Consider the following 115,343-nt stretch of genomic DNA (forward strand, 5'->3'; position numbering starts at 1 on the left):
CGCCGTATACGTCAGAGCGTCGGAATCTTCGTCGGTGAAACTGCCCGCTGCCACATTGTAGGTAAAGGCAGTCCCTGTGACAGCAACCTGGTCCGAAAGTGGCAAAGCCGCAACCGGAGCGTGATTGGCAGGAACCAATTTATTGATATGTACCGTAACCTGCGCCGTAGCCGCCAGTGCCGGAGTTGCATTGTCTATGGCCTGAACAGTCAGTACATAAACCGAATCTGTAGCATAGTTCAGCGCAGCAGCCAGTGTGATGGCGCCGCTTACCGAATCAATCGTAAATCTGGATGCCTGGTTACCGGCTGTAATGCTGTAACGAACCGTTTGTTCAGCAGCATCCGTAGCGGACACCTGACCGATACCTGTTCCCACCGCAATGTCTTCCCCGTGTGTAAACGAGTAAGATGCGCTGGCAAAAGCAGGTGCCTGGTTGGCGGGTGTAAATTTATTTACCTTCACCGTAACCTGTGCCATAGTCGCCAGTGCCGGAGTGGCATTGTCCATGGCCTGAACAGTCAATACATAAACGGAATCCGTAGCATAGTTCAGCGCAGCAGCCAGGGTAATGGCGCCACTCTGCGGATCAATTGCGAATCTGGATGCCTGGTTACCGGCTGTAATGCTATAACTAACCGTCTGGCCAGCAGCATCCGTTGCGGAAACTTGTCCGATGCCTGTGCCCACCGCAATGTCTTCCCCATGAGTGAATGAGTAGGATGCATTGGCAAAAACAGGTGCCTGGTTAACAGCAGGTTCTTCTTTTGAAACAGAGAAGTTATCGAAATTGAAAGTGACAGGTTCGGTGCCATTGCGATGTGTGGCAAAAATTCCTGCGTAAGCTGTTTTACCTGAAAGTGCCAGATCCGCAATATTGAGGCCGGCAGCTGTTGAAGTACCGCCCACATTCACATAGGTTGTGCCGTTGGTGGAGTAGAAGCCTTCCAGTTTGTTGTTGATCAAATCTACAATCATACGAAGACGTACCGTCTTTGTATTAAGTCCGGAAATGGCAGCAGTAATCTTGCGGTCGGAAACATCCGCACTGACGTCGTTCAGTTCCCTGCGCAATTCAATTTTGTTGCCGACAGCAACCAGTTTCACATACGTTTTATCATTCAGGCCAAGCCATATACCGGCCTGTTCGGAATTAACCCCGTTGTAAGGATTGATCAGCGTTGTTTCCAGCGTAATCTTGCCGCTTGCAGTAATGCCAGCTCCCAGCGCATTGATCTGATTGTTATTGGTTAAATGTGCAATTCCTTTGTTGGTCAAAATACTCAGGATACCATTTGCCACAGTCAGTCTGGAAGGTTCGTAACCAAGGATGTTCGAGAAAGTAGCCTCATTATCGGTAGCCTGACGGGCGCCTGAGTAAGCATCCACCATGGTGAAACCGGTTCCGTTTTTGTTTTGATCAGCAAGTCCGCCTTCGGTACCGTCAAAGTTAAGCGTAAACGGCAAAGCCACGGCAATCTTGTCGCAGGGCAAAGTACTGATCGGCGGGCAAGCCACTACGATCGGTGGAACAGCCGCTGTTACCGTCAGGTTGAATTCTGTACTTGCAGACAAGTTGCCGTCGGTTGCTGTCAGGATAATCCTATAAGCAGCTGCTGTTTCCGGCGTTCCGCTGAAAGTATTGCTCGTGTTATCAAAGGAAAGCCATTGAGGCAAGGCAGCGCCGCCGCTCAATGCAGCGGAAAGCGTCAGTTTATCTCCTTCCTTATCCGTAAAAGTACCCGCAGGAACGGTTAAAGAAAATGCAGTGCCGGTTGTAGCCGACTGATCGCCGATAGCAGCAGAAGCAACCGGTGCCGTATTGACCGGAGCTGTTGTTCCGGAAATTACATTTAATTGAAACTCCGTGGCAGCCGAAGCTTTTCCGTCCGTAGCAGCAAGTCTGATGCTGTAACTTGCCTCAGCTGCCGGCGTACCGCTGAACGTGTTGTTTGCCTGATCAAATGTCAGCCATTGGGGAAGTGCAGTGCCATCGCTCAAAGAAGCTGAAATGGTCAGCACATCGCCGTCCGCGTCCGTAAACGTACCGGCAGGAACCGCGAAAGAAAATGCAGAATCCAGCTTGGCTGTCTGGTTGCCTATTGCAGCAGCAACGGGTGTCGCATTAGTTGGAGTGGAAGCCGCATTTACAGTCAGCGTAAATTCCGAACTGGCAGAAGCCTGTCCATCCGTAGCAGTAAGCCTGATGCTGTACGTACCGGCCGTAACGGGCATACCGGCAAGCGTGTTGCTTGTCGGATTAAATGTAAGCCATTCAGGAAGCGAAGTGCCGTCGCTCAACGTGGCTGAAAGTGTCAGTTTATCTCCGTCCGCATCGGTGAAAGTGCCGGCAGGAACTGTGAAAGAAAAAGCAGAATCCGCTTTGGCCGTTTGATTTGAAACAGCAGCAGCAGCAACCGGTGCGTTATTGACCGGAACCGGCGTAATGATCGCCGTATTGATTTTTGTATTTGTTCCGCCTGTGGCATTGATTGTCAGGAAACCGTCATTAACCGTTGCCCGTACCTTAGTGGATTTGAAGCGGGTGGATGCACCTGCAACTCCGCTTGGGATGAAGTTGGAAAATGCATTAACGCCTTCTACGTTAAGAGTATGGCTTTCAGGAACCGTGCCCACATCGCCGTCGCCGGCAGAAACAGTAACGTCGTAAGTACCGTTTGGAACTTTCATTTCCCAATAGCCCTCGACTCTCGTACCGTTGAAAGAAGTAGTGCTCGGAATGGTGTTGGCCTGCATGTGCATCAGCGTAGCCAGCAAAATGTTGTCTGCAGGCTTCGTGCGTTTGCGTCCGTTTCCAAGATTCGACGTTCCGCCTACTGACAGGTCAACCGGCGTGCCGTCGGCCACTTTGCGCCAGCCGTATTCCAGACCGCTTCCCTGGCTTGTGCCGGTTCTCGGGCCGAAAGGCTGTCCGTAATCTTTCAGCCAGCCATCAGGCGTTACCGTGGCTGCCTCCTGGAAATTCACCTTGAATTCCGGGGCTGGATCCGCCACGGCCAGTAACCGCGCATGGATCCCTCTGGATCTTACCTGATTGCGTGTAAGCCCATGTTCGGAATTCAATTTTTCCGAAGATCGTGCAGCAGCCAACTGGCTGTCTACAAAGTGCTTGAAAGGCCTGGAAAGGAAATCCAGGTCCCGTACAAAGTTCAGTGCGTACGACTGAACACTGACGATGAGGCCTATCAACAAAATCAATGGCCAGACTCGTGCATAAAAGCGTGCGAGCTTGTCAGTAAAGAAGAAATCTTCTTTCATAATGGATAGAATAGAGGGTGTATTATATTGAAAAAGATAAATTCGCATCAATTCCGAAGCCATCACAGCTCGGGCTGGTGACATCGAAACAGAGAGGATGAAGAAGGAAAAAAGAGGAAATTTGGTAATGCTGATACATACTGATTTTTAACTGAATTATTGATAGAGGAATATGGGTGCTACTCGTATTACTTATTGATGGGTGAAAGATAAAACCAGAATAGTAATCGGTACATATTCTTGGGATGACACCCTGTAACTACGGGGTAAAATGATCAATTAGCAGGGTTTGAAATCCGGAAAAGTGAGGTAAAATCAGAGGTGCATCGTTACGGATTTCCGAAAAACTCCCGGAAGCGCCACAATGTAATTCTTGCTGTACAGCGAAATAGCTGTTCCGGTGAAAATACCCTTGATACATTTAACTTGAAATTGAATTATACAAGTACTGTTATTTGTAGCCAGTAAGAAATAGAAATAGCTGACAGGATTATTTGCAGAAATAGTTTTGTGTCTGACCGTACTATCCGGATGAGGCGGTTTTTTGAAATGTATGAAAAAAGGCAGTTTTCAGAAACATCAGCAAGGCGAAGGATTCAAGTCTGAAAGGCGGCGAATACGGGAATTTGAATAAAAAACGGTGCCGAACGTCGGCTTGATTTCAGGCTGGCCTGGTTATTTTCTGAATCCTGTAACATACGCATCAGTCAGAAACCAGAATCAAACCAGGATATAATGCAGGATCATATTAATAATGAGTACAACCGGATTGAAGATTATGGATTAATTGGAAATATGAAAACCGTCGCGCTGATTTCAATGAACGGTTCCCTCGATTTCATGTCTTACCCGACCTTTGATTCTCCGACCGTCTTTGCCAAATTACTTGATTCCCGTAAAGGCGGCAGCTTTTCTGTCACGCCGCATCTGCAGGATTATAACACCAAGCAACTTTATCTTCCCGGCACTGCAGTACTGCTTACACGGTTCTTTTCCGAAGAAGGAATTGCAGAACTTACCGATTACATGCCGGTGCAAAAAGGACATGCGATCAAGTCCAATGCCATTGTGAGGCAGGTTAAAACGGTGCGCGGAAGCATTACGTACAAGGTGAAATGCGAACCTGCATTTGATTACGCCCGTTCCAGTCATACCTGCGAGGCAGGTGAAAACGAAATCTACTTCAAAGTACAAAACAGCCAGGAAACAGTCATGCGGCTGCTTGCCGACGTGCCTTTGCAGGTAGTGGACAATAGCGGTTACGCAGAGTTTACGCTTCACCAGTCTGAAACGGTTTATCTGGTGCTGGAATGCGGTCATCAAAAGATTGAGGAAACGAATCCGATCGCGTTTTACAAGAATAAAACATACTTCGAAACAATCGGCTACTGGCGGAAATGGTCATCCCAATCCACTTACAAAGGCCGCTGGAACGAAGCCGTAAACCGCTCGGCCATTACGCTGAAATTACTGACTTCTTCAGAACACGGTTCGACGGTGGCAGCCGCAACTTTCGGCTTGCCGGAGACGCTGGGCGGGGAGCGCAACTGGGATTACCGCTATACCTGGATCCGGGACGCGGCATTTACCATGTATGCCTTTCTGCGCCTGGGCTATACTAGTGAAGCCACGGCATTTCTCAAATGGATCCATGCCCGCTGCATCGATGACAAACTATACCTGATGTATTCCATAGACGGCACGCACGAGCTGGAAGAAGAGGAGCTGAGCCATTTTTCCGGTTACAAAGATTCCAGGCCCGTCCGGATCGGCAATGCGGCGCAGAACCAGCTTCAGCTGGATATTTATGGTGAACTGATTGATACCATTTATATATACAATAAACAGTATTCGGCCATTACTTACGAGTTCTGGGAAACAATTGCGGAACAGATCGAGATTGTGATCGAAAGCTGGCAGAAAGCGGATCACGGAATCTGGGAAATCAGGAATGTGGAAAAGGAGTTTCTGCACAGCCGGCTGATGTGCTGGGTTGCCATGGACCGCGCCATCAAAATTGCAGAATTCCGGTCGTTTCCGTATCCGAAACAGCAATGGAGCGAGATCAGGGACAAAATTTACCTGGACATTTACCATAATTTCTGGAATGAAAAAGTAGGGGCGTTTGTGCAGTACAAAGGCGCCGAGCATGTGGATGCGAGCGTGTTGCTGATGTCGCTCATGCACTTTATTTCCCCGCATGAACCGCGCTGGCTTTCAACGATGAAAGTGGTGGAAAAGGAACTGGGACTGGACGTATTGCTGTACCGTTACCGGAACGGCTCCGATTCTTTTGACGGGCTTGAAGGGGAAGAAGGCACATTTAACATGTGTTCCTTCTGGCTGATCGAGTCGCTTGCAAAAAGCGGTGAAGTGAGCAAAGCACTGGACAGTTTTGAAAAAATGAACGGATACGCCAATCATCTGGGCCTTTTCAGCGAGCAGATCAGCTACAAAGCGGAGCATCTGGGGAACTTTCCGCAGGCATTCACACATCTGGCACTCATCAGCGCGGCACTCGAAATTGACAAACAGCTGGACCGTCTATGAGCTATTTTTTGTTATTAAAATACCTGAAGAAAAGGTAATCCTGCTATTTCAGCATATTACTGGCTATATTCAGACTTGTTTACAAAAACATTAAAAAACCGAGTTTAAAATTTAATTCAATTGAAGTATGACAACTAACAAGGTTAAACAAATCCATGAGCACGGTCAGAGTATCTGGCTTGATTTCATTGACCGTGAACTGATGCGGTCCGGAAAACTGCAAAAACTGATTGATGAGGATGGAATCCGCGGTATCACTTCTAATCCGGCCATATTTGAAAAGGCCATTTCCAGCAGCTCCGATTATGACAACGATATTGCGCAGCTGGCAACCGGCGATAAAACAAATGAAGAAATATTTTTTGCGCTTGCAATCGACGATATACAGCAGGCTGCCGATTTTTTTGACAAGGTTTATAATGAAGAAGTCGTCGGTGCAGACGGTTATGTAAGTCTGGAAGTTTCTCCGTTTCTGGCACTGGATACGCAAGGGACGATCGATCAGGCACTGGATCTCTGGGAAAAAGTGGACCGCAAAAATGTCATGATCAAGATTCCCGGAACGCTGCCCGGATTGCCGGCCATCCGCCGGGCTATTGCAGAAGGTCTGAACATTAACGTGACACTGCTTTTCGGGCTCGAACGCTACGAAGCGGTTACAGAAGCGTACATTTCCGGGCTGGAAGACAGGCTTCATGCCGGCGGTGACATCAGCCAGATTTCGTCCGTTGCCAGTTTTTTCATGAGCCGTATCGACGTGCTTGTTGATCCTGTGCTGGATGAAAAAGGACTGGGCGATCTGAAAGGAGAAGTGGCCATTGCGCTGGCCAAGAAGGCTTACGAGATTTACCAACGCGTTTTCAGCAGCGAGCGCTGGAACAAACTGGCGGAAAAAGGAGCCAAACCGCAGCGTTTGTTGTGGGCCAGCACCAGCAGCAAGAACCCGGCATTCAAGGATACCAAATATCTGGAGGCGCTGATCGGACCCAATACAGTAGACACAGCTCCTTTGGAAACCATCGAAGCTTTCCGCGATCACGGCGTGGCGGCAAACAACCTTGAACCGGGTCTTGAACAAGCCACTGAATTGCTGGAAAAGGTTAAAAATGCGGGTATTGATCTGGAAGCAATTGCCCGGCAACTGGAACAGGAAGGAATTGACAAGTTCAATGCGCCTTATGAAAAGTTGCTGAAAGCGATCGAAGACCAGAAAAGCAAGTCATAAAAAACTTGCGGTAATTCGCTTACATTATCGATTTGATTCCCTGATTTCAGCCCGGGCTTGTCCGGGCTGAAATTTTTATATGCAAACCCGATCCATTGTAATATAAAAAACCGCAACTGTTTTGTTTTTATACAATACAATTGCGGTTAAATCTTTAAAAAACAGATTCAAAATTCTTCCGGATCAGCAAAGCAAACGGTGCATTTCACACCATGGAAAACCGGAACGGGACAATGTTATATTCGATGAAAACTTTCAGGACCTGTTCTTCTGAAATCGTGTGATTGTTGAGGTACAAATCGTATATACTCGTCCAGAAACCACAGCCTTCATGGGTTTGATACCAAAGTTTAAACAGAAATATAAGTGAAGGCAATCCGTAACCCGAATGGCTGAGCGGCCTTTCCAGTTGCTCCGACATTCTTTTACCTAAACCGCAAATCGGAAAGCTGACTTCGTACAATGCTTTATTCTCTTCCAGTGTCATGCGGGTAATGGTAAATTGATGATGGATTCCGGATCTGGCTGGGAATTAAATGAAAATCCGTCCAGTACGGTTACGCTTTTTGAATACATTTCAATGATCCTTTTGCGATCGGCATTAACGACTTCCCTGTTAAATAATCGGGCAGCTTCAATGTGAAACTGAATGTCATAATTTTTACCCGGATCGTATTTGCCGTAAGTACGTTCACATACTATTTGCAATGCAGCTTCATAGGTCATCATACTCGATTTTGGTTTAATTAAAATGATAGAGTTGGGTTTTGAAATCAGAATAACAGGGGATCAATAAAATAATTTGAATCCGGTTAAAGGACGATTTTATATTATTAATCAACTATAAAATTGACTTGTACAAAGATATTCGGCATGTTTCCTATTCATCAAATTACTGTGGTAAGGAAGCCTAATTTTGGGGTTAACCGGAGCAGAATTCAGGATAATATAAAAGGCCGGACGATCATGCGGAAGACAGAAATACTGTTTGGAATCGTGTATGGCAAAACGGAAACAATCTTTAAAATGACAGCAGTGCAGCATGTCATTCGGCAGGTAAAAAAAGGTGCAGATGAACCGTCAAAGCTGAATAAGCCGGCATAACAGCCTGATCGGAACATCTGCGGATACGCTTAATTGCAGCTTTCAAATGCTGGTTCTTCTATTTCGTTTACAGCACTTTTCTGAAACTTTCTGTTTCTTAATTTTTTGAATTCTTCAATAAGATCACGGTCACCGACAATTTTATGGTAATCGCTGTAAATCATGATGAGCGCCAGGACAAAGACATCCAGACAAAGCATAATGACGAATCCCTTACGCTGTGACGTCATACCGATATGGCCTATACGAATGCTTATTTTCAGAATAAAGGCGAAAATCAATCCTGCTGCTGCGGCATACATAAACGTATTAAAAAGCTTTTTCATTTAAGATAGAGGAGTTGTTCAGGCAAATGCCCTGTTACTTTAAATTTGTCAACTGGTTTCAGAATGTTTACCGGTTGAAAAGCCTTCTGAATGTTCTATGGGTCCGATTTGAACTCTTTAATCCGATCAGAATAGCCATCAACTTTTATTTCTGATTTTTCCGAAAGGTACCACATTCCCGTAAACGGCTGAAATCACTGTGGTGAGTGCCATAATATTTGGGGTCAACGCGGATGAAATAGTTTGAACAGGCTAGAAGTTAACTGTATTCCAAATTCCATTGAACGCTTTGTAATTTGAAGAAGTAATTGTGTATGCTACGATCAGAATGTAACCGTTGAAAAGACTATTTAACTTACTTGCGTGTGTTATTGCAGCCCGTTTTTAATTTGTTAGAATATGATTAAAATTTTGCATGTAATGATTTGAAAGGCATTTGTAGAAATACAGGACCGATAATGAAACGGACAGGCTTGTGGCCCTTGTTTTACCTTTATATTTATCGATTACTTTGGTTATTTGAAAGTGTTGCAAAGCGCATGTCAGCGAAAATAATTACTTTGCTTTCAATTTGACACTGCGTTATAAAAGAACAAAAAAGCATCCTAAAACCTGCATGGAGTATTTTCTAGTTTCCATTTTCCTGATCCAGTACGTTCGTTCTTCGTTACAAACCAAAACCCGTTTCCCGGCACAGGATCAGATCCTGATTTATGCGCGGGGAATGTCCATTGCGCTTATAGGTTTATATTATGTATTTAATGAAAGGTCCTGGTTTGACTGGTTCTGGCATATCTATACCGTTTCCCTGCTGCTTTATCTGTACAAGAATGAGGCATTTCAGTCGCTGCGATCCGTTATCCAGTCATTTATCCCGTTCATTGCCATTTCGGTAATGCGGGACCTGGTGAAAGTGCTTTTTCCGGTTACGTATGACCGGATTGATTACATATTCGAAGTAGCTATTTCGGCTGCCTTTATCCTTTGTTTTGTCATCTGGTTTTATGCAAGAAAACAGCAGCGTATCCTGGCCAAGGAGCGGGAAGAGCGGCTGCGGGAAGAAGAGGCAAGCAAAGCACAGAAACAGTCGCTTGAATACCTCGTGAACGAACGGACGATCGAACTGACCATGCAGAAAGAGGAACTGCAAAAGACAATTCAGGAATTGAAATCGACTCAGAACCAGCTTATACAAAGTGAGAAAATGGCGTCTTTGGGCGAGCTTACCGCCGGGATTGCACACGAAATTCAGAATCCGCTGAACTTTGTCAATAACTTTTCAGAAGTATCGGTTGAACTTTGTCAGGAACTGGAAGAGGAAATGGACAAGATCACGATGCCTGATGCTGACAGGGATTATATAAAAGGAATCATTTCGGACCTCAGCCAGAACCAGCAGAAAATTACGCATCACGGCAAACGGGCGGATTCCATTGTGAAAGGAATGCTTCAGCATTCCAGGGCATCGTCCGGCGAGAAGGAACCGGTGGACATCAACGCGCTTGCCGACGAGTATATGCGGCTCGCTTATCACGGACTGCGTGCAAAGGATAAGGAATTCAACGCCGCACTGGTTACGGATTTTGATGCGGCCATCGGCAAAGCGAATGTGATGCCGCAGGATCTGGGCCGGGTTTTCCTTAATCTTTTTACCAACGCGTTTTATGCCGTTGCAGAAAAAAAGCGGTTGCTGGCAGCATCCGGAAACCGGCAGGATTACAAACCCGAAGTGAAAATCAGTACCAAAAAATTTGACGGTAAAATCTACATCCGCATCGCGGATAATGGAACAGGAATGCCTGAACATATAAGATCCAAAATCTTTCAGCCGTTTTTTACCACAAAACCAACCGGGCAGGGAACGGGCTTGGGGCTTTCCATGAGTTACGATATCATTACGGTCGGTCATGGCGGTGTCTTGGATGTGGATACGGTGGAGGGCGAAAAAACAGAATTCAGAATAACGCTTCCGATCAGCTGAAAAAAGGGTCTTAACAGCTGAGAAAAGCACTAACGTTTGATATGAGAATACTTGTAGTTGATGATGAAGAAGATGTGAAATCGCTTTTTGAGCAAAAGTTCAGAAAGGAAATCCACAGCGGTCAGTTTGAATTTTCTTTTGTCTTTTCGGGAGAAGAGGCTTTACGGTTTCTCGGGAACAATCCTTCCGGCGTGGTCATGATTTTGTCCGATATCAACATGCCGGGCATGAGCGGTATCGAATTGCTGAAATCCATCCGCAAGGATTACCCCGCCGCGCCTCCGAAAGTGATGATGATCACGGCCTACGGCGACAACGACAATCACGATCAGGCTATGCATTTCGGTGCGGATGATTTCCTGTCCAAACCGGTGGATTTTAATGAATTGAAGGTCAAATTGCTTAATACCCTATGAAAGCGAAAATTCTGGTTGTGGACGATGAGACCGATCTGCAGTTACTGATCAAGCAGAAATTCCGGAGACAGATCCGGGAACAGGAATACGAGTTTGTGTTTGCGGAAAACGGCTTGAAAGCATTGCAGGTGCTGAACGAAAATCCGGACGTGGACATGGTGCTCAGTGATATCAACATGCCGGAAATGGACGGACTTACGCTGCTGATCCGGCTGGGTGAAATCAGCCCGATCCTGAAATCGGTCATTGTATCGGCTTACGGCGATATGGATAACATCCGCACCGCCATGAACCGGGGCGCATTTGATTTTGTGACCAAACCCATTGATTTCAAAGACCTGGAAGTGACCATGGAAAAGACCTTGAAATACGTGGCGCAACTGAAAGAAACCATTAAGGCCGTACGTGAAAACGATATACTGCGCATGTATGTGGATGCTTCGGTACTGCAGTTTATGACGCAGGATGCTTTCGAGCAATCGCTCATGACAAGCGAGAACATTGAAGCCACGGTCGTATTCATGGATTTGTGCGGCTTTACTTCCATTTCCGAAAATGAGCCTGCGGACCGTGTGGTCAAAATGATCAACAAGTATTTTGATGTGATGGTGAAGGAAATCATTGCGCAGGGCGGACTGGTGGACAAGTTTATGGGTGATGCAGTGATGGCCGTGTTTCGCGGCGATTATCATCTTGACCGCGCCATAGAATCTTCACTGGCCGTCAGAAATCACATCAATGGCTTTAAAGAAGAACTTTCCGATCAGTCCGGTTATTATCCCAAAGTTTCCATCGGCATCAATTCGGGTGAAATGGTTTCCGGCAACATCGGTTCGGCTGCGCTGAAAAGGCTGGATTATACGGTAATCGGTGACGCAGTCAATGTAGCTCAGCGGCTGCAATCGATAGCAGCGCCCGGGCAGGTCGTAGTGCCGGAATCTGCCTATCTGCTGATTAAAGAGGCGTTTAATTGCAATCTGATCGGTGAAGTCAATCTGAAAAACAAGGCAAATCCTGTAAAAATCTATGAAGTGCTGGAATAGTTATGAATGTTGAAAAAGCAGAGGAATATATCATCCGCCAGCTTGGGTTAAGGCTGTCGGAAACGCTTTATTATCACGGCCTGCATCATGTGGAAGACGTAACGCATGCCGTCCTGAATTTAGCTGTGCAGGAAGGAATCACAGACGAGCAATCCGTCAAACTGCTCCGGATCGCTGCGTTGTATCATGACTGCGGCTTTATGAATACCTATCAGAACCATGAAGAGGAAGGTTGCCGGATTGCAAGGGAAATATTGCCGGATTTCGGGTTTTCAAAAGTGGAAATTGCTTCCGTCTGCGGCATGATCATGGCCACCAAAATTCCGCAGAACCCTCAAAACCATCTTGAAGAGATTATTTGTGATGCCGATCTGGATTATCTCGGGCGGGACGATTTTGAACCCATTGCCGAAACGTTGTTCCAGGAACTGAAAGTCCGCCAAATCGTTGCCGATCGTGAAAGCTGGAATCAGATTCAGGTAAAATTCCTGACAGCACACCATTACTGGACCCAATCGGCAACCAGACAACGCGCCCCGAAAAAAGCAGTTCATCTGGAAAACCTGATCAAATTAATCTGATCAATTCAAATCTGATATCTTACTTTTCACAAACAGCATTTCACAAAAAATCACTGCACACGCATTTTTTCATTCTGAACGCGGATCCGCTGACAAAGTATCCGCAGCACATTGCGCAGTATTTCATCCCGTTCTTCCATCAGTTCAAAAAAATCTTCCTGATCAATCCGGAAAACCAATGCGTCCGTCTCGGCAACGATTGTGGCCGAGCGCGGTTCGGCATCCAGCAATGAAAGTTCACCGAAAATTTCACCTTTGTCAAACAAGGCAAGCTGTCTGCTGCCGTCGTAAACGCCGATTTGTCCGGTATAAATCACGTACATGGAGTCGCCGAGATCTCCTTTTGCGAAAATTGCCTGGCCTTCGCTGTACGTTACTTCTTTCATGATCGGAGCAATGGAACCAAGCACGTTTTCCGGGGTCTGGGAAAAAATGCGTGTGTTTTTCAGGACTATAACCCTTTCCATTTCGGATATTTGCCGGGCTGCTTCTTCGTGTTTCATGCTTTCAGGAATTGTAAAAACCGGATTTTCAGTTGGTGACAGTTGTATGATTCTTTGTCTGGCTGCATCCCGTACAAGCCGGGAAGGGTGATTGGACAATGCCTGCAGAAGCCTGCTGTTTTCATCATCCGGAATGCAGTTCTGGATGGCGAGTGCAATGGTCCAGGGGGTAAAGAGCTTTTCCCTGCGTATCAAAATGTAAGGAACAACAGGAATTCCGGCATTCGTACTGGCCGTATACTGCCGCAAAGCTTCCCGCTTTTTCAGGATGGAAATATCTTCAAACAAGGCATGCAGCGAAGGATAAAGCATACGCGGAATAAGGCTTTCGATCATTTCGAGCGAATTGGCCCGTTTCTCGCGGGACGCATGCCTGATCCCGTTCCACGCATTTTGTACGGCATCCTTGTCATACTGCATCATAAACAGATAGAACAGCCGCTGGCCCGTTTTTTCAAGTTCATAATCCAGCGCATCGTTCCAGACTTTGTTTTCGCCGCTTTCGTCCATTCCGTTCAGTAAAACGGAAGCATGGATCAGTTCTTTTTCTACGAATTCAGCGAGCAGCGGCCTGTATTCTTCGTTTGTCTTGTAACCCGTAAGTGCTTTCAGTGCAGACAGATGAATAAAGGTGTCAGCTGCTTTTACGTTAACAACATGCCCGGAATTAATTGCCGGTTTGCTGTCGTAAATGGTTGTAACAAGTTCAAAAAGCGTCCGGAAAACGAAGTCATTTTTGTTTTTTTCGGCTGCTTTTACAAATGTTTCCATCCGCTTTCCGGTAACATCCCGGCGCAGCCAGTCCTGAACAATGCTGATGCCGGAATCGCCGGATCTGATCAGGGCAGTTAAAGTCGGTTTGTTCAGGTTTTCGGCAAGGAGCGGTTTCAGCTCCTGTATCAATCTTGCAGAACCATACGTGGCGGCCACTGCCATGGCGGCATTTTTCACTTTTTCCGAACCTTGATCCAGACAGTCTCTGATGCTGTTTTCATAAGAATCCAGGCCGGTTGTCTGTATGCAGTCCAGCGCGGTAAGCTGTGCTTTTTCATTTGCGGAAACAAAAAGCCTGCGCAGCGTGCCATGAATCAAAGGCAATGCCTGTCCTGCTTCCCAGCATCCCAGAATAGCACCTTTTACAATATCCAGGTCTTCGTGCGAAAGAAAATAAGCCAGTTTTTCATCAGAAAGCCGCGACGCCGAGCATGCGATGCGAACGGCAAGTGTCTGGCAAGCAGACTCCGGTTCGCTTTCAATATATGCCAGAAATGCTTTTGAAAGCTCCGGTTTCTTGATGGTTGCCAGTGACTGCAAGGTTTTCAGCCTGACTTCCGGATTGGGATTTTCGAGCAAAGAATCAACATTTTTACTGAATACGGAAACCTTGTTTGCTGTCAGCCATTCGATCGCATTGATTACTTCTTCCTTACGCTGACTTGCCAGGTTTTCAGTTATAAATGGCAGCGCCTCTGCCGAGGAAGCCATTTCACCGCTCCTGATAAACCGCTTGCTGATCGCGCTTTTCAGTTCGAGCATATAATGGCGGTAGGCCTTGCGGAAAATAAACAGCGCCACAACGGCAAAAAACAAGGACAGGTCAAAAGTAAGGCTGATATCACTGAGCTGTTGTGTATAGACAATCCAGAGGAGCAAGCCGGCGATGAGCATTCCGAGCGGCTCAAACAACCCTTTTGCCAGCGTATGTCCTTTCAGGCGGGTTTTGGTAGACAACGGCTGAAAAAGGACCAGGAAAACCGGATCGAAAATAGTCCTTCTGACGAGCTCAAATAATAAATAGGCAATGCAGTAATACACCAGCAGGGACGGCTCGTCTTTCCGGAAATACGATGAAACCAGTAGCCCGAGCGAAATAGCAATGGTCGTGAGCGGCAGTAAAAAAAGGGTTAGCCGCACCCCGAAACGTTCGACCGTTTTTCCTGAAAACAGCATTTTTACCAAGGTTGCGATTACATAAGTGGCGGTAAGTAAAGAACCTACGAACACAATGACGTCATGCTGGCTGTGAAATTTGTATTTGACATTGACAAAAAAATGGTACTCGATCCACGTTGCCGTCGCCGCCATGGCTGCCATGCCCAGACATAAGGATGTAATCAGCTTGTTGCCGCCGAAGTATTTACGGATAATCCTGGAATCCGATGCGGCTGTCTGTCGCGGACGGGCATGATGCGGATTCGGGATTTCGGTAAACCGGAACGTAAGCACCTGCGTGTAAAATGCCAGGGCAAAAAAGACCAGTGAAATGAGCAGTAAAATCATGAGCACCGACGGGGAATGAATCAGTACGGCAAGCACGGCGCCGAGTGCCTTGGCCGGCATATCGCCCGAACCGATCACGCTGAACAAACGCTTGCTTTGCCTCACGTCAAAAACCAGCGCGGATAATCCCCAGAATTCCAGATTAATAAGTAGATAAATAATGCGGTAACCGACCATAATGGCAATGGCCGTGGCAACGCCGTGCCCGACCAGCAGCAGCGCCATTACGGTAACCACCATCAGTAAGGACGAAAGCATAGTGCCCAGGCTCAGCCTTTTGAGCAAAAGCCTGTGTTCGAAATGTTCGTAGACTTTCCCGGCAGCCATTACAGCAAGCGCAGCAGCTATGTAAGCAATCGGAAGGGAATATTCAGGATGGTTTTCAAGCAAGAGGACATTGGCAGAAACGTAAACGAGCGTTGTGCCGACGTTGATAAAAAAGTTATGAAAGAAAAATAGGATCGTCTGCGGATGGATGGAATGGAATAAACTGTTGTTTTTGTTCAAGGATTTCATAAGGTCTGAATACGGGCTTCAATCCTGTAAAATAAACACTTATTCTTCCTTTTAAAAACCCGGATTGCAGATTTAGCTTCGGGCTGCACCGGAATTTGATCCGTTCAGAAATTAAAAAGCCCACAGCCGTTTGATGGAACAAACAGCCATGAGCCATAACGTGGAGTAAAATAGTAAGATAATGAAAGCCTTATGTTGCTGCTATGCCAGGGGCTGCGGGGAGGCGTTTCCGCGTGAACCCGGGAAAAGCCGCAGTTGCGAAGCATCCTGTTCAATATGTACAATCAGTGGTGTAAAGCCGTCTTCGGCCATGTACCGGATCTCGCAGGAATGGGCGGGCGTTTTAAGTTTTCCCTGCTTGTTGACGAGATTGACAATTTGCCTGACACCGTCGACGTGAAATTCGTAGCTGCCGTTTTTGCTCGGCATTTCAATAGACAATGATTTTGTATAAGAGCCTGCTGTCTCGCTTTCAGGCATTTTGAATCCGGTTGCAATGGTACTCAGGCCCAGTGAAACAACCTGAAGAAAATTTCTGCGTTTGATGTCCATTTTATAAGAAGTAAATGTCGTGAACTGGTTTGGAATAACTGTTTTGAAATGGGTTTTTTGTCAATGCACTGTTTTACGGAATGCTTAAAGCCGACTGACAGCAGCTGTATTGAAAATCAATGTGGTTATACAATCAGTAAAGGTTCGGTAATTCTGGATTCGAGCGAAGTATTGTACTGTACTTCCATGTTTGCATATTCCACGGCAACCGTCTGAGGCATGGGTGAGCGGTATATGCCAAACTTCCAGTAAGGTCCGGTTTCATCCGGATACCCGATTCCGATGTTGGAAATATTGACCAGCTCCACGCCGTCTTTCCACCATTGAAACTGACCGTTGGTTGGCGAGAAACGGATGCGCATGACATTTTTGTGCCAGATTCCGCGTGTAAACTGGCTGGTGCCTCTCAGAAACGATTTCGGACTGATCGTATGCGGTGTTACCGTTGTGGAGCAGGTAAAAGCTTTGAAAGTATCAAGTCCTTCCAGTCTGAAACCCAGCACCGGCGGCGAACTGATATCGCCTTCGTCTTCGCTGGCATGAAACTGGCCGAGGTAACAGAAGTCGGACGGTTCCAGCGTAAGTGCTTCCCCGGGTTCGATTTTGATGGCAAATGAAAGCCATACATCCTGATCGTAAGGCATCTGGGCACCTTTCATGTAAAACTCGGAACGTTCGCGGTATTTATTGGTATAATCTCCTGACCAGACTTCACCTGCATTTACTACCGCGCGGTACAGCGGAGACGTTTTGTTCGTTGCTTTCTGCAGAGACCATTCCTTGTTCGGAGTCTGGGTCATATACGATTTGTCGAACATGCTCACCATGGTGCCTGCATTACCAACCGAAACAAACTTCTCGGGGAACAGGTTGACTGCAATATCTTCATGCTCTGAGCTGATTACATTCGAGTCATAAAAATTGATCAGCTGGATCTCGTTTTCTGATTGTTCAATCTGATAATTGGAACTCGTTTGTTTGATCCAGGTCCCGCCGTCAATCCTTTGGGTAAATACATCGGATGTGTTGCTTGCAGATGGTCTGTTCAATGTTACAATATCTGCTTTTCGAGTAACCGGAGTGGCATTGGTGCGGATGTAACTGGTCATTGCAGTTGCTTTTTCCAGCTGGATTCCCCAGATCAGCACACCGCTTGTGCCGTCGCCGGTATAGGATTGCTTGCCGTTGCTGATTTCACAGCCGATTACCGTGGAAGTATTGGATGAAGATGCGATGAAAGTGGCAGCGCAGCGGAACCAGCCGTTTCCTGCATTCTCTACCGCAGACCCGATGAAAATGCTGCTTTTGTTCCCGACTATTCCGTTTGCAATATCAAAATGGATGGTCAATCCGCTCACATTGAAATAAACCCAGGTCCTTTCGGCAGCTTTAAAAAAGGCGCTGACCGTATAGGTATTTCCGGCCTCTGTGGTGATCGTAGGGTTGGGTACAATATAGTGTGCGGTGCTGGATGCCGTGTTTTCTTTTATTTTATATCCGAATGTTTCACCGTCCGGCGATTTTATCGTAGAAAGCGGTGTGCTTGCAGCCTGTTTGCGCCACGGCGTACCTTCCAGTTTCTGGGAATACAGAACCAGGTTGGTACTTTCCGGTTCTATCAGTGCTCCTGCCAGTAACGGCGCAGTGTCTGAAAGCCTGTAATTGTAACGCAGGCCCATATAGGCATTTTCGGCAGTAGGCGTGTAGGCCGTCATGTTGATGCCCGGCTCCATCTGGGCACCCCAGGCATAGATGCATTTCCCGGTAACACCCGCATAACTTGCGGTACTGGTATCATTCAGGATGTATACGTGAAAGCCGGAAGTGGATCCAAGGTCAGGAACAGCCGTCAGCTGAAGTCTCCACCAGCCATTGCCGCTGTTGACCGCCTTGTAACTGATCAGATTGGAACTTGCCGCAATGAAAGTACCCGTGGCAAGATCGAGTTTTACGGTGGGGTTGCCTCCCGTAAAAGAGGTGGAATCCGAAAAGCTGAACTGTATTTTACTGCGCGTCCCTGCCTTAAGGTACATACTTACTGTAACCGGCTGGCCTTGCGGAACGGGAACAATGCGTGAAATCCTGTGTTCGCCGGTTTTGATTTCTTCAGAAATTTTGCAGGCAGTGCTGGTACCGTCCGGTGCCAGAATGTCGCCCGTCGTAGCAGCAAAGGCCATCACCTGAATCCATGGGCTCACAGCTAATTTCTGGCTCTGCGACAACCAGTTTCTGCCCGGTTGTGCAAAGTGCAGGTATCCGTCCGAGCCGTAGTAGGAAGCTTCACTTTCTCTGATAAAGGAGATGTTGTTGTTGAGCGCTGAAGACTCTTCTCTGAAATCGAAAGCTTGAACTGGTGCTAGCATTTTCCTGAATATTTGTAATAGGTTGAATTAAGTCGGTTTGTTGGAAAAGGTGATTCAGTTGACTGTGCAGTTCAATCCGGAAAACGTTTCTGAAAGCATGAACTATTTAACCCGGATCAAACTGCTGTGTGTTGAAGTCAATTCTGAATCAGTGTGTTATTCCTTTGTAATTTGATAAAACAAAATTATACGGATCGCCATCCTGAAAACATGACCTGCATCATGTTTAAAACTAACATTAATTATTTTGTCAAATACAGAGTATTAATTTTATCGATTACAATAATTATACTATAAATAGATATAGTAAATGTTCTGCAATCCGGTTTGTGCCTGTTGGACGATGCAGCAATCAACAAACTGCTTTGTGCGTAATCCGGTGAAATGTTTCTGGAAAAAGAAGGGAGGTGAAATTCGATTTTTAAATCAAGCGCGTCCCTTAGATCCGCAGCCTTTTTCCAGGCAATGGCATAAAGCAGGCTTACGGACGAATCTTCACTATTGATCTCAATTCCCGGATTTTGCTGAGCCGTCCTGGCATAATTTTAAAGTCTTATCCTGCAGGCAGAGAAACTGCATGACTGTTTCAATTAAAAAAGATAGAAAAATGGCTGAATTAAACGTCCAACCCAAAAAGAACAATCCATGGCTGATCTGGCTCATCCTTGCGGTGCTTGTGGTGGCCCTGATCTTTTACTTTCGGAGCAATAGCAGTAACAAAAGTGTATCCATCGGCAGCGACAGTACTTCAAAGGATACATCGGCATTGGCAGCCTGGGACAATGTTGACTGGAATGCCTCAGAAACTTCTTACGAAGAAATTACGGATACCACGATTTCTGTTCGGGGAAACAAGGATTATACGATCTACGGACTCGGCGAAAACATTCTTTTCAACGTGGGCGATACAGCGTTGCAGGCAAGTGCACAATATCAGCTGAAACAGATTGCCGCTTCTGTGAACAAGCGTTACAAAGAAGCTTCTCTGGCCGTTTACGGAAGAACGGATTCCACCGGCACGGCCGGCCTGAACAAAGAGCTGGGTAAATTGCGGGCAGAAGCTGTAAAACAATGGCTGGTTGAAAACGCCAGCATCAATGCGGACAACATCACGGTTTATTCCAAAGGACAATCCGATCCGGTGGCTTCCAATGCCACGCCGGAAGGAAGACAAATGAACCGAAGAGTGGATATTGTGGCAAGAGCACAGAAATAAGATTTTGGTTTTGGTTTTAAACTCTAAATGAATTTGACAATGGCTCTGAACGAAAATGATGATAACGATAACCGCCTGCAGGAACTGGGCGGAAGCGATTTCGAGATTGCAGACGGACAACCGGATATCAAAGGCTGGGAAGTAAAAGATTCAGCCGGTACTGATCTGGGTGAAGTAGACGAACTTATCTTTGATGTAACCAGCCGCAAGGTCCGTTATCTGGTTGTGGATCTGGATGAAAATGAACTGAAGCCGGATTCAGGGAAAGTGCTTGTCCCGATTGGTTTGGTGACGTTGCAGGAAAATGACCATGAAGTGATTTTACCTTCATTCGAGGCAAAGCATCTTTATGCGCTTCCTGAATACGAAAAGGGAAAAATCACACCTGTAATGGAGTCTGAAATACGGAATACCTTAACCGGACTGGGCATTGCTGCCACCGGATCTGCTCTTTACGACCGTCATCCCGAGGGTTTTTACGATCACCAGCATTTTGACGATACACAATTCTATGCGGGCCGCAATGATGCCAATCCTGTGAATATACCGATCATTGAGGAAGAATTGCATGTAGGCAAAACTGAAGTGGAAACCGGCGGAATAGCCGTAACCAGCAAAATCATTGAAACCCCGGTTCATGAAAGTATTACGCTCCGCGAAGAACAGGTGCATGTCACGCGCGAAGCAGTGGACCGTCCGGCAACTCTGGATGATTTTGAGACTTTCAAGGAAGGAAAAACGGAGCTGATCGAGACCAGGGAAGTTCCGGTTGTGAATAAGATCGCAACGGTTGTGGAAGAAGTTTCGATTCGGAAGGAAGTAGGCGAACGTAAAGAGGTCATCAAGGATACCGTGCGCAAAACCGAAGTCGATATTGAAGATATTGACCATGATAAACCGGGCGCTGACCTGAATCCGTAATGACTGCACATTAATGACTGCATATTTCAGGACAAACCAGAAAGGATCGCTCGAATGGCGGTCCTTTCTGGTTAACAGGTAAAAATTTATGTACGGAAAGCGAGCGGCGTCAAAGAAGTCTGTTTTTTGAAAAAGTTGGAAAAATGAGCCAGATCATCAAATCCCAGTGTAAAAGAAATTTCCGAAATGTTCCAGTCAGTCTGTTTGAGTAAAATCTTAGCCTCCTGAATTACTCTTGTACGGATGATTTCTGTTGTCGTACGGCCAAATGTTTCTTTTAAAACCTTGTTCAGATGATTTACATGAACGGCCAGGACATCGGCGTAATCCTTAGCCGTACGAAGGTTTAATCTTTGCTGCGGGGATTCCAGCGGAAACTGACGTTCCAGAAGTTCAATGAACAGCGAAGAAATCCGTTCAGAAGCACTTTGGGCCATGTGCAATGCCGAAGCTGGCTGAAGCTTCTGGCCGTAATGGATCAGTTCCATGACCAGGTTTCGGATCAGGTCATATTTGTAAACATAATCCGTGCTCATTTCTTTGTACATCTTCCGGAAAATATATTCAAGTTCCGCCGTTTCTTCCTGCGTTAGCTGAAAAATCGGCAATTCTCCGGGCTGAAAAATCGGCAGATCGTCGAGTACAATCCCGGCTTTGTTTTTTGCCAGAAAATCCGCAGTAAAAATGCAGAAAAAACCGGACTGGTTATCGTCCTGAGGCAGCCAGTGATAAGGAATCCTGGGCGTGGCAAAAAGCAATGCACTTTCCTGAATGTCAATGACCTTATCGGCATATTCTGCCCGGTTTTTTCCCTTGATCAGACTGATTTTGTAATAGGCCCTCCGGCTGTACGGCATGATGCGCGCACCGCTGTTCTGTTCAAAAAGCTTTTCTGTTTCAAAAATATTGAAGTGTCCGATTTCCCTTGTGATTCCTTCGGGAAGTTTGGCGGTGGCTTTCTGGTAAAAGTCTTCGATGGATGAATTGCCGATCATTTTTTTGCAAAAATCAAATTTAGTCGCTTTGTACGGCCATTCAAAATCCGGTGGTTTCAAAGATTCATTCCGCCCGATATTTCTATACGCTGCGCATTGATCCAGCGGGCATCCTCGGTACACAAAAATGCAACCACACCGCCGATATCATCCGGCAGGCCAACACGTCCAAGCGCAGTGATATTGCTGATATGTTTGTTTATTTCCGCATTGTCCCGCACCCGGCCACCCGAAAAATCCGTTTCAATCGCACCCGGCGCAATGATATTGGCCCTGATTTTCCTGGATCCGAGTTCCGCGGCCAGATACCTTGTGAATACCTCCACAGCACCTTTCATGGAAGCATAAGCAGAAGAGCCCGGCATGCTGAAGCGCGCCAGACCAGACGATACATTGATAATTCCGCCGCCGTAGTTCAGGATGGGAAGTGCTTTTTGCGTCAGGAAGTAGACACCTTTGAAATGCACATTCAGCAATTCATCAAACATTTCTTCACTAACATTTTCGATCAGCGCATTGCCGCCGATTCCGCCGTTATTAATCAGAAAGTCAAAGCGTTCTGTATTGAATGTATTTTTGAGCACTTCTTTCAGTCTGTCGAAAAAAGCATCAAAGCTTTTTACATCGGCCGCATTCAGCTGCAAAGCGGCTGCCTTTTGCCCGGCCTGTTCAATCTGCGCAACGACATGCATTGCTTCCTCTTCCTTGCTGAAATAAGTAAGGATGACATCAAACCCTTTTTCGGCCAGTTTGAGTGCCATGTTTTTTCCCAACCCACGGCTTCCGCCGGTTACAAGTGCTATTTTCTTTTCCATTGTTTCAAACGTTTTTTGATTTGGCAAAGGTGATTAAAATACGCGCCAGTGATTTGTAATTATCAATCCGTTATTTGCGAATTTCAAATAACGCTCGTTTTTAAACCCTGTTTTCAAAGCGTTCAGCCGTAGCGGAGTTCGGGTTTTCAGGAATACACGGAACATACCCGTCAGTGCTGCTGAAAAAGCCGGATGGTGTAATCCAGCAGCGCGGTACTGCCCGACTCGCCGTGCCCGGGAATAACAACTTCCGTGTCCGGGTATTTTGTTTTCAGCTTCATTACCGTTTCGGACCAGTCATGTACATTGGCATCTTCCAGATTGCCTTTTGTGGCATCCATTTCTTTAATCAGACAGCCTCCGAACATTACTTTTTGTTCAGGAAAATAGCCGATGATGTTATCGCGGGTATGGCCTTCGCCGTGGAATGCGGCAAGTACTTTTTTACGGCCCGCTTTAAACGTACGAACCTCGTCGAAGCCGTTTTGCGGAACGGCGTAGTTTTTCAGTCTGGCCGCTTTGATCGTCAGGTTGGAAGCATAGGAGGGAATGCCTCGCTCATGGAATGCATTCAGTCCGCCCAGACAATCTGCATGAAAATGCGTTGGAATGATGGCAACAATCTTGCATTTCAGACTGTCGCCAACCCATTTGATCAGCTCGACGGACGTTGTATCATCAGCGGGCGTATCAAAAATTACAGCCTCGTTCCGGTCGAAAACGATCATGCCGTTGCAGGAAACTTTCCCGAAGCTTTCCGTCTGAAGAAAAGTAGTATGCCGGTATACGTTTTCCTTCACTTTCTGAACGGTGATACTTGGTGAAGTGTAACTTTTATCTGAAACCTTTACTGTTTGGCAACCTGAAAACAGCCATACGAAGCCAAGAAAAAGAAAATGTCTGAACATGAAAAACTGGATTTTGACAAAAACGGGAAGTTCTGCAAATTATATCTTTTGCCGCAACTCTCCTGAATTCATCCTGAAAAACCGTTCCATTATATGCAGTCTGCCTCATAGACAGGTAAAATAGTACATATCAACTTCTGTGCATATTCCGTTTTATTGTCTACCGGTTCACTTTCCCGGATCCGGAATCCGTCCGGAGCAGTTGCTGAACGATACTTCTAAAACAGTTAATAAGATGGATGAATATTGCAACCTGAAATTTGCGCTGCATAACGGATCGGAGGATCAAAGGATTTTCAATGCCGCTTTTCCCAAATGGAATTTGCCCGTCACCGGAGATCATATTCTGATTAACCGCGGAAATACTTCCGTGATTTTCAAGGTAATCGGCAAAACACATGTTTTTGAAAACGGCAAGTTCAGCGAAATCCTGTACGCCGTCATGCAGGAAGATTATGTGGGATGAAAGTGCAGGTTCAAAGTTTTTTCGCAGCCACCTGATCTTTTTTACAGAAACTTCCCCGTACCCATTCCGATCCGCCTTGCAGAAACCGTAATCCGCCGTACTTAAAAAGTAACTTCTCCGACAAAAACTGTCTATAACGGCTTTGCAATCAGCTCGCTTCATAATTCCTGTATTTTCCCGTTCCCATTCAGCTCCGAAGATTTTTTCGTGCACTAGTTAACGCGTTGTCACACTTGCTGCCTTTGCCGACGCGGCATTTACGACTTTTCTGGTCCATCGATTGTCCGGATTTAACGGTGAAGAACATGTAACCACGATGCTGCTCTGCAGAAGTGCTATCCATGCATTTGCAAGGGTTTAATGACTTATATGGCTACGATTACATCCTGAGATCTGGGCGGAGCAGCCTGGACGTTGGTTGTGGCGGTTGCGCCTTTCGGTTTATGTGCCGTATTTTTCATGCCTTGTTTATCCAAGGCGTTAAGGGGGCATTTCCATGCCGTTTATGCAGTTTTCTTAAAATTCTTAAAAAATCCGAACTAACATCATCTTCATTTGGTTAAACGATATATCGGAATAATTCGATATGCCGATTTATGGATCAACTGGAAATATTCAAGGCACTTTCAAATAAAACCAGGCTGGATATTCTGAACTGGCTTAAAGAGCCGGAAACCAGTTTTCCCGGTCAGGAAGCTTTTGGCTTCAAACACGGCGTATGCGTCGGCCAGATTCAGCAAAAAGCGGGTCTTACGCAATCCACCGTATCGGAATATTTGTCCATTCTGCAGCGTGCCGGGCTTGTAAAATCGACCCGCGTCGGGCAATGGACTTATTACCAGCGCAATGAAGAAGCATTTAAAGCCCTGAGCGAACTTGTGCAATCAAAGATTTAATCAATATATTTTACCAATGAATTCAGAAATTCTGTTCAGGCCATTCCGCCTGAAATCTTTAAATATGAAAAACCGGGTGGTGATGGCACCCATGACGCGTTCTTTTTCTCCGAATGGCGTTCCTACCGATGACGTGGCCAATTATTACGGCAAGCGTGCACAAGGTGAAGTCGGCCTGATTTTATCGGAAGGTACGGTCATTGATCGCGTATCTTCTTCCAATGACCAGAATGTTCCGCATTTTTATGGTGAGAAGGCCCTGGCCGGCTGGCAGAACGTAATCAACAAAGTGCACGATGCAGGCGGTGCCATGGGTCCTCAGATCTGGCATATGGGCATTATGGACAATCACCATTCGGGCTGGGTGCCTTCAGCGCCGTTTGAAGGTCCGTCCGGCCTGAACAGGCCCGGGTTCAACAATGGCAATACCATGACCGACGCTGATATTGCAGATACCATTGCCGCATTTGGCCGTGCCGCAGCCGATGCCAAAAGGCTGGGTTTTGAAACCGTTGAAATCCACGGCGCACACGGTTATCTCATCGATCAGTTTTTCTGGGATGCAACCAACCTGCGTTCGGATATTTATGGCGGCAAAACGCTGGCTGAACGTACCCGGTTTGCTGTAGAGGTAATCAGGGAAATACGCAGGCAGGTTGGTGACGATTTTGCATTGATCATCCGTTTATCGCAGTTCAAGCCATCGGCATACACCAACAAACTGGCCAAGACGCCGCAGGAAATGGAAGCATGGCTAAACCCGCTGGCAGAAGCCGGGATTGATATTTTTCATTGCTCGCAGCGCCGTTTCTGGGAACCCGAGTTTGAAGGTTCGGACCTGAACTTTGCAGGCTGGGCCAAAAAGCTGACCGGAAAAGCAACCATTACGGTGGGATCTATCGGACTGACAGGCGAGTTTATGGCGGCATTCGCCGGAGAAAGTTCCCAGCCAAGTTCCCTGGACGAACTGGTAAGACGCATGGACCGCGGCGACTTCGATCTTGTTGCTGTGGGAAGGCCATTGCTTGCAGATCCTTTCTGGGTTCAGAAAATTCACGAACAGCGTACAAGCGAACTGAAAGGTTTCAGCGTGGAAGCACTGAGCCAGCTGGTCTAACAAACAGAAGTTCTACAGACGGCAATCCGCCGGGCATGCATTTCCATTGCCCGGCGGATTGCCGTTTTTATTTGCGTTTATAGTTAAACGTTGTAAACAGGAAGCCCGTTTGAAAAACTTCAGAAAGCAAGATCAGTAATCAACTGGCCGGATGTAATCCATTCCATTTCATCATCGTAATCGGGTTTAACGGCAATGGTATGATGTTCAGGAGAATTCTTACTTCTTCAACTATGGACAGCCACAATCGAAAATGGCCGGCATTCCGGAAGAAACAATTTATTCAGAAATGCCGGCAGCCACAAATACACCAATTTACACGAATAAAAAAGTCATTTCATTTATACAACGCCACCCATCAGCGGGTCCGTTTTGGTCACGGCACCGGTTTCCACATGTCCGGCAAAACGCTGTTCAAACGATTCCGAACCTTTAATCCTGACGCTGAAATCATACCATTGATGCGATTTGGAAAGATTTAACACGACAGAAGCCTGACTTCCGGCTGCAATGGATTTCGTGCGGGAACCGGTTTTATAACTGTTATCGGCAATAACGATTTCATGCGGTTTATTGTCGATGTTCCGGATGGAGACCAGAATATTTCCGCTCAGACGGGACGAACCGGCCGGTTCGTACTCACAGGAAACTGCCAGCGCCGGGTTGTTCGCGCCGCCTGAAAATTCCCTGTAAAAACCATTCGGGCCATATACCCGGAGGTGATAACGGTTATTTTCAAAATCAGACAGACTCCATTCATCGTGCAGTATATCGCCGGCTGCCACGCTGTAATCCCATGAGCGGAGGATTTCATTCTGGAAAGGACTGACCGCATAAACCCGGAACGGTGAACCGCTGGACTTGCTGCCAAATACCTTGTTGCCCGCTTTGAATTCCAGGCCGAAACTGTTTTTAGCCGGATCAAAACGGCCATTTACGTAAACTTCATAAGGCAAAGCGCAAGCCGGTCGGATGCCTTTTTCCTGTTTTGGAAAATAGGGCGACTGCAAAGGATCAGCATTGATCTGCCTGATTTCCTCTGCTGTGAGCTGTCTGAAATTGGCGGGAGCCTCTTTAAACTGAGCCTGATGGATCCCTTCGATAAAAGGCATCCTTTCAAGAAATTCCGGCCTTGTGATTTTTTCGCCGTTGTAGGGCCTGAAAACAGAAGTAAGGTCGCCGCAAACCGTTCTGCGCCATTGCGTAATGTTCTCTTCCTGGATCTTTTTGTTGAATTTCTTTTCCAGAAACGTTTCCAGAAATTGCAGGGAAGACGTATGATCAAAGACCTCTGAATTGACAAACCCGCCGCGTGTCCAGGGCGATGCAATGATCATCGGAACACGATAGCCAAGCCCGATTGAACTTTCGCGGATGTTTTTTTCCATAGTCGATGGATTGGTCTGCTGGGTTCGCGTGGCAAAATCCAGTTTCGGATCAATTCCAGCGGAAACCTTTCCGGTATTCTTCTTGTACGGATTAGGAACCGTAAAAGGCGGCACATGATCGAAGTAGCCGTCATTTTCGTCGTAAGTAAGGATAAAAATCGTCTTTTTCCACACATCCGGATTTTGCAGCAGGATTTCCATGGCTTCGCTTACGTACCACGGCCCAAACCAGGGCTGACCGGGATGGTCGGAAAAATGGGCGGGCGGCATGAGCCAGGAAACCGTCGGCAAGGTGCCGTTCCGGACATCTTCCCGGAACTGGTGAAATACATCGCCTTTGGGCACGTTCAGCGTTCTTTCTTCGCCATGGTCATGGTATTGCATGGCGGTGAGGTCGTGGAAGTGCGGGTCTTTGCTGTTTGTTGTAAATGCCCTGTCGTTAAGTTCCTTGTGATGGGGGGAAAGATTCTGATACCCGTCTTTGGTGAATTTGGTCTGAGCAGTCTGGATATTGGAAAGCAGCCTTTTGGCCGCTGCCAGCTTTTGCGCGGATTTTTCGTCGGCCGGATCTTTTTCAAGCTGGGCGATCAGTTCCTGTACATTTTCCTTTTTGGACTGAAGATTGGTTATCCCGCCCTCATGCAGGCGGACATTGTACTGTTTGAAATATTCCAGCACATTGGTACCGAAGTTGCTGAGCCAGGAGCTTTCCTCGCCTTTCAATCCGTAACCCATGGTAAGTTCGTTCTGATACACTTTCCATGAAATGCCGTTTTCCTGAAGGCGTTCCGGGTAAGTAGTCCAGTCCAGTTCGGGGAATTCGTAGTTGCTGTTGTTCCACAAATGCGCGATGGATTCCGTTTCATTTTTCTCACGCACTGTGCCCGTCATCCAGTAATACCGGTTGGGGTGCGTACCCGTTATGCTGGAACAGAAGTTATGATCACAAACGGTAAATGCGTCGGCAAGAGAGTAATAGAACGGAAAATCCGACCGGTCGCAATAGCCCATCGTCAGCGGAATATGGGCATAATCCTTTTTGCCGGTCTTTTTTACATCCAGCCATTTGTCGTATTTCCCGTTGTTCATGGCGTCGGTCTGGTCCGTCCAGCCGTGCGGAATGGAGCCCATCCAGGCCACTTTGGTATCTTTGACTTTCAGGTGAAAAGGCATAAAAGTATGTCCTTCCTTGTTGGTCTGCAGCCATACCTTGTTTTTATCGGGCAACTCAACCGCCCGCGGATCGTTATAGCCGCGTACGCCCTGCAAAGTGCCAAGCTGATGGTCAAAGGAACGGTTTTCCTGCATCAGGAAAACAATATGTTCAGCGTCGTAGAAAGTGCTTCCGAGTTCAGGATTTACTGCCAGCGCCTTTTGTATAACCGGCGGGAGCATGTTCATCATGGCGCCCGTGCCCGACAGCAGCGCAGCCTGTTTAAGAAAGTCTCTTCTTGAATTCATGTTAAAAAGTGCTCGTTTTTCGCCCAAAGATATCCGGCATACGGATGCCGAATGTTAAGGAGCTGTTATCTTTAAAAGTAGTCCCCGGTAAATTCTTACCGGAAATGCCGGCGTAATGTCATAACGGTGCCATCCGGAATACAGGAACCGGGAATTTGGAGACAGATTGTTTCCGAAAAACCGGAAATCAGCAATTGATCCTGAACACAGCCATTCGCAGGATCAACCTGTTGCCGGATACTGTAATCATCGGAGTGAAGCCGGTGTCTCAAAGAAGAAAAGCTTAAAGGTACTTTCCGGTCAATGGTTTACCGGCGTGAAATCACCGGCAATGATTTCAATTTCCTGCACAAACCGGCTTGCCCCGCTTTTGTACCAGTTCCTGAATTTCTCTGACTGGTCCTGATGTCTGGGCAGATATTCCAGTATAACGGAAAGATCAAACGTTTTGCTCCGGACGCCCGCTCCTGAAATCACGCCGTCCAGTGCATTGCATTCCTGTTCGAAATGATTCGGGACCGGAATCATCATCACAGGCTTCCCAAGATAGATCGCTTCGCATACCGACTCAAAGCCTGCCGTGGTTACAAGCGCCTTGCACGATGCCAGCATGTTCAGATACTTTTCGCTGTTGATGCGGTGGAAAGTCAGCGTTTCATCCAGCCGTAAAACCTCATCCGCTTCGGCATTGTCCCAGAAACAGTGCAGATGAACCTCCGGATGCTCCTGATGCCAGTCCACGATTTTTTTACTCATGCTGTGATGCGTCATGTACACCAGCAAAAAATCGCCGCACGTCGGTTTCAGGTTCAGGACTTCTTCGCGGATCAGCGGCGGAACTACGGTTATTTTCAGATCATTTCTGGATTCCATTTCACGGAAAGACAATGCAAGCCGTTTTGCGGCAAGCCAGGAAGTAAGCCGGGAATTGAAGTTGATGACGGATTTGTTGAAGCGGCTGTTTTCAGGAAAAACAAATTTGGGGTGCAGCAGCAGATACTGGTGCGCAATACAGATCATCGGTACTTTCTGACCGTACAAGAAGTTGTAAATTCCGCCATACGTTTCATAAAAACAAATGATGGCGTCCGGTTTCGTTTTGCTGACGATTTTGTGGATAAACTGAACGGCACGCAGGTACTTCGGCATGTTGGATAGAATCGTGCCGATTGTACGTCCCAGATTCATGCCTTTGCCGTTGGGATTGTAGGCGATGCACGGCGCGTCAAACTCGTAAACAGACGCTTGGATCTGATCTTTAAAAAAAGTGGGGATCATGCGTCCGGCTGACTTGCCGGTCATGGCACCCACTATTTCGTGTTGAGCCTTTCTGAGAATTTGTCCGAGCGCAATGGCCTGTGTCAGATGCCCGCGGCCTTCACCCTGAACAAGAAACAGAATTTTCATAATTATAAAATGCAATGATCTTTGTCGGGGGCAATGCCGGTAAATGCAACCTGTTTTTCAGTTCCGGGAAAGTTCCCGACGACTGTCGTACTGTGCGGTTTTCTGTTTTCCGGTTTATTTCCGGCATGTTGCTGATTATAATAAAGCAGGCTCCAGTTCCCGTCGGAATCCTCCACCAACGCACTCAGCGTTTCCACCCAATCGCCTGAATTCATATATTGAATGCCGTCTATTTCGCGGATTGCCGGATGATGGATGTGCCCGCAGATGACGCCGTCGCAGCTTTTCGCCTTTGCAAGCTCCGTCAGTTTTTCCTCAAAATCAGACATGTAGTTTACCGCCATTTTCACCGATTGCTTGATGCGCTGCGAAAGTGAATAGTAAGGCAGACCTTTCCATTCGCGGTATTTATTATAAAGTTTGTTGATCCAGAGCAGAAACGTATAACCCATGTCGCCGAGGTACGCAAGCCATTTCATACGGGTTGTGATGGAATCAAAAACATCGCCGTGGGTTATGTAGAAGCTCTTCGAACCCGAATTCAGAATGTAATCTTTCCTGAACTGGAAATGCTTTCCCAGCCGGAACGGTATGATCTGGTCAAGAAAATCGTCGTGGTTGCCGCGGATGTAAATGACTTTGGTATTGTTTTCCTCAATCATTTTTAACACTCTTCTGAAAAACATCGTATGTTTCCGTTTCCAGACACCATACTTTTTCAGTTGCCAGGCATCAATGATATCCCCGTTCAGGATCAGCTTTTTGCAGGAATAGTTTTTCAGAAAACTGGTTACTTCTTCTGCTTTGGAACCGCTTGCGCCCAGATGCAGGTCCGATATAATGATGGTCCGGAAGTGTGTTGTATCTCTCATAATACAAATATGATCTTTTCATATTAACCGGGTATTACGGAGAAATTATCAATATGTTAATGATTTCTACAAGGATATTGCAATTACCTAGAACAATTTGGAATGTCCGGAATTGTTCAGACCGATCATTTTTTCGTTTTGAGGAAATCAGCAAACCACTTTCCGGAATTTTTAACCGTCCGTTCCTGCGTGGCAAAATCGACATGGACAAGCCCGAACCTGGCTGCATAACCTTCCGCCCATTCAAAATTGTCTGTCAGCGACCATGCCAGATAACCTTTAACATTTACGCCGTCCTGTTTGGCTTTGAGTATGTTGTAAAGGTATTGCTGGAAAAAGGCTGTTCTTTCCGAATCGTCAATTTCCCCGTTGGAAAGCACATCTTTGAAAGCCGCACCGTTTTCGGAAACGATGATATCTTTTAATCCCTTGTATTTTGCGAACTGCTGCAGGATCTGATACATTCCTTCCGGGTCAATTTCCCAACCCATGGCAGTTGCCGGCGCATTCCGCCTGGATGCCGGAACTTCTGCCAGCCACAGAACCGGTTTGAGCCATGAATGTTTTACCACTACACTGAAATAGTTCTGAATGCCGATGAAGTCAAAATCAAACCGGAGTTTTTCATGATCGTCCGGCTGCATGTATTTTTTCATGTTGTTCAGATAGGAAAAAGCATCGGCAGGGTAGCCGAGGCCCAGCGCAGGTTCAATGAAAAGCCGGTTCAGTAACGCATCCGCTCTTTTGGCAGCCATCGTATCTCTCAGTGATCCCGTATACGGCTTTACAAACGAGCAGGAAACAGCCGTACCGATGTAGGCGCCCGGCACATTCCGCCGCACAACCCGCCCGCCTTCCGCCTGACACAAAGCAAGATGATGTACAACCGGCAGAAAATTAAAAAGCCCTTTTTTTCCCGGCGCGTGCAAGCCCGTGGTATAACCCAGTCCGGCTACGGCCATGGGTTCGTTCAGGATGATCCAGTTACGGACACGATCGCCGAACTCGGTTGTGCAGAGTTCGGTATATTCCTGAAACCAGTTTACTATTTCCCGGTTTTTCCAGCCGCCTCTGTCTTCCAGCGCCTGCGGCAGATCCCAGTGGTATAAAGTAATCCATGGCGTAAGGTTCAGCTGCAGACATTTATCGATAAGCCGGTTGTAAAAATGAATTCCTTTGCGGTTCATGCTACCTGTTCCGGCCGGTAAAATTCGTGACCACGAAATGGAAAAACGGAATTCCTCAAAGCCTAATTGCGCAGCAAGTGCAAGGTCATTTTCATAAGAATGATAAAAATTGCAGGCAATATCCGCATGGTCGTTATTTTTGATTTTACCCGGTACTCTGGAAAAAGTATCCCAGATGGATGGTCCGCGTCCGTCTTCTTTTACGGCGCCTTCAATCTGAAAGGATGCCGTGGCTGTTCCCCAGCGGAAATCATTTCCAAAGTCTTTTCTGGCTAATTGCAAACTCATTTTTTTGATTCATGTTCAGATTATTCACCGGGTTATTCTAAAATTTATAAATCGTTAAATGGATGTATCAGATCATCCATTTCAGTTCGGTTGTAAAGGAAATCGTCAGCCACATCTTATAATCGCCTTTAATCAAATCATATAATTCCTGCCGGATCCTGTCCAGTTCTTTTACCTGTGTTTCTGCCTGTTCTTTTGGCAGTAAAAAATCAATTTCAATCGTATAGCTGCTGCCGGTTTTAGCTACCCGCACGTACTCATCCTTGAAGTGATATTTTCTTGAAATAAAAGCGGCCTGCTCGTGTATTTTCTCTTCCACTTCATCATCCGGCGCAAATTGCAGAAGTTCTCTTATGTTTTTTATAAAAGTCCTGGCCGGGATCCGGAGAAACAAAACGGAAATAAACAAGACCATGGATGGGTCCAGATAAGGAATCAGGTAAGCATAGGACGTATTTTTAAGAAAGTAACCCAAAGATAGAACAAGCAGTACGCCAAAACTCAGAAGTGCATCCAGCTGCCATTCCGTTGATTCAATCCGGACATATTCCGAGTTGAGCTGCAAGGCTTTTTTACGGAAATAAAGCCATAAAACAAAGCAGCCAATGATGGAGAAAATAAGATAGGGAAGTGCAATGCCAAGCTCCACAGCCTTGCCGCCGTTCATGATATCCATGACCGAAGTGGCGAGGGAATAAAGACACAAAAATATAATGACGGAAGACTGGACCGTGATCACGAACGGCTCAAACTGGGAACGCCCGAAAGGAAGATTATCATCGTCCGGCTTACGGATAAAGTTATTGACAAGCAATGAAACCCCGGAAAGGCTGATGCCGACCATTGAAAAAAGAGCATCAAAAATAATGGACTTGGAATCGCCTAAAATCCCGACCACAATAGCCCAGATCGTTAAAACCGAGCCCGTTGCAATGGAAAGCTTGATCAGTTTTCTTTCATGTATTCGTTTCAGGCGCGGATTCATTTTCTGGTAAAAGCTTGTGCTGCAACAATATTTACAAAGTTCCTGATACCGCCATCAAAATCTGTGCTATCCACAACAATCTTAACATTATGTTAATGCAGATCGCAGCCAGCTGACCGAAATTTTTCCCGGTTTGATCCGGAAAAACCTGTTGTTTATTTCTTCGTATGATACATTCACTGCAGAAACAAGACTGCATCACTCATGTAAATGCATGCGTATGATCGCCTGGCATGCACAAAAAAATAGCAGGTAAAACCCGCTATTTTTAGATAAGTTCGACTAGGATTAAAAATTTATCGTTGCATGAATGGTATAAAACGGCAATTTCGGGTTATATCCTTTTAGTACCTGAATATTCTGTAAAGATAGATGAAATCCAAACGTATAGCAGGTGCTCCATGTTAAGCAAAAATTAAATTTGTTTTAATCCAAACTTTATTGTCAACTTGTGATGTTTAATAATCTGTTGTAATTGTACAACTATATGGTGTGTAATTGCGGCATATGTCCCTGGTGTAGCGTTGTTAACGGCAGCATGGAAGGAGTTACGTGCAAGTGGACATTTATGCCGGAATCCGTACCAAAAACGTTTTTGAAATATATTGACAATGGATCTGCAATGTTGAGGGCAGTGACCCGTTTACTGATCATTCCGTTTTTAAAATGTCGTGAGCATGAACAGCAATGAAATTTCAGGCATCCGCAATTGCCGGAACAAAACAGGGAATATGATCGGAATGTTATCATATGAGGTTGGGTGTCATTTTCTGTAAAACGGTAAATGCTTTTTCTTAACTTGAGATATAATGAATTAACTAGTAACATGACTTATCAAACTTATCAATGGTCTGAACTGAATGAAGCAATGAAAGGTACTGTCATCAGTTCCTATGCCGCTTCATGGAATGTAGAAGAAAACAGGAGAGCTGAAATGTACCGGATTTTTGACATTGGCAATCCTGCAATCATTTTTGATTCAATAGGAAAATACTGCAGGATAAATACCGACAGCATTCATAAAATGAAGCCTTTGGTTAAAACATACTTTTAAAGAATGGAATCTGCCGGAAGCGGCGATTAAACCTGGTATGTTCCCGATTGCTTTTCATTCCATCTATAAATATCCTGTTCCGGAAGGCCACCGCTTTCCGATGGACAAATACGAGCTGCTGCCTTTGCAATTACTGCGGGAAGGTATAGCCGAAGAAACGGATTTTTTCAGCCCGGAACCCGTTGCTCTGAATGCTGTTTATGCAGTGCACGGAAAGGATTATACAAACCGTTTGATAAACGGTACCCTGAGCCGGAAGGAAATGCGCCGCATCGGCTTTGAACAGTCGCCGTTGCTGGCCGAACGTGAATTTAGGATCACAAACGGTACCGTGCAAGGTGCATTAAAAGCGCTGAAAACCGGTATGGCCTTCAATATAGCCGGCGGTACGCATCACGCCGGCCGCAATCAGGGCGAAGGATTCTGCATGATTAACGATCAGGCTGCAGCGGCACAATATCTGCTGGATCATCACCAAGCCAGGCAGGTGCTTATCGTTGATCTGGATGTGCATCAGGGTAACGGAACGGCGGAAATCTTTGCCGGTGAGCCGCGGGTATTTACCTTTTCCATGCACGGCAAGAACAATTATCCTTTCAGAAAAGAACAAAGTGACCTGGACATTCCGCTCGAAGACAAAACAAACGATCATACTTATCTGGGCATTCTGAAAGAAACCTTGCCGAAACTCATACAGCAGGTCCGTCCGGATTTTATCTTTTACCAGGCCGGAGTAGACATTCTTCATACCGATAAGATCGGCCGCATGGCCTGCACGCTTCAAGGTTGCCGGCAGCGAGACGAAATGGTGCTTCAAACGGCCGTTGAAAACAATATTCCGCTGCAATGCAGCATGGGCGGCGGCTACTCGGCCCAGCTCAGGACCATTTTGGATGCGCATGCCAATACTTTCCGTGTAGCCAGGCAGTTGTTGTAGATGAAGGGTTTTTTGTACATTCAGGGAAATGGGGATTCGGGGTCATGGGTTGTCATTTGTGGTGCATTTTTGGTTGTTTGTAATGGGTTATAAATGAAAGGGCTATGAAGGGTGGATTGTTGATTGTTTTATTGGGCTTGTTGTCGGGACGTTGTTTCGGGCAATTTCCTGCCTTGATGTACGACAGCAAACAGGCGGTTTATGAAGATTCGGTCGGTACCATCAAAAAGATTGTTTCACCGTACGGGAAAAATCTGAAAGTGGTTTATAAAAACGGACAAAAAAGAAAAATCCTGAAAAGCAGCCTGTGGGGATTTCAGAACCGCAGCGGGAAATTATACCGGCTTTACGACAACAAGGCAATGCGTGTGCTCAGGCAAAGCGGTATTATCAAATATGCGTACAAACAACCGGGTACCAATCATTTTTCATGGCGTTACAGTGCCGATCTTGACTCGCCTGTGTTCCGTACCAAAAGAAAGGCAAGGCATTTATAATGATAAATCAGCCGTTATTTAAACAGAAGCGGCGCAAACTCGTGCAGGCACCGGCGCCAGGTATGCCATTCGTGAAAAGTACCCGGCGATTCGTAGTAGCTGGACTTTATGCCAAGTCCTTCCAGCTTTTTACGGGTATCTGTTGCCATTTTGGTAAATGGTTTTTCCTCACTCCCGGCACCAAACCATAAAACTTTAACCCGTTTGCTGAACGCATTTGCATCCGAAAGTGCACCGTTCAGGGCTGTTTTCGGATCAGCCAGGATTTCGTCAAAAACGGCCCCGCTGAAAAATCCGTAATGTGAAAAGAGGTCAGTATGCTTGACGCCGATGAGCATCGTCTGCAGTCCGCCCATGGAAAGACCGGCCATTGCCCGGTTTTCACGGCCCGGCAGCATGCGATAGGTTTTTTCCATCACCGGGATAATTTCTTTGAGATAAACCTCTTCAAGCGTAGCCGCCCTGCGCACCATTTCTGCCCGCGTGTTTGTGGTCGGAGTCGTATCGCCCTTGGCAACTGCATATCCGTTATCCATCACAACAAGCATGGGCGTGGCTTTTTTCCCGGCAATCAGATTATCCAGAATGGCGTTCATATGTCCCTGCATGGACCAGCCGCGTTCATTTTCACCGGCACCGTGCAGCAGATACAGTACCGGATATTTTTTGTTTGGTGAAGCATCGTAGCCCGGCGGGGTATACACAAAAGCCCGTCGCCATTTGCCTGTAATTTCCGAATGGTACCATTGCTCGCGCACAACGCCGTGCGGCACATTTTGAAGCAGATGAAAATCTTCGTTTGCAGCCGGAATTTCTATACCGCTGGTAGGACGTCCGTAGCCAAGATAGGCATCGCTGCCCGGATCGTTCACGCGCACGCCATCCACGACAAACCAGTAATAATGAAAACCCGGCCCAGCAGACGGAATCGTACCGTTCCAGTTCCCTTCTGCATCTTTCACCAGATCCAGCGGATCTTTCTGCAGGCCGTCGCCGCCCTGCACCTGCACTTTTGCTGCATCCGGAGCTTTCAGGCGGACCATCACACGATTGTCGCCGGAGATTTTCGGATACGCCACACCGGACAGGTTGGACGCTGCCGGCTGGAAATGATCGGCACTCGTCTGTGCGCAGGCCAACTTTGAAATGAAAGCACAAAGAAGCAGGCAAAGCAGGAAAAAGTTTTTGTTCATAGCAAAATGGTTACTGGATATCCGCATCCGCACAAGTAAAACATGATGTTTCCGGTACGTGCTATGAAAAGGAAATCTGCATGGCTTTCTACCAGTTTGCCGCTTTCATAGTTTTTCAGAAATGGCTTTTAAGCTGAACAGAATGCATGCAGCTGCTGGCAGGACAAGCGGAATGGTCAATAGCGCAGTGTTATAAGTAGAAAAGCCGTTTTCATTCCTTGACTCCATATATGGAAGTCTGGCGTATGGTTATCTGTGCCCTTTGAAAAGTATGAAGATGAAAAGCAGGGCCAGGATTTTAATTGATGTTCCCTTTACGGCGGTTTGATTGAGTTAAACTCTTTATCATTCTGAAAATGAAATTTTACATAGCATCCGCATGGTTCGTGCTGCTGATTTTTATGGCCGGCTGTATAGAACCTTTTTCGCCGCCGGAAGTAAATTCAGATGAAAATCATTTGGTCGTTGACGGGTTTTTCAATGTCAGCGGAACGGATACCAGCCGGATCGAACTGCGGAGGACGCAGAATATAAATCAGAACACGCAGCCGGCAATTGAAACCGGCGCTACGGTTGCCGTTGAGCAGAAAGAGGGCGGGGTATACCCATTCGCCGAATCCGGGAACGGGATGTATGTGCTGCCGCCCCGAAATTATAACACGGCTTTGCAATACCGGATCCGCATTAAAACCCGAAACGGACAGGAATACCTTTCCGAATACGTCTCCGTGAGCCAGACTCCCGCCATCGACAGCATTACCTATAAACTGGATGCCTTTCAGAACGCCATGGTATTCTATGTCAATACGCATGATGCGCAGAACCATACGCAGTTTTACCGCTGGAAATTTGAGGAAACTTGGGAATATGAAGCAACGTACTATTCTGCACTGGAAGTGGTGAACAATGCAGTAGTGCTCCGGAAAGATAACATCAATTCCTGCTGGAGCCATAAAAAGTCGGGCAGTATTTTGCTGGGCAGTACGGTCAGGTTAAGCGATGATATCATCAAAAATCTTCCACTGAACACGGTGCCGGTTTCGACCAATAAACTGTACATTAAATACAGCCTGCTGGTCAGGCAATACGGTTTGTCGCAAAAGGCATTTGAATACTGGACAGACCTGGCAAAAACGACGCAGGGAACCGGAAGTCTTTTTGATCCGCAGCCTTCGCAGGTTACCGGAAACATAAAAAATACTGCAGATTCCAAAGAACCCGTTTTCGGCTATTTCAGCGCTGCTACGGAAGAAACCCGGCGGTTAACGATTACGCCGCATCTGGGCGTATTTCCGAGGTGTACCGAACCCGACACCCTTCCGATCCGGTGCGGCGGTCGTGATGAGGAATGTGCATTGAACACAACCCAGTTGCTGCTTACTTACTGGGGACCCCGCGCAGATTCCGTACTGGTTGCCTCAACCGAATGTACCGATTGCAGGACAAACGGCGGAACTACCAAAAGGCCGTCATTCTGGTGAGCTTCAGATCAGAAATCCGGATTTGTTAAATGCGGTTTTATGACTTCTTTTATTAAGTATGACAGAAAATGGATCTAAAATGATTCTGTAATCTTATGTACTTGACGATCCTGTAAATTAAAAGCAGAAGCCCGGTATCTTCATCTCCGGGCTTCTGCTTTGATGCGTTTTTTACGTATTTTCAGACGTTCGAAAAATCGTATTGTAGGCAAAAATACCTGAAAATAATTTGTATTTTCCTACTTCCAGCCACCGCCCAGGCTCCGGTATAAATCCACTCTTGCCACCAGTGACTGGCTGCGGATAAATGCAAGGTTCAGTTCGGCCTGCAATGCATTTCCCTGTGCGGTGATCACTTCCAGATAATTGGCCATATCGCTTTGATAAAGCAGTTGCGCATTGGAAATGGCCTGCTGTAGAATCGCTACCTGATTACTCGCAATCGTTTCCTGTTCTTTCAATTTCTGGGTTTGTACCAGCGTATTGGAGACTTCACCAATCGCATTCAGTACGGACTGGCGGAATCCCAGTACCGATTGTTCCCGCTGGATTTTGGCCACTTCCAGGTTGGTTTTCAGTTGTCTTCTTGCAAAAACCGGCCTGGCAATTGTACCCGCTGCGATCCCGAACAAAGAACCCGGAATATTGAACCAGTTGCTCGACCTGAACGATTCCACACCGCCGCTTGCCGAAATAACCAGCGAAGGATACATGCTTGCCTGGGCAACACCCAGTTGTGCATTGGCGATCAGGACAGCCATTTCGGCTTCCCGTACATCCGGACGGCGGCTTACCAAGGCAGCGGGTACGCCCGTGGCCAGACTGTCGCCCGATTCAAAATCCGACAGGCTGACCTTTCTTGCAATGCTGTCGGGCATCTGGCCGGTCAGTATCTGAAGTGCATTTTCCTGAATGATAATATCCTGTTCCAGTTGAGGAATGAGCAAGGCGATGGATTCCCGCTGTGCTTCGGATTGTTGAATGGAAAGGGAAGTGACTTCACCGGCATCTTTCAGCAGCCGGGTAATTTTCAGCGTATTGTCGCTCAGTTCAAGGTTGTTTCTGGCAATCTGCAGTTGCTTGTCGAGCATCAGCAAATTGAAAAAACCTTTTGCTATGTCGGCCACAATCCTGGTCTTCAGTGCCTTGCTTGCTTCGTAGGTTTGCAGGTACTGGCCCAGCGTAGCCTGCTTCTGGCTGCGGATTTTGCCCCAGATGTCGGCTTCCCAGCTCAGGGTTACGCCTGCAATGTAGTTTTCAATGTGTTTGGAACCCAGAAAATTGCTTGCGCTGATTCCGTTCAGACTGTTGCTCGACGGGCGGTTGTATTGTCCGGTTACCTGTAAGTCCAGTCGTGGAAATTGCAGGAATTTCGCCTGTTTCACCTGTTGCTGCGCAATATCAATGCGTTTCAAAGCGAGCAGCAGATCATAATTGTACGTAATCCCGCGTTCGATAAGTTTTTGTAAAGTGGTATCCGGAAAGAAGTTTTTCCATTCAATATCGGCCAGCGTTGCGGTGTCTGCAAAAGTAGCGTTGCGGTACTGCGCAGGCAGGCTGAGCTCCGGTTGCTTGTAATCCCGGGTTACTCTGCAGGACGCAATACTTATCGTCAGCAGCACAAAACTCAGCAAATACGGAATATCTGTTTTGTTTTTCATGAATCGGTTTCTTGATATTATAAATCGTTGTCTGGATGAGTGAAGGTTTAATTCACAAGTTCTTCCTTAGCCAGTTCCTTTGGCTTGCCGGCTACTTTTTCCTGTAAATACTGGAAAATAGCATACAGTACAGGAATCACGAATATGCCAAAGATCACACCCGTCAGCATTCCGCCGACCGCACCCGTACCAATCGAGCGGTTTCCCAAAGCGGAGCCGCCGGTTGCACGCATCAGCGGAATCAGACCCACGATGAAGGCGAATGAAGTCATCAAAATTGGCCGGAGACGCAGCCGCGATGCTTCCAGCGCAGATGCCACGATGGACATTCCTGCATGACGGCGCTGTACGGCGTATTCAATAATCAGGATCGCATTTTTGGCCAGCAGTCCGATGAGCATGATCAGCCCGACCTGTACATAAATATTGTTTTCAATTCCAGCGAGATTGATGAACAGCATTACGCCGAAAACACCCAGCGGAATAGTCAGGATGACGGCAAAAGGCAGAATGTAGCTTTCATACTGCGCCGCCAGAAGGAAATACACAAACACCAGGCTGAGTACAAAAATCAAGAGAATCTGCGAACCTGCGTTGATTTCTTCACGTGTCATGCCGGTCCATTCGGTGCGGTAATTATTCGGCAGTACCTCGGCAGCGGTTTCTTTCACGGCCCGGATCGCGTCGCCCGTACTATAACCCGGTTTCGGCGTTCCGTTGATCACGACGGCATTGTAAAGGTTGTTTCTCGTAACGGTTTCGGGCCCAAATACCCTTTTGAGCGTCACAAGCGAATTGGCCGGAACCATTTCACCTTGCGTATTTTTGACATAAATATTGTTCAGCGACGACGGGTCTGCACGGTAGGAAGCATCGGCCTGCGCCATTACCCGGTAATATTTACCAAAACGGTTGAAATCCGAAACAAAGCTGCTGCCGTAATAAATCTGCAGAGTCTGAAGCAGTTCGTTGACCGGCACGTTGAGCTGTTTTGCCTTGGCATTGTCAACTTCCAGCATGTATTGCGGATTGCCTGTCGCAAAGGTTGTGAAAGCATAGGCGATTTCCTTTTTCTTCATCAAGGCGCCCAGGAACTGGTTGGTCGTGGCGCTCAGCTTTTCCAGCGAACCGTTTCCGCGGTCCTGAAGCATGAATTCAAATCCGCTGACGTTACCGAAACCATCCACGGTCGGAAAGGTAAAAAAGAATGCATTGGCGTCGTTGACTGCCCGTACTTTCTGTGACATCATCCCCACGATCTGATCAAAATCCTGAACATCCCCGCGTTCAGCCTTGGGCTTCATCCGGATAAAACCGACACCGTAAGGCGACGCATTGGAATTGGAAATGATGTTCATTCCTTCCACAACATAGCGCTGCTCGGCAATCGGCGAATTTTTTACAATGCTGTCTACTTGTGCCATGGCCTTGTGCGTACGGTCGAGTGAGCTGCCCGGAGGCGTGTTGAGCGCATACAGCAGAAAGCCCTGATCTTCTGTCGGGATAAAACCGGTCGGCGTTTTCAAGGTCAGCCACACTGTAGTACCCGTAATAATCAACAAACCGAAAACAGTAACCCATTTACGACGGATCAGAAACTGGAGACTTTTGACATACTTGTCGGTCATTGCCTGAAAACCGGTATTGAATGCTGCGAAGAACCTGGCTGAAAAACTTTTGCGTTCATGAGGACCGTTTTCATCGGCATGCGGGTTTTTCAGGAACAATGCACAAAGTGCGGGGCTGAGCGTCAAGGCGTTCAGTGCCGAAATCAATATAGCGATGGCGAGCGTAAATGCAAACTGCCGGTAAAATACCCCCGCCGGGCCCTGCATAAATCCGACCGGAATAAATACTGCGGCCATAACGAGCGTAATGGAAATAATGGCGCCGGATATTTCATTCATGGATTCCATGGTGGCAGGCCGCGCAGGCAAGTGCGTGAGCTCCATTTTGGAGTGCACAGCCTCGACGACGACAATCGCATCATCGACGACAATCCCGATGGCAAGTACCAAAGCAAAAAGCGTAAGGAAGTTGATTGTAAAACCAAACAGCTGCATGAAGAAAAACGTACCGACAATGGCCACAGGTACGGCAATGGCCGGAATAAGCGTAGAGCGGAAATCCTGCAAAAAAATGAACACGACAATAAACACGAGAACAAAAGCTTCCAGCAACGTGCTGCGAACCTGACCGATGGAATCATCCAGAAAATCTTTTGAGTTATACATAATGGTCGTTTTCACTCCTTTGGGCAACGATTTTGAAAAGTCGTCAAGCAAGGCTTCTGCCTGAATCAGGATTTCGTTGGCATTGGTACCGGCCGTCTGGAAAACAGCGACACCGGATGAAGCGTCACCGTTCAGCTTGCCGTTGGAGGAATAGGTATAGGAACCGAATTCAACCCGCGCCAGATCTTTCAGACGGATGACGGAACCGTCGCTGTTGGCTTTGATAATGATATCTTCATACTCTTTGTTCTGCGTCAGTTTTCCTTTGTATTTCAATACATATTCAAAAACTTCCTTGCTGTTTTCACCCAGGCGGCCCGGTGCGGTTTCAAGGCTTTGCTCGCGGATTGCAGCCGTTACTTCCTGAGGTGACAAACCGTATGCTGCGAGGCGATCCGGCTTCAGCCAGATCCGCATGGAGTAGTCACGAGTCCCGAAAGGCTGCGCTTGTCCGACCCCGGGTATACGCTGCAGTTGCGGCACGAGGTTGATCTTGATATAGTTCAGCAAAAAGGTTTCATCATACGTACTGTCCTCACTCGACAACGCCACGAACATGATGATGCTGTTCTGCTGCTTTTGCGTGGAAATACCCGCCTGTACAACTTCCTGCGGAATCTGGCTGACGGCTTTGGAAACGCGGTTCTGAACGTTCACGGCCGCAATATCCGGATCGGTACCCTGTTTGAAATAGACGTTTAAAGCCATGGTGCCGTCGTTATTGGACGAGGAAGTCATGTAAGTCATGTTTTCCACACCGTTTACGGCTTCTTCAATCGGCGTGGCTACGGCACGCGCCACAACTTCGGCGTTCGCTCCCGGGTATACGGCCGTTACCTGAACGGTAGGAGGGGCAATGTCGGGGAATTTGGTAATGGGCAGAGTGGTGAGCGAAATGATCCCGAGCAGTAATATCAGGATCGAGATAACGGTCGAAAGGACGGGCCTTTCAATAAATTTCTGGAACATAGAGGTCTTGTTTTACCCTGTCTCGAAGGTAGTTATTGTGTTATTTTGTGGTGTTAACAGCGCATGTCAGGCTGTGTCCGGAAATGAATGTCAAACCGGATGCAGAGGGCGTTTGCAGGACGCTACTTGCCGTGCACGATGCATTTTGCTAAGTGCTGTGTGCAATCCGGTTCCATTCCGTAGGACATGGGATGCGTCAGTACGGTAACGGTGAAAGCTGCGCTCAGGATGACGGTGCAATTCTTTTATTCAACCTGTAAATCAGATCGGATTCGCATGCAGCAAACTATCCATCGACATGTTCTGCGGCGCAATTGCCATTCCGTCCCTGAGCCTGTCGAGGCCGTTGTAAACGATCTTTTCGCCGGGTTTCAATCCATTGGAGATCAGATAATACCGACCGCTTCTGTCTGAAACCGTAACCGGACGGCCTTCTACCTTATTGCTGTCCAGAACGGTGTAAACAAATACTTTATCCTGCAATTCAAAAGTAGCTTCCTGCGGAATGAGGACGGATTTTACCAGTTCGCGCGGTATGCGGATTCTACCGGTGTTGCCTGAACGCAAGAGTCCGTTCACATTCGGAAAAGTAGCACGGAAGTTGATAGCACCCATTGTTTTGTCAAACTGACCTTCCACGATTTCCACTTTGCCTTTCTGCGGATACACACTGTTATCGGCCAGCAGAAGCTCCACCGGAGGAATTTGCCTGATTTTCTGTTCAATCGTGTTGCCGGGAAACTGGTTTTTAAATTCAAGAAAATCCAGCTCGCTCATGGAAAAATAGACATGGATTTCTTTGGTTTCAGAAAGAATCGTAAGCGGCTGCATGGTGCCTTTTCCAACCAGACTACCGGTTTTGAAAGGAATGGTTCCGATATAGCCATCCGCCGGAGCTTTGATTGAAGTATAACCCAAGTTGATTTTGGCGGCGTCCACAGCAGCCTGAGCCTGAGCTACATTTGCCTTTGCAGCGTCCTGAGCGGCTTTTGCGGATTTTAGCTGTACATCAGAAACAACATGATTGGATACCAGCGGAGCAAGTTTATCGACATTGATTGCCGCACTTTCCAGCGCAGCCTTCGCCGATTGCAGGATTGCAGTGGCATTATTCAGCTGCTCGGCATAGGGGCGGGGATCAATATGGAACAGAACCTGTCCTTTGTGCACGTACGCACCTTCATCAACTGAAATCCTGTCAAGGTAGCCATCAACCTGCGGCCGGATTTCAAGATCACGGCTGCCCTCAATGGAAGCAGTAAATTCTCTGTGCGCTGTAACCTGATGGTCGCTCACAGTAAGGACCGGAAGAGATTGCGCGGGAGGAGCAGTAGCAGGCGCATCGGCGTTGGAAGTGCCGCAACTATAAATAACAGCGGAAACGGTTACAAGTAAAAGTAATGCAATAAGCCTTTGGTTTGATTTTAAATAGATCCTTTTCATGGATACTGAAGGTCAATTATGGTGATAAATACTTAACTAAGAAGAGGTAGCGGGGTTATTAATGCTAACAGTGTTAGCTTATATGTAAAAAAATTATAAATTTTTAATGAATGCTTCTACGGTATCGTCCATTATTTTTTTGTTCATAGTAGAGTCGTCGATATCGGAACAGCGCATCATAACAATGGAGATCAGCCCGTGTAAAACAGACCAGAAAGCATAAATTTTAAAGCAGGTTTCATCTTCGTTCGATTTCTTGTTCTGAACAATTCCATTAATGGCTTCTCCAATATGCTTGCGGAAAGTATTAAATTCGGGTTTAATTTTTCCGGCACCACAACAAGGCATACCCAAGCCGTACATCAGTTGATAATACTCCGGATTTTTGAAGGCAAAGTTCCAGTACGTCTCGGCATGGGCTTTCAGAAGTTCAGCCGGGTCCGGGTATTTCTTCTTGTTTTTTTCAAGCGTCCGTTCCAGTAACCGGAAACCATCCAGGGAAAGTTCAAATAAAATAGCTTCTTTATTTTCGAAATGGTCATAAATAACGGGAACGCTGTACTCGATGGCATCCGCTATTTTCCGGATGGACAGCGACTGCCAGCCTTCATCCTTGACCTGCTGCAATGCAACAGACAGGATGGTGGTCCGCATATTCTCTTTCTGTCTGATTCTTCTTTCCAGAATACCCATCTTGATCTCATTTTTACCTAACGGCGTTAGCAAAGGTAGGAGTGTTTTTTATGATTGTCAAGTATTGTTTTTATAAAATTATTGTGCCGCCGTAATGAAGACGTGCAGCAGCTGAAATATCGTAACATTCAGGTCTATGTATTTTGAAGTTGTTTGAATTTTGAACCAGCCGCAGAGCGGCTCCCTGTTTGTAGCAAGAATAATGCGTTTTGCGAATGTGGCCCCGGCGGGGCCTCCTTGTTGATTGCTTATTCCAGAAGGCTCCTCCGGAGCCGGACATTTGCACGGTTCCGAACATTCTACTACAAATATTTTGCTCCTCCGGAGCAATAGCATTATATGTTACATTCAATCAGCCGCAGAGCGGCTCCATGTTTGTAGCAGGAATAATGCGTTTTGCGAATGTGGCCCCGGCGGGGTCCCCTTGTTGATTGCTTATTCCAGAAGGCTCCTCCGGAGCCGAAAAATATTTCATGTTTTTGAACTTTCTACAAATAGGTTGCTCCTCCGGAGCAATTGCATTACATGTTACGTTCAATCAGCCGCAGAGCGGCACCCTGTTTGTAGCAAGAATAATGCGTTTTGCGAATGTGGCCCCGGCGAGGCCCCCTTGTTGATTGCTTATTCCAGAAGGCTTGCCTTCAATTTGACTGCACCTCGTTTATATTAATACCTGTTTCAATCCAAATAATCAGCATTTTGCGTATATTGATGCTGCAAAGCAAATAAAAGCGTATGTCCGCCACAGGTAAAATCGGGTTGGGAGGAAGTTGTCACTGGTGCACCGAAGCCATATTCCAGTCATTGAAGGGAGTAATCAGCGTAAGTCAGGGCTGGATCCGTTCTGATGAGCATTCGGCTGAATTTTCGGAGGCAGTCGTTGTGGAATACAATCCTGATCTGATCCCGTTGGAAACCCTTGTTGAAATTCATCTGCATACGCACAGTTGCACCGCTGAACATTCCATGCGTTCCAAGTACCGGTCTGCGGTTTATACTTTTTCAGAAGATCAGGCAATTCATGCAAGACGAGCTGTTGAACAATGCCGTAATGATTTCGATAACCCGGTCATCACAAAGGTCATCCCGTTTTATAGTTTCAGACTGAACAGTGAAAAATACCTCGATTATTACTACAATGATCCGGAAAAGCCATTTTGCAAAACATTTATTGACCCGAAACTGAAAATTCTTTTAAACCGGTTTTTAGTTCATGTTAATGATAAAAAAATTCAAAGTGCGGATTTATCCGGCCGGTGAAAAAAGTGAATTCTTGAAGCCGGTTACCGGCATTTTCCGACCCGAAGAGCTTGTCCGAACTTATAGGTACAAAAATCACAGTCTGTTCATTTTGCTAAGCCCGACAAATCCTTTTAGGTTTGTGTGCCGGACAGAAGCTTAACCGGCAGCCGGTCCGTACCGGAAAGCAACTGTGTCGAATAAAGCAGACACTTTGCATGATTGGTCCGGTAAATTCTTTTTTAAAGTTGCATATATGAGAATTCTGATAGTCGAAGATGATGAGCGGATCGGCAGTTTTCTGGACAAAGGTTTGCAGGAATCCGGCTATTTTGTCCAGGTCGCACGCGATGGGGTGGAAGCAAGGCGCCTGATTCAGGATGAAACCTGGGATTTGTTTATCCTCGACATTATGCTGCCCGACATGGACGGTTTTCAGCTCACGCAACTGATCCGGTACAGGAAAATGGATACGCCGATCCTGATACTGAGTGCGTTGGGCGAATCGGAAGACAAGATCAAAGCGCTAGACCTCGGCGCAGACGATTATCTGACCAAGCCGATTCATTTTCCCGAGCTGCTTTCGCGTATCAATGCACTGCGGCGGCGTTATGAGCTGCATTATTCCAAAGACAATACACTTTCCTGCGGCGATCTGACAGTGAACCTGGATACCAATGCCGTACTGCGGGCCGGAAAGGAAATCGTTTTATCTGTAAAAGAATTCCGTTTTTTGGTTTATCTTATTGAGAATCAAAATAAAATTGTATCCAGAAGCCAGATCCTGCAAGTCGTCTGGGGTGCCGGGTCCGATACGTACACCAATGTGGTCGATGTATATATTTCTTATCTGCGCAACAAAATTGATGCGGATTTTCCTGAAAAATGCATCAAAACGGTAAAAGGGCGCGGTTACATGATATCGGCACAAAAATGAAAGTTCAGCACAGGCTTACGCTCGTTTCTTCTCTGATTTTCAGTTTGGTATTCACCGTTTCATCGGCATTGATCTATTTGAATTTTACCAAATCCGCGGAAAATATCTTTTTTGAGGAACTGGCGCGGAAGGCTTCGCTTACGGCGCTTTTTTACCTGGAAGAAGATGAAGTAACGTCCCGGGAGTACAAAAGAATTGAGGAAAAGTTCCTGAATGCTACGGCAAATCAGGAAATCCGTTTGTACGACAAAACGGGTAATATCCATTTTGGGGAAGCCGATCCGGACACGAACATTACGAGCAAGATTCTTAAAACGATCCGCGACCGTGAAAGTTACAGTTTCAAAGTAGACAGCCTGTACTATTATGCAATTTATTACCGCGACAATCAGGGTTCGTTCAGCGTCATTATCAAAGCCAATAATCCCACGCTCAATGCGCAGGAAAACGAATTCCTGAAAATTCTGCTGACTGCACTCGTAATCGGGATTATGGTGATCGTGGCGCTGAGCTATACTTTGTCCAAAATCGCTTACTCGCCGATCCGGCATATCATTGAACAGGTGAAATCGCTGGATGTTACCCGGCAGCGGCAGCAGCTTACGTATCCCGAAACCCGTGACGAGCTGGAAGATCTTTTCAAAGAGTTCAATGCCATGCTGGACAAGTCTTACCAAAACATTCAGATACAGAAAAATTTCATCAGCCACGCTTCGCATGAACTGAAAAGTCCGCTCGCTGCCATTGTGGGCGATCTGGAAGTTTTACTCAACAAAGAAAGGTCCGTTCATGAATACCAGGCGGTAAGCCGCGATGTCCTGCACGATGCCGAGCGACTTGAAAAAATCCTTGAAAACCTGCTGATTCTGGCTGATCTTGAAAAACATACCCCGGAAATCATGACCGAACAGCGGCTGGACGAATTGCTCTGGGAAGTGCTCGACCAGCTGAGTTCGGAATATCCTGACACCAAAACAAATCTGCTCTGGAAACTGCCCGAAGGCCGGACGGATGTGCTTACCTATGTCTGCAATCCGACCCAGATCTACATCGCACTTTACAATCTGGTTGAAAACGCAGCCAAGTTTTCGGAAGGCAAGCCCATTGCTATTTCGCTGGAACAAGTGGAAGAACGGCTGCTGATAAAGATACAGGATCAGGGAATTGGGATCCGTGAAGAAGATCTGAAACATATTTTTGAACCTTTTTACCGGGGCAGCAATGTGTCCAGAAGAAAAGGTAATGGTTTGGGAATGACTATTTCGGGCAAAATTCTGGAAAACCATCACATCCGTATGCAGATCAGCTCCGCGGCCGGCAAAGGCACCACCATCAGCATTCTGTTCTGATTTCTCATGTACTTTTAATGTAGCTCAAAGAACGCTTTAATGTTGCGCGGCTAGTTTTGTGCCTTCAATAATCAGACATTGTGTGAAGGTTTACATCATAGCATTCTTCGCGCTGGCTTCCTCTATCATTTCGTTAACGGTGTCTGCACAGGACACTTTAAGAATCCGTCAAAAAGAAGCAGAAGCATTATTTCTGGGCAACAACCTGGATCTGATCGCGCAAAAACTGAGCATCCGCCAGGCGGAAGCTTCCATTATTCAGGCAAAACTCTGGCCCAATCCCGAGTTCAGTCTGGACGAAGTCAACTTATGGACAACGCGCAATCAGCTGTCTTCCGGGGAAACAATCCCGCCATTGTTCGGAAATTTCGGCAGGAACCGGGAATTCACGGCCGAGCTTTCGCAACTGATCGAGACAGGCGGAAAACGTCGCAAACGCATGGCACTCGAATCAGTATCGCGCGATATGGCTACGGAATATTTTTCCGAGCTGATCCGCGAAATGAAGCTGCGGCTTCGTGAAAACCTGTTTGAACTGGCTTTTCAGCAATCGCATCAAACCGTACTGACCAATCAGCAAACGGCCGTAACGCGTCTGCTGACTTCTTTTGAAAGTCAGTACCAACAAGGGAATGTAAGCAAGCCCGAGCTGTTCCGGCTGCGTGCGCTCAAACTGGAACTAAGTCAGGAAATGGTAGAATCGCAGATGCAGATTAACAGCCTGCAGAAAGACCTTGCCATTTTGCTGCACACCCCCGCAGGCAGTTATCTGGTATTTGAAACACCCGAACTGCCTGATACTGAAGCATTGTCCACCCTTGCGCTCAATAATCTGACGGCCACCGCACTTGCTAATCGCCCGGATAGCCGGATCAGCCTCATGCAACAGGATTGGGCAAGGAAAAAGTACGACTACGAATATGCCCAGCGAAAGCCGGATGTACATGCGGGTATCAACTACGACCGCGGCGGTAACTTCCTGCTCAATTTTTTCGGATTCGGATTGAAGTTTGATGTGCCCGTTTTTAACCGGAATCAGGGAAATATCCTTGAAAGCAGGATCGGCATGGAGCAATCGGACGTGCAGTCGCAGCAGAAAGTGCAGCAGATCGAAACCGAGGTTACGGCCGCATTCCGCGATTTGCAGAACAGCTTTGCCGCGTACCGCAGTCTGGACCCGGCATACAGCAGCGAGCTGGACAGTGTCCTCGAAGCCTACACGCGGTATTTCACACAACGCAACGTAAACCTGATCGAATATCTGGATTTCTTCGAAGCATATATCTCCAACAAGCGAACGATTTTCAACACCATCAAACAACTGCGTCAAAGCCGCGAAACGCTCATTTATACCACCGGGGCCGAGATTTAAGACTAAAAGCCTGAAACAAACATGTTAAAATCAAACCTTTCTCTGATCCCTGTTATGGCCGTTGTATTGCTGATGACATCCTGTTATGAGCCTAAAGAGACGTCCGAAGCAGAAGTTCCTCATCAATCGTACCAGCCTTCCAGGGTTGTTACGTATCCCGCCGTCATTGAGCCGGTCACCGAGTCGATCCGGCTTACCGGCCAGATCGAGTACAATCCGAATCAGGTGGTCCGGTATGCAAGCCTTGTAACGGGAACCATAACCAGATCGTCCGTTTCCCTCGGCGACCGCGTTGCCAAAGGGCAGGTGCTGGCCGAAATGCGCAGCAGCGAACTTTCCGAACTGAATGCGCAGAGCCGGGTACTTGAAGCGCAGCTTGCCGTGGCAAAACGAAAACTGTCGTCGGTGAAATCCATGTTTGAGGACCGCATTGCGTCCGACAAGGATCTGGTGGAAGCCGAGAGTGAAACGGAAATCCTGAAGTCGGAAATAGAAAAGATACAGGCCAATTTGTCGCTATACAACGCAAGTTCTGAAAAAGGCGTATTCCAGATCAAAGCGCCGGTAAGCGGCTATGTGGTCGAATACAATATTTCTGAAGGTACGCAGGTGAGCAGCGGTGACGTCAGCCTGTTCACGATTTCGGACTTGTCGGAGGTATGGGTGACTGCCAATGTATATGCCGTTGATCTCTCATTTGTACAAAAAGGTATGAAGGCGGTCATCAAGTCCAAGGCTTATCCGGACGATTTTTTCGAAGGTACTATTTCCGACATTTCCCAGGTTTTTGATCCGCAGGAACGGGTTCTGAAAGCAAGAATCCGGATGGCAAACAAAGATTTGAAACTCAAACCCGGGCTTACGATTGAAGCCGTCGTAACGCGCCGGTCCAAAGAACTGGCCGTAGGCATTCCGGCACATGCACTGATCCTGCACAACAATGAAAACTATGTCCTGATCCAGAAACCGGACAATACCCTGGAACCCCGTAAAGTGCAGGCCGACGTAAAAGACAACGACCGGCTTTTTTTCAAAAACGGCATTGCGGCAGGAGAGAAGATCGTCATCAATAATCAGCTCCTGCTGTTTTCCGAAGTCCTCGGACAGGATAAATAAAGAAATTTCATGCAAAAACTGACACAAAGCGTTGTAGCCTTCTCCTTGAAGAATACAATGATCGTATTTTTCATGACGGCTGTTCTGGCCGTTGTGGGCGTAATCAGTTACATCCAAACGCCGATCGAAGCATTTCCGGATGTAACCAACACACGCGCCAGAATCATTACACAATGGCCGGGACGGAGTGCGGAGGAAATCGAAAAGTTCATTACGCTGCCGGTCATGAAGGAGATGAACACGATCCCGAAAAAATCACAGGTCCGTTCCATTTCGCTTTTCGGATTGTCAGTAGTGACAGTCCTTTTTGAAGATGGTGTGGAAGATTTCTATGCGCAGCAATACGCATCCACGCGGCTGCGGAACATCGAAATGCCGGCAGGAGCCGAAGCCGAAATAGAACCGCCTTACGGTGCAACGGGTGAAATTTTCCGTTATGTGCTTAAAAGCGAGCGTCCAATTAAGGAGCTGACCGCATTGCAGGAATGGGTCATTGAGCGTGAGCTCGTTGCGGTGCCCGGCGTGGCAACCGTCGCCAGCTTTGGCGGCGAGGAAAAAATTTATGAAGTCAGGGTTAATCCGGCGTTGCTGGCCCAGTATAACCTTACGCCGCTGGATGTTTTTGAAGCAGTCGGAAAAAGCAATGTCAATGTCGGCGGAGACGTGATCCAGAAAGGCGATCAGGCTTATGTAGTACGCGGAATGGGGCTTCTGGAAAGTGTCAAGGATATTGAAAACATTCTGATCCAGGTCAAAGGCAATACGCCGGTGCTGGTGAAGCAGGTGGCCGACGTGGAAATTACCGCCAGGCCGAGGCTTGGACAAGTGGGACTGGACGAAGACAAGGATCTGGTGGAAGGCGTGGTGGTGATGCTGCGCGGTGAAAACCCGAGCGAAGTCATTGCCCGGCTGGAAGGTACGATGGACGATCTGAACAACCGCATTCTTCCTGCCGACGTCAAAATCGTTCCGGTAATTGACCGGACCGAGCTGGTGGATGCGACCGTCAATACGGTCACGCACAACCTTGCCGAAGGAATCGTGCTGGTATCGTTGATTGTGTTTGTATTCCTGTTTAACTGGCGCACGACTGTAACCGTGGCACTGGTGATCCCGCTTTCATTTTTGTTTGCCATTACCATGCTGCGCATTCAGGGTTTACCGGCCAACCTGATTTCGCTCGGTGCCATTGACTTCGGGCTGCTGCTGGAAGGAACGATGGTGATTGTGGAAAAGATTTATGTCGATCTGGAACGCACTTCCCTGAAACTGGGCGTAGACCGGTTTAATAAAATGTCCAAGCTCGGCCTGATGAAACGCAGTGTCAAGCACGTGGCGCCGCACATTTTCTTCGCACAGATTATTCTGATCGTCGCATTGCTTCCGATTTTTTCATTCCAGAAAGTAGAGGGGAAAATGTTCACACCGCTGGCATTTACATTGGGTTATGCGCTGGTCGGCTCGCTGATTCTCAGCCTTACCTTTGTACCTGCCATGTGCAAGGTGCTGCTTAAAAGCAATGTGCGCGAGATCAATAATCCCGTCGTGAATTTTTTCCGGAACAACATTTTCAAGCTTTACCTGTGGAGCGAGCGGAACAAGCGACTGGTCATGATCGGTTTTATCGTGTTGTTCGCCGTTTGCGCAGGAAAATTTATGCGTTACGGAACCGAATTTATCCCAAAGCTCAATGAAGGCGCCATTTACGTCCGCGCTACTTTGCCCAACAGCATCAATCTGGAACAATCCGTCAAAACCGGCCATGCGCTGAGGGATACGTTGCGCTCGTTCGACGAGGTAAGTTTTGTCATGAGCCAGACAGGCCGCCCCAATGACGGTACCGATCCGACCGGTTTCTTCAACAATGAATTCCACTTGCAGCTCAAACCCGAAAACGAATGGAAGCGCAAAGTCACAAAAGAACAGCTGCTGGCTGAAATGAAGCAGGTACTTGCTTCGTTTCCGGGCATTACGCTCGGGTTCAGCCAGCCTATTCAGGATAATGTGGAAGAATATGTGGCCGGGGTGAAAAGTTCGCTGGTGGTTAAAATATTCGGAGATAATCTTGTGGATATGGAAGCACAGGCCGATGAAGTGGCGGCCAATCTCAAGAACGTGGAAGGCATTGCCGACATTCTGGTTTACAGAAACATAGGCTTGCCGGAGCTCAACATCAAACTGGACGAGGGCCGTATGGCGCGGCACGGCGTGGCCATGGCCGATGCGCAGGCCGTAATTGAAATGACGATCGGCGGGAAAGCGGCTTCGGTATTTTATGAGAATGACCGGATGTTTGACATTACCGTTCGGTACCAGGAAAAATACAGGAATACGGAAGAAGAAATCGGAAACATTCTGATCCCGTCGCTCGATGACCATCAGGTGCCGTTGAAGGAAATTGCCACGATCGGAACGCGAACCGGACCGGCATTTATTTACAGAGAAGGCAGCAGCCGCTACATCGGTGTCGGTTTCAGTATCGAAGGACGTGATCTGGGCAGTACGATTACCGAGGCACAAAAAGTAGTAAAGGACAACGTGAAATTTCCCAAAAACACCAAAGTGGAATGGGCGGGTGAATTTGAAAGCAAGGAACGCGCCACGCAGCAGCTGACGCTGATTATTCCGGCGGCGGTGGTGATGATTGTCTTTTTGCTGTACATGAATTTCGGAAATGCAAAGGATACGCTCATTTCGCTCGTTACCATTCCGTTTGCATTCATCGGCGGCTTTATTTCCTTGTGGGTTACGCATACCATTTTCGGTATTTCGGCAGGAATCGGCTTCATCATTCTGTTCGGGGTTTGTACGATTGACGGGATCATTCTGGTGCATGTCATGAAGGACAATCTGTTGCATAAGCTGCCGCTCAAACAGGCCATTTCCGACGGAATTTACGGAAGGATCAGGCCGGTTATCATGATTGCCTTGATGGGGTCGCTCGGACTGCTGCCTGCCGCACTTTCCAACGGCATGGGTTCCGAAATCCAGAAACCGCTCGCCATTATGATCGTAGGCGGACTGCTGATCTGTATGATTTTGTCATTCACCGTCTTGCCGCAGATTTTTTACTGGGCATACCGCAAAAACGATCCGGCAGAAGCAGAATAATGCAAAAGGCTTTGATAAAAGGTTAAAAAAACACAATCCCGGCCACGGGTACCGGCCGGGATTGTAGCTGAAAGAGACTGGCACGCGGCCTGTTTTCATCTTGACATTTCGAATCTGTAACCTATTTTTGATAAAAAAATAAAAAGATGGTTTTTGAGAATTCGAACGAAATCCTGAGTCTTTACGAGCTTGGTCCGCACAATAGGCAACAAGCCTGCAACGTGCGCGAAACGGATATGACACTCATCTGGAACGTTGGCGGACGCATGGATATAACCGTGGATAAAATCCCTTTTCAGCTTGGCAAAAACCAGATCATTTTTCTGACTGAATTTCACCGGATCGATCATCTTGAAATTGAGTCCGCAAGGATGATCCGGTTTAACCAGCCTTTTTACTGCGTCGTAAACCACGACAACGAAGTTGGCAGCAAAGGACTGCTGTTTTTCGGCGCAACCGGCATACCGGTTATTTCCATAGGAGAAGCTGAAATCCGCGACTTTGAACTGACGTGGGAACTTTTCAAAACCGAAATGCAGAAAAGCGACATTCTGAAACAGGACATGCTGCAGGCCCTTCTTAAACGAATGCTGATCCTTTCGGTCAGGAAATTACGGCAATCCAGCAATTTTCATAAACTCGACAGGACGCAGGGTGAAATCGTACGGGAATTCAATTATCTGGTGGACAAGCATTTTACTGCCCATCATAACGTGGCATTTTATGCATCGCAGCTCAACAAGTCCCCGAAAACACTTTCCAACCTTTTTTCACTCCTTTCAACACGCACGCCGCTGAACATTATCCACGACCGCATTATGACGCATGCACGCCGGCAGATCAATTACAGTAACCTATCGATCAAGGAAATTGCATATGAGCTGGGCTATGACGACGTTCAGACTTTCAGCCGTTTCTTTAAAAGCAAAGAAGGCGTTTCGCCGGGCCATTACCGCGAGCAACAGGAACAGCCCGTGCTGCAACAGGGAAATATTGCCAACAGGACGGGAATTGTTGCCTAACAAAAGCATGTACGGATGATGCAATTTTGAGCCATGAAATCAACGCGATTTTTAACTCAAAAAACAACATCATGAAAAAAGTAGCAATTAATGGTTTTGGCCGTATCGGACGTGCTGCACTGAAAATCATCTTGGAAAGCAATGACCTCGAACTGGTGGGCGTCAATGATCTGATGAGCATTGAAAATGCCGCTTATCTTCTAAAATACGACAGCAACTACGGCAAATACGGGAAAGATATAAAAGTCGAAGGCGACACCCTCCTCATCGACGGCAAACCTGTGAAATACCACAGCATACGCGAAATTGAAAATCTGCCTTGGAAAGCACTGGGTGCAGAAGTAGTGATCGAAAGTACCGGCTTTTTTACCAACCGCGCCGATGCCGAGAAACACATCCGCTCCGGTGCCGCATTCGTAGTCATTTCCGGTCCGACCAAAGATACACCCACCGTCGTGCACGGTGTCAATACTGAAGAAGGCAAGGTTTCCATTTTTTCCTGTGCAAGCTGTACAACCAACAGCATCAGTCCGGTAATTGAAATTCTTGGCCGCAGGCTCGGCATCAAAAAAGCCATTCTGAACACCACGCATGCGTATACGGCATCACAAACGCTTGTGGATGCGCCTTCCAGAAGAGAGCCGCGCATGGGCCGCGCTGCGGGCATGAACCTGGCACCTGCTGCAACGGGAGCTGCCATAGCCACCACCAAAGCATTGCCGCAATATGCAGGCAAGTTTGATGGCATTGCCGTTCGCGTGCCGGTTCCGGTGGGTTCCATTTCCGACATTACGTTCATTGCCGAGCGTGCCACCACCGTAGAAGAAATCAATCAGATCCTGACCGAAGAAGCAGCGACGGAACGGTACCGGAAAGTAGTTGCCGTAACCGACGAGCCGCTCGTTTCGACCGACATTGTCAAAAGCCCGTTTGCAGCGGTCGTTGATCTGGAAATGACCAGGGTTGTGGATGGCGACCTGGTTAAAGTAATGGCATGGTATGACAACGAATGGGGATTTACGAACCAGATGATCCGACAAATTCAGTCGCTATAAACAAAACCGGGCCTGTTACAAACAAAAATGTCATGAACTACTCAGAGCTTGCATTTACGGACGAAATCAAAGCCATCCAGCAAAGACTCGGCAGCCGCAGTACTTACGAACGGGTGGAGAAATTGAGTTTCAGAGATGGCCTGACCGCCGTGGAGACCCGTTTTATCCATCAGATGGACAGCTTTTACATGGCATCGCACGGCGAAAATGAATTTCCTTACATACAGCATCGCGGCGGACCAAAAGGCTTTATCAAAATAATCGATGATCAAACGCTTGGAGTCGTCGATTTCAGTGGGAACCGGCAGTACATATCGGTCGGGAACATCGTAAAAAATCCCAGGGTTTCGCTGATTCTTGTTTCATACCCGATGCGGGCCCGGCTGAAAATATATGCAGAAGCAGCAATCGCAGAGATCAGCGACAATCCTGATCTCTACGATTTGTTGAAGCCCGAAGATTATAAATTCCGGCCCGAACGAATGCTGGTTTTTCACATCAAAGCCTACGACTGGAACTGTCCGCAACACATTACACCAAGATTCACCGAACAGGAAACAGCGCATTTACTTCAATCCCAAAATGAATACATCCAAAAGCTGGAAGCAGAAATTCAGGTCCTGAAAAACAAGCCATAAATTCAACAAGAAATATGCTCCTTTACATCCTTTCTCCTTTTTTCCAAACACAACGCAGTCAGTAGATTACCACATCCAGCTTGTTTTATTGAACGGTAACGCCGCACAAATTCCTGCAAAGCCGAAAATATGAAAGCAAATGAAAAGAGGAACGTCATTTCCGTATGTATTGCCATCCTGATTGCTGCCGGATTGCCTTTTAGCCGGGTTGCATTTGCCCAGAATAAAGACAAGACACAGTCCGTGCGGACGAAAGCTTACACGCCGGAAGAAGAGCTTGCAGGGTTCAAAGTAGCCGAAGGTTTTGTCATCGAACTGGTTGCCAGCGAACGTGACAGCGTTATTCATCCCATTGACCTCACTTTTGACGATGCCGGCCGGTTATGGACGCAAACAGCAAGAATGTACCCGCTCGATCCGGTGGCAGACATTCAGTGGGACGATCTGCTGAAATTGATGGATGATCAGGAAGCACAGAAAAACCATCCTGCTTTCAAGCGCGTTCTGGACCTGTATCAGGGAAAAACAAAAGGGCTTGACAAAGTAATTGTGATCTCGGACCTGTATAGAAAAATGCCTGCGAGAACAAAAATATGGGCGGATGGCCTGACGATCCCGATGAGCATACTTCCTTATAAAAACGGAGCCTATGTTGTACAGGGTTCCGAACTTTTCCTGCTGAACGACACCAATCAGGACGACAAAGCGGACCAGCGCGTTCCGCTATTTACCGGCTTTGGTTACACAGACACACATACCATGGCGCATGTTCTGGTCAGGGCACCAGGCGACTGGATCCATTTCAGTCATGGCGCGCTGAACAAGGGAGAAGTGTCTTCTTATAAAAACGATTCAAAACTGAAAATCGATTACAGTAAAATCGCCCGCTTTTCGCTGGATGGCCGGAAGATGGAAATTGTGAGTGCGGGATTGAACAACATCTGGGGATTTCAGCTCCGCGGCAACGGGCAATGGTATGGCTCCGAGGCAAACGATCTTGGTTATTCCATAGTACCGATGGAACCCGGAACGGCCTACCCCGGAATCGGAAACGAGCGCATCCGGTTCTATCAGCCGTTTATGCCTGAGCTGCATGATTTTCGGGTTGGCGGAACGGGCATTTCAGGCGTGGCATTTGCCGATGATATTTCGGGTTCGTTTCCGGATGAATATAAAAATGTTGCGTTCCTGGCAAATCCGATTACAAGCTCGATCAACGCCGTGCATGTGATCAGAAATGCAGACGGTACGGTTTCATCCAGACATTTGCCCGATTTGCTTACTTCGGAAGACGACTGGTTCCGGCCTGTCAACATGGAGTTCGGGCCGGACGGGTGTTTGTACATTGCCGACTGGTACAATAAAATTGTCTCGCACAACGAACTCCCCACCACGCATCCCGACCGCGACAAAACGCACGGACGCATCTGGCGGATTCGTCCTATAAGCCAGAAGCCAAGAACGATTCCCGATCTGTATAAAATTAAAACAGAAGAACTTGCAAGCCATCTGAAATCTCCTTCTGTCTGGGAGAAACGGGCTGCCTGGCATCAGATCACCGACCGGCCTGCTTCCGAAACCAGGGCCCTCGCGCCGCAGCTGGCAGCCCTTGCCGCTGACGAAAGTCTGGATGAAATAACCCGGATTCATGCGCTCTGGTCGCTGGAAGGGATAAAACATTTTGACGAAAAATGGATGGCGTCACTTCTGAATTCGCCTTTACATGATCTGCGGCGCGAAGCAGTTCGTTCGCTGAACAGTTTTTCACTGACTTCCGCGCAGATCGCGGCGGAGGTTGAAAGGTTGATGAATGACAGCAATCCGGCGGTACGTTCGCAGGTGCTCCGAACGCTCCATGATGCCGGCACAGCAGATCAGTCGACGATCGGTTTGCTGGTAAGAGCCTGCAAGCCAGAAATTCCCGGTAACAAGATGGGCGGTTCGTATGAGCGGAAATTCGAACGTTTTCTGGCCCGGAAAGCATTGGAACAATATGCCGGTGAACTCCAAACTTTTATTGACATGCCCATCGCAGCTGACATTCCGGCCGTCAACTTGCTGTGGGCCGTACAAGCCCTGCCCACGGAGCAAAAGGAAGCGGCATTTTTGAGGTTCTGGCCGGAAGCGGATATGCGTACGCTTAATGAATCTACATTTGTAAGTATCTCAAAAATGCTGCATAACAGGGAAATTTACAACATAGTCAAACCGGTTGTTGAAGACACCGCGCATGCAAAAGCATACGTATCCTTCGCATTGCAGAATCAGGCCGAAATACAGTCACCGGAACTGGCCGGACTGCTTTATACTCCGGTCAGAACTTTATTGAAAAGTGCCTCTCAAAAGGATGCCGAAATAGGGCTGGATGCCATTGGCCGCTTTAAAATAAAAAATACAGGCGATGCCGTCATTGCCTTGATCGACGATCAGAAACCGGATCATACGTTGCAATTGGTGATGAAAGCACTGGACACGGATCCGAAGGAAAACCAGGAAACTTTTTTAAAGATGGTCGGTAACAGGAAAATGAGCTTTGATGTACGCGCAGCTGCATTGAGTAGTCTCTTGAAAGCAGATCGCGAAGCCGGCCGGCAAGCTTCTTTGCAATGGATTCCCGAACTGGATGCGGACGAAAAAAAAGAGCTGGCCAGTATGTTGTCGTCATCCGGTGATGGCGCAGCTTTGCTGGTGCAGGTTCATGAGAAAAAACTGATGGATTTGTCGGCATTTGATCTGTCCACAGCTGAACGAATCGTCAATGCTGATAAAAAGGACCGCCGTGGACTGGTTATTATGGAAAGTGTGAAAAAACGCGAGGAAGTAAAAAAGAAGGAATTCAATGGAAAGCTTGCACGGTACATGGCCGTCGCAAAAAGAAATGATGGCGATGCCGAAAGGGGAAAAGTCCTTTTCCAGACCTGCCTTATGTGTCATCAGGTGGGAAAAAGCGGGCAGGGCATTGCGCCTGCACTGGACGGTTCTGCATCCCGGGGGCATGAGGCACTTCTGACAGCCATTCTGGACCCGGATGCGGCTGTAGAATCGGGCTATGCGGTTTTCAGGGTAACCAGAAAGGACGGCAGTACAGTGGAAGGTTATCTGGTGAACAGGGATGAACGGGGTACAACAATCGCTTTTATGGGAGGAAGTAAAGTGTTTGTGGAAGCTGCTAATATAAGAAGTCAGGGCTTTCTGGGCGGACGTTCCTTTATGGTCAAAGGGCTTATGGATGGCTATTCAGACAAGCAGGTGGCGGATTTGCTGGCTTATATTCAAACTTTGAAATGACCGGTCTGCTCGATAGTGTTGTTTTAACCCGGTTTTAAAAGTCATTTTCACAGATTCATTGATTAATTTCAACCCGATTGCCTGCTTCAACCATTAACTTATGTCGTCATCCACAAAGTCCATTCTGATCATTGGCTGTTTTGATACAAAGGCAGCGGTATTTGCTTACTTGTATGGCTGTATAGTGGCGCGTGGTGAAAAAGTCCTGACCATCAATACAGGCGTTATGGGAAGTACCGGTTTGTTTCCTGTGGATTTCGAATGCGATGCGGTGGCGCTGGAAGGAGGCGAAAGCATCATGGAACTGCGTAACAAACGCGACCGCGGATATGCCATGGACGTAATGGGAAAAGGCGCCGCAAGGATTGTCTCCGGACTGGTTGCGCAAAAGCGTGTAAAAGGAGCCATCGGAATGGGCGGTGGCGGCGGTACTTACATAGCACTTGCTTCCATGCAGGAAATCCCTTTCGGCATTCCTAAAATATGCCTTTCTACCATTGCCAGCAAGGACCTTGCCCGCCAGATCGGCCATAAAGACATTACGCTTATTCCGTCCGTTGTGGATGTGGCCGGGCTCAACAGCGTCATTCAGGTGCTGGTTGGGCAGGCAGCGGAAGCGATTTGCGCCATGTCCAATGTCGTGGTGAGTGAAAAAGTGGTTTCCGCCGGGACCATCGCCGTCAGTATGTTCGGGAACACAACGGCCTGCGTGGATAAATGCACGGAACTCCTGCAAATGCACGGATATGAAGTGCTGGCCTTTCACGCAAATGGGGTAGGAGGAAAAGCCATGGAAGCACTCATCCGGGAAGGTGTTTTCAGCGCAGTGCTGGACATTACCACAACGGAACTGGCCGATGAGCTATGCGACGGAATCTGCAGTGCCGGACCGCAACGGCTGGAAGCAGCAACGGAAACAGGATTGCCGCAGGTTGTCGTTCCGGGTTGTCTGGACATGGTGAATTTTGCGCATCGGGATACCGTTCCGAAGAAGTTTATGGGCCGGCATTTGTATAGCTGGGCGCCGGATGTAACTTTGATGCGTACGAATGAAGAGGAAAACCGGATTTTGGGCAAGACGCTGGCTCAAAAACTGAATCGTTCGTCAGCACCGGTTACCGTTGTGTTGCCCTTAAAGGGTTTGTCCCAGATCGGTTCGGAAGACGGTATATTTTACAATCCCGGTGCAGACCGTATTTTATTTGATTCCATAAAAGACAATCTCAACGAGAAAGCGGAAATTGTGGAAGTGGACGCTAACATCAACGATACGGTTTTTGCAATGGAGCTGGTAGCAAGGCTGCTGGCTTCGATGCCGGTTAAATTAACAAGTCAGCAGAAAATTTACAAATCCTAACAACATACCAATCACCATTTTTACATCATGCCTAATCCTTGGACCAACAAAGGAAACCCTTACACGAAACAGGAAGTCAGAGACCGTTTGCAAACCACTCTGGATCAGGGCAAAGCCATTATCGCTGCGGGTGCCGGAACGGGCATCAGTGCGAAATTCATTGAAAAAGGAGGTGCGGACCTCATCATTATATATAATTCCGGAAGGTTCAGAATGGCCGGTCATGGTTCCACTGCAGGACTGATGGCCTATGGTGATGCCAATGCGGAAGCCATGAGTATCGGTGAATTTGAAGTATTGCCGGTTGTAGAGGAAATTCCGGTGATATGCGGCGTTCACGGTTCTGATCCGCGCAGAAGAATGTGGCACCATTTGCTGAAAGTAAAAGAAATGGGTTTTTCAGGTGTGAATAATTTTCCTACGCATTCGATTGTGGACGGCCAGTTCCGGCAAGTGCTGGAAGAAACAGGCATGGGCTTTGACAAAGAAGTGGAAATGATCCGCATTGCTTCCAAAATGGATCTGTTTACAATCGTTTATGTTGCCAAACCCGAAGAAGCTGTTAAAATGGCGGAAGCCGGCGCGGATGCCATCATTGCCCACGTCGGAACGACTGTCGGCGGTTCCATCGGTGTTACAGGTGCTTCCTGCACCATGGACGACGCCATGGAACGTACCCAGCAGATCATAGAAGCCGCACGCCAAATCAATCCGGACATCTTTTTTCTGACGCACGGAGGCCCGGTCAATACGCCGGAAGATGTGCGCATCGTACTGGACGGAACGGATGCGCAGGGCTTCGTCGGGGCATCATCCCTCGAAAGAATGGGTGTTGAAAAATCCCTTACGGACCTGACGCGGCAGTTTAAATCCCTTACTCTGAAAAACAAAAATCAGGGACAATGAATGCCCGTTCCTTTTTTACAAAGCATTTTAAAATTGTAAATAACCCGCTGTAAATCCGTTTTTATTCATTCCTGAGAACCTTCACCGGATTACTGCTCGCTGCCTTCATCGTCTGCGTACCGATCATGACGAATGCGATCAGTAATACCGCGAGCAGGCCGGCGAATAGCTCGAAGATCTGAACCGGTGTATGATAGGGAAAACGGACAAGCACCATGTTTTCAAAGAAAAGATAAGTCACGGGCAGTGCAATCAGTGCCGATACGGACAGCAGCAATAAAAAACCGTGGCTCAGTAAATAAACAAGGCTGCCTGAACTGGCACCCATCACTTTTCGTATGCCGATTTCTTTCAGCCTCGTTTCGGTTGTGAATACCACCATTCCGAACAGCCCCATGGAAGCAATGGAAACAGCAAGGAACGAAAGAAAGCCAATGATCTTGATCATAGTGGAAAATTCGCTGTAAGCATCTTCAATGGCTTCGTCATAAAATTCAGCTACAAAGGGATGTACACGGTCCGTTTTCTTCCATGCAGACCTGATTTTGGCCAATGTTGCGGGCAGATCGGTACTTTGGATTTTGGCATTGACGATTGCTCCGTCATCAGGGGTCCACGGCATAAACGCGACCGGTCCGATGAGATTTTCCACTTTTCCGTAATGAAAATCCTGCATGACGCCCACAATCTTCATCTTGCGTCCTTTTATTTTAAAACTGCTGAATGTAATTTCTTCGCCAATTGCTTTCTGAGGATCGTTGCCATTCATGTTAAAACGTTTCAAAACCTGCTCGTTGACAATCACTTCACTTACCGCCTCCGCAGTGGCTGGCCGTGCCGAGAAATTTCCTCCGGCAATGAGTTTGTACCCATGCAGCGGCAAGTAGTTTTCATCAATATTGTTGGTCATGACCAGGGCGGAGTCCTGCGAATCTTTGTATTTCATGTGGCCGCCCCATGCATTTCCGACACCGGTGGTAATCAGCGACCGCGACAGTCCGGTTACTTCGGGCATTTCGCTCAGCTCCTTGAAAAGTGCATCCGGCTTGTTGCCCTGCATGTTGATATTCAGGATGTTTTCTGTGCTGAATCCCAGATCGAACGCAAGGATATTTCTGTATTGTACATAGCCGATGGCCGTGGTGGTTATAAAAATGAGCGTGACGGTGTATTGAATTACCACAAGTGCTCGCCGGAGCGTAACATGCTTGAACACTTTCACCGAAGAAGCGTTTCCAAGCGCATGGATCGGACTTACTTTTGAAAAGAACAGGGCGGGTATCAATCCCGCAATAACACCTACGGCAATTGAAAAAACGATAAACGCAGCGACCGTTAACGGCGTAAGATCAAGCTTCACCGTACGCTGTATTTCAGGAGCCATGTTTATCAACTGCGGCCGCAGTACAAGGAATATAAAACAGGAAAGAAGCAGTGACGTTACGGAAATCAGGATCGCTTCGGTCAGGAACTGCTGCCAAATCTGTCCTTTTTGGGCACCTACAGCCTTGCGCAGACCGATTTCCTTGAAGCGTCGCATGGCACGCGCAATGGAAAGATTGGTATAATTGAAACATGCCGAAAGGATAACGATGAATGCAAGTCCGCCCAGTATCCAGAGTACGACCGGGGGCATATGCGGTCCAGCGGAGCCGCTCATGGAGCCGGAACGGAGACTTTCTCCGACCACGATCTGGTATAAAGGAAGCAGTTCAAGCCGGATTCTGGTATTTTCGTCCGCAAGATTTTCTGCTCTGGCAATGGCATCAAGCTGTGACTGAATGGATGCTTGGCTGGACGCCAGGTCTGCGTTTTCCGGCAGCAGCACGTACACAGCATTTGAAAACATATTTGTCCAGTCTCCGAAATGGCTATCGTTTTTGCCTGTTTGTTCAGCCGTAGCAAATGATACGAGTGCTTCGAAATGGATATGCGAGAAGAAAGGAACGTCCTGCATGACACCGGTTACCTGATAATCCAGTGTATCCATTTGCACGGCTTTGCCCAATGCTGACTGGTTGCCAAACAGCTTTTTTGCCGCCGTTTCCGTCAGAACGATGGAGTAGGGGTCGCGCAATGCCGTTTCCGGATTGCCTTCCAGCATGGGAAATGTAAATATCCGAAAAAACGACGGTTCCGCCCAGAAGCCCTTAACAGGAAGAACATTGCCTCCGACTTTTGCATCCTGCCGGAAATCATTGCGCAGGATCGTCACTTCTTCAATACCGGAAACTTTTTCCCGGATAAGCTTTCCGGTTTTTACAGATGTGGAAGCGTATCTGCCGCTGCCTTGTTCACCTTTGAAAGTGGCCACGCTGGTAATGCGGTAGATCCGATTGCCGTTCATGTGGAACCTGTCGTATGAATGCAGGTCAAGCACAAATGCAATCAGCAGCAGCCCGACAGACATACTGATCGCAAGGCCAGCCATATTGATGGACGAAAACAGTTTGTTGCGCATCAGGCTGCGCCCTGAAGTTTTGAAGTAGCTGCCGATCATGATCCGTCTGGTAAAAGATTGACAAACACAATCTTTCTGCCATACCTTTCAGGATTTCCAAAAAGTTATCAAACAAAAAGACTGTATTTGCCAAAGCCATCCCAAATATTCATGCCTGTTATATAAGTTTGTGTAAAACAACATATTACGTAACATTCAGGCTGTCCATAAATGAACAATACACTTCAAACCGTACACCTTTTCAAAAAATACAGCCTCCTCCCTTCAATCCTTTTCTCCCTTATCCTTTTCTCCCTTCCATCCTTTTCTCCCTTCCATCCTTTCCTACTTCGTCCTTCACTTCCCCTCCGTCACCTTCCGGATCACACGCAACCAGTTCAGGCCCAGAATTTTTTTGATACGCTGATCGGTATAACCCAGTTTCTGCATGGCTACGGTGATCTGCGGGTAGTCGCTGATGTCTTTGATTTCACGCGGCAGTTCCGGGCCGCCGTCCAGATCGGAGCCCAGAGCGATATGATCTTCGCCAACCAGATTTACGCCGTAATCAATTACTTTGGCCAGCTGATCCACATGCATCCAGTATTCGTCAGGAATGGTTCCTTTGAAAGTAAACGGAAGCTCGCGGGCAAACTCCTTGTCTACATCTTCAATGGTTTTTGAAGTATCCTGTTCGTTGAAGATCCGGGGCGTTTTGGGCTGCGGATCGGGCTGCTTCCGGACGGGATTGTTCGGCTTCTGCCACGTCCAGTATTTCGGATTGTTGAAAAGGCTTCCGAAATGAACCCCGATTACGCCACCTTTTGCAGCGATTGCCTTTGCAGCTTCGTCCGAAATGCAGCGGGGATGATCCACAATTTTGTAAAAACCGCCATGACTGTAAATGACCGGATGCCGACTGGCAGCTGCCGACTGGATAATGGCGTCGTTGGAAGCATGGGCCACGTTGATGACCATACCCAGCTCGTTCATTTCCCGGATTACCGCTTTTCCGTGATCGTTGATTCCGCCCCATGTGTATACATCGTTGCAGGCGTCGATAAAAGCATTGGTGGTACCGTGAGCGGTCAGTTGCATGGAGCGCAGGCCAAGTTTGTAAAGCGCCCGCAGCAGATCGAGGTCGCCATAAAGGTCATAACCGCCCTCCAGATCGAGGAAAGCGGCTATTTTTCCTTTTTTACTGATCCGTTCAATGTCGGAAGCCGTCAATGCCAGTTCGATGACCGCATTGTTTTTTTTGATCTGGTCCAGTGCAAGGTTGACCACACGGAAAGTATTCTTGATTTCAAACCTTCCGGGATAATAGTTTTCAGGCGTATAAACCGAAAAGAACATGGCATCCAGTCCGCCTTCTTTTGCCCTCGGTAGATCGACGGTTCCGTCCGGATAGCGCTGGCCGATGTCGGTTTTCAGCACCATTTCCCGGCTCATTACATGCGTGTGGCCGTCCATGACAAATGCTTCCCGGTGCAGGTCTGGCATGGGCTTGTCCGGAATGGATACAGGGAAAATATTTTCGGCAACCGGGCCGGATAGAATGGATTGTGCCGGAAGCATTTTTCCGGAAACCGGAAGGAGTGTCAGGCTTTTAATAACGTCTCTGCGTTTCATTCGTTTTTTGTTTTCGTCTTCGCGGGGTTAATCTGACAAAAAGTACAAAAGCACCATGTACTATTTGTCGTTGTAATGACCTTTGGAGGAAATAATATCTACAGTTATGGTTTGTTCATTTATTGAATACAGAAGTCTGTGCTTGTCAGTAATCTTTCTGGCGTATAATCCTGCAAGGTTATGTTTTTTAAGCTGCGGTTTTCCCCGTCCTGTTTTGGGATGCTCCGTAAGCTCTTCAATTAATAACCTTGCTTTCTTATATGCCTGAGGTTCATACAGCTTCAGAAACTTCAGATCTTCTTTTGCTTTATCCGAAAAAACAAGAATGTATTTCACAGGTTGTCAAAAAATGCGTCCAGATCATCTTTACTTTTGATAACCGTAGATTTGCCTTCCTTGATTTCCTGCTGTGCATCCTGGATACGCTGGATCATTTCAGGAGTGAAGTACAAGTCCTCTTCTGAAACTGGAGTAAGCACATAGGATTGCTTGCGGCCTCTTCTGATCACCACTTTTTCACCTTTGTCGGCCATATCAAAGAAATCTTTTTGCCTTTCCCTGAATTGCCTGCTTGTAGTTTCTATAATTGCCATTGTGTACATGATTTGGTACACAAATTTAAAGCTATTTTTAAAAGCAGAAGCAAGGCGGGGCATATTTGTTTTTGTCCTGGAAGGCTGGTTTGCAGTGCGCTCGGAATGGTGCTGAATTTGCTATTCGTCAAAGCCCCGCATGTACGGCACGTTCGGCGGCCGTTCGCCTTTGCTGAACTGCGGTCCGCGTGCAGAGCGGTAAGTCATGTTCATGAACGGCGTTTCGATGCGCCGGCCCACGTCGGAGTAACGGCCGTTTTCCCAGTTCGAATCCATGTTGCAGTTCGTAATTCCTGTGGAAAGGAGCAGCCGCTCCGCGTTGAACGGTTCCTTTCCGGTCACCATCATTTCCGTAATCCAGTGCGGTTGCGAGTTGGAAGCATGGTACTGCGAAAACGGGCCCGGCCAGCCCAGCATGGATATAACCGCCGGGTCTTTGCGCCCTTCGATTTCGGCGGCATAAGTCCAGCCTACGCCTTGCCCGGAATATACGGCTGCTTTTGTACCGTCATTATATTCTACAATACAGACGTTTGGTTTTTCAATTTCCTGAAAATGCCCTGATTTTAAATCGAAACTTGTCCGTACCGATTCCAGCAGCTTGCCGGCCCAGGGGTTGCGTTCAGTCCATTTCCAGGTTTCGGAACCACGAATGCACTGTACGGATTTGACGCCCGTTTCACCGCCTTTGCGGCGTTCAACAAACGCCTGAAGTACGTCGACACAATGGAACAGGGCACCTTCATCCGGTGCGCCGCCAACGACGACGGAATTTTTAATTGGCGTATCGATGTCCAGTTCGATTTCGGGCTTGCGGAAGTATGTCGGTATGGAAGAGCCTCCGGTCAGAGGGAATTTCAATTCCCGGGATTTATCGAACATCCATTTGGCTTCGTCCCAGCTGTATGAAAGGTGCTTGTCATTGAAAACGGGAACCGAGCGTTTGCTCTGCTCGAAAACCCGGATAACCTGCTGGTAAATCCACCAGCGCGGCAGCAGCCATTGTCCTTTCAGGTTGGTCGGGTATTCGCCGTGTTCGCCGACGATAACGACGCCATCCACTGCCAGCTCTTTTCCGCCCAGCGTCACAGCTTCGCCTACTGTTTTAAAGATCGGGATGTTCTTCGATTTGCATATTTTCTGGCCGAGTTTGCTTGTTTCAAGCTGATGAATGTAAACGGACACCACGTCCACGCGTGAAGGAGTGTGGGCGCCTTCCCACCAGTAGCCGTCCATCAGTTTGGCAATGATCCAGTCTGCATGGGATCTTGTGGCGCCCCAATAGCTTACAAGACAGGCGATCCGGGGCCGTTTCGGTGGAATCTGTGGAAGCACAGCGGCTGCGGTTCCGGTTAATGCTGTGACTCCGGCCATAGCGGTAAGTCCCAGCATTTCACGCCGGGTCAGTTCATTGTGTTGCTTTATCATGCTGTTTAAAGTTGCGGTGTTTAGGAATGAATAGGCCGCTCTGTCATCAAATATAAAACGACACCGTTACTTTACAATGCATTTTCTGGTTACATTCTCCGCTACGCCAGTGTTCAATACAAACCGTTTCCTGAAAATATGACGGGATAAATACAGATTATCTCTTTTGATTTACAGATGCGAGCGATCAGCCTCACTTTTAATCAGAGGGCTTTCTGCTTCGGCCATTACAGGTTTTGGCGGAAGTATCCGGTCAAGCAGCTTTTCAATCAAAGGAATAAAAGGCAGAAACAGCAGCACACCCGCTGTGTTGAAGACCATATGCGCATTGGCAATTTTCTGCTGCATGCCGGCTCCGGCAGAAATCCATTCAATAAATGTATAGAACTGCGGAAACACAGCCAGACCGATTACGATACAAAGCACATTGAAGGCCAGATGGAACAAGCCCGTCTTTACGGCCTGCCGGTCTGCACGGATGGTCGCCATCAGTGTGTCGGAGCACGTACCCAGTTCCGCACCCAGCATAACCGCCATGGCGCCGGGCAAATTGATAAGCTGTTTTTTTGCCAGTGTAATCACCATGCCGACGGTTGCAGAAGAGGACTGGATAAGCAGCGTGACAAGTGCGCCGATGAACGTTCCCCGCAACGGACTTTCCAGCCGTTCCATCCAGGAAAGAAATTTTTCATGGTCTTTCAGCGGTTCCACGGCTCTTTCCATGGTATAAAGCCCAAAGAACAGAATGCCAAAATAAAGGACAACCCGGCCAGCATTGGAAACTTTCTCACTTTTTGCAAAAAAGCTGAAAACAAGTCCCAGAAAGATTGGAACAGGTGAGTACTGGCCGATATCCAGCGCAATAAGCTGGCTCGAAAAGGTAGTTCCGATATTGGCACCCATAACGATCCCCAGCGATTGCCGGAAAGTCAGCGCGCCTGCATTCACCAGCACGATGGTCATAATGATCACGGCGGAGGAAGAATCCAGCAGAACCGTGGCAGCAGTGCCTGTAAGAACGGAAGTGATCAGGTTTTTGGTAAAAAGGTCAAGCCATTTGTTGGCTTTGTTGCCAATCAGTTCCTCTAACGTATCAGACAGGTTATTGACCGCGAACAGGAAAAGGCCCAGCCCTCCCAGTACCATTAAGAAAATATCCATTCCGGCTTTTTGTTCAAAAATAAGCCATCCTATATTAAGCAAATGTTATAAAGCGGCATCCTGCCCAAACTTTATCTGCCTCCTGCAAAACAAACCGGCATAACCGCACGAAATAATCACCGTTGCCTCCTAACAGCATCTGATCCAGGCCTGAATGCAGTCGTATAAGGTATAAAGTCACCATGCATGCGCGGTATTTTTGGAAAATTACAGTACGGAATTCAATAAAATAAACTGTAGGGATTGAAGGCTGAAGTTAACAATAAGATAACATTCGGGAAATATCGGAGTAACCTGACGAATCTACTTTTGTGTCGTAAAAATGACACCAAACAAGATGAAAAAGAATTTACTTACACTGCTGCTTTCCCTTTTGGCCTTCACGGCCTTTGCCGATCCGGGTTCCATCCGGGGTTCCATCAAAGACGCCAAATCCAAAGAACCGCTGATCGGTGCATCCGTACTGATCGAAGGCACGCAGATCGGAGCGGCCGCCGATGTGGACGGAAATTTTGAACTGGCCAATGTTCCCGCAGGCGCCTACAAGATAATTGTCACTTTCGTTTCTTACCAGACCAAGGAAATCCCGAACGTAAGAGTGGAATCCGGCAACACCACGGTAATTGATACGGAACTGAGCGAAGAAGGAACTGCCTTGCAGGAAGTGGTAGTGCGCGGTGCCCGTGCCACCAACACGGAAGTGGCGGTCATCAGCGAAATCAAGCAGCTTAAACCGATTGCGGTGGGAATATCCGCACAGCAGATCCAGAAATCGCAGGACAGAGACGCCGCCTCGGCCATCCGCCGCGTGCCGGGCGTCAGCATCGTTGATAACCGTTTTGTGATGATCCGCGGTCTGGGTTCACGATATAATTCTGTTTTGATTAACGATGTAATCACACCTTCCAGCGAAGTGGATACGCGTTCATTCTCTTTCGACCTCGTACCAAGCAACATTATCGACCGGATGATTGTTTACAAATCCGGTTCCGCCGAGTCGCCCGGTGACTTTGCCGGCGGTATCATCAAGATTTATACCAAACGCCGTCCTGACCAGAACTTTACAGAAGGTGCAGCTACGATCGGTTACCGAGCCAATACTACTTTTCAGAACGTACAGACGCATTCCCGCAGCGGTGCCAACTGGCTTGGGCTGTGGAACGCAGATCAGCAGCTTTCCACTGCTTTTCCGAAAAGATCAGCTGATTTCAACTCGCTCAGCGCTCCGGAAAGAGCAACTTACGGACAGTTACTTCCCAATACGTGGGCACTGAAAAGCCAGACGGTTAACCCTGACATGCGCTTTGCGCTGAATATGGGAAGACGTTTTGAAATCGGGAATGTGGATGTAAGTAACCTGACCAACATTAACTACTCGCTTACGAATCAATTTGCGGAAGTGGGCCTTAAATTGTATCAGAATGGCTTGACGGCCAACGATGTATTTGAAAGCTACACGGATCAGAGCTATGCACGTCAGTCGCGTATCGGTGTGCTTCACAACTGGACTTTCCGTTTTTCACCGGTATTCAATCTGGAATGGAAAACATTGTTTAACCAGTTGGGCAATACAGAAACCGTCGTTCGTGAAGGACAAAGAGTTGTGGACGGATACGATGTGCGCAACTACTCGCAGCGTTTTGAAAACCGCAGCATTGTAACGACGCAGGTTTCCGGTGACCATAAATTCGGCGATCTGACCAAGCTGAACTGGATTACAGGATTTGGCTATACCGGCCGCTGGGAGCCGGACTGGAAACGTGTCCGTTTTCAGCGCGTAACCGGCGCCACGGGATCGGACGGCCAGCTTGCTCCTTATCAGGTTGTAGCGCCGATTGAACCAAACCCGATTGATCTGGGCCGTTTTTATTCCAAATTAAATGAGCGCGTCCTGACGCTTTCCGTTAACGGAGAGCATACGCTGGGCAACCCGACCGACCGCGAGCCAAACAGGATCCGGTTCGGAGTGTACGGAGAACGTAAAGACCGCGATTATTCAGCCCGTTTCTATGGATACAACACCATTGGCAATGCTTCGGGAATTCTGCGCGGCGACATCGGGACCATTTTTACGCCACAAAATGTAGCAGGCCAGGAAGGCGGGCTGACGATCAAGGACGGTACCAAAGACCTTGATTCTTACTCGGGAATTAATAATTACTATGCTGCATACCTCAGCGGCGACATGAACTTTGGTTCCAAAGCGATACTGACCGTGGGTTTCAGAGGGGAATACAACAACCAGCAACTTCATTCCTACATTGTAAACGAGAGAAAGGAACTGGTGAACAACAAGCTTTTCATTCCGCTGCCTTCGCTGAACTTTACTTACAAAGTATCCGAAAAACAGAATCTGAGACTTGCCTTCTCGTCCACGCTGAACCGGGCCGAATTCCGCGAGCTTGCTCCTTTTACGTATTTTGACTTCAATCTGCAGGCCGACATCAGAGGAAATACGGCGCTTAAAACGGCTAAAATCCAGAACATTGACGCAAAATGGGAATTTTATCCAAGTACCAACGAGCTGATTTCCGTGACCGGTTTCTATAAATATTTTAAAAATCCGATCGAGACCTTTCTGCTGCCGACAGGAAACGGACTGGCTTACACTTTCATCAATGCCAACAATTCCACAAACTATGGTGTTGAACTCGAGATACGCAAAGGATTTCAGGAATCCACAATCCCGTTCCTGCAGAACCTGACGCTGGTTGGAAATGCATCCCTTATAAAAAGCACGGTAAACCTTGGGCAGTTTGTAGAAGGCCCGGACCTGAGCGGCGCAAATGTGAAGTATGACCTGACAGGGATTACGGACAAAAAACGTCCGATGGCCAATCAGTCGCCATACCTGATCAATACCGGGATTTACTATGCAGCGCCATCCGGTTTTCAGTGGAACGTGCTTTACAACATCTTCGGACAACGGATCTTTGCAGTGGGTAACCTGGAAAACCCGACCGTTTATGAAATGCCCCGCAATGTCGTTGACCTGAATATCAGCAAGAAATTCAAAAACCAGCTTGAACTCCGCCTTGGAATTCAGGACATTCTGAACCAGCCTGTACGTTTCTCGCAGGATTTCAACAGAGACGGAAAAATCGGCAGAGATGTAACGTCGAAAAGCGCGTCTGCCGATCAGGATATCAGAAGGTTCAGAAGAGGAAGTTACTTCACCATCACGGCTGCCTACACCTTTGGAAAGCGGACGGTAATCCCGTAAAAACAATTCAAACCCTGAGCCAAGTCAATTAAAACAACCCAAGTAAACAATTCATGTTCATTATGATTATGTCAAGAACAAAATTTAAACTGTTTTTCATGTCAATGAGTCTTTTTGCAGCGCTTACTGCCTGCGAAAATGACGACAAGCCGGCTCCTGTTACCGAAGTACTTGCAGTTAAATCCATGGCGCCTGCTTCCGGTCTCGCAGGGACCAAAGTTGTAATCACAGGAACAAAATTTGATCCTACCCCGGCAAATAACGTCGTATTGTTCAATACAACACCTGCCATGGTAACCGCAGCAACGGCTACAACCATTGAAACAACGGTTCCGGTTGGTGCAACGACCGGTCTCATTACGGTGACAACAGGCGGAACAACGGTTAAAAGCGCAACGCCGTTTACGGTTTCGGATCGTGCCACAATAGACGTTTCGGGCGAGATCAAGACAAATACAAACTGGACTGCCAATAATGTTTATGTCCTGAAAGGCTTTGTTTATGTAACTGCCGGCAATACGCTGACCATTGAAAAAGGGACGATCATCAAAGGCGCCGGAAAAGAGGCTGACCCGAAAGCACAAGGTCAGGGCGGATCGCTGATCATTGAAGCAGGCGCCAAAATCGTCGCCATCGGTACGGCTGAGCAACCGATCGTTTTTACTTCTTCCAAAGAGCCCGGACAGCGTAACTACGGAGACTGGGGCGGTGTTGTTCTGATTGGTAAAGCACCTCATAACCAGGCGGGTTCAAAGGGGCCTGAAGGCGGAATCCGTGGCGGAACCACAAACGCCGGACTGGGGACCGATAACATTGCCGATGACAACTCAGGAACTTTGCAATACGTACGCATTGAATTTGCAGGTATCGCACTCAGCAATACGGCAAACAGCGAGATCAACGGTCTGACGCTGTATGCAGTAGGCTCCGGCACAACGATTGACCACGTGCAGGTTTCGTACAGCGGTGACGATTCATACGAATGGTTCGGAGGTACGGTTAATTCCAAATATCTGGTTGCATACCGTGGCTATGATGACGACTGGGATACCGACTGGGGCTTTACCGGAAAAGTACAGTACGCTTTGTCATTACGTGATCCTGAATTTGCCGATCAGTCTGCATCCAACGGTTTTGAATCCGATAACTTCAACTCAGGCGAGCCGGCAACAGGCCCGAATGCAGGTCTTCCTTTAACCGCACCGGTCTTCGCCAATGTGAGTAACCTCGTTACTTCAGGAGCGCCTTCCAATGCAACGATCAAAGGAAGCGGCGGGTACCAGGCAGCCATGCATTTGCGCAGAAACACTTCCATCAGCATTTTGAACTCCCTTTTTGTAGGTTATCCAGAAGGCCTTCGTCTGGACGGCACGGCCACCGGAACGTATACCAATGCAACCAAGGGAACACTGGATCTGAGAGGAATCGTTCTGGCCAACAATACACTTCCTGTAACCGGAAAAGGTGAAATTACAGAAGCACAGGCCACTGCATACTTCAACACGGCTGCCCGCAAGAACGAAGTGAAAGACCTTGCTTCCCTTTTGCTGAACACGGCAAACTTCACATTGACCGCTCCCGGCTTGTTGCCGCAGGCTACATCACCGCTTCTGACCGGAGCCGTATGGGATGGAAAAGGTGCTGATGCTTACTTTACAAAGGAAACGTTCAGAGGTGCATTCGGAACAACAGACTGGACCAAAGGATGGACCAACTGGGATCCGCAGAATACGATCTATAAATAAACTATTGAAAGAGTATATAATTGGTGTCAGAATTTAGAAAAATCGGAGGCGTCTGCTTCCGATTTTCTTGTTTTAAAAAAGTAACGCGTCGACAAGCTATACCTTACAATTTAGTAACAGTAACGATCCGTATAATACCAGAAATGAACCTGAATCTTGATCCGTATATCATATAAAATGCCCAGTATTATGATGAAACATTCAGTGACCGTTTTGCTTTCCTTGCTGTTTCTTTTTGCATGCCGGAAGGATAGTGAAGTTCCTACTCCTGAAAAAGAAGCGCAGCATCCTGACTGGTACATTCTGCATGCTCCGGACGAACACGGGATACAGGCTGTTTACGGTGATATCGACGGCACGCTGCTGCTGACGGACCGGCGTCATATTCATTATACCAAAGACAAGGGAAAAACCTGGAAACAGGCCAGCTATGATTCCAGCATCGGTCTGAGTGGCTTTGCCATGACGAACGACACGCTGTTTGTGCTTGATACCGAAACCGTAAGCAGCAGCGATTCGGGCAACGTTTACGCAAAACACCCTTATCAATTTAGTGTTGACGGCGGAATTTCGTGGAAAAAACTGGATCAGCAATGGAGCATGCCCGAAATGAAAACCCCGCTGAATTACAGCTATTCGGCAAACGGCATCCGGTTCAGTATTGACCGGTTCATCGACAGCAACGGCCATGTAGAGGATAAAGGCATCAAGTCAGAGAATGGCCGCAGAATCGGTCTGCCTCGGCAGCATGTGTTGAAAAGTATCTATTTTGATAAAAAGTCACGATTGTATATTTCCGGCTCGGCACCGCTATGCCATACTGACGGGTATATGCAGCTGTGTGACAAGGAAAACGCACGCGGCACACTGTACATTTCAAGACAGGAAATCAGATACTGACTTTTCGGATCTGCACCGGACGCATCAAAATAACATTTATAAAAACCTATGAAACGACAAAAGAAGGAGCTGGCAGCCGCTATTACGGAAACGATCCAGGATACACTGACGGATACCTTAAACGGCGCCGAGCAATTGAAAAAAGCCATCAGGAAAACGGCAAAAAAGCTTGCAAAAAAGCTGATCAGAATTTCGGTCAGGCAGGAAAAAGAAACCGGAACGGCCAAGCATCCGGAAAAGCCTGTGGGAAAAGCAGCAAAAACAAAAAAGAAGAAGAAATTGAAAATCGGGTTAAAAGGTACTCCGAAAACCGAACGGCAATCCCTTTCCACACTGGAAAAACCCTGAAAACAGGATGGGATTTCAGTGACAATCCATTGATTTTAGAAGGCTACATTATGAACGGGATTTTGTTAGGCAGCATGTCAAAATAGATGCGTCCGGCAAAATCCCGGCAACATGCATTCGCAATCCAATGAAAGAACACCTGTTTTTTCTTTCTGCTGGTTTCCAAACATAGTCATCTCCAAAACAGTTTTGCCAGGAGTCAGCAGCAACCGCTAACAGCTAAAAACTACCTCAGAATGCCTCTCCGGTAAATAAGTAAAATCCCGGGCCATCTTCTGTAAACCCGACATCCAGACGCAGATAAATATCTTTTTTCGGAAATAGCAGATACCGCAGCCCGATACCGCCGGAAGTGCGTAGGTGCCGGGTCGTAAAATCAGCGATTTTGGGCGCAACCACGGCAGCTCCCGCAAATGCAACCGCGCCAAAACGCTTGCTGAAGCCAAACGGCAGCCAGCGATGCTCCACCTGCGCTGCGAGCATGCTTTTATCCCGGTAACGCCCGGAATAATAACCGCGCATAATCATTTCGCCGCCCATCAGCGCAAGTTGGTTAAAGGGAATGTTGCCCCGAAAAAAATTTCCGTAGACCTGCCAAGCCAGTACGTTACGTTTGCCGGAAGGATGATAGGAACGAAGGTCCAGATTGATACCGTGAAAAGTATAGTCACTTCCCAGGCCGGGATGATATTTCAGAAAAGAAATTTCACCAAAGAAACCTTTCCGGACATTCAGTACATTATGCCTGTTGTCAAAAACCAGCGCGGCACCGAGGCCTACGTTGAGCGTTCCGTCACTGCCCGTCGGTTTTTCGTAAAAATGATCTTTTGGCTGTTCAAAGTTTGTATTATATAATTGCTGATAATCAATTTCGGGACCGAAGAAAAAATCCGGAACGATCTTTTTCAAAACCCTTTGCCTGAACAGAAGATAATTGGCATCAATCAGCGCCGGGTCTTTGCCGGGTGTTTCGGGACCGATGCCGTAATACAAAAGCGGAAATCTCTGAAACCTTGTCCTGCCCAGAAAAAACCAGTTGTCCTGATTTCCGTAAATCGCGTTGTCCAGCCAGATTCCGTATTGTCCCTCCAAAGTCACAAAACTGAAAGCCTGCACTTCACTGAGCCGGTTCAGTGTGTCGTTTTTTGCCTGAAACAGTAGCAATGACGAAAAGCCGAATTCCACACTGGTTTCGGGGGAGTAGGCGAGGGTCGGATAGATCCGGAAACTGGGTTTTCCGGGTGCAGTGGTATCCGTAATGGCTTTTTGTATTGTTCGCCTGATCCAGCTTTCCTGCGCCAGAAGCGGAGCGGTGACTGCTGAAAAGCAAATAAACAGAACCGGAAGCAGTTTTTGTAAAATCAAGCGGACCGTAACGTTTAGATGAGTATACGCAGGTCAGTAAACAAATTATGCCAAATAAATACTTTCTGTAAAGACAACTTTAAAAAGGTCATACAAATATTTTTTTGCCGGCATGGTAAAATGGTCTGTTGTGGCACGACTTTCTTAGAACGTATACTATACCTAAAACAAATATCATGTCAACAGTAGGAAACAACACAAGCATAATTAACAATCTGATTGAGATTAACAATGACCGCGTAGCCGGTTTTGAAAAAGTGATCGCAGATATCGATGATGAAAATATTGACCTGAAAAGCCTGTTTCAGGAATTTGCTCAGCAAAGCCGGAAAAACAGCCAGGAATTGTCAGCCATTGTAGGATCAGTTGAAGAACTGGAAACCGGCAACAGCGTAAGCGGCGCATTGCACCGTGCATGGATCGATGTGAAATCGTTATTTGGCGGCAGCGACCGTGCCAGCATCTTGTCCGAAGCAGAGCGTGGAGAAGATGCCATCAAAAAGGCTTATCAGGAAGCTTTGTCCAGCGGCGAACTGCTGCCGGATGTTACCAGTACGGTAAGCAAACAGGCGCATGAGATCAACTCGGCGCATGATAAAATCAAGGCTTTGAGAGATATTGCAAAAGCCTGATCCGAAAATGCATACAAAAGAAAAGCTGCTTTGAAAAAGGCAGCTTTTCTTTTTGGTTTTCAGTAAAAATGATCGGGTTATGCTTGTCTGCAGGTTTCAGAATGACTCTCACACAAAGGCGTTCAGTAAAAATCTGGATCTGATGAACTTCTTAAATGCCTGAAAACCATCGTCAGATCTACATTTAGCAATTTACATAAGTACCAGAGTAGCTATGGAAACCAGCACGACAGAGAGCATCATGGAAAGAAATACAAGCATGGACGATTGCTCTTCATCTGCTTTCAGAACGGCGGCAAAAATGGTGACATTGGCTGCGATGGGAAATAGCGGCACCAGTCCGAGCATTTTGTAATCTTCCTCTTCCAGATTTTTAAAGATCAGGGAAGCGGCAAAAGCAATGGCAGCCATAAGGGCGGCCGCGGCGACAGTCCGGAAAGTCAGTAACCTGGAAAAATAGCCGAATTTGATATTCCGGAAATCAACATCGGCAAGCTGAAACCCTACAATCATCATTCCCGCGGCAGAAACCGCAAAACTCACAACACCCAAAGCAGGCTTGATAAATTCAGGCGTTTCAACATCCAGAATCTTGCAGATGACGCCTGCTGCGAACACATATAGAAACGGAATACTCAGCATTTCCTTGAATGCCTTGCCCGGCGAATGCTTGGTTTTTGCCACCTGATAATAACCAATGGTGTCACCGTACAGCGCCGAACCCAGATAAATACAGATCAGCACACTGACCTTTTCCTCGCCGAAAAGCGCAGTAATCGTCGGAATGCCAAAAAAAGCGATGTTAAAGAAGGAAAACGAACTTCTGAGCAAAAGCGGATCGGTGTCCGGAGCAAATTTCTTATGTGCTGCCATTGCGGCAAAGTTCATTCCAAGTGCCAGCAGGAATGTCAATGCCGGCAGGATCATCAGTTTGGAGGCTTCGGCATCCAGCATATTTGTGAAAACCAGTAAAGGAAGCAACGCATTAATCAATGGCTTGCTGATGTATTCGGACTTGAAGCTGGTTTTTTTGCTGATGAAATATCCGATTGGGATAAAAGCCATGACAGGCAGCAGTTCGCTGTAGAGTTCAAGAAGCTTTTTCAAAGATCTGGCTGGTAAGGTGCTGGCATAAATTGCCGATTGTTTTCACATTGAACCACACGGCGTTCACATCCAGTAATGTACCGTTTGTGATGTGGCCGAGGGCATAAAAATTCGGGTACGGCTTGCTGTCTTTTACAATCTGCATGGTTTGTGCATGGATTTTGATTCCGCCCACCGGTTCCGGCTCTACAAGGCCGCTTTCCGCCAGTGCCGCCATAAGTTCGGACTTCATCATTTTTACCGAAGATGCCGGACCCGTTGCATTGATCAGGAATTCTTCTGTCGTGGTCTGTCCGTCGCCGTAGGTCAGTACAAATCCTTTTTCAGGATCGTGCGTTACCTCTTTCAGTTCCGGAATGATTTTCAGCTGCTGATTGTCAAACAGCCTGTTGATCCGTTCTGCATTTACCAGTGGCATACAATGCCGGTTGATACCCCAGTAGCCGCCCAGCCATTTTTTGAACCTGATCCTTTCGGATTCGTCCAGATTTTTCCACATTTCCGAGCTGGTGTAGCGCAATGCGTATGGAATGACAATAAGCGCATCGCCGCCTTCCTGCGCAATTCTGATATCCTGTTTCAGCAACTCGCTTGCAGGTTTTCCGACACGTTCGGTTGCTTTCCAGTCGATTTTCTTGCCCGCGTAATCCTCGGCTTCCTGCATGAATAGACGGAACAGTTCCTTTACCTTGGGATTGCGCAGTTTGCTGCGCTGGATCTGATGCAGGTTTTTAAGAGTGAGAAACTTACATTCATAAGGTTCCGGATTTTCGGGCTGCACCCGCGGCAGCAATCCGTCGAGTGAATAAAAAGTGATTTTTCCTTCATGCCCGTTATCAGCCAGTGTCATCAGCGCGTCAATGGCGCTCAGGCTGGACCCGAGTACGCCTACATTCGCCGTTTTGGGGACATTTTCAATGATGAGGCTTGATGGCCATGGCGAAGGAAAGTAATTCTTCTTATTTTCAAGATCCGGATAATTGTTGGCTACGGGCGTACCCGGCGCCAGGATCAGATAGTGGCATGAATGGGTTTTTTCTCCTGACAGGTGAACAGTAAATCCGTCCCTGGTTTTCTCCACTTCCAATGCACTGGCATGGATGATTTCCACCTGCATTCCTTCTTTTTGCGCCAGCTCGAAATAATGGTCAAACTGTGCTTTCAGGTAATCGCCGTAAAGCCGCCGGGTTGTAAATGCCTCGTTGCGGCCCTGGTTGTCCACGACTTCGTCTTCCACACTTTCAGCATTTTCGATCAGCCATTCGCTGAAATGCTGGGGTTCTGTATAATGAATTCCCATCAGATCGGCCTGCGTGTTGAGGATATGACCCGGTTGTTTGGTCCCGAAGGCAAGTCCTTTTCCGACTTCCTGATTTTCTTCGATGATGGTTATACTTACTTGCTGATGAAGTCCGGCAATGCGGAACTGAAGAAAAAGCTCGATAAATGCTGAAATGCCGCATGCTCCGCCGCCAATGATTGTAATATGGTTTAAACTCATTTAAGGATGGTAGTTAATACTGTTCGTTTGTTGACATTAAGTTACCGTCAGGCTTAAAACAATCATGCTTGCAAACAACAATACTGGGCAATCCGGTTAAAACAACTATTTTTTAATCTTCGGCTGCATGGCTGATTTTCAATCATGTTCAAGCTTTAGATCATTTTTTCCGTCCGGATTTGAGTGCCCTTCCGGAGCGATGCCGTTTCCGCCGATCCGCTCTTTTTTCTTTCATACTTCAGAATTTCCTCATCCGGATGTTGCGAAAAATCCGTCGGCAATTTCATAACAATTGAATAATGCAGGCTTAACATCCGGTTCCGGACAGCCGGATAACTTTGAAGTTCTGAAAAATGTCAGGTCACATGCGGTCCTGACGTGCTCACCTAACCTTTTAACAGAAATGAAAATACGTTTACTGCCAACATTCGTGTTCTTGCTGGCCGGACTTTGCATGGCATTGCAATTGTCTGCCCAATCCATTGCCATAACCGGTAAGGTTACCGCTGCCAACGGCAATGCGCTTCCCGGTGTAAGCATCCTTCTCAAAGGAAGCAGTTCAGGAACAACCACGGACGCAAACGGCATGTACAGCCTGACGGTGCCTTCCGGAGAATCAGTCCTTATTTATTCAGCCATCGGGTTTCTCTCGCAGGAAAAGACTATGGGCAACAAAAGCGTGATCAACGTTATCCTGAACGAAGACACCAAAATCCTTAACGAAGTGGTTGTAACGGCACTGGGCATTAAAAGGGAAGAAAAATCACTTGGGTTTGCCGCACAGACCATTAATGAAAATGCGGTGAAAGATGCCAAATCCAACAATTGGGTCAATACGCTTTCCGGCAAAGTCGCCGGGCTTAATATTCAGGGCGCCGGTGCCGGGCCGATGGGTTCTTCGCGCATCACGCTGCGCGGCGAATCTTCGTTGAACCTCGACAACAATCAGGCGTTGATCGTTGTGGACGGGGTTCCGGTAAGCAGCCGGATTACGGGGACGGGCTTCAATTCGCACCTTTCTGCAGACAGCCCCGTGGATTACGGTTCCAGCTTGTCGGACATCAATCCGGACGACATCGAGAAAGTTACGGTACTGAAAGGCCCGGGAGCTACGGCATTATACGGCAGCCGGGCAGCCGGCGGAGCCATTATCATTACGACGAAATCCGGTGTGCGCCAGGATAAAGGCATCGGCGTTACAGTCAACTCCAATTTCAGCTTCGAGCAGATCAACCGTTATCCGGATTATCAGTTTGAATACGGCGAAGGGCGGAGCAGTGCCTATTTTTCCTATCTCGACAGCGAGGACGGCCCCAATACAGCTACAACCGTGGCGGCGGGAAGGGCATGGGGACCCAAGTTTAACGGACAGTCGTATTTTCAATATAATCCGGATGCACCGGACGGCCGTCCGACGGTACGCACGCCGTGGGTGGCCAACAAAGATTACATTTCCGGTTTTTTCCAGACAGGAACTACATTTTCCAACAGCGTTTCAGTAGAAGGCGGAGGCGAAAACGGATCGGCGCGCCTGTCGCTGACGCATATGAAAAACAAATGGATCATTCCGAATACAGGTTTTGAGCGGATCAATGCAGCACTTTCCGTCAGTCAGAATGTATCGAAAAGATTGAAAATAAACGGGAAAGCCAATTATACCAACAAGAAAAGCGACAACCTGCCCATGGCGGGATACAACAACCAGTCGCTGATGTATTTCCTGATTCTGGGAACGGCGCCGAACATCAAACCCGGATGGTTCAAACCTTACTGGGAGCCGGGGCTGGAAAATGTGAAGCAAAGAAGTCCGTTCAACCCGACGCCGGACAATCCATATCTGGGCATGTACGAAATGCTTAACAAGATGAACAAGCACGGATTCATCGGCAACGTTTCGGCCAGTTATGAAATTTCCAAAAAGCTTGATCTGCTCGTTCGTACCGGACTGGATATGGCTTTCGAGTTCCGCTCGCAACAGCGTCCGTTCAGCATGACACGCTATCCGCGCGGCATGTACCGGGAGCAGAATGTGTTTACTTACGAGTCCAATACCGACTTTTTACTTACTTATAAAGATAAACTGGGCATTATTGACGTTACTGCTTCTGCCGGAGCCAATGCCATGCGCCAGTCATATGATTTTGCGGGCCTGTACGCAGACCAGCTTGCGCAGCCGGGCATTTACCAGATTTCCAACAGTCTGGATCAGGCCGTTGCTGATCCTTTGAAAACCAAAAAGGCGATTAACAGCATGTACGCCGCCGCGCAGTTTTCCTACGATGAAAAGATATTTGTGGACGTAACCGGCAGGAACGACTGGTCGAGCACGCTGCCTTATGGAAACAACTCCTTCTTTTATCCATCGGTCAGTTCGAGTTTTCTGCTGAACGAATTGTTTACACTTCCGCAGGCTGTTTCATTTGCCAAGCTGCGTGCTTCCTGGGCGCAGGTCGGAAACGATACGAGGCCGTACCAAACAGCTCGTTATTATGACCGAATTTACGGAAACAGCTTTACCAATTCCTCCACGCTTTTCAATGCCGGCCTGAAACCGGAGATCACGGCAAGCTACGAATTCGGTCTGGATGTACGTTTGCTCAAAAACCTTGTGGGTCTGGATTTTACCTATTACAATAACAACAGCCGCAACCAGATTCTCGCCATTCCGCTGGACCCCGTTACCGGTTATTCCAATGCGCTGATCAACGCAGGACTCATCAACAGCCGCGGTGTGGAGATCAAGCTGACGGGCAAACCGGTCACAACCAAAAATTTCAGATGGAACACGACTTTGCTCTGGTCCAGAAACCGGAGTTATGTAAGAGAACTTGCCTCCGGCATTACAAACCAGGTGATTTATGCGCACAACACCAACGTAAGCATTGAAGCACGCGTAGGCGGGCTGATGGGCGATATGTACGGCCGCGGTTTCCAGCGCTCGCCGGATGGCCAGATCATTTATTCTTCGGTGGGGCTTCCCGCTGCACTCGACCCGGTTGCCAAAAAATGGGGCAATGCATTTGCCGACTGGAAAGCAAGTATTTCCAATGAGTTCACGATCCGGAACGTGCGTGTCAGTCTGTTGCTCGACGGTCAGAAAGGCGGCAGCATGTTTTCCCAGACCAACCACAAGAACAACACATTGGGCAAAACAAAAGTCACGTTGCCGGGCCGGGAAGATGGCATCATCGGGCAGGGCGTCGTGAAACAGCCGGACGGAAGCTTTACACCAAATACAGTGAAAGTGCCTGCAAGCTCTTATTACGACAACTATTACCAGATTGCCAATGCCGAAACCAATATCTTTGACGCCTCTTTTCTGAAAATCCGTGAGTTAAGAGTGGAATTCAATTTGCCTCAGGCGCTGCTTACCAAGATCGGCGTACGCCAGACGAGCCTGGCACTGTTCGGAAGAGACCTTTTCAACTTTACGAAATTCCCGGGTTTTGACCCCGAAGGCGGAAACCTTAACAACGGTACGCTTACGCCCGGCGTGGAACTGGCGCAATTTCCTTCGACCCGAACCATGGGCATGAACCTTACCCTGAAATTTTAAATCAAAAAGAGCATGTTAAAGAAAGCATATATTCCATTTTTGTTCCTGCTGGCCGTTCTGGCGTCCTGCACCAGCGGTTTCGAAGAACTGAACACCGATCCTAACCGTCCGAAAGAAATCACGCCGGGTGTAATGCTCGGGCAGCTGCAATATCAGATCGTGAACAGTACGGTCAATGCAAGCCGCAATTTTACACACGAACTCATGCAGGTGGACGCGCCGCGGGCGAGTGCAGGCGGCGGTGGTCTGCACCGCTATATTGTAAATCCCGGCAGCGGCGTATGGAACAATTTCTATTCGTATCTGAACGACATTGAAGACATTTACCTCATTGCCGACCGGCTCAATGAAAACAACTACAAAGCCATTTCGCTGATCTACAAAACGTGGGCCTATTCCATCCTTACAGACCTTTACGGCGACGTACCTTATTCGCAGGCGACGAAAGCCATTGAAGGAAATTTCAAGCCGGCTTTTGACAAACAGAAGGATATATACATCGAGCTTCTGAAAAACCTGGAAACGGCAAACGGATTGCTGGATGATACCAGGGCGCTGACTTACGGAGGCGACATGCTTTACAGTGCCAATGCCTTGTCGGGCGGTAAAAATCCGGGAATTCTGAAATGGAAGAAATTCTGCAACTCGCTGCGGTTGCGTTTGCTGTTGAGAATATCGAAAAGGGAAGGGGAAGTCAATGTAAAAGAGCAAATAAATGTCATTCTTGCCGATCCGGCTGCAAACCCCGTTTTTACATCCAATGCAGATGAGGCCATTTTCAGGTATCCGGGTACCTTTCCGTTTTTTAACCCGTTTTACAATGCAAGACAAGTAGACTGGCGCGACGGAAATTACTATACCAAATTTTTTATGGGCCGTATGAATCAACTGAACGATCCACGCCGTGCGGCCTGGGCAACGCAGGTGAAATCAGGAACTTCGGAAGTATTTCAGGGAATTGAAAGCGGTTACCCGACTACAACGGAATATGCAGTAGGCAGCAATTCCAGCTATTCGGATGCATTAAAGACGCTGCCGCAGCTGGGCGTCATGATGACCTGGGCCGAAGTGGAGTTCATTAAAGCCGAACTGGCCGTGAAAGGATACAACACCGGTTCCACTGCAGAAAAGCATTACGAATCAGGCATTGCAGCTTCCATGACGCAGTGGGGCGTAACCATGCCCGCAGGATTTCTGGAACAGCCCGGAATAGCATACAATGCTTCGGCAACTGCAGATAAACAGCTGGAACAGATCATGCTGCAGAAGTATTATGCCTACTTTTTTGTAGATTACCAATCCTGGTTTGAAAAGCGGAGAACGGGTTATCCGGTACTGCCGCGGGGGACAGGAATTCCTTCCGAAAATACGTTTCCATCCCGCGTTCCGTATCCTACTTACCTGCAGTCCCTCAACCCAGAAGCACTGGCAGGAGCCGTAGCTTCTATGGGCGGTGACGACAGCGACATTAAAGTATGGTGGGATAAATAGTTTTTTCAGTTCATTTCAGATTCTGTTTCAAGATGATATTTAAAAATAAAAGAGTGGTTTGGATGGCCATTATGCTGTGGGCTTTCCAGACTGCAAATGTTGCACTGGCACAAAAGATGACCAATATCAAAATGCCGGAACGCGGCTTGTGCGCACACCGCGGCTGCATGGACACGCATCCGGAGAACACATTGCCCGCTTTCCGTGAAGCCATAAGACTGGGGGCGCAGATGATCGAGTTTGACATTCAGCTTACCAAGGACAGCATGATGGTGATCATGCACGACGATGCCGTAAACCGTACGACCAACGGAACCGGGAATGTTTCGGATCTGACATTTGCACAAGTCCGGGCACTGGATGCAGGCATCCGGAAAGGAGAGAAGTTTAAAGGAACACAAGTCCCGACTTTTGAGGAAACACTTGGCATGATGCCTGCAAATGTATGGCTCAACTGCCACCTGAAAGGCGACGAAGCCGTGGGTTCCAGAGCGGCTGCCGCACTTGCAAAATCAGGCCGGCTGCATCAGGCATTTCTGACCTGCTCGGAAAAAGCTGCCGGAGCAGCACGCAAAATGGTCCCCGGCATCCTGATCTGCAATGGCGATAACAGCTACCGGAAGGATACACCCCGATACGTACAGGCAACCGTTGACATGAAAGCCGATTTTATCCAGTTGCTGCGGCATGAACCGGGCGAGGACAGAAAAGGATCAATGAAATCTTTGAAGGACAAAAACGTAAAAGTCAATTACTTTTATGCCCAATCGCCGGACGAACTTGGTGCGCTTTATGCAGAAGGCGTTGATTTTGTACTGGTCAATAATGTAGGGGATTTCATGCCGGCAGCTGAAAAGGCCGGTATTCAGCGCATTGTTCCACATTATGCCGGCGGAAAGCAGCCGGAGCAGAAATCTGCTCCGGAAAAGCCGGCAACGGATAAAAACAAGACGCTCATTGTCTTTTTTGACGGACTTCGTCCGGATTACATCACCCAAGAGCAAATGCCCAATCTGTATGCATTCCGGCAGAAGGCATCCCAGGGAAAAAATCATCACAGCGTATTCCCGACCGTAACGCGCGTAAATTCGGCTTCCTACGCAACGGGCTCTTACCCGGGAACGCACGGGCTGCTGGGCAATTCCATCTATTTTCCGAAAGTAAGCGCGAACAAGGCCATCGGAACCACTTATGAAGAACTGGTGAAAGTCCGGGAATCCGAATCCGGGAATTTGCTGACGGCCGTGTCGCTCGGCGAGGTGCTTGAAGCGGCTGGCGAAAAAATGATGGTTTTCAGCTCGGGAACGACGGGGCAGGCCTTTTTGCAAAATCACAAAGTCGGGAAAGGCGCGATTGTCAATCAGGAACTGATCCTGCCGGATACATTCAGAGAACAGGTTTTATCCGAAATCGGGCCCATGCCGAAAGGTACCGGCGACGTGTATATCAAGCATAAATGGGTTGCGGATGCCTTGCTGCATTATGGTTTGAAAAAGGAAGGACCGCTGGTGAGCGCCGTCTGGTTTTCAGACCCGGATGGCGCTGCGCACCGTTACGGCATTGGTTCGGAGCAGGCCGTTGCTGCAATCCGCTATGTCGATGCGCAGTTTGGCAGAATTTTGGATTCGCTTGAAAGCCGCGGATTGAGGGGAAAATACAACATTCTTATTTCTACCGACCACGGCTTTGTAACGCATATCGGCAAGCAGAATCTCAGCGATTTGCTGATTGAAAAAGGTTTGAAAAAAGATAAGGAATCGGACGATGTAGTGATTTCGGAAGGTGCTGTTTATGTCAAAAACCATGACAAAGCATTAATTAAAAAGATCGTTGCCAGGCTGCATCAGACCGAATGGATCGGCGCTGTTTTTACAAAGCCTGAAAAGGAAGGAAGCATGAAGGGCTGGGTAAAAGGCACCTTGTCGTTTGATGCCATTCACTACAATCATCCGGCCCGGAGTGGTGATATCCTCGTGGCGCCTAACTGGAATGATGACAAAAATGACAAAGGTTACGCAGGAACAGACTTTTCAGGAGGCGTCGCCGGTCATGGCGGATCAAGCCCTTACGAAATCAACATCGCCCTGCTTGCCGACGGGCCTGATTTTAAAAATGCATGGATAAGTGAACTGCCTACTTCAAACGTTGACATTGTGCCTACGGTTCTGGCACTTTATGGACTGCCCGTTCCGCCGCAAATGGATGGCCGCGTACTGGCAGAATACTTTGAAAACAAACCGGCAAAAACCGGCAATTCCAAAAAAGAAGTTGTGGAAACACAGGTGCAGTATCCGTGGGGAACATACAAGTTAAGTCTCGAACTATCCGTTCTGGGCAAGTACAGCTATGTGAATTTTACAAAAACAGAGCGGATCGTGAAGAAGGAGGAAAGGTGAGAAGGAAGGAAAGGTGAGAAGGAGGAAAGGTTAGAGGGAGAAAAGCTTTGTCCTTTCTCCTTCCAACCTTCCTTCCTTTTCCTTCCTCTTCACCCTTCTCCTTCCTCCTTTCCTTCCTTCCTCCCTTCTCCCTTCCTCATATTACTGCGCGCGCAGGTACTTCACGGGGTTTTCAGCTGATGCTTTTAAGGCGTGTCCCAATACGGTCAGAAGTGTAATGAGGACAGTCAGGCCAAGTGTTGCAGCGATTAACCAGGCACTTGACGTAATGCGGTGAACATACTGCTGCAGCCAGCTTCCGGTGAGCCACCAGCCCAGCGGCGCAGCCACCAGAAACCCGATCAGAATCAGGCGGCCGAATTCCCTTCCAAAAATCCATAGCAGCTGCTGCGTGCGAGCGCCCAATACCCGGCGTACCCCGATTTCCTTGGCCCGGCCTTCTGCCATAAAGGTGACCAGTCCGTAAAGTCCGATGCAGCTCATGGCCATGGCAATCAAGGCAAATGCCTGTACAAAACCGGCCAGCAAGCGCTCCATATCCAGAAATGATCCCAGCAGATCGTCGAGCTGATCCGCTTTATAAACGCGGTCCGGCAGTGTTTCATTCCATACCTGCTCTATGGCCTTCCAAGTTGTCTTCGGAGAATTGGGTGATAAGGTAAGTATGGCCATCGTGGTATGGCCCAGGTCATTCACAAGGGTAACCGGCAAGACGGACTGATGCAGATCGCCGCTTCGGAAATCCTTTACAACACCCACAATAATGCGGTCTTTGTCCATGATGCGCATTCGTTTGCCAACAATACTGCCTGCAGGTGAAACGCCGAGTTGGCGTACAAGGGTTTCATTGACCAGTACCTCCTGCGCAGTGGTATCCGCCGCCCGGAAGTTGCGCCCTGCCATTACTGACAACCCGAATGCAGCAATATAATGCTCGTCAGCAGCCCGAAGCCGTGTTTCAAAAGGTTCGGGTCTGGAGGCCATATGATAGCTGAAAGGAGCAGGGCGGTTGTAGGGAGAAGCGGGAGGATCGCTGCCGTATGTCACACTTTCTACACCCGGTAACTGTAACCAGCTCTGCCGCAACTGGTCGTAAGGAACCGGATTGGGTGGTGAAAGCCATACGGTAAGCTTCCGTTCATGTCTGAAACCCCAATCTGCTTTCTGCATGTGCCGGAGTTGTGCCGTTATGACCAGGACAATCATCAGGAATAGTTGTGAAAGAACAAACTGTCCGGTAATCAGGGTTCTGCGAACGTTGAAACCGCCAACGGTCTGCGTAGTAAGCTGGCCGGCAAGGGCTTTGGCCGGATTAAACCGGGAAAGCACCCAGGCAGGATATAAGCCGGCGAGGATGACGATTCCGGCAATCAGAACCAGAAACCATTTCAGGCTTTCGGGGTGAAGCAAATCTAGGATCGAAATGGCCGGGTGCAGCATATCGACTTGCTCCGCCAGTGTCCGGTTGACAAGCGGCATTGCCAGCTGGGTCAATAGCAGGCTCATCACACATGCAAAAAAGGTCAGTATGGCGGTTTCAAAAAGGAATTGCCGGATTAATTGAAATTGATTGCTGCCGACCACCTTGCGCACGCCGACTTCCCTGGCACGCTGTAAAGCCTGCGCAGTAGCAAGATTGATGTAATTGATACACGCAGCCAGAACGAGCAGCAGTCCGACTGCAATCAGTGCATACAATACCGGGCGCGGAGCCATACCGCTGCGTTCATGGTTCAGTTCCTGAAGAGGCAGCATATGATATGCAAACTGGGCTGCTTTTTCGGCAGACAGGTTTTTCTTGCGGATCTCATCCAGTGTGCCGGCCAGCTGTCCGGAACTGCTGCCTTCGCGCAGCAACACAAAACACATGCTCTGAAGACCTTCCCAGTCTTGCATGGTACCGCCTTGTTCCAGGCCCGGGATGGTTGCATAAGATATCAATGCGTCGTAACGAAGCTGCGTGTTGGCGGGCGGATTTTCAATAATCCCGGTTACGGTAAGGTCCACGCGGTTATCCAGCCTCAAGGTGCGGCCAACGGGATCGGCATGATCAAAGTACTTGCGGGCATAACGTTTGCTGAGTACAATCGTATTCGGCAGGCTGAGCGCCGTTTTCGGGTTTCCTGAAATCCACCTGACCAGAAAATGACTGAAATACTGCGGCTCTGCAAAACAGACATTCCGGGCTTCATTAAACTTTTTGGCCCAGCCGTTCTTCCCGTCCGGAACGCCGATGGTGCGCCCGAAAACGGTTTCAAGCCTGGTTGCACTTTCGACAAAAGGATAGTCACGGCGAAGCACTTCGGCCAGTGGACGGGGAGCGGCGTCTGTCTGCATCGTGTTTTCCCGGACAACATCCGTTACTACCCAGTAGGAACGTTCCATGTGCGGATGATGGCGGTCGAAACTGAACATGTAATTGACCACCAGAAAAATGACCAGACCGCTGGCCAGCCCCAGCGCCAGGCTTGATACCCGGATCAGGTTGACCTGGCGCTGCCTCCAGATGCGGCGCAGGGAAAGTATTGTATAATGTACAAGCATGACAGGAATAATAAGTTAAGCAATGTTTTATATACAGTTATTTTATATATAAAACAAAAGTCAGTTTGTTCCTACTTGCACGGGTATAATTTAAATTTCCGAACCTGGTCAAAGAGAAGTGAGGCCCTTCGAGAAAAGAGTAGCTGGCAGGAAAGCAAATTATATTGTCCGCTTTCATCGCGCTGACATTCTGATTATCTTCGTAGATGAATGAAACGATTATGCTACCGGTGGAATTTATGGGCGAAATCCATGAATTGCCGCTGACCATTGTCCCGCAGGGATATACTTACCAGTTACATGTAGACATCGAGGGCAGGACGCTGATTCTGGAAAAGGACGATGCGGGCGAGTACCGGGTCATCAGCATGTCCGGCGATTCGGAAAAGGTCAATAAAAGCCTTGTTGCGGCTGTTGTAGCCACGTTGCAGTCATTATAAGTTGTCGCCAGTCCGGGTAAGGGCCTGAAAATAGGCAGGCAGGCAGGAAACACTTGCCGGGCAATTGTAATCATGTTCCACTTAAAATCTTCACTTTTATGTACGCAAGAGTTGTTCAGGTGCTTTTAAAAGAGGGTCATATTGCAGATGCTACTGATTATTTCCGGGATTCGGCAGGGCCGGCTCTGAAAAAGCTTCCCGGTTTCAAAAACAGCCGCTTTCTTGTAAGTCAGGCGACTAACCAATGCCTCATGGTAACACTCTGGGAAACGGAAGAAGCCCGTACAGGCGCTGAAACGAACGGATTTTTACAAAATGTCATGACCGCAATGAAGCCTTATTTTGCCAGCCAGCCAACAATCGATTATTACGAAGTAGCCGTTCAGGTTGTCTGAAACGAGAGGTGCAACCACTTTTTCGATGCGGCGTAAAAAGCGGTCCGGTTTTGCTTGTTTGTTTAAAAACAGAAATAGTCAGATCCGGTAATCTGACTATTTCTGGGCATGAATATGCATACGAAGATTGAAAATTCTGCTTTGCGCCTGCTGATGCTGCCAAATAAAAGCGATTCGCATTAAATACAAGATACGCAGCTTTTATGCGTTCAATGTTTCCGTTTCGGGTTCGGTCAGATCCAGGCGGTAAATTTCCATTATGTTTTCCAGCAGTTTTATAAAGTCGATGTTTAGATCGATCAGTTTGCCGGAATGTACGTCAAAAACCCAGCCGTGAACCGTCAGATTGCGGTCGCGCTGCGCTTTTTGCACTTCTGCCGTTTTGATGACATTAATGCATTGTTCTTCCACATTCAGTTCTACCAGTCTTTTGTAACGCTGTTCTTCATTGTCAATCGCTGCCAGTTCGTCCTTGTGCGTCCGGTATACGTCACGGATATTTCGAAGCCACGGATTTAGGATTCCCAGGTCCGCCGATTTCATGGCCGCCTGAACGCCACCGCAGTAGTAATGACCGCAGATTACAATATGCTTTACCTTAAGTTGTTCCACGGCGTAATTGATAACCGACATGACACTGAGATCCGTGTTGGGTACCATGTTCGCAATGTTTCTGAGCACAAATGCTTCGCCGGGCGCTATGCCCATCAGTTCCTCGGCGGTTACACGGCTGTCGGAGCAGCCGATGTAAAGAATATCCGGCGTTTGCCCTTTGGAAAGATCACTGAAATAGTTGGAATCTATGTCTAGCTTCTTCTGAACCCACTCCTGATTGTTTTCAAATATTCGCTTAATGTCCATTTGATCAAAGGTTATGTTAAAAAAATATACTAATCGGTCACAAAAATAGAGCAACAAATTGGCTTTGTCAACGTGCAAAGTTTGTGCAACCGGGACCAAAGTAAGCTTTTTCCTTCGCATATGATAAATTTTACTTCATAACTTACCAGGCTTCGCAAGCTGTTGATGTGAAATATTCGTTTGCTGAAAATAGCTTCTTATGTAAAATTTACTTTTATATTGCAAGAGATAAAATTCATTGGAACCATGCCGCCGGATTTTGAAAGCAGGATTCAGCAATATCGGGTACAGATTGCTGAAATGGACAAAAAACTCAAACGTGTTTCATTGCTGAGACTGGCTGTCTTCACAGGTTTTATGGTGATTATACTGATGCTGGCCAATGCCGGGTTCACGGTGCTGGTGTCCATCCTGCTGCCGGTTGGAATCCTTGCATTTGCCTTGGTTATCAGGCAGTATAACCGGCTTGTGCGCACCAGAGGCAATCTGTCCGATCTTAAAAAGATCAATGAACAGGAAATTCGGATCGGGCAGCGCAATCTGAAAGATATGGAGACCGGAGCGGAATTTCTGAACCCGGACCATGCCTACGCGCCAGATCTGGATATTTTTGGCCCGTATTCTCTTTTTCAGCTCCTGAACCGCACTACTACGGAAGCAGGCAAAATCCGGCTGGCAGAATGGCTGATGCAACCGGCTGAACGAGGCATGGTTCTGGAAAGACAAAAGGCCGTTGCTGAACTTGCTCCGGAAATAGACTGGCGGCAACAGTTTCAGGCTGCGGGAATGCCGTTTGCCAATCCAAAAAGCAGTTATGTTCAACTGGTTAAATGGATAGAAACGCCGGCCAAGCTGCTGCCGCAGCGCACCAGGTATTTAACAGCTGCCCTTGCGCTTGGATTAACTGCTACGCTGGCCATACCAGCAGGCATTCGTCACCTCTTGCTTTTTCTTCTTGACAACCGGCCTTTTCCGGTGATGTATCTGCTGCTCATGTTCGTCAGTTTGATTATCAATAAACAGGTTATTAAAAAGCTGAGGCCTGTTACGGAGTGTACGCTCCATGATCTTCAGTATAATGTGGATCTGCTTGCAGCAAGTGAATCACTGATCAGCCGGATTGAAATGGCCGGTTTTCGCAGCGAGTTGCTGATTGAATGGCAGTCCGTTTTCCGTACAAACGGGTATTCGGCTGTAAAAGAAATCGGTCGTCTCCGACAAACCATGGAAATTTTCCAGCAGCGTGGTTCCCGGCAGATGATTGGCAAAAACGATTTTTACGGAATTTTTAACGCCATATGGCTGCTGGACATTTACCTTGTGCTGGTCACCGAACAATGGAAAGCTGCAAACGGAACCAACCTTAAAGAATGGAGTACGGCAATCGGCAACTTTGAATCCATCAGCAGTCTCGCAGCTTACGCCTGTGCAAACCCCGACTTTGTATTTCCGGAAATCCGGGAATCCGGCTATCAAATCAGCTTTGAAAATAGCGGGCATCCTTTACTCAAAGCGCAGCAGCGGGTCTGTAACGATTTTGAACTGATGCAGAAAGGATCGGTCGTTATTGTGACCGGTTCCAACATGGCCGGCAAAAGCACTTTTCTGAGAACGGTCGGCTGCAACCTGGTTCTTGCCATGGCGGGCGCGCCATGCTGCGCCGGATCGGCGCGGATTTCACCCGTGGCGCTTTTTACGAGTATGCGTACACAGGACAATCTTCAGGAAGGCATTTCTTCCTTTTATGCCGAACTGAAACGTGTCGAACATCTTTTGCAACTGATCGCCGGCGGCCAGCCTGTTTTCTTTCTGCTGGATGAAATGTTTAAAGGAACCAACTCCGAAGACCGGTATAAAGGCGGCGTTTCCCTCATCCGGCAACTCAGTATGCTGAATGCGTCCGGCATTATTTCAACCCACGATCTCAATCTGGCCAAAGTGGCAAGTCAGCGTCTGTCTATTCGCCATTACAGTTTTAACAGCACATTAAAAGACGAAAAGATCATTTTCAATTACAAGCTGACGGAAGGTTTCTGCACGGATTTCAATGCAAGCGCCCTGATGAAAAAAAGCGGAATCGACATCTTGCCGGATGTGTAAGCCTCTGTAAATAAAGTTGTTTCTATTTGTGTTCAATAATCATGGATCTTACTTTTCCTTCCTCAAAGCAGTATACATGGTTTACATGGCTGTCGCTCAGCACCTGGCCGTCCAGATCTTTTATAATCTGGTGAACGTCCACGACAATGGCTCCGTCCGCTCCCGGCTGCATAGAAACCGGCTTGACTTTCGGGTTGATTTCCTGCCACTGCCGCAGCCAGTACACCCGTACTTCGTCCTTTCCGTGAACAAAGCCGCCTTCCCATCCGTTGGGCCAGGTGACGTCCGCATGAATATGTGCCAGAACCGCATCGACTTTCCGGTCATTAAAATCCTGATAAAGCTGATTCAGCAATTTCTGATAATCCATATTTGTAAAAGTTCGCAGTTCAGATTTGATTTTCAAAACTAATTCAGGACGTTGCAAGTGCGCGTCAGCAAAGCTTGAGATGTTGTAACATTTCCTTGAGAAGCTGTCTTTGATTTTATTTTCTGCTAAGAATTTGCCGGCGCATGCAAATGCAACCTGCTGTATGACAACCCCGACCTGAAATCTGATCCGCTGAATGAATTTGCAAAAACCTGAAACATCGGCATTCGTGTCTTGGACAAAAACAATCCGTCGCTATATTTGCCCGGTAATCCGATGCGTACTACTCTGCTTTACATATGGCTGATTGTAACCATCCTGCCGACTTTCAGTCAGTGGGGGACCATTGCGTATTACCAGATCAACAAGGATTACATTACGCGTGTGCTTTGTGAAAACCGCGACAAACCGCAGTTGCATTGTGACGGACATTGCTATCTGGCTAAAAAGCTGAAAGCGCAGCAGGAAAAGCAGGATCAGCAGACGAGTGATCTGGTCCAGAATTTACCGGCACTGCACCTTTTTGCTTCGCCATTGGCCCGTTTCGAGTTTTTGCCGACTCATATTTCCCGATCTCCGCGGCTCGCTTTCTTTTATCAGCTGGCCACTTACCACGCTCCGCTTTCCCTTCCGGTTCATCCGCCCTGCGCCTGATCGTACATTCCGGTTATCCGGCCTTTTGATTAGGGATTAGCCATGGCTTATCCTTCATGCCACTTTGGATTTCCTGTACGGTTTTCTCATTTTCTGATGCTGCCCGCTTATGAATCTGGCCGGCAGCCCAGCGATTATTCTATCCAGTCCAGCTTACTTGAATCATGTCCATGCAGCCATTTCGCTGCGTGGATCTATAAATGTATTGTCGAATGAAAATCAACTATTTATTTCTGTTGTTACTGTTCACCGGTAACTGCATCCGTTCCAGCGCGCAATCCGGCTCTGGAATGCTGAACGGACGGATCTTGAACATCCGTCAGGAGCCGGTTGCCGGTGCTTCCGTTACGTTTCAAAACACCGGTCTGGGTACAACCACCGATGCCGATGGCCGGTTTAGCCTTTCCGGCATTCCTCCGGGATCTTATATTTTAGTTGTATCCAACGTCGGTTACACGGCCTATACGCAAAGTCTTCCTGTTACTGACGGAAAAAATCCCTTTCTTGATCTTCAGCTTTCGGAAAGCATGCAGGAACTGAAAGAGGTGGTGGTCAGCACGGCCAGAAACAATTATCTGGTATCCCGGTCAAATACGTCAACCCGGATGGATGTACCTTTGCTTTCCACGCCGCAGTCGGTACAAATTGTGTCTTCACAATTGTTGCGGGACCGCCAGGCATTCACGCTGAACGAAATTGCCGGGACGTTTACGGGAATGAAGGCCAACAATGGGAACGGCTCCTTTCAAATGCGGGGCTTCACTGCATACTCGCCCAACGATGCCAGTTTTTTACTGTACAATGGTATCCGGGGAAATCTTTTCTTGTGGAGCCAGCAGCCCTTGCTTTATAACATCGAATCCGTTGAGTTGCTCAGAGGCCCTTCCGGTGCACTTTTCAGCGAAGGTGCTCCCGGCGGCGTGGTCAATTTTGTGACCAAAAAACCTGTGTCCGAAAAAGGAGCTGGCGTGGATCTCTCATTGGGCAGCTGGCAATTCTTGCGGGCTTCGGCCGATTTTACCGGACCGGTTTCAAACAACAAGAAACTGCTGTACAGAGCCATTATCGGTTATGATCGTTCCAAAAGCTTTCGCGACGATCAGGAAAAACAAAATCTGTTCATTGCTCCTTCCTTGACTTACCTGCTGAACAGCCGCACTTCCCTGAATCTCGAACTTAACTACGCCTATCAGAAAGCGGTTCAGCAATACGACAACGGAAGCTACATTTATTCCGGGGCTGACGGCAGCTTTGATTTCAACCATTATCCCGTTCATCTGACCATACAAAGTCCGACCGATTACGGAAGAACCCGCAATGCATCGGCCACGCTGAGTTTTCATCATCAGGTTAATCAAAACCTGAAATTCACGGTTGTGGAGCGGATGGTTCGGAATGTGCTGGATTTTACGGATCACATTCCCGCTGGAAGAATCCGCAATGATTCCATCAGCAGAGGATTTCAGGACTGGGAAACAGACCGGTTCAGTTTGCAAACGACCGCATATGCTGCTTATACCGCAAAAACAGGATTTCTGAAGCATCAGCTCGTTGCCGGTATGGACTACAACCGTTACGGCTGGACCAAAAATGATTATCAGTATAAGGCATCCACCCGTATTTCAATCTTTAATCCCGACTATTCCGGCAGTATCCCGGATGCATCCGTTCCTGCTGATGAATCGGATGACAACAAGCGCATCACCAACCTGTTCGGCGGCTATATACAGGATCAGCTCAGTGTCGGCGACCATTTGAAAGTTCTGCTTTCGCTTCGGTACGATCATTACAATGGCAAGGAAACCCCATTGTCGGAGCGCGACAACAAGCAGGGCGATGAACTGCAGGCAGCTGGCTGGATTCCGAGGATCGGGCTGGTTTATTTACCCGTAAAAAATGTGTCCGTTTACGGTACTTATCTAAAATCATTCAATCCGCAAACTTCCAATAATGTTCTGGCCGGAGGCCCGTTCCCGACCCGGCAGGCATCGCAGTACGAAGTAGGTTCCAAAGCGGATCTGCTGAAGAACCGGCTTTCGGCTACCTTGTCATTGTATCAGATCAATTATACCAACATTCTCACAGCTGCACCCACTGAGCAGAACTCGCACCGTCAGGCTGCCATTGATGGTACGCGCAGCCGGGGCGGTGAATTCTCCATCACGGGTAATCTGAACAGGCTAAGCCTCGTTGCCGGTTACGCCTTCAACGAGCACGTACTCGTCAGCACGAGCACTTACGGAAAAAAAGGCGACCGCTTTGCCAATGCACCCAGGCATCAGCTCAACTTCTGGGGTAAATATTCACTTCCGTTCCCGGTACTGAAAGGGCTTGCTTTTGCGGCAGGTGTGCGCTATGTAAGCAATCAGGTCGGTCTTTTAAGCAATCAGAATTTTATTTTTCCTTCCTATACGGTGCTGGATGCAGCGGTCTCCTATCAGCGGAACAAATATCAGTTTCAGCTGAATGCCTATAACCTCACGGACAGGCATTATTTTACCGGAAGCCGTTCAGGTGTGACGACGGCGGGATTAGGCGATCCATTCAATGTCCGGATCGGCGTTAGTTATCAGCTTTGGTAAGCCGGGTTCCGAGGCCGCTGTTGTCCTCAAATCTTCTAAACCAATTCTTTAATCAAATGAGCAGGAAAACAAAGATCATCAGGCATTTGTATGAGGAGATCAACTTTTAAACGAAGCTTGTTAAGGCTTCACAGCTGGCTGGGGCTGGTTACGGGTGCATTCCTGATTTTACTGGGGCTGAGTGGTTCCGTGCTTGTGTTCCGACCGGAACTGGATCGTTTTTTCAATCGGGACTTGCTGCATGTTTCACCGGCCGCAGCCAGCCAACCGGAACACGCGCTGTCACGTTGTTATCATACTGTTACAGAAAAATATCCGAATCTGGACGGCATTGCCTGGCTTAATCCGGACGCCGGCCCGGAGGATGCCTACAATTTCAGGATCTATTTCAATGATACCCGCCTGCTGACGTATGATCTGGCATTGATCACTTTCAATCCTTATACCGGTGCTGTGCTGCGCGAAGGCCCGGCGAGTGATTTCATGCCCAGTTTGCTCGAATGGCTTTTTCAGTTCCACTTCAGTTTTCAGCTGGGCATTCCGGGAGCAGCACTGACGGCGGTTTTTGGTATTGCCATGCTGCTGTCCCTGCTTACAGGCGCTATCGTGTATCAGAAAATGCTATGGAATGTGTTGTGCTTCCGGGTAAAGATCAACCGGAAAAACTGGCGGACCATAAGTTCCGATCTGCACCGGATCATAGGCGTATGGTCATTGCTTCTTAATGCGGCCATTTTTTTTACGGGCTTCTGGATGAATCTTTTTGCCTTCAAATCCAAAACCTGGCAGAACGAGCTGGTTCCCACCAGGCCCAATTCGCAAATGCAGGTACCGGCCGATCAGATGTTTGAGCAGGCACTGAAAGCCATGCCGGAACTGGAACCGGTGTATGTCTATTTGCCCACACAGCCGGAACGTAAATTTGAAGTACGGGGCTATCCGGCAGGACAGTGGAAGCTTTGGGGTGCCGGAAATTCTGTAAAGATCAATCAGCAGACCGGCGAAGTTCAGGAAGTTGTCAGGCTGGCGGATAAATCCTTGGGCGAACGGATAGAAGCTACTTTTCATCCCTTGCATGTGGGTAATTACGGAGGCATAATCGTAAAGATCCTTTATGTAATCACCGGACTTGCTCCCGGTTTGCTGGCGGTCACCGGTTTTTTACTCTGGTGGCGACGCACCCGAAATTCTTCCGGGCAGCGGAAACGGACACAACCTCGCCGGTTTGCTTAGGCTATGGCTGAATTAGGATTGGTTACCTGCGATACGACGGGTAAAAGCAGCTTTTCTATGGATTGATCCGGTTTGCAGTAATGCCCTTGGAATGCATCGCCGTCAGTAACACTTGCCGGTTCCGAGGGCCGCTAAGCAATACGCTGGAACGTGCGTCGCCTTGCAGCAGCAATCCGCTTTTTGCAGGATGCTGCGGTGAAAACCCGCCTTTTCCGTTCCCGAGCAGCAACAGTCCGGTCGATGCGTCCTGCCTGCCCATGTTGACTTCGTTCGGGAAGAAATTGCCGGTCAGGATTACATCCTGATTTTGGTCTGCATTCACGTCGGTCACCACAATTCCGTATACGGGCGCAACCTGCGCTTCCACCGGCAGGGCCTTGACGGCAAATTTCCCGTTGCCTTTGTTTTCTATAAAAGCAGTTTGTAAAAAGGTTGCCTGCACTTTGCAGGCATCTTTCTTCTCTTCATCGTCCAGCAAATTATCAAATGTAACTTTGGCATAATCAATGTAATGCGGGAATTTTCTGCGGAACTGGATCACCTGCTGGTTCAGCGCATCGCGCGGGACGCTCGGGTAGGAGACGCCCTGAATAAAATAGCCCATCAGCGGATCAAATGTGCCGTCATGGTTAAAATCCTTTGCCAACATCGTAATCGGCTCCTTTTCCGATGCATGGTAAAATGTGTTGATGCCTTCATTTCCGGCAATAAAATCCATGTCTCCGTCGTGGTCAAAGTCGCCCGCCGCCAGACTGTTCCACCAGCCGGAATAAGGTGCCAGTCCATTTTTCACAGATTCCGTTTCCTGAAACCGGGTCTTCTGATTTTTAAAAACACGCACCGGCATCCATTCGCCGGCAATCACCAGGTCGTCCAGGCCGTCGCGATCCGTGTCGGCCCATAAAGCTGCGCACACCATTCCGGCCGAGAGCAGCTCCGGGCAAAAGGTTCCGGTCACATCCGCAAATGCAATTTTACCTGCTTCGGAATCGTTCCGGAGCAGATAACTATGCGCCGGAAGCGGGTATTTGCCCGGAACCATGCGGCCGCCTATAAACAGATCATCATCACCGTCCTGATCAAAATCACGGGCAGCCACGCAGGAACCGCTGACCGAAACAGCAGGAAATGTTCCGGCTGGCGCAAGCTTGAAATTTCCGTGGCCGTCATTCAGATACAGCTGAACTTCGTAAAAAGCCTTGTCGTTTTCAGGCCGCTCGTTCCCGCCATTCACGACAATCAGATCCTGATCCTTGTCGCCATCGGCATCAAAGAAGGTTGCGGATATATTTTCATGGAGCGAATCCGGCGCAATGGTTTTTTTGATAAATGTTCCTGAGGGCTGCTGAAAGTAAATGCAGGGTTTCCCCTTCAGGTAACTTGCCCCGGCAAAAAAATCGTCAAGACAGTCCCCGTTTGCATCGCCGACTGCCAATGCAAATCCGCTTTTGGAAAGCATCTTGTGCAACGCAGCGGTTTGTTTGAAGTCTATAAAAGTGGATTTCTCATGCGTATAGTCGATTTTTAAATCTTTTGTAACATCTGTAAAAAATGGTTCCGAAACAGTTTCCGGTATTTGGGGAACATGCACGGCATCTCTCTGAGCCAGCTGTAAATGCTGATTGGCAGCTATTTTATATAGTTTTTGTGATTTCCCGCCCGGCCACGTGACAAGCAGACTGTCGATCATTCCGGAATTGCCCAGACCAAAATGCAATCCTGTATTCATCGACGATAAAAAACCGCGGGTGATGTACATTTCAGCGTATTGCATCTGTTTTCCCTGCCAGATCGTAACGCTGCTGCCAATGCCTGAAAGGTTTCCATAATCGCCTTTCAATGCAATGGAAAGAAAACCGGTCTTTGATTTTTCCCGGCTCTGGTTCTGATAGATAAAAGGTTCTGAATCAATGTTGTTTACCGCCAGATCCAGATCGCCGTCACCGTCCAGGTCCGCATAGGCTGCCCCGTTTGAATACGATAATTCATCCAGTCCCCAGATTTTGGACGTGTTTTCAAAGGCAAGGTTTCCGGTGTTTTTATATGCGTAATTCGGGATTTTTACTTCCGGTACTTTTCCGATCAGTTCCAGTGCATTCTGCTGCTTGAAATGGTTGGTGCCAAAACTTGAAAAATCTTCCTTGAACTGGATAAAATCACGATCGGTCACATCGCGGCGGTAGCCGTTTGTGATAAAGATATCTTTCAGGCCGTCGTTGTCGTAATCGGCAATAAGCGGCGCCCAGCTCCAGTCCGTCTTGGATATGCCCGCCAGCAATCCGACTTCAGAGAAAAGCGGCGTGCCGGGATTTGTCTTGTTCATGGTGCCGAGGTTGAGTTGCAGCATGTTCCGCATGTACTGCAGCTGATAGCCATATGGTTCCGAAATGCTCATTTCCTTGCGGTCGAAATCCTGTCCGGCCAGCATTTTCTTTTGTCTCAGATTATCTTCCGGCAGCATATCCAGCTGGAAAATGTCCGGGTAAGTGTCATTGTTTATATCGGCAATGTCCACGCCCATTCCGAACAAGCTGGTATGCGCGGCGGCTTCTTTGATCACATTGTTAAAAAAGGGTTTTGCGCCGGCACCTGCATTCAGGTACAGCATATCGCTGCTGATGAAGTCGTTGGAACAGTAAATGTCCGGGTAGCCATCCTTGTTCAGGTCGCTCACGGCGAGGCCGAGGCCCAGCCCTTCGTATCTAACACCGGCTTCTTTTGAAATGTCCGTGTATTTGGGAAGGCCGTTTTTACCAAAACCTTCGTTGATATAAAACCGGCCCGTGCTCGGATAGGAACCGTCGTGATAGGTTTTCCGGATAAAATTGGGGTTTTGCAGGTCAGGAGCGGTGTTCATCAGGAACGCATCGAGGTCGCCGTCCAGGTCCGCATCAAAGAATGCAGTCTGGGTAGTAAATGCAGGGTCGTTCAGCCCGTACGCTTTTGCAAGTTCCTTGAATACAGGCACGCCGTCCGCGCCATTTCCCTGATTGACAAAAAGCAGATTTTCGGAACCGGGCATTTTCACGTGCCGGGCCACACTGATGTAAATATCCAGCAAGCCGTCCTGATTGATATCTACCATCGAAATGCCGCTGCACCAACGGTTTGTCATTACGCCGGCTTTCTCGGTAATATCCTCAAATGCCCATTTTCGAGAAACCGTATCGATTTTACTCAGATAAAGTTTGCTGCTGACCTGATTGCCTCCAAAGAAAATGTCCGGTTTCCCGTCGCCATTCACATCCCCGATCCCGACGCCTCCGCCGTTGTAGAAGTTGGTGAAGGTAAAGGGATTGATGGAGTCGTTAGGCGTAAGTTTATTGACAAAACGCACATTCGTTTCATCCGCCGTATGGCTCAGAAACAAGGTGTCGGTTTCGTCTCTGCAGGAGATCAGTGCATTGAACAACAAGAATATAACGAAAGAAATGACACCGGTAACTGCCCGGTGCCATTTCGCATTTCCCCTATTGTCGTCAGGATTAATAACCCGGGTTCTGGTCTGTGGCTTCAATTTTCGCATTGTTGTCTACTTCCTGTTGCGGAATCGGCAGGAGTTCATGTCTGTTGGCCTGAAAATAGGCAAGCGGCTCGGCTTTCAGTTTGCCGTTTTTGCGCCATCTCAATAGGTCACGGTTGCGGATCTGTTCACCGCTGTGCTCCACCCGGCGCTCATGCATGATCGCGGCAAAAACCTGGTCTTTGGTCGTTACGGGATACTTCGCGGTAGGATAAGGCGGCATGGAAACGCTTTTCCGCGCCCGGACCATATTCAGGTATTTGACCGCCTGAGGAATGTTTCCGAGTTCATTTTCCGCTTCGGCCAGCGACAGAATTGTTTCAGCAAACCGCATGATCCGCTGATTGATCCCGCCGGTCAGGAACGATTCGTTCATTTTGTACATCAGCGAATATTTCTGCCAGCTTACCTTCTGCGTTACTCCGTCCACAACCGACGCATTGCCGTTCTGTTGTCCGTCCGTAAGCGTGGAGGCACCTTTGTTGTATTTTTCGCCTGTGAAATAAAAGGAATCATCATAGCGCGGATCGGTCTTGGTATCGCCTTTGGTGGTTTTTTCAAAATCGTTCAGCAAACTGTTGGAAGGAATTGCGTTGCGCCAGCCAATGGCTGAATATTCCTGCGTACGCACAGTTTCGGTTCCGGCAGTGGCACCGTTTCCATCGCCGTCCCAGTTGTATACGCCGCCGGAAGGATAGAAATTGACCTCGAAAATCGATTCCTTGTTGAATTCGGTTTCTTCCAGAAAATTGTCGTTGTAGTTGTCGACCAGCGCATATACATTCGAATTATACACTTTCAGCAATTCTGTTTTTGCGTCCGCATAATTGCCTTGCTGCAGGAAAACCCGCGCCAGCAGCATTTGTGCGGCACCTTTGGTAACTCTTCCCTGATTTCCCGCATCGTAAGCAGCCGGAAGCTGTTCCTGAATTTCCTTCAGTTCTGCAATGATGTAGGCATATACTTCCGCGTCTGTCGATCTCGGAAGGTTGCCGTCCAGCGTCAATACGTAATTTTTGTACAGCGGTACGCCGCCCCACATGCTCACCAGCTCATAATAGGCATAGGCACGCAGAAAACGTGCTTCCGCAAGCAGGCGCGCCTTGTCCGCAGCAACGATGTCCGCCACTTCGGAAGAGTTGTCAACGACGGAATTCGCCCGGTGGATCAGCCGGTAATAGGCCAGCCATACAGTTCCCAGAACCGAGTTTCCGCTGTCGTGCGTGCCGAGCAGCAACTGGTTGCGCGGTGTTTCCAGCTGTCCGCCGCCCGCGCTCACATCATCGCTGCGCATGTCATGAAGGAAAAACCATTCACGCGCCACGAGGTTGTTCGATTTCAGCATGGAGTACACACTTGTAACTCCGCTCGTCAGTTCGGCGCCATTCTTGTAATAATTATCGACCGTTACGCCGTTGGGGTTGCTTTGTTCCAGCACATCCTCGTTACAGGAAAAAGCAATGCCCAGAAAAAGCAGAGACGACAGTATGATATTCTTTTTCATTTCAATGTTTTTCAGATGATGTTAAAAACCAAAACTCAAACCTGCCTGCAGCGTTCTTGGCTGCGGGTACATGCCGTAGTCGATGCCGTTGATCAGCTGTGTGCCCGTGGCCGTAGACGATCCGTTCACACCGATTTCCGGATCCAGGCCCGAATACTTGGTCAACGTAAGCAGGTTGGTTGCCGACACATATACTCTTGCCCTTGTAATGGTATTGCGCGTCAATGCCGCCAGGCCTTTGGAAGGGATCGTGTATCCGATGCTGAAATTCTTGACACGCATGTAAGAACCGTCTTCGATAAACCGGTCGCTGGTTTTGCTGTTGTTGTTCGGATCGCCGCTTACGGCGCGGGGTACGTCGGTGTTGGTGTTGGCGGGCGTCCATGCATTCAGTACGTCCGTTCCTGCGTTGAATAACCGCAGCATGCCCTGTTCGATCACTTTGGTACCGTTGTAGATTTTGTTGCCCTGAACACCCTGCAGATACAGCGTCACATCAAAGCCTTTGTAACTCGCCCCGAAATTACCGCCGTAACTGAATTTCGGAATAAAACTGCCGAGATACTGGCGGTCGTTTCCGTCTATCATTCCGTCGCCGTTCAGGTCCTTGAACCGGATATCGCCGGGCGCAGCGGCAGGCTGGTATTTGGTCTGATCGTTACCGTCGATGGCATTGGCCTGATCAATCTCGGCCTGGCTCTGGAAAATACCATCCACTTTCCATCCGAAAAACGACTGGATCGGATGTCCGGCCTCGGTTTTGGTGATGTCAAAACCGCCGAAATCATCATTTTTTCCGGAAAAAATCGTGGCGCTCTCGGTGGCAAGACTTGTCACCTTGTTTCTTGTCATATCAAGATTTACAGAAGCATTCCATGTAAAGTCGCCGTCATTCTTATTGTACCCCAACTGGAATTCATATCCCCAGTTCTTCATTTTTCCGATGTTGGACAACGGCGAAGAGGAGTAACCGAGCGAATTGGGAATGGGCACTTCCAGCAACAGTCCGTCCGTGTTGCGGTTATAGCGTTCGGCTGTGAACGTTATACTGTTGTTGAACAAAGCCACGTCAATGCCGAGGTTGGTCATTTCGGTGCTTTCCCATTTCAGTTCCGTGTTGCCGAGGGAGCTGAAATAAGATCCCAGTAATTTGTTTCCGCCGAAAACATAGTTGGAATTGTCGGCCTGCACCAGCGACTGCCATGCATAGCTTCCAATGCCGTTGAAACCGGTTTGTCCGTAACTTGCGCGGATTTTAAGTTCCGAAATCGCGGGAACGCTTTTCAGGAATTCTTCCTCGCTGATGCGCCAGCCCAGCGACAAGGAGGGGAAAGTACCCCATTTGTTGCCGGGTGCAAACCGGGAAGAACCGTCACGGCGTACCGAACCGCTGAGCAGGTATTTGCCATTGTACTCATAGTTCAGACGGCCTACGTAGGAAATGAGCGCGCTTTCGTCCAGCGAACTGTTGGCGCTTGGATTGGAAACGCCCTGCATCTGGTCAATATCGTTGTTGGGCCTGTAACCCGAGCCGTTGAGCGTGTTCGTCCTGAAAGTCTGCTTGTCTACGATTGCGGTGATATTCAGCAGGTGTTTGCCAAACGTTTTGTTGAAAGTCAGCTGATTGGTAATTACCGGGGAGAAGTAACTGGTACGACCGTTGCGGATTTCATATTGCGTACGCGACTTGTAGCCGTCATTATAAATCGGGAATTGTTCGTTGGACAAAGCACTTACTACATCCGCTCCAAAGCTGAACCGGTATTTCAGGAAACTGGTCAGGTTCAGTTCTGCAAACAGAGATCCGAGCAGCTTGATACGCTGGTTGCGGGTTACGTCCATTTCAGTGATCCGCAACGGATTGTCAGGATCACTTCCGTCCGCCGCAGTAGGCGAGCTGTAACCGCCCGGTTTGGTCGGGTCGGTAACGGGCCAGTAAGGAAGATTGCGGATGGCCTGCATCACCAGCGTCCGTCCGCCGCCAAAACCCTGTTCGCCGCGCGTTTTATCATAGGAAAAAGTAAGCGTCTGCCCGATTTTCAGAAATTTGGTCACCTGATGGTCCGAATTGACGCGGAAATTGGCACGTTTGTAGTTGGTACCCACCAGAATACCTTCCTGATCAAAATAGCCTGCAGAAGTAAAGAAGCGCGAGACGCTGTTTCCGCCACTCACCGAAAACTGGTGCTGCTGAATGGGTGCATTCCGGAAAAGTACATCCTGCCAGTCGGTATGTGTTTGTGCAAAAGTCTGCGTCGCTCCTTCGTAAACGGGCTTGTTCAGGTCCGAAAGCCTGCCCGGCATGGCAATGCCTGCATTGCCGAGTAAAGCCGTAGCATACTGGATGTACTGGTCGGTGTTCAGCAGGTCAAGCTTTTTCCAGGCGGATTGAGTACCAAAGTAAGTGTCCAGATTAACGTGCAGTTTACCGTCCTGCGATCCTTTTTTAGTGGTGATAATGATCACGCCGTTGGAAGCTCTTGACCCGTAAATGGCCGCCGAGCTGGCATCTTTCAATACTTCAAGTGATTCTATGTCTTTCGGGTCGAGGTTGTTAAGGTCGCCCGAAGGGATTCCGTCGATCACATAAAGCGGCCCCGACGCATAGTTGATCGAGCCGATCCCTCGGATGCGTACAATGGGCGTCTGGCCCGGGCTGCCGTTGTTGACCACACGTACTCCCGGCACACGGCCCTGCAGCGCCTGCTCCGCACTTACTACCGGAAGGGCAGTCAGTTCTTTGGGCGAAACCGAGGATACCGCGCCAGTCAGCGACGATTTCTTCTGCGAGCCATATCCGATCACGACCATTTCTTCCAGTACCTGATTTTCGGCTGCAAGCTTCACATCCACGCGTGTTTGCGTGCCTATCTGAACTTCCTGTCTGGAATATCCGATAAAGCTGAATACCAGTGTGCTGCTTTCGGAGGGCACATTGATGGAAAAATCACCTTTGGCATCCGTGCTTGTTCCGATGTTGGATCCTTTTACCGTTACGTTTACGCCCGGCAGCGCCTCGCCGTCTTCGGAAGTTACCCGGCCGTTTACCTGCTTGTCGGCGCCGTTTGCAAATGCCTGATTTGTAGAAGCTGTAACCAGCAGAAGCAGCCATAGCCACCACGTCGTTCTCATGAAATGATACCTTTGTAAAGTGTTTCTCATAGGATTATGAAGATGGACTAAAAGAACAAAAACTTGTATTAGTCAAAGGTTGGATTTTTTGCGTTCAATGTCAACATCTCACTTTGCGCATATAACTTTACACAGAGAAAATTGAACATTTGTTCCAGCAATTCATACATTTTTACTCCCGTTACAGCTACTTCCCGAGCGAGCAGTTCCGGAGAACATAAATTGCGGCCAGGTTATATCAATCAAACCGGCTGACTGCTGACCGGTTTGAGCTGCCGCCGGGCCTGGATGTATTCCGAAGGAAGCATATGGAATTTTGCCTTGAACGATTTGGTAAAGTAATTGGGAGTGGCAAATCCGGCGGCATAGGAAATCTGTGATACATTCAGGTCGCTTTTTTCCAGCAGCAGCGCTGCCTTTTCCAGCTTAATCGTTTTGATAAATTCTATCGGCGTTTGTCCGGTGATCTCAAGCAGCCGGCTGTATAGCGTGCCCCGGCTCATACCCAGCTGTTTACTCATTTTCTCCACACTCAGCTGAGCGCTGTTGGCCAGATGTTCATCAATGTAGTCCAGAATATTTTTCAGCAGCTTCTCATTGCCCGACACGATTTGCGGCTCCGGACGCGAAATGGCAATCTGTTTGGAGTAAGTGTTTTTCAGAAGGCTGTTCAGCAACAGCAGATTGTTGATTTTGGCATTCAGGATATCAAAGTTGAAAGGCTTTGTGAGATAATCGCTCGCGCCCGAGCTCAGCCCGCGCAACTCGTGCTCCTCGCCGGTCGAGGCCGTGAGTAAAATAATGGGAATGTGGGCCGTGCGCTTGTCCGCCTTGATCTTCCGGCTCAGCTGGATTCCGTCCATTTCGGGCATGGAAACGTCACTGATGATGATCTGCGGATGCATGGCAAGTGCCTTTTGCCAGCCTTCGAGCCCGTTGGAAGCTTCAATGACTTTGTAATAACGTTCCATACTGCTTTTCAGATAAAGCCGGAACTCGTCGTTGTCTTCGATGATGAGGATGTCAGGCGATAACTCCGCAGCGGGTTTTGGCTCCGGTATGGTCTGAAATTCCTGGATCGCGCGCACGTTCTGATCCTGCGCAGCGGTTAACACGACCGCTTTTTCAGCAACCATTTCACCGGATGTTTCAACAGGCAGCTCTACCGTAAATGTACTGCCTGCGCCCGGTATGCTTTCGACCCGGATCAATCCGTGATGCATCTGCACAAATTCCCTGACAATAGAAAGGCCGATGCCGCTTCCCTGATTCAGGATGGTGGACAAGGAATCGTTTTGAAAAAAGCGTTCAAAAATTTTTTCCTGCATATCGGCCGGAATGCCCACGCCGGTATCCGACACTTTGATATACAGCCTTTGCGAGCTTTCTGCTTTCATGGAGTGCGAAAGCGACAGCATGATTTTACCGCCTCTTGGCGTGTGCTTGAATGCATTGGACAGCAGGTTCAGGACAATGCGTTCAATTTTGTTTGCATCAAAATCCATCAGCAGGCTGTCCGTTTCACTTTCTATTGCATACTCGATTTCTTTTGTCTGTGATAAATAATGAAACGATTCGGCTGTTTCCCTGATAAAAGAAATGATTTCGCCCTGTGCCGTTTCAAGTTGCGATTCGTGTTGCTGCAGATTTTTGAAATCGAGCAGCTGATCGACCAGATTCAGCAGCCGCCTGGCATTGCGTTTGATGCCCTGCAGATGCGGTGTGTTTTCAGCTGACCCCTTATGCGTCAGCAGCTGGTCCAGCGGTGCAAGAATAAGGGAAATGGGTGTCCGAAACTCGTGGCTCAGATTGGTCAGAAACTTGATCTTCATGTTGTCCAGCTCTCTTTTTCGTTCCGTTCCTTTTTCAAGTTGTTCCTGCCGGAACCTGTTTTTAAGCTTTTGAATACCTCTGTGCCTGATCAGAAACAATGTGCCGAGCAGGGCCAGTACATAAAACAGGTAAGCGTAAACAGTCATGTAAAACGGTGGCTCCACCACGATCTCAATCGATTTGACCGGACTGTCCCAGCGACCATTCTGATTTCTGGCCTGTAATTCAAACTGATAAGTGCCCGGATTGAGATTCGTGTAACCTGCGGTTCTGGAAGAGCCTGCATCATGCCATTCCGCATCAAAACCATTGAGCCTGTACCGGTAAACCGTCTGCGAAGCGTCCGAATAATTGAGCGCCGCGTAAGTGAGGGTAAAATTCTGTTTGTAGTCCAGATGGATGGATTCTGCAACGGAAATATGCTCGTCCGTTACCGACGAATCGGCGGGCGTTATCGTTTTATTGCCTACTCTGAGTTCTTTCAGTATTACCGGAATGCGGGCGCTGTTTTGGCTCAGTGCGCGTGTGTCGAGATAGTTGAAACCCTGAATCCCGCCGAAAAACAGCAGATTGTCACGGGACCGGATGCCGGCTCCCAGAATGAAGGTATTGTTCTGCAGCCCATTGTTTTGTGTGAAATTGATGAACCTTTTTGTTTTTTCGTCGAGGTAACTCACACCTTGATCCGTACTTATCCAGATGCGGCCTTGTGCATCTTCGAGTATTTTGTTGACCACGCCGCTGATGAGTCCGGCCTTTTGATCAAAAATCGTAAAGCTGTGTGTTTTTGCATGGAATTTTGCCAGTCCGCCACCGCCGGTCCCGATCCAGATTTCACCATTGCGATCCTCGTGAACCGTCAGCACATTGTTGCTCGGCAGTGTGCTGTTTTGCCTGTCAAAGTGAATGGATTTTTTGCTTCGCGGATCAAATAGGACCAGACCTGTTCCATGAGAAGCGATCCACATGTTTCCGTTTTTATCCTGCAGAATGTCCCTGATGTAGCCGTTCAGCGGAATCATGCGGTTTGCGAGCGGAACGTTCACATCAAAATACCTTTCAAATTTTTGTGTTTCCGGGTCCAGAACATTCACGCCGCCGCCGTTCGTGCCGATCCACAGTTTTCCGCTTTTGTCTGTGGTCAAACTGAAAACGTCATTGTTGCCCAGCGAAGTGGGATTTTGGTCCTGTGTAAACTGGCGGTATTGGCCCGAAGTAAGGTCCAGTGCGAAAAGTCCGTCCTGAAAAGTACCGATCCAGAGTTTACCGGCCGAGATTTCCAGCGACATAATGGCCAGTCCCGAAGTGGTAAGCTTGTTGCCGGGCACAATCGGGATTTTGGTAAACAGATTGGTTTTGCGGTGAAAAAGGTTTAACCCGCCGCCGTCCGTACCTACAAAAAGATCACCGTTTTCTTTCTCGGCAAAGGAAGTTACAAACGGCGCACTCAGCCCGTAGGGATCGTACGGGTCCGAACGTTTGAGTCCGAAAATAGTCAGGTTTTTATCAAATTTATTTACGCCGCCCTTGTAAGTTCCTATCCAGAAAATCCCTTGTTTGTCGATGAGAATGCTGCGGACCGATTTGTTTGTAAGGCTGAAAGGTGTGCGCATGTCCGGGGCATAGCGCGTTACTTTTCCGGTTTCGGTATGCATCAGGTTCAGTCCGCCATCCGTACAGATCCAGAGCGTTTCCCTGTTTTCGGAAGCAATGGCATAAATCATGTTGCTGCTGATCGTATGCCTGTCACTAGCGTGGTATCTGAAACTCCGGAGCAGTGCGCCGTCGGTATTCAACTTAAACAAACCATTAAAAGTCCCGATCCAGATGTGGCCGGTCTGGTCGCCGGCAATGGTTTTTACCTGCCCGGCGTGATCCGGCATCGTATCCGGCTCATAGCTGATCTTCCGGTAATGGCCGGTTTTGAATTCATACCGGAACAAACCGGATTCCGTACCGATCCACATATGCCCGGCCTTGTCTTCAAATAAACTTAAAATCAGTTCGTTCCGGATTTGCGCGGGAACGTCAGCGCGCCGGTTCAGCCGAGTTACCTTCCTTGTAGCCGGATCAACAAAAACCAGCCCCGTTGTGGTAGCAACCCATAATTTACCGGAGTGGTCGCTTGTAATTGCCGAGACGCTTTCGTTGACGTTGATGCGCACAAAGTGGTCTTTTTTACGATCATACAAATGCAAGGAACCCTGAATGGTCCCGATCCAGACATGGCCTGCCTGGTCTTCATACAACGATGAAATGTCACTCGAAGCCAGACTGGAGGCGTTTGTCCGGTCGTGCCGGTAAACGGTAAAATCGGTTCCGTCATATTTGTTCAGCCCGTCATCTGTTCCGAACCAGAGCAAGCCATAGCGGTCCTTCAGAATAGCATGCACGGTGTTGGACGAAAGCCCGTCCATGGATGTGATTGCGGTAAAGTTCAGTTGCGGATGGCTGGTGCCGGCTATGCAGAAGGAGCACAGCATAAGCAGAAAGTTTACAGAAATAACAAACAGATATTGCTGGTATTTTAGCATCATACAATCCGGATTTTTATACCCTAATTCAATGGAGCGCTGTTTTTTGAACATATGTTGTATTATTTTCAACAAATATGCTCACCCGGAACATCCGGCGTCGCCTACATTTGCTCATTAATTAATTAAATATAATATCAAAAAAATGATGAGTCGTTGCCGCTCTTTAATAAGAAGCAGTTTGTTCCGGAAATATATTTTCAATTCGACAAATAAAACAGTTAAAAATGCACTGGCACTCGCCATGCTTTCCAGCGCATGCGTTTATCCAGCCATCGGTCAGAACGCTTCTTCCACGATCAGGCCGCTGGTTTCCGATTTGTTCACGGCTGATCCTTCTGCGCATGTGTTCAATGGAAAAATCTACATTTATCCATCCCACGACATTGAGGCAAATGTAGCTCAGGACGATGAAGGCGGGCATTTCAACATGCGTGATTACCATGTGTATTCGATGGACCGTATAAACGGGAAAGTAACGGACCACGGCGTAGCGCTTGACCTGAAAGACATTCCGTGGGCAGGCCGGCAGTTGTGGGCCCCGGATGCGGCGTTCAGAAACGGTACTTATTACCTGTATTTCCCGGCTAAGGATAAAGCGGACGTCTTCCGGATCGGCGTTGCTACGAGCAAATCCCCAACAGGACCTTTCAAGGCGCAGCCTGAACCGATTCCGGGCAGTTACAGCATTGATCCGGCCGTGTTTACGGACACCGACGGAACTTCGTATATGTATTTGGGCGGAATCTGGGGCGGGCAGCTGCAACGCTGGCACACGGGCAAGTATGATAAAAGTTTATCGACCGACCTGGGCAAAGGTCATGAAAACGAACCTGCGCTGAACGCCCAAGTAGTGCGAATGAGCAAGGATATGCTTTCGTTTGACGAGCCGCTGCGCGATGCACAAATTCTGGATGAGAACGGAAAGCCCCTTCTTGCCGGCGATACCGACCGCCGCTTTTTCGAAGGTGCCTGGATGCACAAGTACAATGGCAAATACTATTTTTCCTATTCCACCGGCGACACGCATTTGCTGTGTTATGCCGAAGGCAACTCGCCATACGGGCCTTTTACCTATAAAGGTGTGATCATGAAACCGGTGGAGGGCTGGACTACGCATCATTCCATTGTCGAGTTCCAGGGCAAATGGTACATTTTCTATCACGATGCTGCCTTGTCCGGCAAAACACATCTGCGGAACATCAAGGTGCGGGAACTTGTCAGAGAGAAGGACGGATCGATCCGGACCATTGAACCGTAAAAAAAATCATCTTTTCAGGCAAGATTGGCGGATCAGCAGGCTTTTGTAAAAGTACTTGCTTGTATTCTCGTCAGAACATTATAAAAAGCTTCAATCCTGTTACCCTATGCAAATCGAAAGACGCGATTTTTTGTCCACATTATCATTGGCCGGAGCGGCCACATTATTTTCCGGTCATTCACTGCTGGCCTCTACAAATCCGAAAAAAGAAAAACTGGGCATTGCGCTCGTGGGCCTCGGCTATTACAGCACCGACCTGTTGGCTCCGGCGCTTCAGATGACCGAAAAATGTCACCTTGCCGGCATTGTAACAGGCACGCCGTCCAAAGCGGAAGCCTGGAAAACCAAGTACAACATTCCGGACAAGAACATTTACAATTACCAGAATTTCGACAAGATCGCTGATAACCCGGACATCGATATCGTGTATGTCGTACTGCCGCCTTCCATGCACCGCGAATTTGTAGTACGTGCTGCCAAAGCCGGAAAGCATGTGTTTTGTGAAAAACCGATGGCACCTTCCGTGGCGGACTGTGAAGCGATGATCGCCGCATGCAAGGCCAGTAAAGTGAAGCTCGCTATCGGTTACCGCTGCCAGCACGATCCGAATATCCAGGCTTATATGAAAGTGGCCAAGGATCAGAAATTCGGTAAAGTCAAAATGGTGAACAGCGCAGCAGGATACTTTGATGCGCGTACGGACCACTGGAAACAGAAAAAATCGCTTGGCGGCGGCGTGATGGGCGATATGGGCGTGTATGCCTTGCAGGGCGCCAGACTGGCAACGGGCGAAGAACCCATCAGCGTGATTGCACAGGCTTCCACGACAAGGCCGGAGATTTACAAGGAAGTGGAAGAAACCATGATGTTTATGCTTGACTTTCCCAGCGGCGCCCGCGCTGCATGCCAGACAAGCTTTGGAATCAATATGAATTACCTGCAGGTGAGTTACGAAAAAGGCTGGCTGAAACTGGAACCACAGTCGGGGTACAGTGGCAACAAAGGCAGCATGTCGGACGGTACCATCATCAATTTCCCGATCAAAAGCCAGCAGGCGAAGCAAATGGATGAGGATTGCCTGGCGATCCTGAACAATACCGATCTGATTGCGCCGGGCGAAGAAGGTTTGCGTGACATCCGGGTAGTGGAAGCAATTTACAAATCGGTGGCCTCAGGCAAAAGTGTCAGGATATAAACGCGTATTTTTCCATTTATGAAGTTCAGTTTATTTTTATTCTTCTCGTTGATTTTTTCCATAGCCGGCTTTTCGCAGCAGCCTTTGAAACTCTGGTACAATACACCTTCCGGCAAGACGTGGGAAAATGCACTGCCGGTTGGAAACGGCCGGCTGGGCGCAATGGTGTACGGCAATGTTTCCGACGAGACCATCCAGCTCAATGAAGCTACCTTGTGGTCGGGCGGTCCAAACCGGAACGATAATCCCGCTGCACTGGCCGCATTGCCTGAAATCCGGAAACTGATTTTTGACGGAAAACAGAAAGAAGCCGAGAAGCTCGCCAATCAGGCCATCATTACCAAAAAATCGCATGGACAAATGTTCCAGCCGGTCGGCGAGCTGCATCTGGAATTTCCCGGACATGATCCTTATCAGAAATATTACCGCGAGCTGGACATTGAACGGGCGGTCGCCAGAACGACTTACGAA

80 protein-coding genes (1 of these 80 running past the window's edge) are annotated in these 115,343 nt (G+C 48.1%); 44 read left to right on the top strand and 36 right to left on the bottom strand.

Translation table 11 applies throughout. The features are described from left to right. The coding region (locus FEM55_RS01065) for a putative Ig domain-containing protein (RefSeq protein ID WP_171036428.1) at positions 1–3,279 on the bottom strand (3,279 nt) is incomplete at its 3' end. Positions 3,280–4,014: 735 nt separating this feature from the next. On the opposite strand from FEM55_RS01065, the gene FEM55_RS01070 reads away from it, so the two are divergent. Together FEM55_RS01070 and tal are read left to right on the top strand one after the other, a co-directional pair. Continuing rightward, the gene (locus FEM55_RS01070; protein ID WP_138279475.1) at positions 4,015–5,829 is read left to right on the top strand and encodes a glycoside hydrolase family 15 protein; all 1,815 of its coding nucleotides are present in this window, start codon (positions 4,015–4,017) and stop codon (positions 5,827–5,829) included. Positions 5,830–5,956: 127 nt separating this feature from the next. After that, positions 5,957–7,054, top strand: a complete 1,098-nt coding sequence (gene tal, locus FEM55_RS01075) for a transaldolase (protein WP_138279476.1) — start codon at positions 5,957–5,959, stop codon at positions 7,052–7,054. Between the two features lie 205 nt (positions 7,055–7,259). On the opposite strand, the gene FEM55_RS01080 is transcribed toward tal, so the two are convergent. The 3 genes from FEM55_RS01080 to FEM55_RS01090 all read right to left on the bottom strand — a co-directional run bounded on the left by FEM55_RS01080 (position 7,260) and on the right by FEM55_RS01090 (position 8,484). Next, positions 7,260–7,541, bottom strand: coding sequence for a hypothetical protein (locus tag FEM55_RS01080; protein ID WP_138279477.1), 282 nt, complete (start codon positions 7,539–7,541; stop codon positions 7,260–7,262). After that, a complete protein-coding gene (locus FEM55_RS01085) occupies positions 7,538–7,783 on the bottom strand; it encodes a hypothetical protein (RefSeq protein WP_138279478.1) in 246 nt (81 codons plus the stop codon). The genes FEM55_RS01080 and FEM55_RS01085 overlap by 4 nt, the downstream gene beginning before the upstream one ends. A gap of 404 nt (positions 7,784–8,187) precedes the next feature. Next, complete coding sequence (locus FEM55_RS01090; protein WP_138279479.1) at positions 8,188–8,484, bottom strand: hypothetical protein; 297 nt, start codon at positions 8,482–8,484, stop codon at positions 8,188–8,190. A gap of 616 nt (positions 8,485–9,100) precedes the next feature. Between FEM55_RS01090 and FEM55_RS01095 the strand changes: the two genes are divergently transcribed. Genes FEM55_RS01095 through FEM55_RS01110 form a run of 4 tightly spaced genes read left to right on the top strand, consistent with a single transcriptional unit; the run spans position 9,101 to position 12,505 of the window. Next, the gene (locus FEM55_RS01095; RefSeq protein WP_138279480.1) at positions 9,101–10,465 is read left to right on the top strand and encodes a sensor histidine kinase; all 1,365 of its coding nucleotides are present in this window, start codon (positions 9,101–9,103) and stop codon (positions 10,463–10,465) included. A gap of 41 nt (positions 10,466–10,506) precedes the next feature. Continuing rightward, a complete protein-coding gene (locus FEM55_RS01100) occupies positions 10,507–10,881 on the top strand; it encodes a response regulator (protein WP_138279481.1) in 375 nt (124 codons plus the stop codon). Then, positions 10,878–11,924, top strand: a complete 1,047-nt coding sequence (locus tag FEM55_RS01105) for an adenylate/guanylate cyclase domain-containing protein (protein ID WP_138279482.1) — start codon at positions 10,878–10,880, stop codon at positions 11,922–11,924. Before FEM55_RS01100 ends, FEM55_RS01105 begins: the two co-directional genes overlap by 4 nt. Positions 11,925–11,926: 2 nt before the next feature. Beyond that, entirely contained in the window at positions 11,927–12,505 is a 579-nt protein-coding gene (locus FEM55_RS01110; protein WP_138279483.1) for an HD domain-containing protein, read from the top strand. A gap of 50 nt (positions 12,506–12,555) precedes the next feature. Here the strand turns inward: FEM55_RS01110 and FEM55_RS01115 are convergent, their stop codons facing one another. The 3 genes from FEM55_RS01115 to FEM55_RS01125 form a co-directional block, all read right to left on the bottom strand. Then, complete coding sequence (locus tag FEM55_RS01115) at positions 12,556–15,804, bottom strand: cyclic nucleotide-binding domain-containing protein (protein WP_138279484.1); 3,249 nt, start codon at positions 15,802–15,804, stop codon at positions 12,556–12,558. Positions 15,805–16,005: 201 nt separating this feature from the next. After that, positions 16,006–16,356: a hypothetical protein gene (locus tag FEM55_RS01120; RefSeq protein WP_138279485.1), complete on the bottom strand. Its 351-nt coding sequence runs from the start codon at positions 16,354–16,356 to the stop codon at positions 16,006–16,008. A gap of 125 nt (positions 16,357–16,481) precedes the next feature. After that, positions 16,482–18,719 carry a phage head spike fiber domain-containing protein gene (locus tag FEM55_RS01125; RefSeq protein ID WP_138279486.1) on the bottom strand — a complete coding sequence of 746 codons (2,238 nt, stop codon included), beginning with the start codon at positions 18,717–18,719 and terminating at the stop codon, positions 16,482–16,484. A gap of 607 nt (positions 18,720–19,326) precedes the next feature. Between FEM55_RS01125 and FEM55_RS01130 the strand changes: the two genes are divergently transcribed. Together FEM55_RS01130 and FEM55_RS01135 are read left to right on the top strand one after the other, a co-directional pair. Continuing rightward, the gene (locus FEM55_RS01130; RefSeq protein ID WP_138279487.1) at positions 19,327–19,935 is read left to right on the top strand and encodes an OmpA family protein; all 609 of its coding nucleotides are present in this window, start codon (positions 19,327–19,329) and stop codon (positions 19,933–19,935) included. A gap of 39 nt (positions 19,936–19,974) precedes the next feature. After that, positions 19,975–20,856 (top strand): DUF2382 domain-containing protein, encoded by an 882-nt coding sequence (locus FEM55_RS01135; protein ID WP_171036429.1) that lies wholly within the window; start codon positions 19,975–19,977, stop codon positions 20,854–20,856. Positions 20,857–20,942: 86 nt separating this feature from the next. On the opposite strand, the gene FEM55_RS01140 is transcribed toward FEM55_RS01135, so the two are convergent. The 3 genes from FEM55_RS01140 to bla all read right to left on the bottom strand — a co-directional run bounded on the left by FEM55_RS01140 (position 20,943) and on the right by bla (position 23,574). After that, positions 20,943–21,851 (bottom strand): helix-turn-helix domain-containing protein, encoded by a 909-nt coding sequence (locus FEM55_RS01140; RefSeq protein WP_138279489.1) that lies wholly within the window; start codon positions 21,849–21,851, stop codon positions 20,943–20,945. 56 nt (positions 21,852–21,907) lie between these two features. Next, on the bottom strand, positions 21,908–22,666 hold the full coding sequence (locus FEM55_RS01145) for an SDR family NAD(P)-dependent oxidoreductase (RefSeq protein ID WP_138279490.1): 759 nt from the start codon (positions 22,664–22,666) through the stop codon (positions 21,908–21,910). A 170-nt stretch (positions 22,667–22,836) separates the two neighbouring features. Further along, positions 22,837–23,574, bottom strand: coding sequence for a subclass B1 metallo-beta-lactamase (bla, locus tag FEM55_RS01150; RefSeq protein WP_138279491.1), 738 nt, complete (start codon positions 23,572–23,574; stop codon positions 22,837–22,839). Between the two features lie 235 nt (positions 23,575–23,809). Between bla and FEM55_RS01155 the strand changes: the two genes are divergently transcribed. The 3 genes from FEM55_RS01155 to FEM55_RS01165 all read left to right on the top strand — a co-directional run bounded on the left by FEM55_RS01155 (position 23,810) and on the right by FEM55_RS01165 (position 26,053). Further along, the gene (locus tag FEM55_RS01155) at positions 23,810–24,040 is read left to right on the top strand and encodes a hypothetical protein (RefSeq protein ID WP_138279492.1); all 231 of its coding nucleotides are present in this window, start codon (positions 23,810–23,812) and stop codon (positions 24,038–24,040) included. Between the two features lie 596 nt (positions 24,041–24,636). After that, on the top strand, positions 24,637–24,936 hold the full coding sequence (locus FEM55_RS01160; RefSeq protein ID WP_138279493.1) for an ArsR/SmtB family transcription factor: 300 nt from the start codon (positions 24,637–24,639) through the stop codon (positions 24,934–24,936). A 16-nt stretch (positions 24,937–24,952) separates the two neighbouring features. Continuing rightward, positions 24,953–26,053, top strand: a complete 1,101-nt coding sequence (locus FEM55_RS01165) for an NADH:flavin oxidoreductase (protein ID WP_138279494.1) — start codon at positions 24,953–24,955, stop codon at positions 26,051–26,053. 341 nt (positions 26,054–26,394) lie between these two features. On the opposite strand, the gene FEM55_RS01170 is transcribed toward FEM55_RS01165, so the two are convergent. The 5 genes from FEM55_RS01170 to FEM55_RS01190 form a co-directional block, all read right to left on the bottom strand. Beyond that, complete coding sequence (locus FEM55_RS01170) at positions 26,395–28,902, bottom strand: phosphocholine-specific phospholipase C (protein WP_138279495.1); 2,508 nt, start codon at positions 28,900–28,902, stop codon at positions 26,395–26,397. 300 nt (positions 28,903–29,202) lie between these two features. Next, the gene (locus tag FEM55_RS01175; RefSeq protein WP_138279496.1) at positions 29,203–30,309 is read right to left on the bottom strand and encodes a glycosyltransferase family protein; all 1,107 of its coding nucleotides are present in this window, start codon (positions 30,307–30,309) and stop codon (positions 29,203–29,205) included. 2 nt (positions 30,310–30,311) lie between these two features. Beyond that, the gene (locus FEM55_RS01180) at positions 30,312–31,181 is read right to left on the bottom strand and encodes a UDP-2,3-diacylglucosamine diphosphatase (RefSeq protein WP_138279497.1); all 870 of its coding nucleotides are present in this window, start codon (positions 31,179–31,181) and stop codon (positions 30,312–30,314) included. A 125-nt stretch (positions 31,182–31,306) separates the two neighbouring features. After that, the gene (locus FEM55_RS01185; protein ID WP_138279498.1) at positions 31,307–32,656 is read right to left on the bottom strand and encodes a GH1 family beta-glucosidase; all 1,350 of its coding nucleotides are present in this window, start codon (positions 32,654–32,656) and stop codon (positions 31,307–31,309) included. 67 nt (positions 32,657–32,723) lie between these two features. Then, on the bottom strand, positions 32,724–33,641 hold the full coding sequence (locus FEM55_RS01190; protein ID WP_138279499.1) for a cation diffusion facilitator family transporter: 918 nt from the start codon (positions 33,639–33,641) through the stop codon (positions 32,724–32,726). 826 nt (positions 33,642–34,467) lie between these two features. Between FEM55_RS01190 and FEM55_RS01195 the strand changes: the two genes are divergently transcribed. From FEM55_RS01195 to FEM55_RS01205, 3 genes are all read left to right on the top strand, one after another. Further along, complete coding sequence (locus FEM55_RS01195) at positions 34,468–34,695, top strand: hypothetical protein (RefSeq protein ID WP_138279500.1); 228 nt, start codon at positions 34,468–34,470, stop codon at positions 34,693–34,695. A gap of 37 nt (positions 34,696–34,732) precedes the next feature. Further along, positions 34,733–35,632 (top strand): histone deacetylase family protein, encoded by a 900-nt coding sequence (locus tag FEM55_RS01200; RefSeq protein WP_138279501.1) that lies wholly within the window; start codon positions 34,733–34,735, stop codon positions 35,630–35,632. Positions 35,633–35,736: 104 nt separating this feature from the next. Continuing rightward, positions 35,737–36,129 (top strand): hypothetical protein, encoded by a 393-nt coding sequence (locus FEM55_RS01205; RefSeq protein ID WP_138279502.1) that lies wholly within the window; start codon positions 35,737–35,739, stop codon positions 36,127–36,129. 14 nt (positions 36,130–36,143) lie between these two features. Here FEM55_RS01205 and FEM55_RS01210 read toward each other — a convergent pair whose 3' ends face one another. Continuing rightward, entirely contained in the window at positions 36,144–37,322 is a 1,179-nt protein-coding gene (locus FEM55_RS01210) for an alpha/beta hydrolase-fold protein (RefSeq protein WP_138279503.1), read from the bottom strand. A gap of 356 nt (positions 37,323–37,678) precedes the next feature. Here FEM55_RS01210 and FEM55_RS01215 point away from each other — a divergent pair, with 356 nt between their 5' ends. Next, positions 37,679–38,803 carry a DUF4249 domain-containing protein gene (locus FEM55_RS01215; protein ID WP_138279504.1) on the top strand — a complete coding sequence of 375 codons (1,125 nt, stop codon included), beginning with the start codon at positions 37,679–37,681 and terminating at the stop codon, positions 38,801–38,803. Positions 38,804–39,042: 239 nt separating this feature from the next. Here the strand turns inward: FEM55_RS01215 and FEM55_RS01220 are convergent, their stop codons facing one another. From FEM55_RS01220 to FEM55_RS01235, 4 genes are all read right to left on the bottom strand, one after another. After that, a complete protein-coding gene (locus FEM55_RS01220) occupies positions 39,043–40,464 on the bottom strand; it encodes an efflux transporter outer membrane subunit (RefSeq protein ID WP_138279505.1) in 1,422 nt (473 codons plus the stop codon). 47 nt (positions 40,465–40,511) lie between these two features. Then, positions 40,512–43,667: an efflux RND transporter permease subunit gene (locus FEM55_RS01225; RefSeq protein WP_138279506.1), complete on the bottom strand. Its 3,156-nt coding sequence runs from the start codon at positions 43,665–43,667 to the stop codon at positions 40,512–40,514. Between the two features lie 261 nt (positions 43,668–43,928). Continuing rightward, positions 43,929–45,110: an efflux RND transporter periplasmic adaptor subunit gene (locus FEM55_RS01230; protein WP_138279507.1), complete on the bottom strand. Its 1,182-nt coding sequence runs from the start codon at positions 45,108–45,110 to the stop codon at positions 43,929–43,931. Positions 45,111–45,203: 93 nt separating this feature from the next. After that, complete coding sequence (locus tag FEM55_RS01235) at positions 45,204–45,836, bottom strand: TetR/AcrR family transcriptional regulator (protein WP_229209042.1); 633 nt, start codon at positions 45,834–45,836, stop codon at positions 45,204–45,206. 702 nt (positions 45,837–46,538) lie between these two features. Here FEM55_RS01235 and FEM55_RS01240 point away from each other — a divergent pair. The 12 genes from FEM55_RS01240 to FEM55_RS01295 all read left to right on the top strand — a co-directional run bounded on the left by FEM55_RS01240 (position 46,539) and on the right by FEM55_RS01295 (position 63,193). Further along, complete coding sequence (locus FEM55_RS01240) at positions 46,539–47,063, top strand: peptide-methionine (S)-S-oxide reductase (protein ID WP_138279508.1); 525 nt, start codon at positions 46,539–46,541, stop codon at positions 47,061–47,063. 235 nt (positions 47,064–47,298) lie between these two features. Beyond that, the gene (locus FEM55_RS01245; protein WP_138279509.1) at positions 47,299–47,979 is read left to right on the top strand and encodes a response regulator transcription factor; all 681 of its coding nucleotides are present in this window, start codon (positions 47,299–47,301) and stop codon (positions 47,977–47,979) included. Continuing rightward, a complete protein-coding gene (locus tag FEM55_RS01250; protein ID WP_171036430.1) occupies positions 47,976–49,328 on the top strand; it encodes a sensor histidine kinase in 1,353 nt (450 codons plus the stop codon). The genes FEM55_RS01245 and FEM55_RS01250 overlap by 4 nt, the downstream gene beginning before the upstream one ends. Positions 49,329–49,410: 82 nt before the next feature. Beyond that, the gene (locus FEM55_RS01255) at positions 49,411–50,700 is read left to right on the top strand and encodes a TolC family protein (RefSeq protein WP_171036431.1); all 1,290 of its coding nucleotides are present in this window, start codon (positions 49,411–49,413) and stop codon (positions 50,698–50,700) included. A gap of 21 nt (positions 50,701–50,721) precedes the next feature. Then, a complete protein-coding gene (locus FEM55_RS01260; protein WP_138279512.1) occupies positions 50,722–51,816 on the top strand; it encodes an efflux RND transporter periplasmic adaptor subunit in 1,095 nt (364 codons plus the stop codon). Between the two features lie 9 nt (positions 51,817–51,825). Then, positions 51,826–54,927 carry an efflux RND transporter permease subunit gene (locus FEM55_RS01265; protein ID WP_138279513.1) on the top strand — a complete coding sequence of 1,034 codons (3,102 nt, stop codon included), beginning with the start codon at positions 51,826–51,828 and terminating at the stop codon, positions 54,925–54,927. Between the two features lie 146 nt (positions 54,928–55,073). Continuing rightward, the gene (locus tag FEM55_RS01270; protein WP_138279514.1) at positions 55,074–55,949 is read left to right on the top strand and encodes a helix-turn-helix domain-containing protein; all 876 of its coding nucleotides are present in this window, start codon (positions 55,074–55,076) and stop codon (positions 55,947–55,949) included. 71 nt (positions 55,950–56,020) lie between these two features. Further along, positions 56,021–57,004 carry a type I glyceraldehyde-3-phosphate dehydrogenase gene (locus FEM55_RS01275; RefSeq protein ID WP_138279515.1) on the top strand — a complete coding sequence of 328 codons (984 nt, stop codon included), beginning with the start codon at positions 56,021–56,023 and terminating at the stop codon, positions 57,002–57,004. 32 nt (positions 57,005–57,036) lie between these two features. After that, positions 57,037–57,642 carry a pyridoxamine 5'-phosphate oxidase family protein gene (locus tag FEM55_RS01280; protein ID WP_138279516.1) on the top strand — a complete coding sequence of 202 codons (606 nt, stop codon included), beginning with the start codon at positions 57,037–57,039 and terminating at the stop codon, positions 57,640–57,642. 129 nt (positions 57,643–57,771) lie between these two features. Beyond that, a complete protein-coding gene (locus FEM55_RS01285; protein ID WP_138279517.1) occupies positions 57,772–60,930 on the top strand; it encodes a PVC-type heme-binding CxxCH protein in 3,159 nt (1,052 codons plus the stop codon). 100 nt (positions 60,931–61,030) lie between these two features. Further along, entirely contained in the window at positions 61,031–62,287 is a 1,257-nt protein-coding gene (locus FEM55_RS01290; protein WP_138279518.1) for a Tm-1-like ATP-binding domain-containing protein, read from the top strand. A 27-nt stretch (positions 62,288–62,314) separates the two neighbouring features. After that, positions 62,315–63,193: a phosphoenolpyruvate hydrolase family protein gene (locus FEM55_RS01295; RefSeq protein ID WP_138279519.1), complete on the top strand. Its 879-nt coding sequence runs from the start codon at positions 62,315–62,317 to the stop codon at positions 63,191–63,193. Between the two features lie 61 nt (positions 63,194–63,254). On the opposite strand, the gene FEM55_RS01300 is transcribed toward FEM55_RS01295, so the two are convergent. The 6 genes from FEM55_RS01300 to FEM55_RS01325 form a co-directional block, all read right to left on the bottom strand. After that, positions 63,255–65,693, bottom strand: a complete 2,439-nt coding sequence (locus FEM55_RS01300; protein WP_138279520.1) for an ABC transporter permease — start codon at positions 65,691–65,693, stop codon at positions 63,255–63,257. 297 nt (positions 65,694–65,990) lie between these two features. Then, a complete protein-coding gene (locus tag FEM55_RS01305; protein WP_138279521.1) occupies positions 65,991–67,265 on the bottom strand; it encodes a dipeptidase in 1,275 nt (424 codons plus the stop codon). 60 nt (positions 67,266–67,325) lie between these two features. After that, positions 67,326–67,601: a Txe/YoeB family addiction module toxin gene (locus FEM55_RS01310; protein ID WP_138279522.1), complete on the bottom strand. Its 276-nt coding sequence runs from the start codon at positions 67,599–67,601 to the stop codon at positions 67,326–67,328. After that, positions 67,598–67,858: a hypothetical protein gene (locus FEM55_RS01315; protein WP_229209043.1), complete on the bottom strand. Its 261-nt coding sequence runs from the start codon at positions 67,856–67,858 to the stop codon at positions 67,598–67,600. Before FEM55_RS01315 ends, FEM55_RS01310 begins: the two co-directional genes overlap by 4 nt. A gap of 120 nt (positions 67,859–67,978) precedes the next feature. Beyond that, positions 67,979–69,286: a hypothetical protein gene (locus FEM55_RS01320; protein WP_212748282.1), complete on the bottom strand. Its 1,308-nt coding sequence runs from the start codon at positions 69,284–69,286 to the stop codon at positions 67,979–67,981. Positions 69,287–69,457: 171 nt separating this feature from the next. Further along, positions 69,458–70,447, bottom strand: coding sequence for a Na/Pi cotransporter family protein (locus FEM55_RS01325; protein WP_138279523.1), 990 nt, complete (start codon positions 70,445–70,447; stop codon positions 69,458–69,460). A 337-nt stretch (positions 70,448–70,784) separates the two neighbouring features. On the opposite strand from FEM55_RS01325, the gene FEM55_RS01330 reads away from it, so the two are divergent. From FEM55_RS01330 to FEM55_RS01345, 4 genes are all read left to right on the top strand, one after another. Beyond that, entirely contained in the window at positions 70,785–73,670 is a 2,886-nt protein-coding gene (locus tag FEM55_RS01330; RefSeq protein WP_138279524.1) for a TonB-dependent receptor, read from the top strand. 104 nt (positions 73,671–73,774) lie between these two features. Beyond that, the gene (locus FEM55_RS01335) at positions 73,775–75,415 is read left to right on the top strand and encodes a beta-helix domain-containing protein (RefSeq protein ID WP_229209044.1); all 1,641 of its coding nucleotides are present in this window, start codon (positions 73,775–73,777) and stop codon (positions 75,413–75,415) included. A gap of 189 nt (positions 75,416–75,604) precedes the next feature. Next, positions 75,605–76,315: a beta propeller repeat protein gene (locus FEM55_RS01340; protein WP_138279526.1), complete on the top strand. Its 711-nt coding sequence runs from the start codon at positions 75,605–75,607 to the stop codon at positions 76,313–76,315. Positions 76,316–76,363: 48 nt separating this feature from the next. Then, positions 76,364–76,663, top strand: a complete 300-nt coding sequence (locus FEM55_RS01345; RefSeq protein ID WP_138279527.1) for a hypothetical protein — start codon at positions 76,364–76,366, stop codon at positions 76,661–76,663. A 231-nt stretch (positions 76,664–76,894) separates the two neighbouring features. Here FEM55_RS01345 and FEM55_RS01350 read toward each other — a convergent pair whose 3' ends face one another. Then, on the bottom strand, positions 76,895–78,028 hold the full coding sequence (locus FEM55_RS01350; protein ID WP_138279528.1) for a BamA/TamA family outer membrane protein: 1,134 nt from the start codon (positions 78,026–78,028) through the stop codon (positions 76,895–76,897). Between the two features lie 176 nt (positions 78,029–78,204). On the opposite strand from FEM55_RS01350, the gene FEM55_RS01355 reads away from it, so the two are divergent. Next, positions 78,205–78,660 carry a ferritin-like domain-containing protein gene (locus tag FEM55_RS01355; RefSeq protein WP_138279529.1) on the top strand — a complete coding sequence of 152 codons (456 nt, stop codon included), beginning with the start codon at positions 78,205–78,207 and terminating at the stop codon, positions 78,658–78,660. Between the two features lie 192 nt (positions 78,661–78,852). Here the strand turns inward: FEM55_RS01355 and FEM55_RS01360 are convergent, their stop codons facing one another. Together FEM55_RS01360 and FEM55_RS01365 are read right to left on the bottom strand one after the other, a co-directional pair. After that, the gene (locus FEM55_RS01360) at positions 78,853–79,767 is read right to left on the bottom strand and encodes an AEC family transporter (protein WP_138279530.1); all 915 of its coding nucleotides are present in this window, start codon (positions 79,765–79,767) and stop codon (positions 78,853–78,855) included. Beyond that, on the bottom strand, positions 79,751–81,268 hold the full coding sequence (locus FEM55_RS01365) for an FAD/NAD(P)-binding protein (protein ID WP_138279531.1): 1,518 nt from the start codon (positions 81,266–81,268) through the stop codon (positions 79,751–79,753). The genes FEM55_RS01360 and FEM55_RS01365 overlap by 17 nt, the downstream gene beginning before the upstream one ends. Positions 81,269–81,671: 403 nt before the next feature. On the opposite strand from FEM55_RS01365, the gene FEM55_RS01370 reads away from it, so the two are divergent. From FEM55_RS01370 to FEM55_RS01385, 3 genes are read left to right on the top strand one after another with little or no spacing between them, the layout of a single operon-like run. Beyond that, a complete protein-coding gene (locus tag FEM55_RS01370) occupies positions 81,672–84,824 on the top strand; it encodes a SusC/RagA family TonB-linked outer membrane protein (protein WP_138279532.1) in 3,153 nt (1,050 codons plus the stop codon). 12 nt (positions 84,825–84,836) lie between these two features. Next, positions 84,837–86,315 (top strand): SusD/RagB family nutrient-binding outer membrane lipoprotein, encoded by a 1,479-nt coding sequence (locus FEM55_RS01375; protein WP_138279533.1) that lies wholly within the window; start codon positions 84,837–84,839, stop codon positions 86,313–86,315. A gap of 32 nt (positions 86,316–86,347) precedes the next feature. Then, positions 86,348–88,711 (top strand): alkaline phosphatase family protein, encoded by a 2,364-nt coding sequence (locus FEM55_RS01385; protein WP_212748283.1) that lies wholly within the window; start codon positions 86,348–86,350, stop codon positions 88,709–88,711. 141 nt (positions 88,712–88,852) lie between these two features. Here FEM55_RS01385 and FEM55_RS01390 read toward each other — a convergent pair whose 3' ends face one another. Then, positions 88,853–91,255: an ABC transporter permease gene (locus FEM55_RS01390; RefSeq protein WP_138279534.1), complete on the bottom strand. Its 2,403-nt coding sequence runs from the start codon at positions 91,253–91,255 to the stop codon at positions 88,853–88,855. Between the two features lie 206 nt (positions 91,256–91,461). Between FEM55_RS01390 and FEM55_RS01395 the strand changes: the two genes are divergently transcribed. Both FEM55_RS01395 and FEM55_RS01400 read left to right on the top strand, forming a co-directional pair. Then, positions 91,462–91,695 (top strand): hypothetical protein, encoded by a 234-nt coding sequence (locus FEM55_RS01395; protein ID WP_138279535.1) that lies wholly within the window; start codon positions 91,462–91,464, stop codon positions 91,693–91,695. Between the two features lie 98 nt (positions 91,696–91,793). Next, complete coding sequence (locus FEM55_RS01400; RefSeq protein WP_138279536.1) at positions 91,794–92,090, top strand: antibiotic biosynthesis monooxygenase family protein; 297 nt, start codon at positions 91,794–91,796, stop codon at positions 92,088–92,090. 201 nt (positions 92,091–92,291) lie between these two features. Here the strand turns inward: FEM55_RS01400 and FEM55_RS01405 are convergent, their stop codons facing one another. Next, positions 92,292–92,951 carry a carbonic anhydrase gene (locus tag FEM55_RS01405; RefSeq protein ID WP_138279537.1) on the bottom strand — a complete coding sequence of 220 codons (660 nt, stop codon included), beginning with the start codon at positions 92,949–92,951 and terminating at the stop codon, positions 92,292–92,294. A gap of 219 nt (positions 92,952–93,170) precedes the next feature. On the opposite strand from FEM55_RS01405, the gene FEM55_RS01410 reads away from it, so the two are divergent. Beyond that, complete coding sequence (locus tag FEM55_RS01410) at positions 93,171–95,051, top strand: MutS-related protein (protein ID WP_138279538.1); 1,881 nt, start codon at positions 93,171–93,173, stop codon at positions 95,049–95,051. 22 nt (positions 95,052–95,073) lie between these two features. Here FEM55_RS01410 and FEM55_RS01415 read toward each other — a convergent pair whose 3' ends face one another. Further along, on the bottom strand, positions 95,074–95,421 hold the full coding sequence (locus FEM55_RS01415) for a nuclear transport factor 2 family protein (protein WP_138279539.1): 348 nt from the start codon (positions 95,419–95,421) through the stop codon (positions 95,074–95,076). Between the two features lie 276 nt (positions 95,422–95,697). Here FEM55_RS01415 and FEM55_RS01420 point away from each other — a divergent pair, with 276 nt between their 5' ends. The 3 genes from FEM55_RS01420 to FEM55_RS01430 all read left to right on the top strand — a co-directional run bounded on the left by FEM55_RS01420 (position 95,698) and on the right by FEM55_RS01430 (position 99,890). Then, positions 95,698–96,075, top strand: a complete 378-nt coding sequence (locus tag FEM55_RS01420; RefSeq protein WP_138279540.1) for a hypothetical protein — start codon at positions 95,698–95,700, stop codon at positions 96,073–96,075. Positions 96,076–96,287: 212 nt separating this feature from the next. After that, positions 96,288–98,657 (top strand): TonB-dependent receptor, encoded by a 2,370-nt coding sequence (locus FEM55_RS01425; protein ID WP_138279541.1) that lies wholly within the window; start codon positions 96,288–96,290, stop codon positions 98,655–98,657. Between the two features lie 90 nt (positions 98,658–98,747). Next, positions 98,748–99,890 (top strand): PepSY-associated TM helix domain-containing protein, encoded by a 1,143-nt coding sequence (locus tag FEM55_RS01430; protein ID WP_138279542.1) that lies wholly within the window; start codon positions 98,748–98,750, stop codon positions 99,888–99,890. A 55-nt stretch (positions 99,891–99,945) separates the two neighbouring features. Here FEM55_RS01430 and FEM55_RS01435 read toward each other — a convergent pair whose 3' ends face one another. The 4 genes from FEM55_RS01435 to FEM55_RS01450 form a co-directional block, all read right to left on the bottom strand. Then, the gene (locus FEM55_RS01435) at positions 99,946–103,416 is read right to left on the bottom strand and encodes a VCBS repeat-containing protein (RefSeq protein ID WP_138279543.1); all 3,471 of its coding nucleotides are present in this window, start codon (positions 103,414–103,416) and stop codon (positions 99,946–99,948) included. Further along, positions 103,376–104,917 (bottom strand): RagB/SusD family nutrient uptake outer membrane protein, encoded by a 1,542-nt coding sequence (locus FEM55_RS01440; protein WP_138279544.1) that lies wholly within the window; start codon positions 104,915–104,917, stop codon positions 103,376–103,378. The genes FEM55_RS01435 and FEM55_RS01440 overlap by 41 nt, the downstream gene beginning before the upstream one ends. Before the next feature lie 21 nt (positions 104,918–104,938). Then, on the bottom strand, positions 104,939–108,079 hold the full coding sequence (locus FEM55_RS01445; RefSeq protein WP_138279545.1) for a SusC/RagA family TonB-linked outer membrane protein: 3,141 nt from the start codon (positions 108,077–108,079) through the stop codon (positions 104,939–104,941). A 212-nt stretch (positions 108,080–108,291) separates the two neighbouring features. Next, complete coding sequence (locus tag FEM55_RS01450; protein ID WP_171036432.1) at positions 108,292–112,365, bottom strand: hybrid sensor histidine kinase/response regulator transcription factor; 4,074 nt, start codon at positions 112,363–112,365, stop codon at positions 108,292–108,294. Positions 112,366–112,660: 295 nt separating this feature from the next. Here FEM55_RS01450 and FEM55_RS01455 point away from each other — a divergent pair, with 295 nt between their 5' ends. The 3 genes from FEM55_RS01455 to FEM55_RS01465 all read left to right on the top strand — a co-directional run. Next, a complete protein-coding gene (locus FEM55_RS01455) occupies positions 112,661–113,677 on the top strand; it encodes a glycoside hydrolase family 43 protein (protein ID WP_138280600.1) in 1,017 nt (338 codons plus the stop codon). A 106-nt stretch (positions 113,678–113,783) separates the two neighbouring features. Beyond that, the gene (locus FEM55_RS01460; RefSeq protein WP_138279547.1) at positions 113,784–114,872 is read left to right on the top strand and encodes a Gfo/Idh/MocA family protein; all 1,089 of its coding nucleotides are present in this window, start codon (positions 113,784–113,786) and stop codon (positions 114,870–114,872) included. 18 nt (positions 114,873–114,890) lie between these two features. Next, positions 114,891–115,343: the beginning of a glycoside hydrolase family 95 protein gene (locus FEM55_RS01465; protein WP_138279548.1), read on the top strand. It continues 1,998 nt past the right edge of the window; the window shows 453 of its 2,451 coding nt (coding positions 1–453); it begins with the start codon at positions 114,891–114,893; the stop codon falls past the right edge of the window.

Source organism: Dyadobacter sediminis (assembly GCF_005860765.1).
Classification (GTDB): domain Bacteria; phylum Bacteroidota; class Bacteroidia; order Cytophagales; family Spirosomataceae; genus Dyadobacter; species Dyadobacter sediminis.

Coding starts and splice junctions, on each gene's coding strand:
- FEM55_RS01070 (WP_138279475.1), top strand. CDS start 4,015: ATGCAGGATCATATTAATAATGAGTACAACCGGATTGAAGATTATGGA.
- tal (WP_138279476.1), top strand. CDS start 5,957: ATGACAACTAACAAGGTTAAACAAATCCATGAGCACGGTCAGAGTATC.
- FEM55_RS01080 (WP_138279477.1), bottom strand. CDS start 7,541: ATGACACTGGAAGAGAATAAAGCATTGTACGAAGTCAGCTTTCCGATT.
- FEM55_RS01085 (WP_138279478.1), bottom strand. CDS start 7,783: ATGATGACCTATGAAGCTGCATTGCAAATAGTATGTGAACGTACTTAC.
- FEM55_RS01090 (WP_138279479.1), bottom strand. CDS start 8,484: ATGAAAAAGCTTTTTAATACGTTTATGTATGCCGCAGCAGCAGGATTG.
- FEM55_RS01095 (WP_138279480.1), top strand. CDS start 9,101: ATGGAGTATTTTCTAGTTTCCATTTTCCTGATCCAGTACGTTCGTTCT.
- FEM55_RS01100 (WP_138279481.1), top strand. CDS start 10,507: ATGAGAATACTTGTAGTTGATGATGAAGAAGATGTGAAATCGCTTTTT.
- FEM55_RS01105 (WP_138279482.1), top strand. CDS start 10,878: ATGAAAGCGAAAATTCTGGTTGTGGACGATGAGACCGATCTGCAGTTA.
- FEM55_RS01110 (WP_138279483.1), top strand. CDS start 11,927: ATGAATGTTGAAAAAGCAGAGGAATATATCATCCGCCAGCTTGGGTTA.
- FEM55_RS01115 (WP_138279484.1), bottom strand. CDS start 15,804: ATGAAATCCTTGAACAAAAACAACAGTTTATTCCATTCCATCCATCCG.
- FEM55_RS01120 (WP_138279485.1), bottom strand. CDS start 16,356: ATGGACATCAAACGCAGAAATTTTCTTCAGGTTGTTTCACTGGGCCTG.
- FEM55_RS01125 (WP_138279486.1), bottom strand. CDS start 18,719: ATGCTAGCACCAGTTCAAGCTTTCGATTTCAGAGAAGAGTCTTCAGCG.
- FEM55_RS01130 (WP_138279487.1), top strand. CDS start 19,327: ATGGCTGAATTAAACGTCCAACCCAAAAAGAACAATCCATGGCTGATC.
- FEM55_RS01135 (WP_171036429.1), top strand. CDS start 19,975: ATGGCTCTGAACGAAAATGATGATAACGATAACCGCCTGCAGGAACTG.
- FEM55_RS01140 (WP_138279489.1), bottom strand. CDS start 21,851: ATGATCGGCAATTCATCCATCGAAGACTTTTACCAGAAAGCCACCGCC.
- FEM55_RS01145 (WP_138279490.1), bottom strand. CDS start 22,666: ATGGAAAAGAAAATAGCACTTGTAACCGGCGGAAGCCGTGGGTTGGGA.
- bla (WP_138279491.1), bottom strand. CDS start 23,574: ATGTTCAGACATTTTCTTTTTCTTGGCTTCGTATGGCTGTTTTCAGGT.
- FEM55_RS01155 (WP_138279492.1), top strand. CDS start 23,810: ATGGATGAATATTGCAACCTGAAATTTGCGCTGCATAACGGATCGGAG.
- FEM55_RS01160 (WP_138279493.1), top strand. CDS start 24,637: ATGGATCAACTGGAAATATTCAAGGCACTTTCAAATAAAACCAGGCTG.
- FEM55_RS01165 (WP_138279494.1), top strand. CDS start 24,953: ATGAATTCAGAAATTCTGTTCAGGCCATTCCGCCTGAAATCTTTAAAT.
- FEM55_RS01170 (WP_138279495.1), bottom strand. CDS start 28,902: ATGAATTCAAGAAGAGACTTTCTTAAACAGGCTGCGCTGCTGTCGGGC.
- FEM55_RS01175 (WP_138279496.1), bottom strand. CDS start 30,309: ATGAAAATTCTGTTTCTTGTTCAGGGTGAAGGCCGCGGGCATCTGACA.
- FEM55_RS01180 (WP_138279497.1), bottom strand. CDS start 31,181: ATGAGAGATACAACACACTTCCGGACCATCATTATATCGGACCTGCAT.
- FEM55_RS01185 (WP_138279498.1), bottom strand. CDS start 32,656: ATGAGTTTGCAATTAGCCAGAAAAGACTTTGGAAATGATTTCCGCTGG.
- FEM55_RS01190 (WP_138279499.1), bottom strand. CDS start 33,641: ATGAATCCGCGCCTGAAACGAATACATGAAAGAAAACTGATCAAGCTT.
- FEM55_RS01195 (WP_138279500.1), top strand. CDS start 34,468: ATGACTTATCAAACTTATCAATGGTCTGAACTGAATGAAGCAATGAAA.
- FEM55_RS01200 (WP_138279501.1), top strand. CDS start 34,733: ATGTTCCCGATTGCTTTTCATTCCATCTATAAATATCCTGTTCCGGAA.
- FEM55_RS01205 (WP_138279502.1), top strand. CDS start 35,737: ATGAAGGGTGGATTGTTGATTGTTTTATTGGGCTTGTTGTCGGGACGT.
- FEM55_RS01210 (WP_138279503.1), bottom strand. CDS start 37,322: ATGAACAAAAACTTTTTCCTGCTTTGCCTGCTTCTTTGTGCTTTCATT.
- FEM55_RS01215 (WP_138279504.1), top strand. CDS start 37,679: ATGAAATTTTACATAGCATCCGCATGGTTCGTGCTGCTGATTTTTATG.
- FEM55_RS01220 (WP_138279505.1), bottom strand. CDS start 40,464: ATGAAAAACAAAACAGATATTCCGTATTTGCTGAGTTTTGTGCTGCTG.
- FEM55_RS01225 (WP_138279506.1), bottom strand. CDS start 43,667: ATGTTCCAGAAATTTATTGAAAGGCCCGTCCTTTCGACCGTTATCTCG.
- FEM55_RS01230 (WP_138279507.1), bottom strand. CDS start 45,110: ATGAAAAGGATCTATTTAAAATCAAACCAAAGGCTTATTGCATTACTT.
- FEM55_RS01240 (WP_138279508.1), top strand. CDS start 46,539: ATGTCCGCCACAGGTAAAATCGGGTTGGGAGGAAGTTGTCACTGGTGC.
- FEM55_RS01245 (WP_138279509.1), top strand. CDS start 47,299: ATGAGAATTCTGATAGTCGAAGATGATGAGCGGATCGGCAGTTTTCTG.
- FEM55_RS01250 (WP_171036430.1), top strand. CDS start 47,976: ATGAAAGTTCAGCACAGGCTTACGCTCGTTTCTTCTCTGATTTTCAGT.
- FEM55_RS01260 (WP_138279512.1), top strand. CDS start 50,722: ATGTTAAAATCAAACCTTTCTCTGATCCCTGTTATGGCCGTTGTATTG.
- FEM55_RS01265 (WP_138279513.1), top strand. CDS start 51,826: ATGCAAAAACTGACACAAAGCGTTGTAGCCTTCTCCTTGAAGAATACA.
- FEM55_RS01270 (WP_138279514.1), top strand. CDS start 55,074: ATGGTTTTTGAGAATTCGAACGAAATCCTGAGTCTTTACGAGCTTGGT.
- FEM55_RS01275 (WP_138279515.1), top strand. CDS start 56,021: ATGAAAAAAGTAGCAATTAATGGTTTTGGCCGTATCGGACGTGCTGCA.
- FEM55_RS01280 (WP_138279516.1), top strand. CDS start 57,037: ATGAACTACTCAGAGCTTGCATTTACGGACGAAATCAAAGCCATCCAG.
- FEM55_RS01285 (WP_138279517.1), top strand. CDS start 57,772: ATGAAAGCAAATGAAAAGAGGAACGTCATTTCCGTATGTATTGCCATC.
- FEM55_RS01290 (WP_138279518.1), top strand. CDS start 61,031: ATGTCGTCATCCACAAAGTCCATTCTGATCATTGGCTGTTTTGATACA.
- FEM55_RS01295 (WP_138279519.1), top strand. CDS start 62,315: ATGCCTAATCCTTGGACCAACAAAGGAAACCCTTACACGAAACAGGAA.
- FEM55_RS01300 (WP_138279520.1), bottom strand. CDS start 65,693: ATGATCGGCAGCTACTTCAAAACTTCAGGGCGCAGCCTGATGCGCAAC.
- FEM55_RS01305 (WP_138279521.1), bottom strand. CDS start 67,265: ATGAAACGCAGAGACGTTATTAAAAGCCTGACACTCCTTCCGGTTTCC.
- FEM55_RS01315 (WP_229209043.1), bottom strand. CDS start 67,858: ATGGCAATTATAGAAACTACAAGCAGGCAATTCAGGGAAAGGCAAAAA.
- FEM55_RS01320 (WP_212748282.1), bottom strand. CDS start 69,286: ATGATAAAGCAACACAATGAACTGACCCGGCGTGAAATGCTGGGACTT.
- FEM55_RS01325 (WP_138279523.1), bottom strand. CDS start 70,447: ATGGATATTTTCTTAATGGTACTGGGAGGGCTGGGCCTTTTCCTGTTC.
- FEM55_RS01330 (WP_138279524.1), top strand. CDS start 70,785: ATGAAAAAGAATTTACTTACACTGCTGCTTTCCCTTTTGGCCTTCACG.
- FEM55_RS01335 (WP_229209044.1), top strand. CDS start 73,775: ATGAGTCTTTTTGCAGCGCTTACTGCCTGCGAAAATGACGACAAGCCG.
- FEM55_RS01340 (WP_138279526.1), top strand. CDS start 75,605: ATGATGAAACATTCAGTGACCGTTTTGCTTTCCTTGCTGTTTCTTTTT.
- FEM55_RS01345 (WP_138279527.1), top strand. CDS start 76,364: ATGAAACGACAAAAGAAGGAGCTGGCAGCCGCTATTACGGAAACGATC.
- FEM55_RS01355 (WP_138279529.1), top strand. CDS start 78,205: ATGTCAACAGTAGGAAACAACACAAGCATAATTAACAATCTGATTGAG.
- FEM55_RS01365 (WP_138279531.1), bottom strand. CDS start 81,268: ATGAGTTTAAACCATATTACAATCATTGGCGGCGGAGCATGCGGCATT.
- FEM55_RS01370 (WP_138279532.1), top strand. CDS start 81,672: ATGAAAATACGTTTACTGCCAACATTCGTGTTCTTGCTGGCCGGACTT.
- FEM55_RS01375 (WP_138279533.1), top strand. CDS start 84,837: ATGTTAAAGAAAGCATATATTCCATTTTTGTTCCTGCTGGCCGTTCTG.
- FEM55_RS01385 (WP_212748283.1), top strand. CDS start 86,348: ATGATATTTAAAAATAAAAGAGTGGTTTGGATGGCCATTATGCTGTGG.
- FEM55_RS01390 (WP_138279534.1), bottom strand. CDS start 91,255: ATGCTTGTACATTATACAATACTTTCCCTGCGCCGCATCTGGAGGCAG.
- FEM55_RS01395 (WP_138279535.1), top strand. CDS start 91,462: ATGAATGAAACGATTATGCTACCGGTGGAATTTATGGGCGAAATCCAT.
- FEM55_RS01400 (WP_138279536.1), top strand. CDS start 91,794: ATGTACGCAAGAGTTGTTCAGGTGCTTTTAAAAGAGGGTCATATTGCA.
- FEM55_RS01405 (WP_138279537.1), bottom strand. CDS start 92,951: ATGGACATTAAGCGAATATTTGAAAACAATCAGGAGTGGGTTCAGAAG.
- FEM55_RS01415 (WP_138279539.1), bottom strand. CDS start 95,421: ATGGATTATCAGAAATTGCTGAATCAGCTTTATCAGGATTTTAATGAC.
- FEM55_RS01420 (WP_138279540.1), top strand. CDS start 95,698: ATGCGTACTACTCTGCTTTACATATGGCTGATTGTAACCATCCTGCCG.
- FEM55_RS01425 (WP_138279541.1), top strand. CDS start 96,288: ATGAAAATCAACTATTTATTTCTGTTGTTACTGTTCACCGGTAACTGC.
- FEM55_RS01430 (WP_138279542.1), top strand. CDS start 98,748: ATGAGGAGATCAACTTTTAAACGAAGCTTGTTAAGGCTTCACAGCTGG.
- FEM55_RS01435 (WP_138279543.1), bottom strand. CDS start 103,416: ATGCGAAAATTGAAGCCACAGACCAGAACCCGGGTTATTAATCCTGAC.
- FEM55_RS01440 (WP_138279544.1), bottom strand. CDS start 104,917: ATGAAAAAGAATATCATACTGTCGTCTCTGCTTTTTCTGGGCATTGCT.
- FEM55_RS01445 (WP_138279545.1), bottom strand. CDS start 108,079: ATGAGAAACACTTTACAAAGGTATCATTTCATGAGAACGACGTGGTGG.
- FEM55_RS01450 (WP_171036432.1), bottom strand. CDS start 112,365: ATGCTGTGCTCCTTCTGCATAGCCGGCACCAGCCATCCGCAACTGAAC.
- FEM55_RS01455 (WP_138280600.1), top strand. CDS start 112,661: ATGCTTTCCAGCGCATGCGTTTATCCAGCCATCGGTCAGAACGCTTCT.
- FEM55_RS01460 (WP_138279547.1), top strand. CDS start 113,784: ATGCAAATCGAAAGACGCGATTTTTTGTCCACATTATCATTGGCCGGA.